Genomic DNA, 112,262 nt, shown 5'->3' on the forward strand with positions numbered 1-112,262 from the left:
CGGAGCTGGAGTAGTCGTGCCCGAGCACAGGGCCGAGGATGCCGACGGGGTTCACGGTCGCCAGCTCCAGGGCGCCGCCGTCACGGGCGACTCCCTGTTCTTCCTGGATGAACGCCCAGGCCGCGCGCTCGGCGATCGTCTTGGACTTCACATACGCGCTCACCTGGACGCTGCTGTCGAGGTCGGTCCAGTCGTCCTCGGTGAACGGGCGGTCCGTCTGCGGGTGTCCGTAGCCGACGGCCGCGAACGAGGAGGTGAGCACGACCCGCTGCACGCCAGCATCCCGAGCTGCGCGCAGGACACGGAGGGCACCGTCGCGAGCCGGCACGATGAGCTCGTTCTCGTCCTTCGGCTGCGTCGCGGGGAACGGGGAGGCGACGTGCAGCACGTAGGCGCAGCCCTCGACCGCCTCGGCCCAGCCGTCGTCGGAGGTGAGGTCGGCGACGGCGAACGTGAGCCTGTCCCCTCCCGCGTCCACCAGGCCCCCGGCGACGAGCTGGGAGCGGACATCAGCGGCGCGGGCGGGGGTGCGGATGGTGGTCCGCACGTCGTATCCGGCCTGCAGAGCCTGCAGGACGCAGTTCGCCCCGACGAAGCCGGAGCCACCGGTGACGAGCACTCGTTGTGTCATGCCGCTCATCCTCCTCCTGAACTCAGGAACGGACGAGGGCGATGGCCTGAGCGCGGTCGCGGACGGCCAGCTTGGCGAAGATGGCGTTGATGTGCGTCTTCACCGTGGCGACGCTGACGAACAGGGTGGAGGCGATCTCGCCGTTACTGAGGCCGTCTGCGACGAGGGCCAGCACATCCACCTCCCGTTTCGTGAGGGTGGGGAAGCGGGAGGAGAGCGATGCAGCCGGTGACGGCGTCTGGCCGGTGGCGGCGTTTGCGGCGGCGCCGGGGCCGCCTGTCAGCGTACTGACCAGAAGCGCCCCGACCTCGGGAGCGAACGTCGACTGACCGCTGGCGACCGCGCGCACAGCGGCGGCGAGCTCTGCGCGGCCCGCATCCTTGGTGAGGTAGCCGCGCGCCCCAGCCCGCAGCGCGCCGAGGATCGATTCGTCGTCCGCGTATGTGGTGAGAACGAGAATCGCCGTGCCAGGCAGCTCGCGCACGATGCGCTCGGTGGCGGCGACCCCGTCGAGTCCTGGCATCCGCAGGTCCATCAGGACCACATCCGGATGCTCGGCCGCGGCGAGCGCGACGGCCCGCTCCCCGTCCTCCGCTGCGCCGACCACTTCGATGTCGGGCAGAAGTCCGAGCACCGTGACGAGGCCGTCGCGGATGATGGCCTGGTCGTCGGCGACGACGACGCGGATGCTGCGCTGGTCGGTCATGAGAGCTTGGCCTCCACGGTCACGGTGAAACGGTCGCCCGCCACGCCAGCGGTCGCCGTGCCACCGAGCGGGAGGGCGTGGAAGCGTTCGCGCATCCCCTCCAGGCCGTGGCCCCCTCCTGACGCGGCGAGAGCGGAGGCAGCTCCGTCGTCGGGGAGCGGGTTGGAGACGGTGAGGCGCACGCTGCCATTGTTCCAGTCGAGCTCAGCGCGCACGGGCTCGCCCTGTGCGTGCTTGCGCGCGTTGCTGAGCGACTCCTGCAGTGCTCGTTGCAGCGCGGCGGCCTGTGCCGCTGTGAGCGTCACCGGTTCGCCGTGCATCGTGACGTCGACAACGCCGCCGAGCGAGCGGTGGGCAGCGAGCAGATCGTCGACCGCCGCCGAGAACGCGGACGGCGCGACAGAGCCGGATGCGCCGCTCCCGTCGGGATCGCGCAGTGCCGCGACCGCGCGCCTGGCCTCGCTGAGACCGCTGGCGGCGAGCGCCCGCGCGTCCGTCACCCTGGCACCGGCCGCGGCTGTGTCTCCCGCTTCGAGGAGGGCCTCGACGGCGTCGAGCTGGATGACCAGGCCCCCCAGGCTGTGCGCGAGCACGTCGTGCAGGTCGCGGGCGATGGCGATACGGGCTGCTTCCTCTCTCATCTCCAGTTCGCGCTGTTGCAGGAGCACGGCCTGCTCCTCCGCCTGGCGGAACTGGCGTCTGCTCAGCCCGGCGAACACGGCGAGGACGACGCCGCCCATCATCGCGAGGACGGCTGCGACGTCCGTGCCGAACGGGATGGCACCGACGGCGACCAGCGCCAGCGTGACGGCCGCCAGCCCGAGACCGGCGAGCACAGGGAAGCGAAACGTGCCGACCGTGGCGAGGACGGCGATGGCCGCCGGGACGACGGAGAGACCGTCCGACGGGGCGGCGACGATGCCGCCCGTCACCGCGGCGACGACGAGGAGCGTCGGTTCGAGGCTGCGAACCCCCGCGAGGCCGAGAGCGCCGCGGACGAGCCAGGCGGCGACGGACACCAGCGCGAGGACGAGCACCCAGAGCGGCCGCTCGCCCGAGTGGGAGACGACGAGGGAGAACCCGACGGCGAGCGCGCCGAAAAGATTGAGCGCGAAAGCCAGCGGGCTCTGTCGTCCTGTCGGGTTCACGATCCCATCATGGTGCGAACTCGGCCGGCAGGCGTCGTCACACGGTCACGGCCGCGTGGCGGCCGAGCCTGCTGGCGAAGACCGCCGTGCGCGCTGCCCGGTTCGCGGCGAGCATGAGCAGGATGACTCCGGTGGATGCGGCGAGATGCGACCCTGCCATCCCGGCCAGCACGTCGATGCCCACCCGCACGGCGACGACGAGCACCCAGAGTGCGAGACCCCACGCGCCCGTGCGGGATTCGTACGTCGCGAGCTCTCTGCGGTCCTTGCCGATGTCGATCGGCTCGGCCAGCGGTCGGAAGTGGGCGATGGCGCCCATCCACGCCCCGATGCCGAGGGAGATCACCAGTTCGACGACGAGCACTCCGAGGTCGAGGGCGGTCAGCGCCGTCGGCGTGGTGGTCTGCACGATCAGGACGAGGCCGACGATGCCGAAGATCGCGGGCATCCGCCACATCCGGCCGATCGAGACGGGGCGCCAGGTCATCTGGCGAACGCCGATCCACCCGATCGCGACGAGGATGAGGAGAGCGTTCCCGAGCGTTTGGAGCGTCATGGCCGGCCTTTCGTAGTCCTGCGGCGCCGGGTTGTTCCGGCACTGTTCCAGCGTGGCTCGGCCGGCTCGCATCCGGCACAGCCCCAGGGTGGGGATGCGGGTGGGGATGCGGGTGGGGATGCGGGTGGGGATGCGGGTGGGGATGCGGGTGGGGATGCGGGTGGAGATCGCAGCCCGATCCCGCGCGACTAGGGTGGATGCCGTGCCAGAGAACCCGTCCGTCGTGCTCAAGGAGAGCGGCTATCTCGCGACGATCGAGCCGGACAGGTTCGTTCCTGGCTCGTACCAGCTCGTGGTGGACGGCACTCCCCAGTCGCACGTCAACCTCGACGACCCGTCGCAGCTCTTCTTCGAGTACGTGCAGCGGATGGGGAACGTCATCGACCTCATCGGCGATCCCGGCGAGCCGATCACGGCCGTGCACCTCGGCGCGGGTGCGCTGACGCTGCCGCGGTACATCGCATACACCAGGCCGGGCTCGCGCCAGCAGGTGGTGGAGCTGGAGAGTAACCTCGTGGACCTGGTGCGGGAGAACCTGCCGCTCCCCCGCTACGCGCAGGTGCGCATCCGTCACGGCGATGCCCGCGACGTGGTCGGCAAGCTGCCCGCCGGGCTGCGCGGCTCGGTCGACCTGCTGGTCATCGACATCTTCAGCGGTGCGCGCACCCCTGCGCACGTCACCAGCGTGGAGTTCTACCGGTCAGCGGTGTCGCTGCTCGCGCCGGACGGGATCGTGCTGGTCAACGTGGCGGACGGGCCTCCGCTGGCGTTCGCGCGCAGCCAGATCGCCACGCTCGGCTCTGTGGTGGAGAACGTCGCGGCGCTGGCGGAGACGCAGGTGCTCAAGGGGCGCAGGTTCGGCAACGTCGTGCTCGTCGGGTCGAACGCCTCGCTGCCGCTCGACTGGCTGCCTCGCCTGCTCGCCAGCGGTCCGCATCCGGCGAAAGCGGTGGCGGGCGCCGAGCTGAAGACCTTCGCTGGCAAAGCGCCGATCGTCACCGACGCCACCAGCGTCCCCTCCCCACCGCCCGCCCGCAGCATCTTCCAGACCGGCACGCGCCGCGACTGACGCCCGCGCAGCAATCGAGCCCGCAGTTATGCACGCCTCGGCCCGGCGTGTCGCGTGCATAACTGCGGGCTCGATTGCTGCGCGGAGTCAAGCGTGGCGGAAGGCGACCCGCTGGCCGGGGCGGAGCTGGGCGAAGGCGTCGAGGGAGGCGTCGGCGACCACGGCGATGACGGGGTATCCGCCTGTCACGGGATGGTCGGCCAGCAGCACGGTCGGTCTGCCGTCCGGCGACACCTGCACCGAGCCCGCGACCAACGGCTCGCTCGGCAGCTCGGCGGCGACGGCGCGCTCCAGCAACGGCACGGTATGCTTCTCCACCCCCGCGGCGTGCGCCGGTCCGCGCGGAGGATCGAGCCGCGCGCCGACCCTGTTGCTCGACACGCTCACCCGCCACTCCACGGCGTAGAACGCATCCAGGGCGGCGGCCGTGAACCAGTCGGCTCGTGGGCCAGGATGCGCGCGCACCTCCACCACGTCCGCGCCCGGCTCCGCGACCGGCACGAAGTCGAGCAGCGGCACCTCGGCCAGGGGATGCTCGCCCACCCCGAGCACGTCGCCGGCGCGCAGCGGGGACGGCCCGAGCCCCGACAGCAGGTCGGAGGACCGCGAACCGAGCACCTGCTCCGCGACGATGCCGCCGCGGACGGCGAGATAGCTGCGCGCCCCGACAGCAGGAGCCGCGATGGTGAGCACGGCTCCCGCCTCCGCGTGCTGCGCGAGGTGCAGGTCCACGGTTCGGCCGTCGAGCGCGATGGCGCCGGCCGCGCCGGTCACGGCGAACCAGGCGGGGGCGTCGAACCGCGCGGCGAACCCGCCGAAGAGGAGTTCGAGCCCCGCGCATCCATCGTCGTTGCCGACCAGGCGGTTGCCGAGCGCGAGCGCAGCCCTGTCGAGCGCGCCGGAGCGGCTGACGCCGAGATGTGCGAGACCGGGCCTGCCGCGGTCCTGGACGACGGCGAGCGGGCCGGGCTCGACGACCACGATGCTCACGACGTCTCCACGAACCGCACTGCCGTGCCGGGTGAGAGCAGCGCCGGCGTTTCGGCCGACGTGTCCCACACGGTCGCGTCCGTCGTGCCGATCAGTTGCCAGCCGCCGGGACTCGACCGCGGGTACACGCCGCTGAACTCCCCCGCGAGGCCCACCGCCCCGGCGGGGACGGCCGTGCGCGGGGTGGCTCGGCGTGGCACCACGAGACGGTCGTGGTCGGTGACCAGATAGCCGAAACCCGGCGCGAACCCGCAGAACGCGACCAGCCAGGTGGATGCGGTGTGCAGCGCGACCACCTCGGCCGGCCGCATCCCGAGCAGCGCCGCCACCTCAGCCAGGTCGTCGCCGTCGTAGCGGACGGGCACCTCGACGACGCGCGCCTCCGCGGCGTGCGGCGGCTCAGGCTCGGTGTGCGCGAGCCAGATCGCCGCGACGCTCAGCGGGAGGACGGAGGGGTCGACGGTGACGCCGATCGTGCGGGCGGCGGGCACCAGGTCGATCACGCCGTGTGGACGGGTGCGTTCGAGCGCGCGGTAGAGGGCGAGCACCGCATCCAGATCGTCGAGCTCGGCCAGGAGGCCGTGGTCGCCGTTCGGGAGGATCCTGGGGAGAGCGCCGCGGAGGGTGCTTCCGAGGGCGCCGCCGGTCATCGCCACGCCTCGACGCGCACGCCTACGCCGGTCAATGCGGCGCGCACCGCCGCGGCCATGGCGACGGCGCCCGGGGTGTCGCCGTGCACGCACAGCGAGTCGACCCGCACCGCGATGTCGGTGCCGTCCTCCGCGACGACGCGTCCATCCAGCGCGAGGCGCACCGCGCGCTCGGCGATGGCGGCGTCTCCGGAGAGGACGGCGCCCGGCTCAGTGCGCGGCACCAGGGTGCCGTCTGCGCGGTAGCCGCGATCGACGAACGCCTCGTTGACGAAGCGGAGGCCGGCATCCCGTGCCGCCTCCGCGATGGCGGATCCGGCCAGCCCGAGCAGAGGGAGCGTCTGGTCGAAGGCCGCGACGGCACGCGCCACCGCCCCGGCTTGCTCGCGGTCGGCGACGATGCGGTTGTAGAGCGCACCGTGCGGCTTGACGTACGAGACGCGCGTTCCAGCCACCCGTGCGATTCCGCTCAGGGCGGCGAGCTGGTAGAGCACCTCGTCGTGCAGTGTGTCAGGCGGCACGTCCATGCTGCGGCGGCCGAATCCGGCGAGGTCGCGATAGGAGACGTGAGCGCCGACGGCGACGCCGTTCTCCGCTGCGAGCCTGCAGGAGGCGAGCATCGTGGATGCGTCGCCTGCGTGGAAGCCGCACGCCACGTTGGCACTCGACACCAGGCGCAGCATCGCCGCATCGTCGCCCAGCGTCCACGCGCCGAACGACTCGCCGAGGTCGCTGTTGAGGTCGATCGAACGTTCCACCCGTCCATTGTGTCGGCTCGCCGCGCCGCGCGTCACGCCTCCTGGTCGTCGTTGTAGCGGGCGAGCATGGTGGCGAAGGCGCGCAGCTCGTCGGCCGTCCAGCCGGACAGGCGCGTCGTGAGGGCCGCCTGCACGGTGCTCGCGGCGTCGCGCAACGCCGCCGTGCCCGCATCCGTGAGTCGGAGCGCCTGGCCGCGGGACGCATCCGGCTCGGCGGAGGCGACGAGGCCGAACTCGGCGAGCGCGGCGAGCTGGCGGGAGACGGTGGAGCGGTTGAGCTGGAAGTGCGCGGCGATGTCGACGGCGCGGCAGCCGGGGTTGGCGCCGATGTGGCTGAGGAGCGACTGGTCCACGAAGGAGAGGGCTTCGTTCGCGCGGCGCACCCTTGCCGTGCCGCGGCGGGCGACGGTGGTCAGTTCGGCTCCGATGCTGGCGATGATGTCGTCGCGATCGGCCTTCTGCTCGGGGTGCGTGCTCACGAGTCCAGGATATCGGTTGCACTATGCAACAGTCACTGTGCAAGAATGGATGTTGCATAGCGCAACTATGTATCCCCCTCCCCATCTCCCACCCACCCCCCTCCGCCAGCAGAAACGAGACAGCACCGGTATGTCCACGCACCGCATCGCTCCCATGCCCGTCCAGCAGCGACGGTCGATCTGGCCGCCGGCCCCGTTCTGGAAAGCTCTCGGATCGCACCTTCTCATTCCGCTGTTCCTGGCCGCGGGCATGGCGCTGGCATACCTCGGCGCCTTCCACCAGCCGGAGCCGCACGACCTGCCTGTCGCCATCGTCGGCACCGGTCCAGCGGCGGACGTCTTCGCGCAAACCCTCAACGACACGGCGGCGAAGGAGCTCGATGTGACCACCGTCGCCGACGCCTCCACCGCCCGGGCGAAGGTGGAGAGCCAGGAGCTCGCCGCCGCCTACGAGACGGACGCCACCCACGCCACGATCATCGTCTCGACGGCCAGCTCGGCGACCACGGCGGAAGCCGCGACCAAGCTGTTCCTCCCCATCGCGTACCAGCAGCACCTTCCCGTCACCATCGACGACGTGCGTCCCGCCGCGGTCAAGGACGGCACGGGCCAGGGCCTGTTCTTCCTGCTCGTGGCGCTCAGCGTCGGCTCATACGCCAGCGCCATCGCGGTCGCCGCCGTCACCGCCAAGCTCGGGATGGGCTGGCGCATCGGGATCGCCGCCGGCGTCGCCCTCGTGGTCGCAGGGATCGGCGTGGTGGTCGCCGGACCGATCTACGGCGTGCTCTCCGGGAACGAGTGGAGCATCTGGCTGCTCGGCGCGCTGTACGTGTTCGGCATCGTCACGATCGGCATCGGACTGCATCCCGTGCTCGGCAAGTGGACGACGCCTGCGCTCACGATGCTGTTCGTGATGCTCAACTTCACGAGCTCGGGCGGGATCTTCGCCGCATCGCTGTCGCCGGCGCTGTTCGCCGGGCTCAACACCTTCTGGAACGGGGCAGCCTGGCTGGATGCGGCGAAGGCACTGACCTACTTCCCCGGCCAGGCGTTCGGCTTCGACGGGCTCCGGCTCGCACTCTGGGCCGCGGCAGGCCTCGCCCTCATCGGCGCGACCCACCTCTTCAGCGCGCGCAAGCGGCGCATCGCCGACGAGCACCGCCTCGTCACCGCAGCCGAGGAGGAGTCGGTCATCGCCGCCTGACCCGCGCGCAGCAATCGAGCCCAGGCTTTTTCCCCTTAAGAACGCGTCTTAAGGGGAAAAAGGCTGGGCTCGATTGCGTGGATCAGGGGGTGGGGGTGGAGCTGGCGGAGCTGGCGGCGGCGCGGGCGCGGTGGGCGCGCACCTTGGCGCGGTTGCCGCAGCGCTGCATCGAGCACCAGCGGCGATTGCCGGAGCGCGACGTGTCGAGGTAGACGAGGTCGCAGTCGTCGGCGGAGCACTCGCGGATGCGACCGTCGGCTTCCGCGGAGAACAGGCGGACCGCATCCCTGGCCACTGTGGCGAGCGCCTGGTGCGGGCGGGCGTTGGTGCGGCCGGCCTGACGACCGCCGCCGGCGAGCACGGGCGGGATGTCCGGGGTCGCGGCGAACAGGTTGACCACGTCGACATCCTCCGGGCGCAGCGTCTCGCCGCGGCTCTGCTGCCTGGCCAGGCGCCCGATCGCGGAGCCGAGGGCCGCAGCATCCCGGAACTCCCGGTCACCGGCGGTGGGGGCGACCTCGGGGAAGCGGGCGGTCAGCCAGTCGTTCAGTTCTTTGGCATCATGGACTGTCTGCCATTCGCCGCCGTCCTGGTCGAGCCCTCCGGCGTAGGAGAAGTCGAGTGCCAGCGCACCGGAGTCGAACCAGAAGTGCTGGCCATCGGCCGAATCCATCCACTGTCCGGTGCCGTTGGTGAGTATCGCAGCGATCGCCATGTAACCAATATAGTCGGTTACGCGACGCCGGATGGGATACTGAGCGGATGGCCGCCACTCGCCCAGATCCGACCCACATCATCGACGGCAGCGTCGTGCGCCTGCGGGCGCTCAGCCGCGAAGACCTGCCCGACCTGTTCGACGCCATCGGACACCCGGAGGTCTTCGCCGGTGGCTGGGGAGGCGGCCCGGCCGCCTACCGCGACACCTACGAGGAATGGCACGAGTTCATCGTGAAGTACCTGCAGTGGGGCACAGGCAACGTCACCGCCGTCTGCCTGCGCAACGACGGCGACCGCATCGTCGGCACGACCACCCTCGGCGACTTCGACCTCGTGAACGAGTCCGCCCACATCGGCTGGACGGCGTACGCACCAGAGGTCTGGGGCACCCGCGTCAACGCGGAGACCAAGCGCCTGCTGCTCGGAACGGCGTTCGACAACGGCTTCGAGCGCGTCAAACTGCAGGCAGACGTGCTCAACACCCGCTCGCGCTCTGCCATCGAACGCCTCGGCGCGAAGCCGGAGGGCGTCCTCCGCCACATGCAGCGGCGCGCGGACGGAACCTGGCGCGACACCGCCGTGTTCTCGATCCTGCGCGAGGAGTGGCCGGAGGTGCGGGCCGGACTGGATGCGCGACTCGCGGCGACAGGCGCCTGAGCGCCCTCAGTTCCCCTGCTCGCTCGCGGCCGATGCCGCCATGCGGCGCTGCGCCGCCGAGACCTCGCGATGCTGCCACGAGATGAGGTTCGCCGCGTCGAATCGACGGGAGCAGGCGCCGCAGGCGAGCGCCCTGGCCGGCTTGCGATAGCGGTAGTGCGTGTGACCGCGCGGGCAGGTGCCGACCCAGGGCGCGAGGTCGTCGGCGATCGCCCCGCCGTGCAGGCGCTTGCCCTCGTAGCCGAGATCGATGGCCGTCGCCCGCCAGCGAGGACCGTGCCCGGCGCGTGAGCCGGCCAGCGCGTGGGCGACCTCGTGCAGCAGGATCTGGTGGATCTCGTCGTCGTCGTAGCGAGCGGCCAGATAGCGGGAGACGGTGATGCGCTTGGCCGTGTAGTTGCACAGGCCCGCGCGCGTCTTCGCGTTGTCGAAATCGAACGTCCACACGGACGGGTCGAGATGCAGGGCGATCAGCGCGTTCGCCCAGCGCCTGACGCGTTCCAGATCAGCCATCAGCGTCCACCACCGGGTGGATGCGCTCGACGGCCGAACAACTCATGCCAGAATCCTACGCGCGTTTCGCGCCGCCCTTCCAGGCCGGGAGGCCGTGCGGAGCACGCTCAGCGCGCGTCGTCCGACGACGTCTCCTGCGGCTCAGGGGCACGGTTCGCGGCGTCGGGACCGCGCCGCTCCGACGCTGCCGCTGCCGCCTCGTCCTTCTCGCCGCGGTGCGCGTCCGCGAACGATTTGACCACCGCGACCGCGATCAGGGAGCTCTCGATGTCGCTCGGCGAAGCCCCCAGCTTCTCGCGGAGGAAGACGGCGGCGGTCACATCGGCCAGCGCGTTGTCGTAGTCCTCCGCATCGAAGTACGCCTTGCCGCGGTTCTGGGTCGCGAAGGCCTCGAGAGCCGTCCACTCGTGCGCGTGGGCCTCGTCGACGCATCCGGTGAGCTCGGTGATCGCCTCGTCGAGCTTGCCCTGGAACTGCAGGACCTGCGCCCGGCGGACGCGCGCGCCGAGGAGCTGCTCCCTGTCGCCGGTGAACCGCGCCTGGCGCACGGCCTCGTTGCCCACCTGCATCGCCTCGTCCAGCCGACCGAGCAGACGCAGCAGCACGGTCTTCTCGTTGAGGGCGCTGAGGCTTCGCAGGCCGCCGAGTTCGTCGAGCCTCAGGCCGGCCGCACGCAGGTCGACGCGCTCGCGCAGGGTGGTCGGGTCGTAGCCGAGGATGATGCTCAGGGTTCTGCTCCAGATCGTGTAACCATCCCAGACTAACGCGACACGTCGATCAGCCGGGGTGCTTGACGGATTGCGCCGGGACGAGCGCCACCTGGATGAGCTTGTCGTCGCCGGAGCGCGGGTCGCCTCTGCCGTCGGTGTTGTTGGTGAGCAGCCACAGCGTGTCGCCGTGCGCCACAGCATCCCGCAGCCGTCCGAAGTCGCCGTCGAAGAACGGCTCGACGGTCACCGGGGCGCGACCGGCGCTCGACCAGATCGTCCAGAGTCGCTGGCCGCCGAGGCCCGCCATGAAGATCGTGTCGCCCACAATGGCCAGCCCGCTTGGGCTCGCCTGGTCGGTCGGCCACTGGTGCACGGGGTCGGTGTATTTCGGGTCTCCACCGATCCCCTCCACGTTCGGCCAGCCGTAGTTCGCGCCGGGCGTGATGATGTTGAGCTCGTCCCAGGTGTTCTGTCCGAACTCGCTCGCCCACATCGTGCCGTGCGAGTCCCAGCCGATGCCCTGCGGGTTGCGGTGCCCGTACGACCAGACGGGCGAGCCGGGGAACGGGTTGTCGCCCGGGACGCCGCCGTCCGGGGTGACGCGCAGGATCTTGCCGCCCAGCGAGGCGACGTTCTGCGCGTTCGCCGGATCGGAGGCGTCGCCTGCGGTGATGTAGAGCCTCCCGTCCGGACCGAAGGCGAGGCGCCCTCCGTCGTGGTTGGACGCCTTCGGGATGCCCGTGATCACGTTCTCCGGCGCGCCGATCGCGTAGCTGCCCGGCACGCCGGTCAGCGGCATCCGAACCACGCGGTTGTCGGCGGAGGTCGTCTCGTACGCGTAGAGATACCGCGGCGCCGACTCCTTCCTGACGGCCAGTCCGAGCAGACCGCCCTCACCGGAGTGGACGACGCCCGGTACGGTGCCGACTGTGCGCATCCCGCCCTGCGGCAGCCGTTCGAGGACGGTGCCGCTGTCCCGTTCGCTGATGAGCGCAGAGCCGCTGGCGAGCGGCACGACCGACCACGGCGCGTTCAGGCCGGTCTCGAGCACCGTCGTCTGACCGGACGGCTGCCACGGGATGGCGGGGATGGCGGGGATGCTCGTGGTGGGCGACGGCCGCGGAGCCGGGTTCCTGGTCGCGGTCGGCTGCGGCACCGGGGCGGGGGCCGTGCACGCGACGAGAGCGCCGGCGACGGCGAACACGGCAGCGGCGAGCACGACGCTGCGCCGGAGTGGCCGGACGCCGACGACGCCTGCTCTGCCTCCCGGCGTTCCGGCTCCTGCTGCTCGGTTCATGGCGCTGCCTCCCTCTCGACTGCGCGGACCGTGGGGTCATGGTAACCCCACGGTCCGAGCGGCCGTTCAGGCTGCGCTACGCCTGGCCGCGCCTGCGGCGGGCGACGAACGCCGCGCCGATCAGCATCAGCAGCGCCGCCCAGCCGGCGACGAGGAGGTAGTCGCCGGTGGAGCCGGTGGCCGCGAGGCCGCCTGCCGCCGAGCTCGCACCGGGGCCAGGCGTCGGAGTCGTGGTGAACGTCGGGTGAGGCGTCGGCGTCGGCGTCGGCGTCGTGCCTGGGCCGCCGGGCTCGCCTGGCCCAGACGGGTCGACCGGCTTGTTCACGACGACCTGCGAGCAGGCGGCGTCCGGCTTGCCCGTGCAGGTGCCGTCCGTCGTCGGCGGCTTCCACGGCCCGACAGGGGGCGTGCTCACGGTCGCGATGTTGGCGTACGTTCCCGCCTTCGCGAAGGTGAGCGTGACGTGCAGGTCGATGGATGCGCCCCGCTTCAGCAGTGCGATCGGCCAGCTCACGACACCGTTGCTCTCCGTGCCGCCCTGGTCGGCGGAGACGAAGGTCGAGCCGGCCGGCAGCGTGTCGGTGACGGTGAACGCCGTCGCGTCGAGCGCGCCCTGGTTGGTGACGGTGATCGTGTACTCGACCGCGTCCTTCTCCATGACGCTCAGCGCCTTGGCCGTCTTGCCGATCGACAACGCCCCGAACTCGTAGGTGTTCGTGATCGTCGTCGTCTGGTCGGCGGGGACGGCACCGGCCTGCTCCGTGGACAGGATGTGGATCGTGCCCGCCGAGATGGAGCGGTCGGCCTCGCCGTAGCTTCCCGGCGCTCCGTGCTCTGCGACCGTGCACTCTGCGCCCAGCGGGATGCCGTCGATGCGGGCGGTCAGCCCTGTCGCGGTCGCGAGCGACACCTGAGCGGCGGCGCCGAGGTCGACGGGAGCCCCGGCGACCGTACAGGTCACATCGGCCAGGAACTCGGCGGGGGCGGCGGAGGCCGCCGACCCTGTGACGACCTTGTCGACCTGCAGAGGACCGGTGACGAGCGTCACACCGGCCTTCACGGGAGCGCGGCGCACCGTTCCTCCGCCCGTCAGCGCTGCCGTTGCACCGAACTGGTTCCACGCGTACGAGGCACCGGACGCGATCGAGACGGGAGCCCCATCCGGAGCTGCGGCGGTCGCCGGGCGGTTGATCGTGCGGTAGGTCGCACCGACCGTGGCGCCGGGCGGGAGGGTGCCGGCGGCCGTGGTGGTGAAGTCGAGCGTCACGCGGATGCCCGTCACGGCCGACCAGTCACCGGTGAACGCGGTGGACGGCGTCCACTCGGACGCGACCGGGTTCGCCGAACAGGTCGGATCGCTCGGCCAGGCGGTCGCTCCCGCGCCGACGCAGACGTCTGGCGCGGTCGTGACCTCCCAGGTGGTGGTCGTGCCGGCCGGCGCGTCGGCGACGAGACCGTACGCGGGGTCGAACACCGGGCGGTAGGTGGAGCCGCGGGCGGAACCGGTGGCGAGCATCCGGTCGCCGGGGGTCGGCAGCGGTTCGACGAACGCGAGCGCGTCGTACGTCACCGTGCCGCTGTTGATCGCGCGCAGGCGCCACTGGTCCGTTCCGCCGACCACGGTGTTCGCCGCACACGGAGACACGTAGTATCCGTCGGCGTCCGGGAGGCAGGCGGCGCCGGGGTTGGTCACGTTGACCGCGCCCGTGACGATGCCGTCGACCACGTCGCCCTTCACGCCCTTGCTCGTGTAGAGCGACGGGCCGGAGATCGGCTGCACGTAGTTGCTCGTGCCGCAGGCGTTCGCCGCGAGGCCGGAGAGCACGCCCTGGCCGTTGCCGGACGTGTTGGTGCACGCATCCAGGGTCTGCGTCGTGCTGACGGAGAACTGGTTGACGGCCTGCTGCGTTCCGGTGAGGCCGGGCTGGAGCACGAGGTTCAGCAGAACGGTGAACCGCTCGCCCGGCGACATCCGCGCGCCGCCGGCCGGCCAGGTGAGCGTGAGCTCTCCCGTCGCAGGGTCGAGCGCGGCCGTCGGCGTGACGGAGAGCGTTCCGCCCGGCGTCGTCGCGTACGTCGGCGCCTCGCCGTCCCACACGAGCGAGCCCGGCAGGGTGTCGACGAGCTTCGTGACGTCGACGAACCCGGTCCCGGTGTTGGCGAAGGTCAGCGTCCAGAGGTTCGGGTCGCCGACGCTCACCGTGTGCACGCTGTTCTCCGGCGTCTTCGAGACGTCGAGGCTGTGCGTTCCGGTCAGCAGGGCGATGCTCGCGGAGGCGTCGTCCGTCCGGTCCGCGTACACGGCGGGGTTGTCCGTGCGGTGCGTCAGGGCGGTCACGGTGTCTGCCACTGTGCTCGGGAAGACGATCGCGGAACCGTCGCGTGCCGCATCCCGCAGTTGCACATGCAGGACGGCAGTGGCGGTGAAGTTCGCCGGGATGGTGGTGCGGCTGAAAAGCCCGCCGTCCGCTCGGCTGAACACGAACCGGATGCCCGTGATCTGGTCGACGGCGGTCGTCGGCAACGAGGCCGTCGCGGCGGTCGTGCCGGTGATCCAGGTGGCTGTGCCACCCGTCTGCACATCCACCCGCACCTGGTCGGCTCCTGCGGGGAGCGCGACGTCTGCTGCGGAGAGACCGGTGAGCGCGAACTCGTTCCAGAACGCCTGGTCCACATCCGCGATGGTGAGCTGGTGGGTGGCGGCGGTCGCCTGGCCCTGGTTCGCGGTGAGGGTGACGGCGACGGGTGCGTGCCTGTCCTTCTCGAGCACCGACGGCGTCGAGAAGCTCTTCGACGCCTTCACGTCCAGCGTGGCTGTGGTGAGCGTCAGACCGGCGTTGTCGCTGTCGCTCGGCTGCGAGCCCTGGCCGGTCGGGTAGAGCACGGGGTCGTAGCCCTGCGCGAAGGCGTAGTTGTCGACGCGGAAGGCCTTCACCTCTGCCGAGGGGAGGCTGCGCTGGGTGACCCGCACCTGCGTGCTCAGGATCATCGAGAGCTTCTGGCCGCCGGCGATCGACCCGCCGTTCGCCGCGGGGTCTGTGCCCTGGTAGACGACGCTGACGCCGACCACATCCACGAGGTCTGCCGCCTGGAGCACCACGGCCTGGATCATCGGGAGCGACGTGGTGCTGAGCGTGCCGTCTGCCGCACGGTGCCAGAGCGTCACCCGCGATGCGGCAGCGTCGACCTGACCGGCCGGGATGGCGAACGCGATCTTCGTCAGGTTCAGCCGCTCGAACGGGCTGGCCGCACTGTAGCTCGCGCCGGCGAACGGGTCGGTCGCCCAGGCGTTCGCCGCAGAGAGGCAGTCGCCCATGGATGCGCTGTCGCACGGCGACGGGTCCGTCACCCTGATGTACGAGGCGCGGGCCGCTGCCGCGTTGGTGGCCGTGATGGTGAAGTCGTTGCGCGGGTAGTCTCCCGCATCCACGTCGCCGGCCTTCGGCACGACCATCGTCGTGTGCTCGCTCGTCTTCGCGACGTCGACGAGCGGCGGCTGGTCGATCAGGGCGATGTTGTCCGAGGCGTTCACCGGGCCCACCGGCGTTCCGTTGTGCACGCCGGACGCCGAGCTGCGGTTCCAGACGGTTCCCGGCGTCGGGTCGTTGAACGCCGTGCTCGCCGTCGCGAACGGGTGGGCGAGGTCGGCGGGGTTCCGCTGCAGGTTGCGGAGCTGCCAGACCAGGCCGAAGCTGCGCGACTGACCGAACGCGACGGTCGCGATTCCCGAGCCGACCGGAGGGGCTGTCGGGTCGGTGGATGCGGCGCGCCCTGTGTCGTTCGGAGCGACGGTGATGCGCACCCCTGTGGTGTCCCGCAGCTCGGTCGCGCTGAGGGTGTATCCCTTGAAGCCCGTTCCGTTCATCCAGGTGCCGCCCGGGGCTGCCACCAGGTTCCACGCGTTGTCGTGGAACAGCCACACCTCGGTGACGGCATCCCACTTCAGCAGCGGCTGCGAGGCGAAGGAGACGGGCGCGATCCGCACCAGGTCGAACGCCTGGAAGACGGTCTGCGACGGGTCGGTCTCGTTGGAGGCGGGGTCGGAGATGGTCACCGAGCTGTATCCGGTGTCTGTGACACCCCAGGAGAGCACGGTGCCGGCCTGCTGGCCGGACTGCGACGGCAGCTCGGTCAGGTCGCCGGTGAGATCCGGCTTCGTCCACTTCTTGGCGGTGCCGAGCGAGCCGGTTCCGCTCGTGCTCCGGATGGCGGCGTTGGCGTTCGCGGTCAGCTCGTCGCTGACCACGGGCGGTGCGCCGGCGATGACGCCGGACGCGTGCGACTTCGCCTGGTTCTGGTAGGTGCTCGCGGCCCCGTTGGCGACCGAGGTCGTGCCTGTGCCGTCGCGCAGGTCGGCGCGCGCCTGCGCGGTGACGTTCGGGCTCACCGTCGTCCCCTGCGCGAATCCGGCCGGGTTCGCGAAGGTGAAACGCAGGCCGGTGATGCTGCCCACGAGCCCAGCCGGCAGCGCGGCGCTGTAGTTCTGCGCGGCCGCCGTCGCGTCCACGACCGTCAGGACCGTGTACGTCGCTCCCCCGTCGGTCGAGTACTCGACGGTCATCGTCGAGCCGAGCGGCACCTGCGTCGGAGCGATCGCGATCGGGTTGAACGCGTTGTAGAAGTCGTTGGCCGTGCCAGGACGCCAGACGTCCTCGACCACGATGGTGTTCGGCCGCACGTATGCGGAGTCGGTGGACGTGGTCGCGGGAAGCTTGGCCACGACGGTCGACCCCGGCGACACGGCGCCGGACGGCGAGATCGACTTCGCCAGTTTCAGCGAGATCTCCGGGTAGAAGACCTTGAGCGGCGCCGTCGCCGTCTTGCTCGCGGTGCCGGCCGGGTTCGTTCCGGTGACCTTCACGGTGTTCGTCACGTCTGCCGGGCTGTCGCTCTCGGCGATGTAGTCGGCGGCGGGGGCGATCAGGAACTGCGCCCCGGCGATCGCGCCGACCGCGACCGAACCGGTGTACGTGAGGTCGAAGCCGGTGAGGTGGGCTCCGGCGGGGGCGGCGGGAGGAACGGGCGTCGCACCGTCGAGGAATGGAACGGCGGCGCTGCTGCCGTCGGAGAAGAACCAGACGACGGATGCGCCGGTCGCGCCGGACGGGTATGCCAGGGGCGCCGCGAAGCCGCCGAAGCCGAGCGAGTCCGTGAAGAAGTCGCGGTCGCTCAGAGTGAGCGCGGTGAGCGGCCCGTTCGAGTCGTTCTTGCCCGTGATCGAGGCTGTCGCCGTGGTTCCGGCGGGGATGCGGGCAGGCGCGATGGTCTTTCCGGCGCTGACCACGACGTTCAGGCCGCCGATGGTGAACGGCGCCTGCGCGGTCTTGGAGACCTCCGGCTTGCCGGGAACGGTGACGGTGCCGGTGACCTTGTTGGTGACGGTCGCGCCGCCGACCAGGGAAGCGGAGGTGATGCGGTTGTCTGCGCGCTGCGCGACGGTGACGGCGACACTGCCCGCTGCGCCGTTCGCGGCGATCGTGGCTCCGGTGCTGCTGGTGTAGCTGAAGCGGAGACCGGCCACGTCTGCCGGCGCGACGCCGGAGGGAAGCTGGATGTCTGCGGCGGAAGCCGGAGGGCCCGTCTGCCACTTCCAGGCGTTCGAGCCGCTGTCGTACACGTACGCGTCGACCTGCACCAGGTCGGCCCCGGCAGGAAGGCTCACAGCGCCGAATCCGGCGAAGTCGACGATCGCGAACGGGTTGGCCGCGTCGAGGCCGGCCGCGCCGTCCTGCGCGGCGGTCGGGTCCTGCACGGCGAGCTTCGCGGCAGGGACGTTCGAAGTGTTCTGGCTGGTCAGGGTGACGGTCGAGTTCGCACCCGGCGCGAACTGCTGGTTCGCCGGGGCCCAGGTCTTCCCGACCTTCTCGTCCACGGAGACGGGGATGTTCACGGTCACGTCCGCCGAGCCACGCGCATCCGGTGCTGTCGACGACGTGCCGAGCGCGGTGTTCGTCACGGCGACGCCGTTGTACGCCCAGTCGGGCGCGAGGTTCTGCGGGGCCTTCATGGTCACCGTCACCCGGTATGTGCCACCGGCCGGGATGCCGACGCCGCCGGCGACCGTGTCGGTGAAGAGCACGGTGAGCACGCACGACGAGGTGACGGTGTTCGTGCATCCGGTCAGCGTCTTGGTGAACGGCTTCGAGCTCGGGGAGACGCTGGTCTCCAGGATGCTGAACCCGGCGAACTGGGCGGGGAGCGCATCCACCAGCTTGGCGTCGACGCAGTCGTTGTCGTCGCAGCCGACCATCACGGTGTACGTGAACTCCGACCCGTTCGTCACGGCGACCGCAGCCTTGCCGTCGACGGACTTGTCGACGGTGAGGGACGCGGTCGCCGCGAACGCCGGTCCCGCGACCACGCTGCCGCCCACGAGGGCGACGACGAGAGCCACGGAGACCGCACCGAGGCGCTTCAGTCGCCCGAAGGCGAGAGCGCTGCTGTCTCGATGCTTTGCTGTGGAGCTGCTGAACGGATTTCGGGCATGACGGAAAGCGCGACGAATCACAGAATCGGGTCTCTGTTCCGCGGAAGCCGGGTAAGCACGCGCAATCGAGCAGATTCGGGTCAGCTCGGGCGGCGCGACTCCCGGTTCGGGTTCCGGGAGTTTCTTCCGCCCTTCATGTATATCCACTCAGCGGGTGGAGTGGAAGGACCGTTGTACCCCACTTTGTGGTTACAGTCCCCATAAATGCGGACACCGCCGGGGCGAATGCCTCGGCGGTGTCCTCTGCGCTGGATGCGCTGGATGCGCTGGGTGCGCTGGGTGCGCTGGGTCGTCAGTCGACGACCTGCACGTCCTTCCAGAACGCGACGTAGTTGCTGAAGTCCGAACCGACCCTGTCGAACGAGCTCGGGTACGGCGTCGGGTAGCTCCACGCGCGGTCCTGCAGCAGGGAGTCGCCATCCTTCACGGAGAAGTACTGGCACTCACCCTTCCACGGACAGGTGTACGGGGTGTCACTCGGCACCAGCAGGTCGGCGTTGACGCTCGCGGGCGGGAAATACCAGTTGCCCTCGATGCGGATGAGCTCGGATTCCGGAGCCTCGGCGATCACGGTGTCGTTCAGAACAGCTTTCATGGGATCAAACCTCCTGTTGAGCCGAACACGGTGTCCTGCTGGATCATTCCGCGGCCGACTGCCCTCGCAGCACGGTCACAGTCGTCTCGCTGTCGAGACGCCCGAGCGGCGCGATCTCGGAAAGGGTGCGACCGGCCGCCACGTGCTCCTGGCCGGAGGCCGACGCCGTCAGCAGATGCGCGACCGCCCCGCGCAGCCCGGTGAACGCGGCACACGCCGCCGCAGCCTCCGGCGAGCTGTAGTCGATGCCGACTCCGGCGAGCGCGTCCACGATCGCCCCGGCGGCGAGCTGGTCCTCGACGGCGAACCGCACGGCGCCGGAGGCGGTGGTCCCACCCGCCGCGACGATCGAGACCATCGCGCGCCTGCCGAGCCTGACCTGCTCGGCGAGCACCCAGGCGGCGACGGCGGAGGCGGTGGTCAGGCCGCCGAGGACGACGGAGGCGGAGGCGGGGAAGGGAGGGAGTGCATCCAGGGCGGGTGCGGGGACGGCGGGGGCCGTCGCCGCTGCGGGGGCCGTCGCCGCTGCGGGGGCGGCGGGCGGGAGGACGTCGACCCAGACGACGATGTCGGCGTCGGAGGCGACGGCGGCCGCGCCGTCCGCCGCCCAGTCGAACCGGATCTGGTACTTGGCCTGCGCGTGGGCCGGGGCTACGGCCGGGGCGGATGCAGTGGCAGTGGATGCGGTGGATGGGGTCGCGAGCTGGGTCACCGGGACATCGTAGCCCGGCGTCCGAGCGGTTTCGCGTGTGGGTCGTCCGGTGACGGGCGGCGCATCTGGCGGCGGATCAGCTCGAAGTCGTGGCGGGTGATCTCGATGAGCCCGCGGCGGAGCTGGTAGCCCCAGTCCGGCTTGTCCCTGGTGAAGTCGAGCACGGGAAGCAGCGGTCGGATGGGGGTCGCCTCCGCGTCGTGCTCCCACTCGACGCGTCGGCGCCACGGCTTGAAGTCGGCAGCAGGTCCCCGCATCGACGGGCCCTGGGTCGTCTGGTAGATGTCGTCGTCCGCGATGCGGCCGATGGCGGTGAACTGCTTGAGCGGCTCGCCCTCCGGGAAGGTGGTCTTGGGCGAGTAGTAGACGAAACCGTCCGCCTGGTTCATGCGCTCGAGCGGAGCTTTCGCTCCGTGATTGACCTGGGCGATGCCAGCGGCGACGCCCCGCAGCACGTGGTCCTGCTGCACCACACCCAGCCAGTAGCGGATCGCCATGTTCCAGTTGTAGCGCACGCCTCCGTCATGGCTCCTTCACAGCCGCGCCAGCCGGGATGTTGTCCACAGATTCTCGGGTGCACTCGACGCGCAGGCGATGGTCCCGGAAGACTGGCACAGAAGAAAACCTCCGCCGATGTCGAATCCGGGCCAGTTCGTTCGACGTGGAGGTAGAGGGCGGGACAGCCCGCCGGATCCGGCGCGAACGCCGTCGGAGAGACGAAAGGAACACCATGAAGTACATGCTCATCCTCAGCGCGGACGAGAACACCGAGGCGGGCGGCACCCCGAGCGAGGACGACCTCAACGCCATGGGTGCGTACAACGACGAACTCGTCAAGGCGGGCGTGATCCTCGCCGGCGAGGGCCTCCACCCCAGCTCGGAGGGCGCGCGCATCGAGTATGCGGGCGACGAGCGCACGGTCGTCGACGGCCCGTTCACCGAGAGCAAGGAACTCATCGCCGGGTTCTGGATCATCCAGGTCTCGAGCCGCGAGGAAGCCCTGGAGTGGGCACGGCGCATCCCGCTGACCACCGGCAGCGTGCAGGTTCGCAAGGTGGTCGACATCGCCGACTTCGACCAGGACAACGTGTACGTGCAGAAGGAGAAGGCCTGGCGCGAGGCCGGCGGCGAGCCGCGGACGGCGTAGCGGACGGGGTCGCGGGTGGCGGACGGGGTCGCGGATGGCGGACGGGGTCGTGGATGGCGGACGGGCACCCGACGGGTCGGAGGGGAGACGCGTGACGGCGCGTGACGACGCGCTGCGCACGGTCGAGGCCGTGTGGAGGATCGAATCCGGCAAGCTCGTGGCCGTGCTCACCCGCCTGGTGGGCGATGTCGGACTGGCGGAGGAACTGGCTCAGGATGCCCTCGTCGCCGCGCTCGAGCAGTGGCCGGAGTCCGGCGTGCCCCGCAACGCGGGCGCGTGGCTCACTGCGGTCGCCAAGCGAAGGGCGATCGACGGCTGGCGGCGCCAGGAGCGCCTGGGCGACCGGTACGCCCAGCTCGCCCACGACCTCGAGACCGATCGCGGGGCGGACGACCCCGCCACGCTCGCGGAGGAGACCATCGACGACGACCTGCTCCGTCTCGTCTTCATCTCCTGCCACCCCGTGCTCACCAAGCCGTCACGGGTCGCGCTCACCCTCAAGCTCCTCGGCGGCCTGTCGACGGAGGAGATCGCCCGCGCCTTCCTGGTGCCCCCGTCCACGATCGCCCAGCGGATCGTGCGCGCCAAGCGCACGCTGAGCGCGGCTCGGGTTCCGTTCGAGGTGCCGGACAGGTCCGAGTTCCCCGCCAGGCTCGGCTCGGTCCTCGAAGTGGTCTACCTGATCTTCAACGAGGGATACTCCGCGACGGCCGGGGACGACTGGATGCGGCCGAGCCTCTGCCAGGAGGCGCTTCGACTCGGCCGCGTGCTCGCCGAGCTGACCCCGCGCGAGCCGGAGGTGCACGGTCTGGTGGCGCTGATGGAGTTCCAGGCGTCCAGGCTCGGCGCTCGCACCACCTCCACGGGAGAGCCTGTGCTGCTGCAGGACCAGGACAGGTCGCGCTGGGACCGCATCCTGATCAGCCGCGGTGTCGACGCGCTGCACCGGTCGGAACGGCTGGAGAGGGCGCGTGGTCCGTATGCGCTGCAAGCCGCCATCGCGGCCTGCCACGCCACGGCTCCGACGGCCGATGCGACCGACTGGGAGGAGATCGTCGCCCTCTACGGTGCGCTCGCCGAGCTGCACCCGAACGCGGTCGTCGAACTGAACAGGGCGGTCGCGCTCTCGATGGCGTACGGGCCGGAGGCCGGGCTCGACGTGGTCGATCAGCTCGTGATCGACGGCGCTCTGAGCAGCTACCACCTGCTCCCCACCGTGCGCGCGGACCTGCTCTTCCGGCTCGGGCGGCGCGCCGAGGCCAAGCAGGAGTTCGAGCGGGCCGCTGCCCTCACGGGAAACGAGCGGGAGCGCGCGCTGCTGCTCGCCAGAGCGGAGGAGTGCTGACGGGCTCCGGATGCGCGACACTGGGGAGATGAGGGTCCTCCTGAAGTTCCTCCTCGACTGCGATCCGGATGCGGCCTGGCGCGCCCTGCAGAGTCCGACGGCGTTCCGCGAGGTCTCCCTGCCCTGGGTGGACTTCCGGTCGGACGAGCCTGCGGGGTTCCCGACGGTGTGGGGCACCGGTGAGCACCGGGTGGATGTGCGGGCGTTCGGGGCGTTCACGGTGGGCACGCAGGCGATCAGGCTGAGCGCGACCGAGGTGCGCGAGCCGCTGCGCGCGGCGAGCGGCGGGCGCGACGGCGCTGCGCGCGGCGGCGCTGGGCGCGAGGGCGGGCGCGTCCGCATCCTGCGGGACAGCGGGGGCGGCACGGGCGGGCTGCTCACGGCCATCCCGCACCTCGACCACCGGATGGCGATCGCGCCGGACCCGGCCGGGCCGGACGCGGACGGCAGACTCCGGACGCTGTACCGGGATCAGCTCATCGTGAAGGCCGGTGTCATCACGCCGGTCGCCTGGTACGCCATGTGGGCGTTCTGGCAGTGGCGCGGGATTCGCCTCCGCAAGCTCGCGCCGACCTGGGCGTATGACCCGCCGCGGGCCGATTCGGGGGCGTCCGCCGGCGATGCGCGAGATGATGATGGTCCGGAGCATCCGGCGACCGAGCGGGAGGAACAGCCATGACGATCGAGACACCGCAGGCGGCCAGGGCCGTCACCGCTGTTCAGACGGCCGACTGGCGACGGCGGGTGTTCGGGATGTACGCGTCCGTACGGCGGATGGCAGCGACCGACCCCGCGACCGCGCACGCTCACTGGATCTCGTGCCGAAACGACCTGTTCTCCTCGCACCCGGCCACGCCGCTGCTCCCCGAGGACAGGGACACGTTCACCGGGCTGCCCGTGGTGGCGTACGACCCGGACTGGCGGTACGAACTGCCGATCATCCCCGCGACGGATGCTCGACGGATGGACGTCGAGACCGGCACGGACGGCGTTGTGCCGTTCGAACTGCTCGGGGCGGTCCACGTGCCGTTCGTCGGATCGCTCGACGTGTGGCGGCTCGCGTCGTACGGCGGCGGGATCTTCGTGCCCGTGAAAGACGCCCTCGCGGGGAAGCCGGGCGGAACGTACGGCGGCGGACGCTACCTGATCGACACGGTGAAAGGCGCCGACCTCGGCATCGACGCCGACGACGAGGCGACGCTCGTCCTCGACTTCAACTTCGCATACAACCCGTCCTGCGCGTACGACCCCGCCTGGGCCTGCCCGCTCGCGCAAGCGGGCAACACGCTGCCGGTCGAGGTCCCCGTCGGCGAGCGCTACAACGCCGAGCACTGACAGCGCGCGGCACAGCCCGCAGGCGACACAGCCCGCCAGCGGCACAGGCCGACCGGCCCTGTTACGCCCTGGTCACCATCGTGAGCCGCTGCGTCGGGCGGGTCATCGCCACGTACAGCGACGCGGCGCCGCGCGGGGACTCCCCCGCGAGCGCGTCAGGGTCGGCCAGCACCACCGCGTCGAACTCGAGGCCCTTCGCCTCGTAGCCGGTCAGCACCGCGATCGGCCTCGACAGGCCGGCCGCCCCCCGCGCCGCCTGGTCGCCGAAGCGGTGCGTGACCGCCGCGGCCACCGCATCCACTGTCGCCGACGTCGCGATCACCGCCACCGTGCCTGCCGCATCGATGCCGCGATCGTGCCCGACCGCGTCCGCCACCGCATCCGGGAGCAGGTGGGCCGCCGCGGAGACCCGGCGGATCGGCCAGTCGCCCTCGCGCACGGCTCTGGTCGGGGTGATCGGCAGGCCGGCCGCCGTCGCCAGCAGCTCGGCCTCCCTGGTGATCTGCGCCGGCGTGCGGTAGTTGACCGTCAGCTCCTCCAGGCGCCAGGCATCCTTGAACGACGGCTGCAGCGCCTCGGCCCAGCTCGTCGCGCCGGACGCCGACGCCACCTGGGCGATGTCGCCGACGATGGTGAACGACTTCATCGGGCAGCGGCGCACCAGCATCCTCCACTGCATCGGGGACAGCTCCTGCGCCTCGTCCACGACCACGTGGCCGTACGTCCACAGCCGGTCGGCCGCCGCTCGCTCCGCCGTCGTACCCGTGTCCTCCCGTTCGGCGAAACCGTCCGCGAGCTGTTCGGCGTTGACGAGCCCCTTCACGCCCATATTGCGGATCGCGGCCTTCGCGTTCTCGATGTCGCGTTTGCGCTGCCGCTCCCGCTCCCGCGCACTGTTGTCCGGTCGTCCGGGGAAGTCGCCGAGCAGGTCGGCCGCCTCGTCGAGCAGCGGGATGTCCGACACGGTGAACGGCGCGCTGCGCTCGCGGAACAGAGCGGCCCGCTGCCCATCCGACCAGCGCGTGGTCAACTCCGCGAGCCACGCCGGACGCGCGTACAGGTCCTGCAGGAACTTCTCCGGGGTGAGCGGCAGCCACGCCGTGTTGAGCAGCACGCGCACGTCGTACGACGTGCGCAGGTCTTCGTGAAGCACCTTCAGATCGGCCTCGTCGATGGTGGAGCCTCCGGCACGAAGCTGCGCGGCGAGCTGGTCGACGAGTTCGCCGAGCGCGTGCCGCACGAACGTGACCCTCGCCACATTGTGCGGCTTGCCGGTGCGCTGGGCGCGGGCGATCGCGCGCTGGATCAGCTCCGGCTGCACGGTCAGCCGCTCGTTGTCGACCAGGACGACCTGCTCAGCGTCCGGTGCCTTCTGCCGCGAGCGCACGGCGCGCGCGAGCAGCCGCGCCATCTGCGACGAGCCTTTCAGCCTCGCCGCCTCCGGCTCGTCGTCTCCGACCGCATCCACGCCGGGGTAGATGTCGCCGAGCGTGCGCAGCACGACGCCGGTCTCGCCGAGCGACGGGAGCACCGCCTCGATGTACCGCAGGAACGCGGTCGACGGACCGACGACGAGCACACCGGATGCGCTCAGCCGCTGCCGGTTGGCGTACAGCAGGAACGCTGCCCGATGAAGTGCGACGGCGGTCTTGCCCGTGCCCGGCCCGCCCTGCACGACGAGCGCGCCGCGGAGGTCGGAGCGGATGATGCGGTCCTGCTCGGCCTGGATGGTGGCGACGATGTCGTGCATCCGGCCGGTGCGCTGCGCGGTGAGGGCAGCGAGCAGCGCACCCTCCCCCTGCACCTGCTCCCTGTCCGCCCCATCTCCGTCGAGCAGAGTCTCGTCGAACACCTCGTCGTCGACGCGCACGACCTCGCGGCCGGTCATCGTCAGATGCCTCCTGGCGCGAACGCCCATGCGTTCGCTCGCCGTCGCCTGATAGAACGCGCTCGCCTGCTGGGCGCGCCAGTCGACCAGCAGGGAGCGCTGGTCGTCGTCGCGGAGCCCGATGCGGCCGATGTAGCGGTGGGCGGAGCCGTCGACCGGCTGGTCGAGCAGCAGCCTGCCGAAGACCAGGCGGGAGTCGACCTCGCGGAGCTGGGTCAACTGGTCCTCGTAGAGGCGGGCGAACGCATCCCGTTCGCTGCGCGCCTGGTGGTTGCTCCCCACGCTCTCGCGCCGCACCCGGGTGAGCCGATCCTCGGTTTCTGCACGAAGCGCATCCAATCGCTCATACAGTCCGGAGACCACGGCGCGCTCACGTTCGAGTTCCGATTCCTGCACGCAGACCACCCTCTCGATTCGGGCCGAAAGTCTACTTCCTCCAGCCGAGAAGTCGCCTGTGCGTGATTCTCAGGCTGGTCAGGTAGGCTTTCATTACTTGTGAGTCCGTGTCGGACTCCCTGCGTCGCAGAACGCACCACGCACAGCGCCGGGCAGCAGCCCCGCCAGCGTCACTTTCTACGGCGAACGATCGTGCCGCTCGGCACCTTCGCCACTACTGCCCCGAACCCGCATCACACGGATGCGCGGGGTCCTGATGCCCGAAAGGCACCACCTTTGTCTCAGAACACTTTCGCCGGTCTCGGCGTGCCCGCTCCTCTCGTCGCCGTCCTCACGGCCGACGGCAAGACGGAGCCGTTCCCGATCCAGGCCGACACTCTGCCGGACACCCTCGCCGGACGCGACGTTCTCGGCCGCGGCAAGACAGGCTCCGGCAAGACCATCGCGTTCGCGCTGCCCATGGCGGCGCGCCTCGGCACCAAGCTCGCCGGCGGCAAGCGCCGCGCCGGCCGTCCGCTCGGCCTGGTGCTCGCACCGACCCGCGAGCTCGCCACCCAGATCTCCGCCACGATGCAGCCGCTCGCCGACGCATACGGCCTGAAGACCACCACGATCTTCGGCGGCGTCTCCCAGCAGCGCCAGGTCGCAGCCCTCAAGGACGGCGTCGACATCGTCGTGGCCTGCCCCGGCCGCCTCGAAGACCTGATGAAGCAGGGCTTCGTGTCCCTCGACGCCGTCGAGATCACCGTGCTCGACGAGGCCGACCACATGGCCGACCTCGGATTCCTTCCCGTCGTCACGCGCATCCTGGACAAGACGCCGACCGGCGGGCAGCGCCTGCTGTTCTCGGCGACCCTGGACAACGGCGTCGACAAGATCGTCAAGAAGTTCCTCCACAACGAGGTGCTGCACTCGGTCGACGACGCCACCAGCCACGTGGATGCGATGACCCACCACGTCTTCGAGGTCGACTCCCTCGAAGCGAAGAAGGACCTGGTCGAGAAGCTCGCGTCCGGCGCGAGCCGCCGCATCCTGTTCACCAGGACCAAGCACCACGCGAAGAAGCTCGCCAAGCAGCTCACCGCCTCCGGCATCCCGGCCGTCGACCTGCACGGCAACCTGTCGCAGGTCGCCCGCGACCGCAACCTCGCCGCGTTCGGCGCCGGGGATGTGCGCGTGCTGGTCGCGACCGACGTCGCCGCTCGCGGTGTGCACGTCGACAACGTGGAGCTGGTCGTGCACGTCGACCCGCCGATGGAGCACAAGGCGTACCTGCACCGCTCCGGCCGCACCGCTCGCGCGGGAAGCTCCGGCGACGTGGTGACGGTGATGCTGTCGTCGCAGAAGTCCGACGTGAAGACACTGCTGCGCAAGGCGGCCATCGACGTGGCACCGCAGACGGTCACGGCCGGGTCTGCCGCCGTCGTCACCCTCGTCGGTGAGACGGCCGCTTTCGTGAAGCCCTCGCCGAAGGAGGCCGTGCAGCAGCAGCGCGGCGGCGGCCAGTCGCAGGGCGCGAACGCGCAGCGCAAGCGTGCACAGCGCGACGGCGGTGCCGGCGCAGACGGCGAGCGCGGCGGACGCGGCGGCGGTCGTGGTCGCGGAGGACGCGGCGGCGACGCAGGGCGCGCAGACGGCGGCCGCGGTCGCGACGGCCAGGCTCGCGACGGCCAGGGTCGTGACGGCCAGGGTCGTGACGGCCAGCGCAACGCATCCGGAGAGGCCGGGCGTCCGCGCCGCGACCGTTCCGGGCGCGCAGCAGGTGCACGCGGAGCCGCAGCCACGACGTCGCACGGTTCCGGTGCAGGCGCCTCCGGCGGCCAGCGTTCCGGCGGCGCCTCCGGCGGCCAGCGCACCGGCGGCGCCTCCGGCGGCCAGCGCGGCGGCAACGGCGGCCTCCGCGTCGGCAGCCTCGTCGGCGGCAGCACCCAGCGCGGCAACGGCACCCGCCGAGCCCGCGGCTGATCCCGCACGCCCTCGTAGCAATCGAGCCCAGGGTTTTTCACCGTAAGAACGCGAAATACGGTGAAAAAGCCTGGGCTCGATTGCGTCGGGGCGGGGGCGCGGCGGGGTTAGGCGGGAGCGAGGGACTCGATGCCGCGGAGGACGCCGTCGATCAGGAAGCGGTAGCTGCGGTCGAGGTCGTCCGGGAGGCCGAAGCCGCCGCCGAGTTCGAGGGTGACGAACCCGTGGATGGCGCTGCGGAGCATCCGGAGGGCGTCGACCGTGCTGTCGTCCGGCAGGTCGAACGCGCGCAGCGCCGCCGTCAGCACTCCGAGCGCTTCGGCCGCCCGCTGCGCCAGTTCGGCGTCTGCGTCGTCGTCGAGGCGCGGCGCCACCTGCATCGCCGCGTACCGGCCGGGATGCGCGTGCGCGAACGCCCGCATCGCGTCGGCCGCAGCGTGCAGCGCGTCGCCGCCGGAGCGGCCGATGGTCGCTGCGGCGAGCACCCTGGTCAGCTCAGCGACCGACTCGGTCGCCACCAGACGGCGCAGATCGTCGAGCGACGCGACGTGCTTGTAGAGGCTCGGCACCGCGACCCCCGCGCTGCTCGCGACGGCGGCGAGGGTGAGACGGTCGAACCCTGCTGCGCCGCCCGCATCCACCAGGTCGAGTGCCACGCCGGTGACGGCCGTTCGCGACAGCCCCGCCCTAGGCACGCGCTGCCCACGCCGCGGCGACCGCGCCGTCGCCCTGCTCCGAGCCGTGGCGCAGTCCGGCGAGGAAGTCGAGGGTCTGCGGCACCGTGATGTCCGGCCGTGCGACGTGCGGGTAGTGACCGGACTCCTCGACCAGCACTGTCGTCGCCCCCGTGGATGCGATCCAGGCGGCCTCGGCGGCCGGGTCTTTGTAGTCGGGGTCGAGTTCGCCGACGAACGCGATCATCGGAGCGTGCACCTCCGGCAGTCGCGGCTCGACCACCGAGTGGGTGAGCTGGAGCGTGAGGTGGCGGAACGACCGCAGCCGGCCAGGCTCCTTCATGTTCGCCCTGATGGCGGAGACGTGCTCCGCGAGCCACGGGGCGCGACGGCCCTTGTTGAGCGTGGTGCCGTAGTAGCCGGACCACGCCGCGGCTCCCCACGGCCCGGCGAACAGCACCCGGTACATCCCGTGCATCGAAGCGACCGCGAGCGCGCTCATGGCGGGGTCGCGCAGCAGCGGGCCGTACAGCGCGAGCCCGGCGACCGCATCCGGTCGCTCTGCCGCCGCCCAGGCTGCGGCAGCCGCCCCCATCGAGTTGCCGAGCACGACGGCCGGTCCGCCGAGCTCGTCGATGAGGGCGATGATGTCGCGGCCGGTGGCGATGTCGCCGAACTCGTGGAAGGTCGTGTCGCTGTCGCCGTGCGCCCGCAGGTCGGTGACGGCGACGCGGTATCCGGCCGCGACGAGAGGACCGACCAGCTCGCGGTAGCTGGAGCGGAGGTCGCCCATGCCCGGCACGGCGACGACGAGCGGGCCCGAGCCCTCGACGGTGTAGCTCACGCGTCCCTCAGGGCGCTGGAGGAAGTGGACCTCATTGGCGATGGAAGTGTTCATAGCCGTAAAGCTAATACCATTAGCCGAGGAATGCAAGTGGTGTTTTCCGAGGCGCGAAACGAGGTCATCCCCGCGACGGACCCTGTTGCATCCCTCGGCCGACTCGGAACGCCTGGGCAGCAGGCGAGGCTGGAAGCCGACCGAAAGGACCCCGTGTACCGGAGAACCATCCTCACCACCCTCGCCGCCGTCGCGCTGGCCGCCACGATCGCCGGATGCACGTCCGCAGGCCCAGGCACGGCAGCCGGTGTCGGCCCCGTGCCGCCGGTCACGAACGCCTCCGAGCTCGGGCCGGACGACGGCTACATCCCGGTCGGCGAGACCGTTGCGCTGACCGACGACGTGCCCGCCGTCGCGAGACTCGACCCACAGCTTCGGGATGCGCTCGACCGCGCCGCCGAGCACGCCGCGGACCGCGACATCAGCTTCACCCTCACGGACGGGTGGCGCAGCGAGCGCTACCAGCAGTACCTCTTCGACCAGGCCGTCGCGAAGTACGGCAGCGAGGAGGAGGCGAGCAAGTGGGTGAAACGCGGCGACCAGTCGAAGCACGTGCGCGGCGAGGCCGTCGACATCGCTACCGCGGACGCGATGGACTGGCTCACCCGGTTCGGCGCAGAGTACGGGCTCTGCCAGGTGTACGCGAACGAGGCGTGGCACTTCGAGCTGCTCGGCGACGGGTCCGGCGAGTGCCCCGCACAGCTGACGGACGGGACCGCCGGCTGAGACCGGCCCGAGCGCTCGCTCCATCGCCCGCATCCGCATCCGTGCCCGGGGGCACGGTTACGCGACAGAGGCCGCGGAGGTCGTGCTGCGTCACGCGCTGGACTCCGGCATCGAGGAGGTGGCCGCCGTCACCGCGCCGGAGAACGGGCAGGCGAACGGGCAGGCGAACGCGGGCCGAATTCTCGCGGCTGCCCTATACGTCGCCGCGCATCCGGTCGTATCGTCGGAGCTGGCAGCACCGTCGCCGTCGTCCTGCAGCGAGTTCGCACAGCATCGAACCCAAGGAGAGCGCACATGCCGTACATCACCACGTCAGACGGAACCCAGATCTACTACACCGACCAGGGCGAAGGCCAGCCTGTCGTGCTCAGCCACGGCTGGCCACTCAGTTCAGACGCCTGGCAGGTCGAACTCAAGCTCCTCGCCGACAACGGGTACCGCGCCATCGCCCACGACCGCCGCGGACACGGCCGCTCGTCCCAGCCGTACACCGGCAACGACATGGACACATACGCGCGCGACCTCGCTGAGCTGGTCGAACAGCTCGACCTGCACGACCTCGTCGTGATCGGGCACTCGACGGGAGGAGGCGAAGTCGTGCGCTACGCAGCACAGCACGGAGTCGGCCGCGTGGTGAAGGTCATCACAGCCGGGGCCGTGCCGCCGATCATGGTCAAGTCGGACAGCAACCCGGACGGCACCCCGATCGAGGCGTTCGACGAGATCCGCGCCGGAGTGCTGAAAGACAGGTCGCAGTTCTACCTCGACCTCGCGATCCCGTTCTACGGCGGAAACCGCGACGGAGCGCAGGTGTCGAACGGTGCGACATACGATTTCTGGCGTCAGGGGATGCTCGTGGGCCTGACCGCGGCGTACGACTGCGTCAAGGCGTTCTCGGAGACCGACTTCACCGACGACCTGAAGGCGCTCGACGTCCCCATCATGATTGCGCAGGGTGACGACGACCAGATCGTGCCGATCGGCGACGCGGCGCACAAATCGATCGACCTCGTTGCCCATGGCACGCTCAAGGTGTACCCGGGAGCGCCGCACGGCATCTACGGCGCGTACCAGGAGGCCCTCGACAAGGACATCCTGGCGTTCGTCGCGGGGTGAGCTCCGCCGCCTGGGCGGGATCGCTCAGGTGTGCGGACCCTCCTGCGCCTGCACGATCTCCAGCCAGTTCCCTGGCACCCGTCCAGCGGGTCCGGGGACCGGCTGGGACTCGGGTCTGCTGTCCGGCGGAGCGAGCTTCGGACCGGAGACGAATCGCTGCTCGGTGTAGTCCCAGAACCAGTCCTCGCCCGGCTCGAAGCTCTGAATGACTCGGTGGCCGCTCTGCTCGGCGTGCGCCGTGGCGTGACGGTTGATCGAGTCGTCGCAGCAGCCGATGTGACCGCAGGTCGCGCAGCGGCGGAGGTGCACCCACCAACTGCCGTCGCGGTCGCACTCCACGCATCCCGTGCCGGATGGCGGAACGCTCGGGTCGATGTCGTCGTGATCGCCGTGGTCGCCGTTCCCGCTGTCGTTCATGCTGCGTCCCTTCGCTCGCTGCCGCCGCGCTCCCCGCGGACCCGGCGTTCCGCTGACACCCGCTCTAGACGATGCGCCCCACCGACGCCAGCGCCGCCTTGAGCAGCACGCCCCTGCCGCCCTCCATCTCCTCCGACACCGCGGGCGACATCGCCTCCTGCGGGGTCATCCAGGTGAGTTCGAGGGCATCCTGCCTCGGTTCGCACGTGCCCGTCACCGGCACGACGTACGCCAGCGACACCGCGTGCTGCCTGTCATCGGTGAACGGTGTGACACCCGGCATCGGGAAGTACTCCGCCACCTGGAACGGGATGGGGCTGGCCGGGAGCTGAGGGAACGCCATCGGGCCGAGGTCTTTCTCCAGGTGCCGGAACAGCGCCTCGCGCAGCGTCTCCCCGTACATCACGCGGCCGGACACCAGCGTGCGCGTCATCTCGCCCACCGCGTTGGCGCGCAGCAGCACGCCGAGCTCTGTGACCTGCCCGAGCCCGTCGACACGGACGGGCACGGCCTCCACGTAGAGCAGGGGGAGGCGGCGGCGCACCTGCTCCAGCTCGATGTCGCTCAGCCAGGCTGGTCCCTGCTGCGGGCCGTCGTCCGGCAGCGGATCGGGTGTCGGGTCTGGGGTGCGCACGCTCATGCACCGATCCTACGGAGTCGCAGGTTGCACAGACACCCACGCAGCCGGATGCTGTGGAAAAGGCACGAGATCGCCGCGTTGTGGAGGAGTCACGGGCACGATCACGCCAGAATGAAGGATGCCTTTCCCGACACCGGAGCTCCGCATCGACAGGGACGCCGTGCTGTGGTCCGCGTCGGAACGCGACAGAGTCGGCCGCCCGCTGCTCGTCCTCCTGCACGGCTACGCCTCCGACGAGGCGGACCTGTTCGGCATCTCCGCCTACCTGCCGCTCGAGCCGGTGATCGCCTCGGTGCGCGCTCCGATCCCCGAAGGCCAGGGATTCGCGTGGTTCTCCCGCTACACGAACGTGCCGGGCGACCCGCTCGCCGCGAACGCCGACGCCGCCGCCCGCGCCGTGCTCGACTGGCTCGACGAGCAGCCGCAGACCCCGACGGGACTGCTCGGCTTCTCGCAGGGCGGCGCGATGGCGCTGCAGCTTCTCCGGCTCGCGCCCGAGCGCTTCGACTACGCGGTGCAGCTCTCCGGCTTCGTCGTCCACGGCGACCAGGCAGGGGATGCGGAGCTCACCGACACGCGCGTGCCGGTGTTCTGGGGGCGCGGCACCCTCGACGAGGTGATCCCGTCCGACGCCGTCGACCGGACGACGGGCTGGCTGCCGGAGCACTCGACGCTGGATGCTCGCATCTATGAGGGGATGGGGCACAACATCTCGTCGGCGGAGCTGGCGGACGTCTCTGCGTTCATCCGGAGCGTCCTGCGGAGCTGACCCCGCGCATCCACTGGCTGGCATCCACTGGTCGGCATCCACTGGCTGGCGATCCACGATGTCGGCGGTCGGGTGTTGGATGGAGGGATGAGCGACGTGCTCGAAAGGTTCTCCCCCGCCACCCGTGAGTGGTTCAGCGGGGCGTTCGACGCGCCGACACCCGCCCAGATCGGGGCATGGGACGCGATCTCCCGCGGCAGGCACGCGCTCGTCATCGCGCCGACCGGGTCCGGCAAGACGCTCGCAGCGTTCCTGTGGGCGATCGACAGGCTGGCGGCCGCCGACCGCGCGGCCGAGGGCGGTGGCGCAGCGCCCGCCAAGCGCGGCACCCGCGTCCTCTACATCTCGCCGCTCAAGGCGCTCGGCGTCGACGTGGAGCGCAACCTTCGCGCCCCGCTCGTCGGCGTCACACAGACCGCCAAACGGCTCGGGGCGGAGCCGCCGCACGTGACGGTCGGGGTGCGCTCGGGAGACACCACCTCCGCCGACCGTCGCGCGCTCGTGTCCACTCCGCCGGACATCCTGATCACCACGCCGGAGTCGCTGTTCCTGATGCTCACGTCCGCGGCGCGCGAGACGCTCGCCGGCGTCGAGACGATCATCATCGACGAGGTGCACGCCGTCGCGGCCACCAAGCGCGGCGCGCACCTCGCCCTCTCGCTCGAACGACTGGATGCGATGCTCGCCTCCCCGGCGCAGCGCATCGGGCTCTCGGCAACGGTCCGCCCGCCGGAGGAGGTCGCCCGCTTCCTCGGCGGCCGTTCCCCCGTCGAGGTGGTCGCGCCGCCGTCCGGCAAACGATTCGATCTGCGCGTCGTGGTCCCTGTCGAGGACATGAGCGAGCTCGGCACCTCGACGTTCGCGAGCGACAACGACGACGGCTCCTCCCCGCAGGCCGGTTCGATCTGGCCGCACGTCGAGGAGGCCATTGTCGACAGGGTGCTCGAACACCGGTCGTCGATCGTGTTCGCCAACTCCCGTCGCCTCGCCGAACGGCTGACCGCGCGCCTCAACGAAATCTACGAGGAGCGCATCCTGGGCGGCCGGGACACCGGGACGGCGGACGGGTTCGTGCCGCAGACCCGGCCGCCCGCAGAGCTGGCGGGCGCGTCCGGCCAGACCAGCGGATCCCGTGGCAGGCAGGAAGCTCTCGCCGACGAGACCGGCTCCCTCGTGCTCGCTCGCGCGCACCACGGCTCCGTCAGCAAGGAGCAGCGCGCCATCATCGAGGACGACCTCAAAGCGGGGCGGCTGCGCTGCGTCGTCGCGACGTCGAGCCTGGAACTCGGCATCGACATGGGCGCCGTCGACCTCGTGGTGCAGGTGGAGTCCCCGCCGTCCGTCGCGAGCGGACTGCAGCGGGTCGGTCGTGCCGGGCACCAGGTGGGCGAGGTGTCGCGCGGCGTGGTGTTCCCCAAGCACAGGGCGGACCTCATCCACTCGGCCGTCGCCAGCGAGCGGATGACCTCCGGGCTGATCGAGACGCTGCGGGTTCCGGCGAATCCGCTCGACATCCTCGCTCAGCAGACAGTCGCGGCGACCGCTCTCGAACCGATCGACGCCGACGAGTGGTTCGACACCGTGCGCCGCAGCGCACCGTTCGCCACCCTGCCGCGCAGCGCGTACGACGCGACGCTCGACCTGCTCGCCGGGCGCTACCCGTCCGACGAGTTCGCCGAGCTTCGGCCGCGCATCGTCTGGGACAGGGACGCGGGAACGCTCACGGGCCGTCCTGGCGCGCAGCGGCTGGCGGTGACGAGCGGCGGCACCATCCCGGATCGCGGCCTGTTCGGCGTCTACATGGTGGGAGAGAAGGCCAGCAGGGTCGGCGAGCTCGACGAGGAGATGGTCTACGAGTCGCGCGTCGGAGACGTGTTCGCGCTCGGATCGACGAGCTGGCGCATCCAGGAGATCACGCACGACAGGGTGCTCGTGACCCCCGCCTTCGGGGAGCCCGGGCGGCTGCCGTTCTGGAAGGGCGACGGGCTCGGGCGGCCGGCGGAACTGGGGCGCGCCGTCGGCGAGTTCGTGCGCGAGGTGAGCAGCGCATCCGACGCCGATGCCGAACTGCGCTGCGTGGAGGCGGGGCTCGACAACTGGGCGACCGGCAACCTGCTCGCCTTCCTGAAAGAGCAGAAGACCGCCACCGGGCACGTTCCGACGGATCGCACGCTGGTGGTCGAGCGCTTCCGCGACGAGCTGGGCGACTGGCGCGTCGTGCTGCATTCCCCATACGGAATGCAAGTGCACTCGCCGTGGGCGCTCGCGGTGCAGTCGCGGGTGCGCGACCGTTACGGCATCGACGGCGGCGCGATGGCGGCGGACGACGGCATCATCGTCCGTATTCCCGACACGGAATCCCAGCCGCCCGGTGCCGAGCTGTTCGTGTTCGAGCCGCAGGAACTCGATGCGCTGGTCACCGAGGAGGTCGGCGGCTCCGCCCTGTTCGCCGCACGGTTCCGCGAGTGCGCAGCCCGGGCGTTGCTGCTGCCGAAGTACAACCCCGGCAAGCGGTCGCCGCTCTGGCAGCAGCGGCAGAAGGCGTCGCAGCTCTTGGATGTGGCGCGCAAGTACCCGAGCTTCCCGATCATCCTCGAGACGGTCCGCGAGTGCCTGCAAGACGTCTACGACCTGCCCGCTCTCGACAACGTGACCCAGCAGATCGCGCAGCGGCGCATCCGGCTGGTGGAGGCGAGCACGGAGTCGGCGTCGCCGTTCGCCCGTTCGCTGCTGTTCGGCTACGTGGCCGCGTTCATGTACGAGGGCGACAGCCCGCTCGCCGAGCGCCGCGCGGCCGCGCTGTCCCTGGATGCCGGACTGCTCGCCGAGCTGCTGGGACGCGCCGAACTGCGCGAACTGCTCGACCCGGCGGTGATCGAGCGCGTGGAGCGCGAACTGCAGCGGATCGCACCCGAGCGCCGCGTGCGCGGGATCGAGGGCGTCGCCGATCTGCTCAGGATGCTCGGCCCCCTGTCGGCGGAGGAGGTCGCGGAGCGACTGCAGGGTGCCGCGGCGGCGGTGGCGGTCGTGAGTGCTGGCGCCGACGCAGCCGCAGCCACGGACGCGGACGCAGCCGCAGACGCAGACGCAGACGCAGCCACGCACGCGGCCGCCGCAGCCGGGGATGCCCCTCTGCCTCCGCCGGCGGCCGACGTCGCCACCGCTGCCGCGCACCTCGCCGCGCTGGTCGACGCCAAGCGCGCGCTGTCCGTGCACATCGCGGGCGTGCAGCGCTTCGCCACCATCGAGGACGCCAGCCGGCTGCGCGACGCGCTCGGCGTCCCGCTTCCGATCGGCGTGCCCGTCGCGTTCATCGAACCGGTGGACGACCCGCTCGGAGACCTGGTCAGCCGGTTCGCGCGCACGCACGGCCCGTTCGTCACGGCCGATGTCGCGGAACGGTTCGGGCTCGGCGCGGCCATCGTGCACGACGCGCTCCGCCGCCTCGCGCACGACCGGCGCGTGGTCGACGGCGAGTTCCGTCCGCACGCGCACGGCTCCGAGTGGTGCGACGCCGAGGTGCTGCGACGGTTGCGTCGCATGTCCCTTGCCGCGCTGCGCCACGAGGTCGAACCGGTCGACACCGTGACGTTCGCCCGGTTCCTTCCGGACTGGCAGCACATCGGCGGAACCCTGCGGGGCGTGGATGCTGTCGCGTCGGTGGTGGAGCAGCTCGCCGGGGCGCGCATCCCGGCCTCGGCGTGGGAGTCGCTGATCCTGCCCAGCCGGGTGAGCGACTACAGCCCGGCGATGCTGGACGAGCTGACGGCCACCGGCGAGGTGATCTGGGCCGGAGACGGTGCCCTGCCGGGCAGCGACGGCTGGATCAGCCTGCACCTGGCCGACTCTGCGCCGCTCACGCTCGCACCGGAGGACGACCACGAGACGGACGAGCTGCAGCGCGCCGTGCTGGACGCGCTCGGTCGCGGCGGCGGCTACTTCTTCCGTCAGCTCTCCGACGCGCTCGGCGCCGCGGCGGGAGCGCCGGTGGACGACACGGCGCTCGTCACCGCGCTATGGGATCTGGTGTGGGACGGGCGGATCACGAACGACACGCTCGCTCCGCTGCGCACGATGACCGGCGCATCCGGAGCCCACAAGCGGCCCAAGCAGGCGCCGCGGTCGCGTCTCTACCGCGGGCGCACCGCCGCCCGCTCCGCGATGGTCACCAGGATGGGTCCGCCGACGGTCGCCGGTCGGTGGTCGCTGCTGCCGGAGCGCGACCTGACCTCGACGGTGCGCGCGCACGGACAGGCCGAGACGCTGCTCGACCGCTACGGCGTCGTCACTCGCGGTTCGGTGATGAACGAGGGCTCGCCGGGCGGGTTCGCCCTGGCGTACAAGGTGCTGAGCGGGTTCGAGGAGACCGGCAGGGCCCGGCGCGGCTACTTCGTCGAGACACTCGGCGGCGCGCAGTTCGCCACGGGCGCCACCGTGGACCGGCTGCGGTCATTCGCCAGGGACCACACGCAGGATGCTCCGCTCGAGGCCGTCGCGCTGGCCGCGACGGACCCGGCGAACGCATACGGTGCGGCACTCCCCTGGCCTGGCGTGCCGGGAGACGCGGGCACCGGCCACCGGCCAGGGCGCAAGGCGGGCGCCCTGGTCGCACTGGTCGACGGCGCGCTGACCATCTACGTCGAGCGCGGGGGCAAGAGCCTGCTGTGCTTCGCCGACCAGGAGCACCCGGATGCGCGTCCCGTGCTGCTCGCTGCCGCCCGCGCCCTGGCGGGGCTGATCACCCGCGGTCGCGTCGACAAGCTCGCGATCGAGACGGTGAACGGTGCGTTCGTGCTCGGCACCCCGCTCGGCGACGCTCTCGGCGAGGCGGGCTTCCTGCCGACGCCGCGCGGGCTGCGGCTGCGGTCGTGACGAGGGGCGCTGATGCCTGAGGGCGACACCGTCTGGCGTGCGGCCAAGCGGCTCGACACTGCGCTGGCGGGCGCACTGCTCACCGAGACGGACTTCCGCGTGCCCGCATACGCGACCGTGGATCTGTCCGGTCGAACGGTGGATGCCGTGGTCAGCCGCGGCAAGCACCTGCTGATGCGGGTGGGAGACGCGACCATCCACAGCCACCTCAAGATGGAGGGGTCGTGGGAGCTCTACGCTCCGGACGGGCGCTGGCGGCATCCCGCGTTCGAGGCGAGAGCCGTGCTGCGAACGGAGGGCGTGACAGCGGTCGGCTTCCTGCTCGGCATCCTCGAGGTGATCCCGCGCGACAGGGAGGACGACGTGGTCGGCTACCTCGGCCCCGACCTCCTCGGGCCGAACTGGGACGCCGACGAGGCCGTCCGGCGGCTCGCCGCGCATCCCGAGCAGCCGATCGCCGTCGCCCTGCTGGACCAGCGGAATCTGGCGGGGCTCGGCAACGAATACGTCAACGAGCTGTGCTTCCTCCGCGGGATGCTGCCGACGCGGCCGGTCGCCGAGGCCGACCTCTCCGCCGCGGTGTCGCTGGCGCGGCGGCTCATCCTCGCCAACCGCGACCGCTCCACCCGGGTGACGACGGGCGACACCAGGCGCGGGCGCACGAGCTGGGTGTACGGCAGGCGCGGTGAGCCGTGCCGTCGCTGCGGCACGCGCATCCACCGGTCGGCGCTCGGCCGCACCGACCTGGAGGAGCGCGTCACCTACTTCTGCCCGTTCTGCCAGACCTGACGCCATCGAGCCCAGGCTTTTTCACCTTATTCGTGCGATTTGCGGTGAAAAAGCCTGGGCTCGATTGCTAGGCGGCGAGGGAAGCGGCGGAGGTGCGGACGGTGGAGAGGGCCTCCGACCAGGACTCGACCTGGTCGAAGAGCGGGGTGAGCGCGGCCTCCTGCTGAGCGGTGGGGTTGAGCGACCAGTTCTCGAAGTCGTGCGCGAGGCTGAGGCCGACGTGCGCGCTGACGGTCGCGACCTGAAGCTGGGACAGCACCAGGCGAAGGTGCTCGACGGCGCGTGCGCCGCCGAAGACGCCGTAGCTGACGAAGCCGGCCGCCTTGTTGTTCCACTCGGCGCCGACGAAGTCGATCGCGTTCTTCAGCGCGCCGGAGGTGCTGTGGTTGTACTCGGGGGTCACGAAGATGTAGCCGTCGAACTCGTCGATCTTCGCCGCCCATGCCTTGGTGTGGTCGTTGGCGTACTGGCCCATCGCGGCGGGCATCGCCTCGTCGAGGTGCGGAAGGTTCCAGTCCTTGAGGTCGACCAGCTCGTATTCGACGCCGTCGCGCTTCGCGGCGTGGTCGTAGACCCAGCGGGCGACGGCCTCGCCGTTGCGTCCGGGGCGGGTGCTGCCGATGATGATCCCGATCTTCGTCATGTCAGGCCTTTCGTGTTGATGACGTGTCACCTAACGCGAACTCGGGATGCGCGCGGAACATTCCCGGACCTGTCACGAATTCCTGAATGGCGTCTCCGGCTAGAAGAAGTCGCCGCCTCCGCCGAAATCGCCGCCGCCGAAATCGCCGCCTCCGCCGAAATCGCCGAAGCCGCCGCCGTTGTCCCAGCCGCCGCCGTCCGCCGAGACCGTCCCCGCGTCGCCGCCCCAGCCACCGGCATCGGTCGAGCCCGCGTCACCGCTGCCCGCGTCGCCGGAACCCGCGTCGCCGGAACCCGCATCGCCGGAGCCCGCATCGCCGGAGCCCGCGTCGCCGGAACCGTCTGTGCTGTCCCCTGAGCCCGCATCCGCCTGCTGGTCGATGGGCGAAGGCAGGAACGCACTCACGATCGCGGAGCCGATCACGTACCCGGCCACGCTCCCGAGCAGCGAGCTGGCGAACATCCCGCCGAAACCGACACCGCCACGCCCTCCGCCACCGCCACCGCCGACGCCACCGCCGAGGGAGCGTTCGAGGGTGCCTGGCTGGCGCAGCTCCGCACGCGTGGCCGACTGCGCGAGGGAGCGAGGGTCGTCCGCCCGCGGCTGCTCGCCCGCCGGCGCGTTCTGCGACAACTGCTGGAACAGGAGCTGGCGCTGCTCCGGCGTCAGCTTGGTGAACGCTTCCTCGTGCACCTGCTCGATGGTCTCCGGCGGGGCCGTGCGCAGCAGGTAGCGGTAGCGCTCCACGGCGATCTCGTCGTCGGAGCGCTGGGCGGTCGCGGCGGGCGCGGCGGGCGCGGGGGAGGCCGCAGAGGCCGCAGATGCGGGGGATGCGGGCGCCGGGTATCCGCCCGCGGTCGGACGCTGCGCGGGAGCGGGCTGCTCGTCGCGGCCGAAGAGACGGTCGAGGAATCCCATGGTGATCTCCGTTCGAGGCGACGCGGGTACGTCGACGAGTGTGTGTGAATCCGTACAGAAAAGTGTCCTGGCATCGGCTGTGCGGCGGCTGTGTCCTCGCTCGTCCCCGCCACTCGGTCCCGCGCCGGACACCTGGGACGCCCCGGGTATGCTCGACGCGCACAACCGCGCGCGGCGAGTGCGCCACGGGAGACAGCAGGGAAGACAAGGGACGGCATGGCCAGGCGAGACGAACCGAGCGACACACGGCTCCCCGACGACGCGACCCCCGAGGAGCGCAGAGAGGCGGGCGACCGGCTGCGCGAGCGCATCTACGCCACCTTCACCGCCCTGGCGATCCTGATGGCGCTGAACGGCCACGGCGAGGGGCTCGACCCGCTCAACGTGCTGCTGACGCTGGTGATCTCGGTCGGCGGCGTGCTCCTCGCGGGCCTCGCATCCGATCTGATCTCGCACATGATCGTCCACAACACAGTGCCGAGCGGTCGGGAGTTCCGGCATATGCTGGCCGTCGCATCCAGGGCCCTGACGGTGATCGCCGTTCCCGCCATCATGCTGCTCATCGCCGCGGGCGGGGCGATCACCGTGCGCACCGCGATGACGGTCGGGGTGGTCGCGCTCATCGTCTCGCTGGCGGTGATCGCACAGCTCGCGGTGAAGCGCACGAACCTCAGCTCCGGGAAGCGGATCGTGGTGCTTGCCGCGATCGTGGCGCTCGGAGTCGCGGTGGTCGCGCTGGAGCAGTTGGCGCACTGAGCCGCACGTGAGCCGCACGTGAGCCGCACTCCCCGCCGCATCGCCGTCGTGGGAGGATGACGGTTATGTCCCCTGTCCGCCAGAGTCCCGATCCGCGGAAGCTCAGCGACGAGGAGATCGAGCTCTTCAACGCGTTCTATGTGATGCGCAGGGGCTTCGACCGCACCCTCGACGCCCAGCTCCAGCGCGACCACGGCATCTCCATCTCGGAGCTCGAAGTGCTCATGGCGCTCGTGCGCGCTCCCGGCCGGCGGCTGCGGGTGCGCGAACTGGTCGACGTCACCGGGTGGGAGAAGAGCAGGGTCTCGCACCAGGTGACCAGGATGGCCGCCCGCGGTTTCGTCGAGCGGCAGGAGTGCGCGGAGGACAGACGGGCGAGCTACATCCACCTCACCGGGGACGGCCGACGCGTGGTGGTGAGGGCGCTCCCCGAGCACACCGCGACCATCCGGCGCGTGCTGTTCGACGCACTCACGGATGCGCAGCAGGCCGAATTCCTTCAGATCTCGCGACGCATGATCGCCGCGAACGAGGCGGAGAACGTGGATGCTGACGACTGCGGCGGCGCGGACGTGGAGGAGCCGCATCCCGAGTCCGCCGCTGAAGAGGTTCGCAGCGCCGCCGCGTCCTGATCGGCACCGGACTGGGAGGCCGTCGCGGAAACCCTGACGATTCGTCGAGAAATGCATGTATCGCCAGGGCTCTTGCAGGGTTCGCCCCCTAGCGTTTCCGTGTGCGACGCCCAACCTTCCCCAGCCCCGAGGAGCCCCGCAGCCCTCGCGAGCCCCACGATGACCGCGAACCGGCCACCGAGGTCTTCGGACGCGTGCCCCAGCAGGACCCGCGACGTCCTGTCCGCGCGACGCGTCCGGCTGACAGGCGGTACGGCGGCAGCGCTGCGGTGGGCGGCGGCGCGGCAGGCTCGGCCGGCGGCGGGATGGACGAGCTGTTCGGCGGCGCGGGCGACGGCGCCGGGCGCGGGCGCGGCGGCAACGGCGCAGGAGGCTCAGGCGGCAACGGCAACGGCGGCGGCGGCAACGGTCCAGGCGACGGCCCCGGCGACGGCACCCCCGGCGGAAGCACCCCGGGCGGACGCACACCGCGCAAGCGCCGCAACCGCACCAAGCGCATCATCGGCTGGACGGCCTTCGGCCTCGCGGTGGTCCTCGTGGTGGTCGGCGGGTACGCCGCATACAGCTACTTCCGGTTCGTCAACAACGTGAAGCACGTGGATGTGATCGCCGAGTCGAACAAGCCCAAGAACGATGTCGACGGCTCCGCCCAGAACATCCTGCTCGTCGGCGACGACCACCGCCCGGACGGCGCATCCCAGGCCGAACTCGACCAGCTCGGCACGACCGACGACGGCGGAGGCACGAACACCGACACGATGATGGTGCTGCACATCCCGGCCGATGGGAAGTCCGCCACCCTCATCTCGCTCCCCCGCGACTCCTGGGTGGACGTGCCAGGCCACGGCATGAACAAGCTGAACGCCGCGTTCTCGCTCGGCGGAGGGGCGACAGACGCCACCAGCGGGGCGAAGCTCCTCATCCAGACGGTGCAGAATCTCACCGGGCTGACCATCGACCACTACGTGCGCATCTCCCTGCTCGGCTTCTACGACATCGCGCAGGCGCTCGGTCCCATCCAGGTGTGCCTGAACGCCGCGGTCGACGACCCGTACTCGCAGGCCAACTTCCCCGCGGGGGTGTCGACGCTGGATGCGCACCAGGCGCTCGCGTTCGTCCGCCAGCGTCACGGCCTGCCGCAGGGCGACCTCGACCGGGTGGTGCGCCAGCAGTACTTCCTGTCGGTGGAGGCGCACAAGTTCCTCTCCGCCGGCACCCTGCTGAACCCCGGCAAGCTGTCGAAGGTGCTGGATGCGGTCAGCGGCTCCCTGGAGACCGACCCCGGCCTCAACTTCCTCTCCCTCGCTGCGCAGATGCAGGGCTTGACCGGCGGCAAGATCCAGTCGGCGACCATCCCGATCTCCGGCACCCCGACGATCACGGTCGACGGCGAGGATCTGTCCATCGTCGAGGTGGACACGGCGGCGATGCCCGCGTTCATCCAGAGCCTGATGGGCACGCCGGACGCGTACGATAAGGCGACGGCCGCGAAGCCGGCCGACACCACCGTCACGGTGCTGAACGGCGGAAGCACCAATGGTGCGGCAGGCACGGCGACGGCCACGCTCGCCGCTGCGGGCTTCAAGACAGGGACGGCGGGGGATGCGAACACCCAGCCCACCACGGTCATCCAGTACCCGAGCGGCCAGGAGGCGCAGGCGAAGGCCGTCGCGGCCTACCTGCCAGGCGCGTCGGTGCAGCAGACGTCGTCGGTGTCGGGTGTCACGGTGGTGCTCGGCGACGACGGCATCATGCCGGCGGCCCCCGCCGCGGGCGGCGCACCGGCGTCGGGCGGCGCAGCGCCCAGCCCGTCGACGCCGGCGAAGAACTACAGCGACGCGGTCTGCATCAACTGACCTGGGTTCCGTTCGGACGGAGGATCGGGGCGACACGCCGCTGGATTCTCCGTTCGAACGGAGAATCCAGCGGGATCGGCGGCGTTCTCCTGCGTTGCGAGCGGCGGGCGCAGCCGGTGCAGCGGGCCAGCCAGTGCAGCGGGCCAGCCAGAGCAGCAGCAGCAGCTAGTCGAACAGGCGGCGGAAGACGTTCGTGTCGGCGAGGTCGACGAGTTCGTCGCCGCGGCCGGACATGATCGTGCGGAGGGCGTAGAGAGTGAAGCCCTTGACCTGCTCGGCCGTGATCGCGGGCGGGATGGACAGCTCCTGGCGGGCGGTGACCACATCCACCAGGGCCGGACCGTCGTGGTCGAAGGCGGCGCGCAGGGCTCCCGGCAGGTCGTCCGGTTTCTCGACCCTCTGGCCGTGGATGCCGATGGCGTTGGCCACGTCGGCGAAGTTCGGGTTGTCGAGCCCCGTGCCGAAGTTCACGAAGCCCGCCGCTTTCATCTCCACCTCGACGAAGTTCAGCGACGAGTTGTTGAACACCACGATCTTCACCGGCAGCTTGTTCTGCCGGAGGGTGAGCAGTTCGCCGAGAAGCATCGCCAGTCCGCCGTCTCCGGCGAGCGCGACCACCTGCCTGCCGGGGAACGCCGCCTGCGCGCCGATGCCCTGCGGCAGGGCGTTGGCCATGCTTCCGTGCGAGAACGAGCCGATCAGGCGGCGCTTGCCGTTCATCGTGAGGTAGCGGGACGCCCACACCACGGGCGAGCCCACATCCGGGATGAAGACCGCGTCGTCGGTGGCGAGCTCGCTGATCACCTTGGCGACGTACTGCGGGTGGATGGGCGTGCGGTTGCGGTCGTTCGTCGCGAGGTCGTCGAGGCTCTTGCGGGTCTTGACGTAGTGCGCGGTCGACGAGTCGAGGTGCTTGGTGTCCGCGCGGTCCTTGAGCAGCGGGAGCAGCGCATCCACGGTGTCGCGGACGCTGCCGACCAGGCCGAGGTCGACGGGCGTCCGCCTGCCGAGGTTCTCTCCGCGGATGTCGACCTGGATGATCTTGGCCTTCGACGGATAGAACTGCTGGTACGGGAAGTCGGTGCCGAGCATCAGCAGCACGTCGCAGCTCTCCATCGCCCGGTAGCCGGAGGAGAACCCGAGCAGGCCGGTCATGCCGACGTCGTATGGGTTGTCGTACTCGATGAACTCTTTGCCGCGCAGCGCGTGCACGACAGGAGCCTTCAGCTTCTCGGCGATGGAGACGAGCTGCGGATGCGCGCCCTCCACCCCCGCGCCGCCCAGGATGGTGACCTTCTTGGCCGAGTTGAGCAGGTCGGCCGCCGCGTGGAGCTCCTGGTCGGTGGGCCGGGTCACGCGCGGCGAGAAGGTGATCGGCGCCGATTTGCGGCGCCCCGTGCTGTCTTTGAGGAAGATCTCGCCGGGGATGACGACCACGGCCACTCCCCTGCGCTCGATGGCGGTGCGCATGGCGATCTCGAGCACGCGCGGCAACTGTTCGGGAACGCTCACCAGCTCCGTGTACACGGCGGCCTCGCGGAACAGGTCCTGCGGGTGCGTCTCCTGGAAATAGGTGCTGCCGATCTCCGGCCCGGGAATCTGGGCCGCGATGGCGAGCACGGGCACCCTGCTGCGGTTGGCGTCGAAGAGCCCGTTGATGAGGTGGAGGTTTCCCGGCCCGCAGCTCCCGGCGCACACGGCCAGCTCACCGGTCAGCGCGGCCTCCGCCGCAGCGGCGAACGCGGCGGCCTCCTCGTGCCGCACGTGCTCCCACGCCACCGACCCGTCCCTGCGCAGCGCATCCGTGAACCCGTTGAGCGAGTCGCCCGGCAGCCCGTAGACGCGTTTCACCCCCGCATCCTTGATGATCTCGACGATGGTGTCGGCGACGGTCGGCATAGTGCGCTCCCTCGGAATCGGTCGGATGACACCAACGTACGCCGGGGAAGGGTGGATGCGGGAGAGGGGCTGAGACGATGTGCAGCGACTGCCTGTGCGCCCGCTCAGCCCAGCTCGGCGGGCGACGCCACCCTGACCAGCCCGTCGGCTGCGGCGGCGAGCGCGGGGTCGAGGGCGATCAGCGCATCCGCCTGGAGCTGGGTCACGGCGATGTACTCGGCCGATAGCGTGTCGTGCAGGCCGAGGGCGTCGGCGACCTTCCAAGCGGTCGCCTGCGAGACGCGGTCGCTGAGGTAGCGGATGCGCAGGCCGCGCAGATGGTCGAGGCGGCGCGATGCGTCTGCTTTGCTGAGCGCGCCGCGTGCGACCGCCTGGTACAGCGCCGAAAGCACCTGGGACTTGAGCAGGGCGGGAGCGACGAGGCTGTGCGACGGGTCCACTGCTGCGGCGCGCTCAGCGAGGTCGAGTGCGGCGGGAGCGTCGATCACATACCTGGTCACCCGCGCAACGCTAGGACAGTGGATGCGCGGCAGCAAGACCCCGCATCCGCCCGCATCCTCTCGCATGCATTGCCCGCGGCCGCCGTTGCGCGCACAATCGCTGCATGAGCAACGACGTGGACTACTTCGAGATCGGGTCGCCGGACCCCGAGGCGAGCTCCGCCTTCTACTCCGGCCTGTTCGGGTGGCAGATCGGGCCGCCGTCCCCTGCCGGATACCGCATGGTCGGCGGCGACGCCGGCGGACTGTGGGACACCAGCGCCGTCGGCGGCGGATCGTGGGCGGTGTTCTACGTGCACGTCGACGATGTCGCCGCGGCCGTCGAACGTGCCGAGGGGCTGGGCGCGACCGTCGTCCTGCCGCTCATCGACAACGGGGCGATCCAGTTCGCGCACCTGCTCGATCCCTCCGGGAACCGGTTCGCGGTGTGGAGGCCGAACAACACGGAGTGATGGACGCTGGGGTCCGACAGACAGGTCGTCTCGCTAGACGAGCCGGTCCGCGCGGACATCCGGTTGATGCACGTAAAACTCGATTACGGTGTGCATACCCCCGTCACTCCCCTCGCGAATCCTCGTCGAGGTCCTCATCAGGAGACCCCTCATGGTCAAACAGGCGCGCGCCCAAGCAACCAGAGACGCCATCATTCTCGGCGCCTCGGAGACGTTCGAGCGTTCCGGATACGGCCTGGCCTCGATCGCCGACATCGCCGCGGCGGCGTCGGTCACCAAAGGCGCGCTGTACTTCCACTTCCAGTCCAAGGACGACATCGCGAGGGCCGTGATCGACGAACAGCACGCCAGGGCGTTCTCGTCCGGCGCGGAGATCCTGGGCAGGAACCTTCCCGCGCTGCAGACGATGGTGCTGCTCTGCGCCGGACTCGCGCACCAACTGATCACCGACGTCGTGGTGAAGGCCGGCATCCGGCTGACCACCGACAGGTCCGGGTTCGAGCGGCCCGTCGACGGGCCGTACGACGACTGGCTGCGAACCTTCGAAGAGCTCGCGGTGCGCGCGATCGCCGAAGGGGACATCTCCGACACGGTCGACCCCGGCATGTTCGCGCACTTCCTCATCCCGACCTTCACGGGTGTGCAGCTCGTCTCCGAAACGCTCACCGACCGCGCCGACCTCCTGCAGCGCGTCACCGAGATGTGGATCGTGATCCTCCCCGGGATCGTGCCGGCGGAACGGTATGCGACGCTGTCCTCCCTCCCCCAGCTCGTCGCTGAAGCCTGAACACCGTCCCGCCGTTACACTGACTGCGGGGGATCGCCGCTGAAGCATCGGGCGACCAGCAACAGGGGAGGCCGACAGTGAGCGCACGGAAGACCAAGGGTAAACGCGCGGTGATGCGCATGGTCTACATCGACTTCTGGTCAGCGCTCAAAATGTCGTTCCTCGTCGCCCTCGTGCTCGCCGTCATCACGGTCGTCATCGCGCTGCTGGTCTGGAGCGTGCTCGACAAGCTCGGGGCGATCGGCTCGCTGCGCGACTTCCTGGAGAGCATCGCCGGGTCGCAGGGCTCCGCCCTGGTCGCCGACCTCACGTTCGCGAACGTCATCACGTTCACCCTGGTGGTGGCGCTGCTCGAGCTCATCGTGGTGTCGGCGCTCGGCGCGATCTTCGCCGCCCTGTTCAACCTGGCCACCCGTGTCGTCGGGGGCTGGAAGCTCACCTTCGGGAGCGACTGAACTCCAGCCCGCCCACCAGCAGGTCGACGCCGAAGCGGAAAGCGGCGGCGGGATCGTCCTCGTCCAGCGGGGATGCGGCCGCGCTGTCGGCGAGGACGCCGATGCTGTCGTACTGCATCCGCTGCTGCTCATGCGAGACGTGCCCCAGGATGAAGTGCAGCAGCGCGGTGGCCGCCCGACGACCGGTGTCGTCGTCGAAGCCGCCGAGCGCGACGGCGGACGCGAGCCGGTCGACGGCCTCGGTGGAGCCGAGTCCGAGCGCGAACGTGCTGGAGACCACCTCGGCGCCGTCGCGGTAGGCGAGGAGCGCATCCCGGAGTGAGGCGGCCTCTGCGCGGGTGGCCTGCATCCAGTCGGGGGTGGCGGCGGCTGCGGTGCCGTCGGCGGAGGTGGCAGCGCTGACGGTGCCGACGATGCGGTCGGCGAGCTCGGCGAGGAGGGTCTGCTTGTTCGGGAAGTGCCAGTAGAGGGCGCTCGGCTGCACGTCGAGGGCGGAGGCGAGGCGGCGCATGGTGAGGTCGGGCAGCCCGTGGTCATCGAGGATGCGCAGGGCGGTGCGCGCCACGTCGTCGCGGGTGTGCCGCCTGCCGGTGCTTTCCGTTTCCGTCACGGCATCAGTATAGTGAACGCTGTTCAGGTGAACAGTGTTCAAGTGGCCGGTGTCCTCGCGGGAGACCGCCCTGGACCGAACCCGCTTCTCGTCCCGACCGTGAGGAAACCCGCCCGTGTCACGATCATCGTCCCTCCGCATCGACGCGACCGACATCGCCAGGATCGCCGTCTTCGCCGCCATCGTCGCCGTGCTCGGCCTGCCGGGAGGCTTCTCCGTGTTCGGGGCGGTGCCGATCACCGCGCAGACGCTCGGCGTGATGCTCGCGGGAGCCGTTCTCGGCCCGTGGCGCGGCGCCATCTCGATGCTCGTGCTGCTCGCGCTCGTCGCGGTCGGCCTGCCGCTTCTCTCGGGAGGACGCGGAGGCATCGGCGTCTTCGTCGGCCCGTCGGCCGGATACCTGCTCGGCTGGGTGGTCGGCGCGTTCGTGATCGGCCTGATCGTGCACGTCGGCGGGCGCACCCCGACATGGACGAGGACGGCCATCGGCGTGGTGGTGGGCGGCATCGTGACGATCTACGCGTTCGGGATCCCGGTGCAGGCGCTCGTCACCCGGCTTCCCCTCGCCGAGACGGCACTGCAGAGCACGGTGTTCCTGCCGGGCGACCTGGTCAAGGCGGCGCTCGCGGTGATCATCACCATGACCCTGGTGCGGGCGTACCCGCGGGCGTTCCGCTCGGCGGGGCTGCGTGCGCCGCGGACGGCGGGGGCAGCGGGAGCTGCCGGAGCGGCCGGTGCGGCCGGTGCTGGCAGCCGCGCCGTCCCCGCCGCAGAGCAGCCGCGCGACGAGGCAGAGCAGCCGCGCGACGACGCAGAGGTGTCGTGACAGCCGGGAGGATCGTGCCCCTGCGGTCGCGGGAGGCGGGGGCAGCGGAGTCCCGCACCCTGGTGGACCGCATCCACGCAGTGCGCGCACAGGGCGACATCCCGCTCGTCGGCGACGACCGGTGGTCGGCGGAGCAGTGGCAGCGGGTGCGGTCGCTCGCGGAGGCGGCTGGGCCGCTGGCGGGGATCGCGTGGGCGACGCTGACGTCCGGCAGCACGGGCACGCCGCGGATCGTCCTGCGGAGCGCCGACTCGTGGGCGGCGTCGTTCGGCGCGGTCGACGACCTCCTCGGCGTGCGCAGCGGCGACGTGCTCGCGCTGACCTCGCCGCCCGCCTCCTCGCTGTCGCTGTTCTCGATCGCGCGGGCGATGGACGGCGGACCCACGCTCGCCCTCCCGCACGGACACGCGCTGGTCGCCACAGACGTCGCGGACGCCACGCTGCTCCACGGCACACCACGCGCGCTCCGCACGATCCTCGACACCGACGCGGCTCCCGGGCTGCGTGCGGCACTGGTCGGGGGCGCCGACCTGGATGCGTCCACCCGCTCGCGCGCCGAGGCCCGCGGCATCCGGGTGGTGGCGTACTACGGCGCCGCCGAGCTGTCGTTCGTCGCCGTCGATCACGGCGACGGGCTGCGGCCGTTCCCCGGCGTCGATGTGGAGGTGCGTGGCGGCGAGCTGTGGGTGCGGTCGCCGTATGCGGCCGTGGGGTACCTGGGCGAGGATGGCCCGCTCCGGCACGACGGCGCACTCCCGCACGATGGCCCGCTGCGGCACGACGGCGCCTGGCGCTCGGTCGGCGACAGGGCCGAGATCGTCGACGGGCGCATCCGGTTGCTCGGCCGGTCGGACGACGCGATCATCACGGCCGCCGCCACGGTGATTCCGTCCGAGGTGGAGGCGGCGCTGCGCACCCTGCCCGGCGTGACGGACGCCGTCGTGTTCGGGATGCCGAACGCGGGTGTCGGCTCGCTGGTCGCCGCGGTTGTCGAGACCGCCGCGGGTGGCGTGAGCGTCGCCGCTCTCCGGGAGCAGGCCCGTACGGTGCTGGCCGCGACGCATCTGCCTCGCCGGTGGTTCGTCTCCTCCGCGTTCCCGCGCACCGCCACCGGCAAACCCGCCAGGGCGGAGCTGGTGCGGAGCGTCGCCGCCGGGGATGTGGTCGCGCCATGAGCACCGCCCCCGTGATCGTCGCCGCCCGGCGCACCCCGATCGCCACACGCGGGCGCGGGCTCGCAGGCGTCACGGTCGACCGGCTGGCGGCTCCGGTGCTGCGCGCCGTCGTCCGAGACGGGATGGATGCGGTGCCAGGAACGCGCGCGACGTCCGGCGCCCGCGCATCCATCCCGGTCGCAGACGTCGTCCTCGGCAACTGCATGGGGCCAGGCGGCAACCCGGCCAGAGTCGCCGCGCTGCTCGCCGGGCTGGGGCAGGAGGTTCCCGGGGTCACTGTCGACCGGCAGTGCGGCAGCGGGCTGGCCGCCATCGTGGACGCCGCCACGGCTATCCGCGCCGGCGACGACCGGGCGCGCATCGCCGGCGGCGTGGAGAGCGCGTCGACCGCGCCGATCCGGTCCGTCGACGGCGTGCCATACAACAGGGCGCCGTTCGCGCCCAGCGGGTTCCCCGACCCCGGCATGACCGAGGCGGCCGAGCACCTGGCCGCCGTGGACGGCATCTCGCGTGAACGCCAGGATGCCTACGCGTTGCGGAGTCGCCGTCGCGCGGCGGCGGCTCTTGCGGAGGGCCGGTTCGACGCTGAGCTGGTGGACCTGGACGGGGTCGCGCTGGACGAACTGGTCGGCGCATCCGGCGCGGACGAGCGGGCGATCGCCAGGTTCCGTCCGCTGTTCGACGGCGGAACGCTGACCGGAGGGAACTCGTGCAGGGTGAGCGACGGGGCGGCAGGCGTTCTGGTCGTGCCCGGCGCTTCGGCCGTCGCCGCTGGCGTGCCTGGGCTCGCGGTGCGCGCGCACGCGACCGTCGGCTGCGATCCGGCGCTGCCCGGCATCGGCGCGGCTCCGGCGATCCTGGAAGCTCTCGCCCGTGCCGGCCGCGGCGTCGGCGAGGTGGCCGCGTTCGAGATCGTCGAGGCGTTCGCGGCGCAGACCATCGCCGTTCTCGACCGGATCGGCGTCGCCGACGACGACGAACGCGTCTGCGGCGACGGCGGCGCGCTCGCCATCGGGCACCCGTGGGGTGCGAGCGGGGCGGTGGCTGCGGTGCGCCTGTTCAGCAGGCTGGTGCGCTCCGGGGCGCCGGCCGGCACGATCGGCGTCGCTGCGGCGTCGGTGGGCGGCGGGATGGGCGTCGCGGCGGTCTTCGAGGTGGTGCGATGACGGCCAGCGGCCCCGAACGCGCGGAGCGCGCCGGGCACCCGGAGCGCACTGGGCACCCCGAGCCCACCGAGCGCTCCATCCGCCTCGACAGCGCCACCGTGCGCCTCGGCGACACGCTCGCGCTCGACGACGTGACCGTGACCGTCGACGCATCCCGCATCGCGGTGGTCGGCGCGAACGGGTCGGGCAAGTCCACCTTCGCGCGCCTGCTCGCCGGGCTCGTCTCCTCCACCGCCGGCAGTGTGCGCGTGCACGGCCTCGACCCGACCAGGCAGGCCGCGCAGCTCAGGAAGCTCGTGAGCATGGTGTTCAGCAACCCGGACGCGCAGATCATCATGCCGACCGTCGCCGAAGACGCCGCGTTCTCCCTCCGCAGCGAGCGGCTTCCCGCCGCGGAGTCGGCTGCCCGCGTCGCAGAGGCGCTCGAACGGTTCGGACTCGCCGGGCTCGCCGACAGGGCGGCGCACGACCTGTCCGGAGGCCAGAAGCAACTGCTCGCCCTGTGCGGAGCGTTCATCAGGCGACCGCAGCTCGTGATCGCCGACGAACCGACCGCCTACCTGGATGCGCGCAACGCCAGACGTGTGGCCGAGCACCTGTTCGAGGACGCGGGGCACCGACTGGTCCTCCTCACCCACGACCTCCGACTGGCGGAGCGGTGCGACCTCGCCGTGCTGTTCGACGCCGGACGGATCGCGGAGATCGGCACACCGGGCGACGTGATCGCCGCGTACGAGGCGAGCCTGCGATGGTGAGGCCCCGATGGTGACCCTCTACCGGCCAGGCGACGGCTGGATGCACCGCGCCGCCGCGGGCCCGAAGGCCGCCGCGCTGCTGGCGGTCGTGCTCGCCGTGTCGTTCCTGCCCTCCACCTGGTGGGCAGCCGGCGTCGCCGCAGCGGTCGCCGTGCTCGGCTATCTGATCTGCGGGCTCGGACTGCGCGAGCTCGCCCGGCAGGTGATCGCGGTGCGCTGGGTGATCGTCATCACCCTCGGCGGCCAGCTGATCTTCCTCGACGCCGAATCCGCCGTCGCCAACACGTCCCGCGTGCTCGCGGCGATCCTGCTCGCCGGGATGCTCGTGCTCACCACCCGGGTCGCAGCGCTGCTCGACGCCTTCGAGCGCGGCCTGCGTCCGTTCGAGCGGATCGGGGTGGACGGGGCTCGGGTCGCGCTGCTGCTCGCGGTCACGATCAACACGGTCCCCGTGCTGGCCAGGCTGGCGACGGGGGTGCGAGAAGCCCAGCGCGCCCGCGGCGCCAAGGCGGGTATCGTCGGGTTCGTGGTTCCGTTCCTCGTGGTCTCGCTGAAGCACGCCGACGACCTCGGCGACGCGCTCACCGCCCGGGGCGTGCGATGACGGGGATGCGCGTGCTCGGGCCGACCGTGGACGATCAGACCAGGTGCATCCACTATCGGACGGACCTCGACGTGATCGCGATCCGGTTCGCCTGCTGCCGCGAGTACTACCCGTGCCACCTCTGCCACACGGAGACGGCGGATCATCCGGCCGAGCAGTGGCCGCTCGACCAGCGCGACGAACGCGCGGTGCTGTGCGGCGTGTGCGAGCACGAGTTGACGATCGCGGAGTACCTGCGGGTGGAGGCGTGCCCGGCGTGCGGCGCCGCGTTCAACCCCGGCTGCCGGCTGCACACGGAGCTGTACTTCCGGGTGGCGTGACGAGACCGCCCCTCCGAGGGCAGTGCTGTCACGGCACCACGACCACCTTGCCGCGCAGCACGCCGGAGGCCACCAGGTCGACGGCGTCGCCGGCGCGGTCGAGCGGGAGCACGGCATCCACTGCGGGGACGAACGCTCCCGCATCGGCGAGAGCGGCGAGCTCGGCGAGATCGGTCGCGTTCTCCTTCGACACCAGCCCGATGAGGCGCTGCGCTGTGAAGCGGTTCGCGATGGCCGCGGCGAGCACCCGCTCCATGCCGCCGAGCACGGGGCCGCCCGTTCCTCCGACGATCACGAGGCTTCCGGTCAGCGCGAGAATGCGGCGCAGGCGGGAGAGCGGCCGGTCGCCCGCCGTGTCGATGATCGCATCCCAGGAACGACCGGTCGACGTCACGTCTGTTGCGCGATAGTCGATGACCTCCGCGGCGCCGAGGCCGAGCACGAAGGCCGCCTTGGCTGCACTGCACACGCCCGTGACCGTCGCTCCGGCCGCGACGGCGAGCTGCACGGCGTAGTGACCGACGCCGCCGGACGCACCGAGCACGAGCACACTCCCACCAGCGGGGACCGCGGCCGCTCGCACCGCCTGCAGCGCCGTGACCCCGGACACGGGTACGGCCGCCGCCTGCTCGTAGCCGATGGATGCGGGCAGCTTCACGAGCGCGGAGTGCGGCGCGAGCACGAACTCGGCGAACGCGCCGTCGGCCGAGCCGAACACGTCGTCGCCCGGCCGCAGGTCGGTCACGTCAACGCCGACCGCGGCGACGCGACCCGCGAAAGCGAGGCCGCGCACCCGCGCCTTCGGGCCGCGCAGGCCGAAGCCGATCACGCGCATCAGGTATGGGCGGCCGGTCATCAGGTGCCAGGTGCCCGCATCCACACCGGCTGCGCGCACCTCGACCAGCACCTCGGAGGGTGCGGGGACGGGCACGGGGACGGCCTCGACGCGCATCGCGTCGCTGCTGCCGTATGCGTGCTGGACGATGGCGGACATCGTGGTGGTGGTCGTGTCGCTCATGGGTCTCTCGATTCCTGGGTTCTCAGGTCTCGGGGTATTGGAAGACATCGTCGAGCGGAACCCCGAAGACCCGCGCGAGCTGGAATGCCATCTCGAGCGACGGCGAGTACCGCCCCTGCTCGATGGCGATGACGGTCTGCCTGGTCACGCCGACCCTGTCGGCGAGTTCGGCCTGTGTCATCTCGCCCGCTGCGAACCGCAGCGACCGCAGACGATTGGTCACCCTGGTGGGCTTCACCATGTCGGAAGCCCCCTGCGGTATGCGACGAGCGTGGCGACGGAGCCGACGATGGCAGAGAGCACGAACATCAGGTAGACGACGTTGGCGATCCAGAACCAGTCGGCGCGCACCAGGGCGAGGAGCATGGCTGCGACGGCGCCGATGACCACGAACGACTGGCCGACCCGGTCGCCGAACGCTTTGACCTCTCGGTCGCGCTGGTCGCGTTTGTCCGCGTCTTTCGGCGCTGCGACGGCGATGGCGATGCGGGCGAGGATGCCGGCGACGATCGCGCCGCCGACGGTCCACAGCAGGATCGGCGCGTAGTCGACACTGGTGAGCGCCGCACCGCCCGCGCGTGCAGACAGGACGATCAGATAGGTGGCGTAGCCGCCGACCGCGATCGCCAGGAACGCCCACGCGTTCTTCTCGTCGAAGGACATCTCAACTCCTCATGTCAAACAAACCTGACACGCCCAATGTAAAGCGAGTCTTACTCAATGTCAAGCATTTTTGACACGCCGCTGCGCGAAACGGGGCCGCCCCCGAAAGGACGGCCCCGCTCCGGTCGTCGGCTCGTGCGAATGGTGCGGTCAGCGCGCTCGGCACCGCCGGTTTCGCACGAGTCGTGCCGCTAGGCCTGCGATCCGCGTCGGCGCGCGACGATCAGCAGCACGACGAACCCGCCGAGGATGCCGAGCAGCGCTGCACCGAACGCGGGCGCCAGGTCGGCGCCGGTGTTGGCGAGCCCGGACTGGATGACGCCGTTGCCGCCGCCCGCCGTGCCGGTTCCCGTGCCAGGGTCACCCGGCGTGCCCGGCGTGCCCGGCGTGCCCGGCTCACCCGGCGTGCCGGGGTCGCCTGGGCCGGTCGCCGCCGCCACCGTGATCGCGGTCCAGCCGAGCACGTTGCCGTCGGCGTCGAGCACCGCGATCCGGTGTGCGCCCGCCGGTAGGTCGGCGGGAAGGGTCACCTGCACCTGACCGTTCGCGGGCACCTGCATCCAGCCGCCGCCGAGGTTCTGCGGGGTGGAGTGCACCCACACCGAGACCCACGTGCCGGAGAACGCCGCCCCGATGTTGATCGTGACCTTGTCGCCGGGGTGGAACACGCCGTCCGTGCCGCCGAGTGCCTGGATGAGGTCTTTCAGCGCGTCGATGAACGCCGTGATCGCGGCGGGCACCGGCGGGGTGGTCGGCTTCGGGTGGGTGCCGGGGTCGACCACGTCGGCCACCAGCAGCGGGATGCGCACCGTGGTGCCCGAGTCCGGCGCGCGCAGCACGAGCACGCTCGCGCCTTCCGCGTCGGCGGGGACCGCGAAGCTCACGGTCGCAGCGCCCTCCGCGTCCACAGGGACGGAGGCGAGCGTCGCCGCGCTGCCCTGCCAGGTCAGGTCCAGCGATGTGTTCGCCGGGCTGCCCAGGGAGGTCAGGTTGAGCTTCGACACCTGGAACGTGACCTGCTGGCCGCGATCGAGGGTGCCGGTCGGGACGCCGGTGACGGCGACCCCGCGACGCTCGAAGCTCGGCGAGAGCGGGCTGTTCGCGGTGATGTACGAGATCCAGGCGTCGCGGTCGATCAGGCCGGAGTCCTTCGTGTTCGTCCCGGCTGCGAAGGCGCGGAAGTTGTCCCCGCCCTGCAGGAGGAAGCTGAACGAACCGATGCGGTATGACTTCGCCGGATCGATCGGCGCGCCGTTCACCAGGATGCTCGTGATGCGGTCGCCGGCAGCACGCGCCGCGTCGTACGTGTAGCTCACGTTCTTCGACAGCCCGAGGTTGAGGAACGCACGGCTCGGGATGCTCCCGTCGGCGTTCGTCTGCCACTGCTGCTCCAGCGCCTGCTTGAACTGCGCGCCGGTCAGGCTCGTCGTCCACAGGTTGTTCACGAACGGCAGCACCGCGTTGGCCTGCGCGTACGTGACGGAACCGTCGGCGCCCTTCAGCAGCTCCGCGCGCAGCCCGCCAGGGTTGACGACGCCGATCTCCGCACCGCCCAGCTCGGGCGACGAGAGGGTCGACACCAGCGAGTCGGCGACCAGGTTGCCGAGTGTGGACTCGGACATCCGGTCGTCGCGCGCTCCGCCGATGTATGCGGTGGTGATGTCGGCCGTGACGGAACCGATCTTCTGGTTTCCGATCACCGCAGCGTCGGCGAGCGCCTTGTCGACGATCGCCTTCACCGCAGCCACCCGCGGGTATGCGGCGACGAGCGCGTCGTCCGCGTCCGTCGTGCGGGCCACGTTGGCCGCCGTGTGCCCGGTGACCTTCTTGGTGTCTCCGTCGACCGACAGGGTGATCTGCCCGATGTTCTCGCCGTAGCTTCCGGTCTGGACGATGGGACGGGTCGCGCCCGCGACGCCGGGGACAGGCGCATCCCACGCGTACTGCTTGTGGGTGTGGCCGGTGAAGATCGCGGCGACCTTCGCAGACGTCTTGGTCACGATGTCGGCGAAGGCGCCGCCTGCGGCGACCTCCTTGTCGAGCGTCGCGCCGTCCGGCGTGCCGAAGCCGGCGCCCTCGTGGTACTCGGCCACGATCACGTCTGCCTCGCCGTTGGCCGTGTCGCCGTCCGTGAGCTTGGCGGCGACGCGGTTGACCGCGGCGACCGGGTCGCCGAAGTCGAGCGACGACACTCCGCCGGGCGACACCAGCGTCGGCGTCTCCTGCGTGACGGCGCCGACCACGGCCACCTTCAGCCCGTCGACCGTGAAGGTCGCGTACTCCGGCAGTGCCGGGGTGGTCGTGCCCTTCGTGTAGACGTTCGCGCCGAGGTAGCGGAAGTCGGCCGCGTCCTTCACACGGCCGGTGAGGTCGGAGAAGCCCTTGTCGAACTCGTGGTTGCCCACGGCGCTCGTCTTCAGACCGAGCGCGTTGAGCACGTCGATCGTCGGGACGTCGCCGGCGGAGGCCGAGGCGAACAGGGAGGCGCCGATGTTGTCTCCCGCGGAGAGGAACAGAGTGTTCTGCTCGCCCGCCGCCGCGCGCAGCTTCTCGATGGTTCCGGCGAACTTGACCGTGTTGCTGTCGATGCGACCGTGGAAGTCGTTGATGTTCAGCAGGTTGATGGTCTTCGCCCCGGCGCCCAGCCCCAGGCCTACGACGATCGGGTCGTGGTCGCTCGACCGGTACTGGTCTGCGGCGTAGAAGTTCGTCGCGTTGTAGTTGTAGCGGCTGTACTCCAGTGCGATGGACTCGCCGGAGTTGATGTTCCAGACGTCCGCTCCTGTGATCACCGTGTTCGCCGCCGGCGACGCGAGCACGTGGTCGAGCGAGCCGACCGTGCCGCCGAAGGAGTATGTCGCCTTCGTGGTGCGGGTGTGCACCTGGTCGATGTACCCGGCGTCGGTGATGACCTTGATCGGGTCTTCGTTGAGGTAGGCGTTGAAGTCGCCGATCAGCAGCACCTTGTCGGAGCCGAGCGTGGACTTCAGCGTGTTCGCGAAGCCGACGAGCGCGTGCGCCTGGGCGACACGGGATGCGTTCGACGCGCCCTGCCCGTCGCCCTGGTCCGCGTCCGCCCCGGTGCCGGAGCCTTTCGACTTGAAGTGGTTCACGACGGCGATGAACGCGGCCGAGTCCCGCGTCCCGACCTTCTTGAAGGCCTGGGCGAGCGGCTGACGCGCATTGGCGAACGCCGCATCCATCAGGATGCGCGACTCGCCGACCGGCGCAGCGTGCGCCTTCTTGTAGATGAAGGCGGTGCGGATGACGTCCTCACTGGACGGAACTGCCGCGGGAGAGGGCACGAACGCCCAGACCTGGCTGCCGGCAGCCGCGTTGAGGGCGGCGACGAGCTTCGAGAGCGCGTCGTCGCGGTTCGCTCCGAACCTGGCCGAGTTCTCGATCTCTTCGAGCGACACCACGTCGGCGGTGAGACCGTTGATGGCGGCGACGATCTTGTCCTGCTGGCGCTTCAGGTTGGCGGCGTCCGCTGCTCCGCGGGCGTCGCATCCACTGTTCACCGTGATCTTGTTGCCGTCGCGGTCCGTGTAGAACGTGCAGCCCGAGAGCTGGTCTCCGGTGGTGGTGAAGTAGTTCAGCACATTGAAGGTGGCGAGCTTGAGGTCGCCACCGACATTCTGCGGAGCGGCTGTACGGGTGTTCCCGAACGTGACCGGCTGCACGGTGGCCGCGGTGGCCGGGGTGAGCTCGGAGGTCGGCTGGAACTTCCACACGTTGTTGCGGAAGTCGAGCACGACCGGCTTCGTGAACGTCACCGGTGCCCCGACGCGCACGGGGGCGGTCTGCGACAGGTACGGCAGCGGCTTCGCCTTGTTGGCCGCGCTGAGGAAGTTGGTCGATGCTCCGTCGTCGAGCGTGACGGCGCGCGCTGCGTTGCCGGCGACGGCGGCCGCGTACTCCGGGGTGCCGGGTCGGGCGGTCTCCGTGGCCTGCACCAGCGGCGTGTCGCCCGCTGCGAGGCCGATCTCGCCGTACTGGTTCGTGGAGTACACGTCGGTGACGGTGAACGCGCCCTGCGGTGCGAGCAGCATTCCCTCGAGGCTCTCGCGCTGTGCGTCCGTGGCCGGAAGGCCGACAGTGGCGGGGCTCGGAGCGCTCGCCCCGGTCGCGTCGAGCTTCACGACGCCCGCTGCGGAGGCCGGGGTGATCTCGGTGAGGCCGGCGAACTCGCTGACCGCGCCCGTGACCTGCACGTAGTCGCCGATGGCGACGGCCGCCGCGGCAGCGGATCCGTAGACGTAGACAGCGTCGGACGCCGTGTGGGTCGCGAGGTCGATCGCGCCGCCGGTGCCGGGGGTCTGGATGAAGAAGCCGTTGAAGCCGCCCGTGGCGTATGCCGCCGTGACGAAACCGCTGGTGGTGACGGTGGTTCCGGCCTTCGGGCTTGCGTCGCCCGTTCCCTGGACCTCGGCGATCGGGATGCTGTCCTCAGCGGGAGGGCCGGGATCGGTCCCCGTTCCCGGGTCGGTGCCTCCCGGCGCAGGCTCCGTGGCCGGGCCGCCTGCAGGGTCTGCAGAGCTCTGCGGCGTGATGGTCGCGGTGAGGCTCAGGTCGGCGCCGTTGTCGTCGCTGTCCCAGAAGCCGGTGCGCACGAGCGACTTGACGTCCGTGTTGCCTGTCGGCGCCGTCGCCGCCTTCGTCTCGAACGTGTTCGACGTGCCGTAGCCGACGAGGTCGACGATCTGCGCAGCGTTCTTCACATCTCCGACAGGAAGCGTGACCGGCGTCGCCGTCGACGCCAGCAGGAGCGTGCCGCCCGCACCGCCGGGGTTGAGCGTGCCCGTCGCGTCCGGCGCAGGAAGGGCCGCGCCGTTCGCGCCGTTGCTGCTGCCCTTGACGAGGTAGTAGCCGTACGGCGCGATGCTCCCGGTCAGCGCCGTCAAGCCCGTGGCAGCGCCGGTGCCGGTCGCCGGACGGTACTGCACCGACCAGCCGTCCACGGACACGGGCTGGGTGGTGGGGTTGTAGAGCTCGACGAACTTGTTGGCGTACGCGGAGCCCGCGCTGCCGCCGGACAGGTACACCTCGTTGATGACGACGCTGGTGGCATCGGTGCTGGCCGTGGCCGGCAACGCCGTGAGAGGGGCGGCAGCGAGACCGACCCCCACAGCGGCTGCGGTGGCGATCTGCCACGCTCTGCCGAATCTTCTAGACATGCTTCTCCTTGGTCGGAAACGGGTCGGACTGCTGAGCCCTCGCACACCGTATGGAGCGCAGTGGGCCGGACTCTGACTCCTGAGTGAACGTACAGAAAACGTCACCCATTCGAGGGTGCTCATCCGAGCAGGGAGGGGAAGCCGTCGCCGTCATATCTGACATTGCACCATGACCCGCCGACACAGGAGCACTCCGTCCGGCATGATGGCACCATGCGGATCGAAGAGATCGCCCAGTTCAGGGCACTGGCGACGGACGGGCATCTCGCCGACACCGCGGACACCCTCGGGGTGTCCCAGTCGACCCTGTCGCGCTCGATCGCCAAACTCGAAGCGGAGATGGGCGTCGAGCTGTTCGACCGCAAGAAGAACCACTACGAACTGAACCAGTACGGCGAGATCCTCCTCGCCCACGGCATCCGCGCCCAGGCAGAGCTGGAGGACGCCCGCGCCCGCATCGACGCGCTTCGCGACCCGTCAGCGGGAACCGTGTCCGTGGCATACGTGTCGTCGTTCGGGAGCTGGCTCATCCCGCGCGTGGTCAGCGAGTACCGCACCCTGTTCCCCGACATCCGGTTCGTCCTGCGCGGCGGCACGGCGGACACGGTCCTGGATGCGCTGCGCGAGGGGGCGGCGGACCTCGCCTTCCTGAGTCCCGACCCGCGCGACCGCGAGATCGAGTGGCAACCGCTGACCTCCGAGAAGCTGGCGGTCGGCGTGCCGGACGCGCATCCACTTGCCGGGCGCGAGGTGATCGACGCCGACGACCTCGAGCCGTTCGAGTTCGTGGCCCTGCGCACGGGCTCCGGGCTGCGGCACATCGCTGACGCGTACTTCGCCCGCCGGGGTATCGTGCCGAACATCGTGCTGGAGGCGACAGAGCTGGTCACGCTGCAGGCGCTGGTGCGCGACGGGGTCGGCATCGCGTTGCTTCCCGACTCGTCGACCGAACCGGGCGTCACGCTCGTGCCGCTGGCAGAGGAAGCCGTGCGGGTGATCGGGCTGGCCAGGAACCTGGCGCGCAGCGAGTCGGCCGCGGCGTCGCAGTTCGCGCGCTTCGTGCGGGAGGAGCTGGGGCGGGACGAGCCCGCCCCTGTCACACCGTCAGCGTGACCTTTCGCAGACCGGCCGGGTTGTCCGGGTCGAGACCTCTGCTCCGCGCGAGTTCGAGGGCGATGCGCTGCAGCGGCACGATCTCGCGCACCGGCAGCAGCTCGGCGTCGCTCTCCTCCAGCGGGATGCGCGCGGTCGCGCCGGCGATCAGTCCCGGGCCGACTTCGATCACCGTTCCGCCGAGCGCTGCTGAGGCGTCCGCGAACGACAGCACGGAGTCGCGTCCGGCCCGACCGCCGGTGAGCGCGATGACCACCGTGCCGGGGATCACCTGACCGAGCGGGCCGTGCGTCGCGTCCGCCGCGCTCCACCCGGAGGCGGCGATGGCGTTGGTCTCCATGAGTTTCAGCGCGCCCTCGCGCGCCGACGCCATCGAGTATCCGCGGCCGACGACGAGGACGCGGTCGACCCCTTCGATGGTCGCGACGGCGTCCGCCACCGCATCCGGCCTCGCGAGGTCGGCCGCGACCGACGCCGCGAGCGCGCGCACGCGCTCGTCCAGTTCCGTCCAGTCCGTTCCCGCAGCGCGGTGCAGGGTCAGCGCGAGCGCGAGGAGCTCTGCGGTGTACGTCTTCGTCGCGGCGACGGACATCTCCGCTCCGGCCGCGAGCGGGACGTGCACCTCCGACGCGGATGCGAGCGCGCTGCTCTCGTCGTTCGAGAATCCCACCACCGGCACGCCTGCCGCCGCGAAGGAGGCCACGGTCGCCAGGAGGTCGGGCGAGCTGCCCGACTGGGAGACGGCGAGCGCCACGGAACGCGGGTATGCGAGCTGGGTGCCGAAGCCGGTGACGCTCGCCGGGGTCGCGAGCATGGCGGGGATGCGCAGCAGGTTGTGGGCGAGGTACTGGGCGTACATCGCCGCGTGGTCGCTCGACCCCCTGGCGGCGAAGACCAGCAGCTCAGGGCGCGTGCCCGCGATCAGCGCGGCCGCGGCGTCGATCGCGTCGCGGGCGAGGAGGAGGTCGAGCCAGCGGTCTGGCTGCTCGGCGATCTCCGCGTGCATCCGGTGGCCGGGTGCGGCGTTCCCTGTCACGAGCTGAGGCCGGTGATCATCGCGACCAGCTCGTTGTGCGTGGTCTCGTCGATGCGTCTGGTGCCGACCTGGGTGCCTCGGCGCAGCACCGTGACCCTGTCGGCCACGCGGAACACCTGCTCCATGTTGTGGCTGACGATGAGCACAGCGGCGCCGCGCTCCTTGAGCTTGAGGATCAGCTCCTCCACCTTGGCCGTCTCCGCCACGCCGAGCGCGGCGGTCGGCTCGTCCATCAGCACCAGGCTGCTCGCCCAGTGGGTCGCGCGGGCGATCGCTATGCCCTGACGCTGCCCGCCGGAGAGGTCGCTCAGGGTCGCGCGCGCCGACGGGATGCGCACATCCAGTTCGTCGACGAGCGCCTGCGTGCGCGCGGCCATCGTCTTCCTGTCGAGGGTTCCGAACGGCTTGCGGCGGAGCTCCCTGCCGAGGAACAGGTTCATGTAGACCGGCTGCAGGTCGACGAGCGCGAGGTCCTGGTAGACGACCTCCACTCCCCTGCTCCTCGCGTCCGACGGGTCGCGGAAACTGGCGCGCTCGCCGTTCACCCAGATCTCGCCGTCCGTCGGCTGGTACATGCCGGAGATGATCTTGACGAGGGTCGACTTGCCTGCGCCGTTGTCGCCGACGAGGGCGACGATCTCGCCTGGCTCGATCTCGAGGTCGAAGCGCTTGATGGCGACGATGCCGCCGAAGTGCTTGGTGATCCCGTCGAGGCGAAGGGGCTTCACCGTGGTGTCCAGTGGAGCGGTGGTGGGGGTCATGCTGTCCTCCCTGTCGCGGCGAGCGCGGCTGCTGTTGTGATGGGTGCCGAGCCGTCGGCCGACCAGATGCCGGCGACGGTGGGCGTGCCCGTGCTGAGTCCGGAGATGCCCGCGGTGAGGCCGCGGGTGACGAACACCTGCGGCCGGAAGCCGAACAGGACGGTGTCTCCCGGCTGGACGGCGCGGCCGTGCACCGGGATCGTGGCGTAGTAGTCGATGGCGTCCGCGGCCGGCATGTCGACCGGCAGCTCTGGGGCGGATGCGGTGTCCCCTCCCTGCTCCACGATCAGCGCACTCGTCGTCGCCCCGCCGAGGACGGGGTCGACGTAGAGTCCGCCGCCGAACACGTACGCGTCGCCGTTCCAGAGGTGGGACACCTCGGAGAGGTATGCGATGGCCGGCTCCTCGACGAGGTCGTGCACGGCGTGCAGCGGCGTCGTGCCGGTGAGGCCGTGGCCGGGTTCCACCTGCGTGGCGCCTGCGGCCGCCAGCGTCTCGAGCACTGAGACCGAAGTGGTCCCCGGCGCGTTCACCTGGACGTTCGTCCTGCCTGCCGCTTCGAGCGACCGCAGCGCCGTCGTCAGGGTCTGGAGGTTCGGGGTGGAGCGCGCCGTGCCGGTCACGGCGTCGAACAGCGTCGCGGGGAACGTGGTGACTCCGGCGAAGCGCACGCCGGGAATCTCGTCGACGCGGTCGGCGGCGGCGACCACGTCGGCCGCGTCGAACCCGCCCTCGTGGCCGCGGTAGAACCGGTCGCCCGGCGCCGCGATCCGCAGGAGCACATCCTGGACCCGGCCGCGCTCTGCAGCCGCTGCACCGGCTTCGCGCGCCTTCTGCTCGGAGAAGACCGTCCAGTAGAGAGGCTCGAGAGCGGCGGCGGCCGCGGCGCTGTGCCGGGGGATCTGCACGAGATGGCCGAGGTGACCTGTCCGCAGTCCGCCGGCCGCGGCGGCGACCGCGCACTCCAGGTCGACGCCGACGGCGTGGCGGATGCCGCCGGCGGCGATGGCACGGGATGCGTCGGGGTTGCGGCCGATCTGCTTGGTCATGGCGAACGGCGTCAGACCGAGCCGCGCGGACTCCGCGGCAAGGGCGGAGGCGTTGCGCTGCACCGCATCCAGGTCGATGACGTAGGTGTTCGGCGGGAGCTGCCCGCTCTGGTGCAGTCGTGTCGCCGCGTCGAGGAGCGCCTGGTTGCGGCGCCGGAGGAGGTCGAGGAACATCGCTTCGTCCTTACTGTCTTTCCGGTCTAGTTGCTCTTCTTGGCGCGGAGGGAGAGGGAGACGGCCACGAGGATGATCGCGCCGCGCACGATCATCTGCTGCGCCACCGTCAGGCCGCCGAGCAGCAGGCCGTAGTTGATCATGCTCATGAAGAGGCTGCCGACCAGGGCGCCGATGATGGAGCCCTTTCCGCCGGTGAGCGCCGTGCCGCCGACGATCACGGCGGCGAGCACGCTCATCAGATCGGAGCTGCCGAGCGTGTATGTCGCTCCGGCCAGACGGCCCGCATACAGCAGACCAGCGAGCGCCGCGGTCACGCCGCTGAGGATGAAGACCGCCATGCGGACGCGGTTGACCTTGATGCCGCTGACGGCCGCGGCAGCCGCCTTGTTGCCGACGGCGAGCACGTGCGCTCCGAACGCGCGCTGGCGGAGCACATGCCAGCCGATCGCGGTCACGACCGCCGTCCACCAGATCAGGATCGGGATGCCGAGCAGCGTGCCTCCACCGAACAGCCAGCCGAACACGGCGTCGGTGACCGGCACGGACTGCAGGTTGGTCGACTGCTGCGCGAGACCGGTGATGAGCCCCATGGTCGCCAGCGTCACCAGGAAGGACGGCAGCCGCACCAGGGTCACGAAGATGCCGTTGACCGCTCCGACGACGGCCCCTACCGCGAGTCCGGCGATCGCCGCGATCCACCACTGGTGCGTGGACTGGAGGGTGACGGCGGCGACGAGCGAGGCGAGCGCGACGGTCGATCCGATCGAGAGGTCGATCTCGCCGAGGCTGAGGACGAAGACGGTGCCGATGGCCATGACGGTGATCGGGGTCGCCTGGGTGATGATGTTGACCAGCGTGGTCCCGTTGAGGAAGTTGCCTCCCTGCGTGATGGCGAAGTAGAGGAAGACGACCACGAAGCCGATGTAGACGACGTACTGACGCCAGTCCGCGTGGCGCAGCCGTTCGCCGACGGTCAGCCTGCCGTCCGTGGTGGATACAGTCATGATGCTTCTCTTTCCGTGCTGAGCGGTGCGGCGTCGATGGCGAGGCGGACGGCGCCGAGGATGGGGGCGGAGGAACCGAGGCGGCTGATGCGCACCTCGATCGTCGGCCGGCCGAGGCGGCCGAGCCAGTGGAGGACGGGAGCGAGCAGTTCCTCGCGGCTGCCGATGCCGCCGCCGAGGACGAACAGTCCAGGGTCGATGACGGCGTCGACGGCGAGGATCGCGTGGGCGAGCCAGCGCGCCTCCTCGTCCAGCGACGCGACCGCGTCCTTGTGGCCTTCGGCTGCCAGCTCGAACACCTCGACGGCGCTCGACGGGGCGCGGCCGGAGGCGTGCTGGAAGCGCTGCGCGATCGATTCGCCGCTGACGACCTCCTCGAGAGCGCCGCGCCGCTGGTTGCGCGGGTCGAGCGGGTCAGATCCGATCGGCAGGTAGCCGATCTCGCCCGCTCCCCCGCGGACGCCCTGCCAGACACGGCGGTCGAGCACCACGCCGACGCCGATGCCGGTGCCGACGGAGACGAACGCGAAGGTGTCGACCTCCTCGCCCACGCCGCTGTGCAGTTCCCCGAGCGCTGCGATGTTCACGTCGTTGTCGATCACGACGGGGTGTCCGAGCCTGCTTTCGAGCTCGGCGACCACGTCGAAGCCTTCGAGGTCGCCCAGGTTGGGGGCGAGATCGAACTGCCCTGCCGCGGCGTCCGGCACTCCGGCTCCGCCGATCGCGGTCGCGACGACGGACGCAGGGGATGCGCCGATGGCGGAGGCCAGAGCATCCACCAGCCGGGCGAGCTGCGCCACGATCGCCCGGCCGTCGCTCGTCGGCTCCGTGGTCTCGTGCAGGACGTCGCCCGCGAGGGTGGCGATGCCGGCTCGCACCTTGGTGCCGCCGAGGTCGATCCCGACCACGTATCGATGCTGCCCGGTGCTCATGCGACCTCCAGCAGTGCAGCGGGGTTGGCGGAGAGCAACTGCTCGATCGCCGCGTCGGAGACACCGCGGTCGCGCAGCGCAGGCACGAAGACCGCACCGAGGTACGAATACCCGCTCACGCCGTGCGTGCCGGGGTTCATCCACACTTCGGCGCCCGTCAGATCCTGGGCGAGCAGGATGCGGTCGGTGAGCCCGTCGCCGACGAGCGTGGCGACGAGGTCGGCCCGACCCGCATCCGAGCGGTGGAAGGCGCGCTTGCCGAACTCGCCGTCCTCGCGCTCGTCTGCGACGGGGCCGAGGAAGAAGTCCCAGTTCTCCTTGCCGATCGTGTCGATGGCGACGCGAGCCCCCGCGTCGATGACACGGCGCACCAGGTCGGTGCCGAGCTGGGTGTCGAGGTGCCCGATGACGACCCTGTCGAGCTCGACGCCTTCGGAGCGCAGGATGTCGAGCTGTTCCATGGCCTGGGTTCCGTGGGTGGTGTGCGTCATGATCCCGAGCCCGGTCTCGCGCTGGGCGCGGGCCACGGCCCTGAGGCATTTCTCCTCGTGCGGCGTGATCTCGCCGAGGCTGGTCGCCTGCTCGCCGAACACTCCGGCACGGACGCCGGAGCCCCCGATGCCCACCACGGCGTCGCTGACGAGTCTGGCGGCGATGGTGTCGAGGTCGGCGGCCAGCGCCCACGCCGGGGAGTACGACTCCAGGTAGATCGCCGTGCCGGAGACGATGTGCAGTCCACTCCGCCGGGAGATCTCGACGAGCGCGGCGGCGTTGTCCCCGTTCTCGTCGCGGCCGACGACCCCGTACGGGCTCAGGTCGACGACGGTGCCGAAGCCGAGGTCGCGGAGCCCGGCCAGTGCATCCACTGCCCTGTCAGTGCGGTCGTCGCGGGTTCCCCCGGTGAGCCACGGGCCCGGTGTGAGCGACAGCAGATGCTCGTGCGGCATGACCCGTCCGAGAGCTGTCGAGTCGACCGGGCCGAGCACGGTCATGACCTGCCGTGTCATCGGTTCTCCTTCATGGTGCGTGCGGTTCGCGGCGATGCGCGACGATCCGCGTGGTTCGTGGTTCGTGGTTCGTGGTTCGTGGTTCATGGTGCAAGCGGATGGGGCTGGGCGGCCGAAGGGGGAGTCCGGCCGCCCAGCCGGTCTGTGGGCGTCAGCCGCCGGTCACGCTCGACGGCGGCTTGGTGCCGTAGTCGGACTCCCAGCCCTTGTCGAGGTTGGTCTTGGTGACCTTGGTCGGCACGGACGCGACGAGCTCAGGAGCCTTCTTGCCGATGACTCCGTATGCTCCGGCGAGCGCGAGGCCCTTGCCGATGCCGATCGAGCCGTTGCCCACCATGCCCGCGACGTTCGTGCCGGACATCATCGCTGCGCCGAGCGTGGTGTCGAGGTCGTTGGTGACGACCTTGATGTCGGTGCGGCCGGACGCCTTGATGGCGGCGACGACACCCTGGGCCGCTGTCGCCCAGGAGACGTAGATGCCCTTGAGGTTCGGGTTCTTGGCGATCATGGCCGCCGCGATGGTCTGCGTGGCGGTCTCATCGGCGAAGCCCTCGGAGTCGACGATCTTCACGTCAGGGTATTCGTAGGCGAGCCAGTCCTTGAAGGCCTTGTCGCGCTGGTTGGTGAACCAGAAGTTCGCGTTGTATGAGAGGTAGCCGACCTCGCCCTTCTTGCCGAGAGCGTCGCCGAGGATCTCGGCGTTGTCCCGCCCGGCTGCCGTGAGGTCTTCCGTGACGATGGAGACGAAGTCGGTGCCGGCCTTGTAGCCCTCCGGCGGTGTCGTCATGATGACGAGCTTCGTCCCGGCCTCGACAGCGGGCTTGAACGCCTTGGCCGCCGAGGTGGGGTCGACCGCGATGGTGACGATGATGCTCGGGTGCAGGGCGAGCACGGTCTGGACGTTGTTGGCCTGCGTCGCCGCGTTGAAGTTGGCCTGCGTGCTGGCGACCACGTCGATGCCGAGCTGCTTGAACTCGTTGCGAGCGCCCTTCTCGACGGCGGTCACGAAATCGGACGACGTGTGCCACACGAACGCCGCCGTGTACTTTCCGTCCTTGACCTTGGCCAGCTCGTCGCTGGTGAGCGAGAGCTCGGAGAGCGCGCCGGGCTTCTCGCCGTTCGGACCGGTGAATTCGAGGCTGGGCTTGGCCGCGGGCGTCGATGACTCGGAGGATGCGGGCGTGCCGGAGGAACATCCGGCGAGCGCGAGGGAGAGTGCGAGTGCGCCGATGACGGCGGCGCGAGCGGCGAGACGCCGGGTGGGACGTGCTGTGTGCATGGTGGGTTGCCTTCCGGGACCGGTTTGAACTCCTGTGCGGTGGCGTCCCCCGGGTATCTCGTGACCCCGTCACCGTTGACTTGCTGACACCATTTTGATTTCAACAAGCAATCAAAGTCAAGCGTGAAAATGTATCCATTAGGTTTCGGTCCCGTAAAACCTGCGGAAATGGGGTGCGGAGTGGCGCTGGACGTGCATCCTGAGCTAGTTTTGGGTTCACGTTGAAGACAAAGGGGGTGAGCCGGTGCAAGACACGCGAGCCATCAATCGCAACGCCGTCCTGACCGCCCTCATCGGATCGAGGCCGGCCAGCCGCAAGCAGATCGCGGAGCTGACGGGCATCTCCGCCGCCACCGTGACGCGCTCGATCGACCAGCTCCTTGCCGAGGGGATCGTGACGGAGACGACGGAGATCGTCTCCGAGGCCAGAGGCCGCCGCGCCGTCGAACTCGACATCGTCGCCGACCGCGCGTACGTCGTCGGGGTGGACCTCGGCGCATCCAACACGCGGATCATCGTGGCCGACCTGCTCGCGCATCCGGTGTTCGCGTCCGAGACGCCGACGCCGACCACCCTGCAGGAAGCCGAGCTCGCCGAGTGGATCGCGGCGACCGTCACGGAGGCTGCCTCCGACGTCTGGGACAGAGTGGAGCACGTGTGCCTCGGCCTCCCTGGCGCGGTGAACCAGCGCGACCTCAGCGTCTCCAACGCACCCAACCTGCCCGAAGTCGAGTCGCCGACCTTCCTCGCCTCCGTGGAGCGCGCGATGGGGCGAGCGATGCACTTCGACAACGACGCGAACTACGCCCTCCTGGGCGAGATGCACTTCGGCGCCGCCCGAGGAGCACCCAACGCGGCCATGCTGACGATCGGCTTCGGCCTCGGCGCCGGCCTCGCCATCGAGGGACGCATCCTGCAGGGCGAGAGAGGACTGATCGGGGAGTTCGGCCAGCTCCCCATCGGGCCGCTCGGCACCAGGCTCGAACACCTCGTGACGGGCGGCGGCATCCTGCGCAGGGCGGCAGAGGCCGGACTGCACCTGGATGCGCCGGCCCAGCTCTTCGCGGAGGACGCCGGCCCTGGCCTGCTGTCGCTGCGAGCCCACTTCGACCAGGCGCTCCTCGTGGTCCTGACAGCGACCACCGTCTCCTGCGACCCCCAGACCATCGTGCTCGGCGGCGGCATCGCCAACTCGCTGACCTCGTCGCTCGATCGCTACCGGATCGCACTCGAACAGAACCTCCGGGTCTCCCCCGGCCTCGCCACCGCCCAGCTCGGCGACTTCTCCGGCGCGGTCGGTTCCGTCGTCGCCGCGCTGCACACGGTCTATGCGGGACTCGGCGTGGAGGAGACGGCGATCGTGCACCTGCCGACCGGCGACGCGCTGACGGCCGACGAGGTCGCGCGGGTCAGGGCGCTCCGGTAGCCGGCGGCGCGCAACGCGCGTCCGGCTGGCCCGACCCGGTGTCGGACGCCGCCGCTACGCTTCCGGCATGACCGGCCCCACCCCCTGCGTCGCCGCGGACGACGACGTCCCGTGCGCCAGCCCCGCGCATCCGGGGGCTCCAGTGCCGCTGTGCCTGCAGCACCTGCTCGCAGCGGCAGAGTGGGTCGCAGACGACTGCGGCCAGGTGGATGCGCTGCCCGCCCCGTGCGCGCTCTGCGGCTCCCGCCTCGGCGTGCGATACCCGTCCGCCTGGCTGTGCGCGGTGTGCGAGTGGCGTTTCGGCGAGACGGTATCGGGGGAGCCTGCTCCCCCGCGCGTCGACGTGGTCTACTACCTGCGGTTCCGCGACCGGATCAAGATCGGCACCACCGCGAACCCGCGCGGGCGGTTCTCCAGCCTGCCGCACGACGAGGTGCTGGCGTTCGAGCGCGGCGACCGGGCGCTCGAACAGCGCAGGCACGCGCAGTTCGCGGGCCAGCGCATCCCGCGCACGGAGTGGTTCGAGCGCAGCGACGCACTGGATGCGCACATCGCGGCGGTGAGCGCCGGCGTCTCCGATCCGTGGTCGCTGCTGGCGCGGTGGCGGAGCGAGGCGATCGCGCTGCGCGGCTAGCCCTGGGTGGGGGCAGGGCTCTGGCTCACGCTCCGGCCCTGGCTCACGCCCCGGCTCTGGCTCACGCTCCGGCGGCCACCGTCGCCGACACCGTGCGGATCAGCCAGTCTCGGTAGCGCTCGAACGTCCAGCCGCTCTGCTGGACGAGCTGCTGATGACCCTCGGGCGACATCAGGAAGGAGAGCACGTCGGCGAGGTGCTGCAGGGCGTCGTCGGAGGGCGCGCCCACCGCGCCGCGTGCCGCCAGCAGCCCCACCATCCTGCGGTAGTCGGCGTGCCGGCGTTCGAGCAGCGAGGCGAGCACGTCGCCGACGTGCGTGTCTTCCGCCGCCGCAGCGAGGAACGCCGCCCACAGGCCGCTCGTGCGCGCGTTGGCCTCGGCGATCAGGCCGACCATCGCGGTGAGGAACGCTCCGGTGTCCTCGATCGCCATGATCGCGGCGACCTCCGGGCGTTCGCTGAGCGATTCGTCGCCGGCGCTACCCGCGAACGCGAGCTCGAACGCGCCGAGCAGCAGCGCCCGCTTCGGACCGTGCACCTTCACGCTCTCCACCGAGACCCCGGCGCCCGCGGCGATGTCGGCCAGGGACGCGCCGGTGTACCCCTTCGCCGAGAACACCTCGAAGGCGGAGGCCAGGATGCGCTGCCTCGTCTGGCGCGCCTGCTCCTCGCGAAGGGTCGACCGGTACTGCCGGGGCGCGCCGTTCTCCGAATCAGCCATTGACTACCCTTCGTGTGTAGTGAATACTATCTACGTTCATCCAACTCTAACCCGAATGCGAGCACCCATGACCACCATCCTTCTCTGCAGCACACCCGTGCACGGACACGTGACGCCGCTGCTCGCGGTCTCCCGCCACCTGGCCGATCGCGGCCACCGCGTGCTCTTCCTCACCGGCGCCCGCTATGCGGAACGCGTCATCGCCACCGGCGCCACCTTCCTCCCGCTGCCGGCGGAGGCCGACTACGACGACACCGACATGGATGCGGCGTTCCCCGGCCGCGTGGGACTCACCGGTCCAGCGGGCATCCGCTACGACATGACCACGATCTTCCTGCGCCCGGCCCGCGCGCAGCTCGCAGCGGTCGACGCGATCGTCGCCGAGCACGACGTGGATGCGGTGCTCGCCGAGAGCCTGTTCCTCGGCGCCGCCCTGCTCTCCACCCGGCCACGCGCATCCCGGCCGGCGGTGGTCAACCTCGGCATCGTGCCGCTCGGGCTCAAGAGCAAAGACGTGGCGCCGTTCGGACTCGGCGTGCAGCCGAAGCCCGGTGTCGCCGGACGTCTGCGCAACGCGGCCCTCACCGCGGTGGCGGAGAAGGTGATCTTCGCACCGGTGCAGAAGGCGGCCGGCCGCATCGCGCACGAGGCGACAGGGGCGTCGCTGAACGGCTTCATCCTCAACTGGCCGTCGCACGCGGACGCCATCGTGCAGTTCACGGTGCCCGAGTTCGAGTATCCGCGCTCCGACCTGCCCGCGACCGTCCACTTCGTGGGACCCGTCTCGCGCACGCGCCCATCGGATGCGCCCCTGCCCGCCTGGTGGGACGACCTCTCCGACGGCCGCCCGGTCGTCCACGTCACGCAGGGCACGGTCGCCAACCGCGACTTCGGCGACCTGCTGCTGCCGACGATCCGCGGCCTCGCCGACGACGACGTGTGGGTGGTCGCGAGCACCGGGGGCCGCCCGGTGAGCGAGCTGGATGCAGACCTCCCGCCGAACGCGCGCGTCGCCTCCTACCTGCCGTACGACGCACTGCTCCCGCGCGCGTCCGCGTACGTGACCAACGGCGGCTACGGCGGCGTGCACTACGCGATGGAGCACGGAGTGCCGGTGGTGATCGCCGGAACGACGGAGGACAAGGTCGAGGTGTCCGCCCGCGTGGCCTGGTCGGGCATCGGCGTGAACCTCGCGACCAACCAGCCGACGGCCGCCGCGGTCGGCGCCGCGGTGCGCACAGTGCTCGCCGACCACCGCTACGCGGACCGCAGCGCGGCCATCGGGGAGGCGATCCGCGCATCCACGGGGCTGGCCGGGCTGGAGCGCGCGGTGCTGGGGCTGACGGATGCGCGCGGCGGGAAACGCACTCATTCGCCGCTTGGATGAATGGCAGAAGCGTTCGCTGTTGGATTCGATCAATGGCGCTGCGTACCATCGAAGCAGGCAGACCATCGTCGCTCGGCCCACGCGCAGCCGAACGACACCAGAGGAGTCCGCCATCACCGAGTTCCGCATCGAGCTGGTCGCTCGCGACGAGCTCGGCTCCATCGTCACCCTGTTCACGTCGCACGGCGCCGTCGACGCGCAGAGGGCCGCTGCCGAGATCGCGGACGGCACGGCCACCTACGTCACCGGCCCCGACCCGTACGTGCGCGCGGTCGTCAGCGCCATCTCATCGCCCGTCGGCCCATACCTCTACGTGAACTGGGACGGCACCCGCCGCAACAACCTGCACGAGCTGTCGGCGGGCAAACCGGTGCGGCTCGCGACGCCCGCGCAACCACAGGGCGCGAGCGGGTGGATGCGTGTGCGCGCCGCGCTGACGGGCCTCGCGACCCCCTCCGCGCTGCGCGGGCGCGCTGGCGCGGCACGCGGGACCCGCGCCGAGCACGAGCAGGAGCAGGAGTCGCGCCGGAGTCGACCGGAGGCCGCCATGCGCGACCGGATCAATCCGTTCGCGCCCCTCTTCCTCGACCTGATCCGCCCGCACGGCGTGACGCCGCGCCGCCGGGCGGAGTGGCACAGCTAGCACCCCCTGCGCCGCGAACCGGCGAGCTGCAGGCAACTGCGGCGCACCCCGGGCATTTCGCGACAGTCACTGGCGTCTCGACGGCGCAGGCGGGCTGAGCCAGGCCGCCGAGAGGGCGGGAGGGGCGCACTCCGTGAGGCGGTACAGGCGGGCGCGGGCGGAGTCCGCGGCGACGCGGGCGGCATCCACGACCGGAATGGGAGCTCCGGCACGCACCGCGCCATCCGCAGGTCGCATCGCCCGCGCGCCCCTCGCATCCGGTGCCTTACTCCCCCACGAACCGAACCAGCGCATGAGCAGAGTCTCCCGAGCCGGCCTGGACGTCACGCCGGGATTCCGGCCCTCCGGCATGAGAATGCGCACACGTCGCCGACCGCCGCACCGCTAGGCTCCCCGCATGGAAGCGACCTGGCTCAGAGCAGCAGAACCTCCCACCTGGCCGATGGACACGACCACGTACCGTGTGCGCATCTGGGCGCCTCAGCAGGAGCCGTACACCGGCTGGTTCCTGGACGACTGGGACCTCACCGGCGCGACGGACGTGACCGAGGTCATCGCGTGGGCCGAGGAGGAGGCCGCACGCCTGCCCGGCGGCTCCTGCGAGGTGCTGGTGCCCGCTGTCGACCACGGCACGCGGCGCGACGGCAGCCTCGCGGAGCAGGTGCGCCACCTCCGCGTCTACGGGACCCCGGCCGATACCGGGGCGACGGAGACGGTGGTGTCTTTCACGCGGGACTGACCCTCACACCAGATACGTCGCCCCGCGCGCCCGCTCGATCGCGAGCGCGCTGATGCCGGTGATCGCCGCGTCGAAGCCGAGGCTGCTGGCGACGAGGCGCGGGGGCGACGGGATGCGGCCGATCAGGCGGCGGCTGAGCTGGTCGACGGAGAGGGCGCTGTACTGGCCGAACGCTCCGGCGAGCACGATCACGCTGGGGGCGATGACCACGGAGATGGCCGCGCAGACCAGGCCGATCAGGTCGAAGAACTCGTCGCGGGCCCGACCTGCGACGACGTCGCCGTCTTCGACAGCCGCCATCATGCGGCGGAACGCCGGGCCGATGCGGCGGTCGACGTGCGGGCCACCCAGGTCCACCCAGGCCGCGAGCTCGGCGGCGATCGCGTTCTCGGTGTCGCCGTGGTCGGTGAAATAGCGCGAGAACGACGCCGTGGAGGTGAGCAGGTAGCCCACCTCGCCCGCCGCGGAGCGGAACCCGCGGTGGATGCGCCCCTCACTGGCGATCCCGGCGCCGATGCCCGTTCCGAGCACCAGGGCGATCGCGCTCTCCTCGCCGCGCGCAGCCCCGTGCAGGTATTCGCCGTAGACCGTGGCGTTTGCGTCGTTCTCGGCGAGGACGGGCAGGCCGGTGCGTTCGTGCAGGATGTCGGCGACAGGCACATCCCGCCACTCCAGCTCGCTGGCCTTCGTGACGTGGCCGTCGTCGGTGATGCCGGGCAGCGCGATCCCGATGCCTGTCACCGGTGTGCCTGTGCCCGGCGCCACGAGCGCGTCGACGAGCTCGAGGAGTCCGTCGAGGCGGGCGGCGCCGGGGTCGGAGCCGTCGAACCGGAACGGGAGGTACTGCTCGTGCAGGACCGTGCCGGCCAGATCCACGATGCGGCCGCGGGCGTTGGCCTCGGTGATGTCGATGGCCAGGACCGCCCTGCCCGTGGAGACGTAGCGCAGCAGGCTCGACGGGCGGCCGGGCGACGAGCGGTCGAGGCCGGCGATCTCGATCTGGCCTTCCTCGATGAGGGCCTGGGTGAGGCGCTCGACGGTGGCGGAACCGAGGCCGGTGCGCTCGCGGATCTCGCGCCGCGAGATGGGTCCCGCCGCGCGCAGCAGGTCGAGGATCGCGGTGCGGTTGATCTCCGTCACGTCGCGGGTGGTCGCGGTTCGCGGGATGTCCGACACGCTCATCGGCCCCCCTTTCACATCGCCGTGAGTAAATCATCCCGTACCGGAAGCCCCGGTGACAAGGGGTCTCTGTACCCCGTCAGCATAGCGGGATCGGACTTCTTGTTGTGATTTATGCATCGTAGTGATAGAAAAGCCTGCAACGGTTCGCGTACCCGCGCCGGCCGTCGGCCACTTCTCGAACGATTTGGACTCAACGATGAATCTCAGTTCCCGCTTCAGAGGCATTCCCCGCCGTCGGCGCCTGTTGGCCGCCACGGGTGTCATCGCAGCAGCAGCCGTCGCACTCACCGGCTGTTCGGCCGGTGGCGACAGCTCGGGTGGCGACGTCAAGAAGCTCACCCTCTGGCTCTCCTCCAGCGCCGCCCAGCAGAAGGGCTTCGACCAGCTCTCCGCCGACTACAAGAAGAAGACCGGCATCACGGTCGACGTCGTCAACATCCCGTACTCGGGATACGCGACCAAGCTGCACAACGCCGCCCAGGCCAACGCCCTCCCCGACATCGCGAACGTCCCTGCGCTCGACCCGATCTGGAAGAACAAGCTCGTCGACCTCAGCTCGATCACCGACACGAAGTCGAACAACATCAACGAGAGCTACGTCGCCAAGGGGACGGACGGCACGACCCTCGCCATCCCCTCCGACGTCACCTCCACCGGCCTGTTCATCAACAAGTCGCTCTGGGAGAAGGCCGGCGTCAGCGTCCCGTCGTCGCCGGACAGCACCTGGACCTGGCCGGAGTTCGTCGCCGCGGCCGACAAGGTGCGCGAGTCGACCGGCGCGAAGTACTCGCTCGTCTACGACGCCTCCCCGTCGCGCCTGCGCGCCCAGGTATACGAGATGGGCGGAAAGTACATGCAGCAGGGCTCCGACGGGAAGTTCTCCGCTGACGCCGCCACGAAGAAGGCCGTCGACTACTTCGTCAGCCTGAACGACGACAAGACCATGCCGAAGTCCGTCTGGACCAGCGGCGCCGACCCGTCGGCGCTGTTCCAGAGCGGCCAGGTCGCCGCGTACTGGTCGGGCGTCTGGCAGGTCTCCGCCTTCGCCACGAGCATCACCTCGTTCGACTGGGCGAGCGTCCCCACCCCTGCCCAGCCCGTTCAGGCAGCGGACGTGAACGCGGGCGGCCTCGTGGTCGGCTTCCAGAACAGCGACGCCGAGGGCAAAGCGGCGAAGTCCTTCCTGGAGTGGATGTACGAGCCGGCCCAGTACAAGAAGCTCGCCGAGACCAACGGCTACCTTCCCGTGGAGAAGGGCCTCGACATCACCTACGACTTCACCTCGCAGGCGGCACTGGATGCGTTCGACCTCTACAACAAGGAGCTCGAGGTCTACAAGCCCATCTCCGGCTACTTCCTGCAGGCGCAGGTGAAATGGGCCCTCGACGGCAAGTCGATCACGACCGACCCGACCGTGACCGAGATCGGCAAGGCGATCAACGGCCAGCAGACGTCAGCAGAGGCCGTGAAGAACATCGTCGACGGCTACGACAAGCAGGTCGGCAAGTAGGACGAGCAGGAGAGGAGGGAAGGAACCCATGTCGGCAACAGGCACAGCCACCCCGCGGGTGGTCGGGACACGCGCATCCGGGGCCCAGCGCACGCACAGGCGGCTGAACCACTACCGTTTCGCGCCGCTCGTGCTCATCCTGGTGAACGTCGTGCTGTTCGCGGCCTTCTTCGCCTGGCCGGCCATCATCGGCCTGGTGTACTCGTTCACCGACTACACCGGCGTGGGTTCCTTCCACTTCATCGGGCTGTCGAACTACCAGCAGCTCTTCGGGGACTCCGCGTTCTACGCGGCTCTCGGCAGGACGGTGCTGTTCACGCTCGTCGTCGTTCCGACCAGCTTCGTCTTCTCGCTGCTGGTGGCGAATCTGATGGTGAGCCAGTACGCCAAGGGCAAGCTCGTGGCGCGCATCATCTTCTTCGTGCCGTGGCTGATCTCGCCGATCGTCTCCGGCGTGATCTGGCGGTGGCTGTTCGGCGAGAACTTCGGCCTCGTCAACTTCGTGATCGAGTCGCTCGGCGGCTCGGCCGTGCCGTGGCAGTCCAACGCCGACCTGTCGCTGATGGTCGTGGTGATCGCAGCGACCTGGGGCGGCACGGCGTTCTCGATGCTGCTCTTCATCGCCGCGATCAAGAACGTGCCCGTCTCCTACTATGAGGCGGCTGCGCTCGACGGCGCGGGCCCGTGGCAGTTGTTCCGCAACATCACGCTGCCGAGCATCGCTCCCACCTCGTTCATCGTGATCCTGCTGACCACGCTGAACGCGATGAAGGAGTACGCGCTGTTCCAGTCGCTCAACAACGGCGGCCCGGGAACGTCGAACAACCTGCTCGTGCAGTACATCTACCAGACCGGGTTCCAGCAGGGCCAGATCGGCTACGCCAGCGCGGCCAGCTTCGTGCTGATGATCATCCTGATGGCCATCGCGATCATCCAACTGACTGTCAACCGCAGAACGGAGCGCCGCCGATGACCGCCAGCGTTGCAGACCCCCGCATCGACATGGCACCGGATGCGCGACCCGCGCAGCCGCGCGCCGGCCGTTCGCGAGGCCGTTGGGCCGGTGGCGGCCGGGGCCGCACGAACGGCGCCAAGCACCTCGGCCGCGCCATCGCGCCGACCACCCTGCTCTGGGTGCTCGCCTTCGCATACGGCTTCCCCCTGCTGTGGTTCGTGCTCAGCTCGTTCAAGCCGGCGGGCGACCTGTTCTCGTTCCCGCTCTCGCTGCTTCCCAAGTCGTGGACCGTCCAGGGCTACATCGACGCGTGGAACAGCTTCAACTTCTACGAGTTCTTCGGCAACACGTTCCTGGTCGCGATCGTGACCACGATTCTCACCGTGGTGGCGAGCTGCTGCACCGGCTACGCGCTCGCCAAGTACGACAACCTCTGGCTCAAGATCTTCTTCGTCTGCATCCTGGCCACCACGATGCTCCCCACCGAGGTCATGCTCGCCCCGACCTTCCTGGTGGTCCGCGACCTCGGGATGTACAACTCGCTGGCCGGCATCATCGTCCCGTCGATCCTCACCGCGACCGGCGTGCTGATGTTCCGCGCGTTCTTCCTCACGGTGCCGGACGAGCTGGTCGAGGCCGCCCGCATCGACGGCGCGAGGGAGCTGGCGATCTTCTTCCGCATCATGGTCCCGATCTCGCGTCCGATCATGCTGACGCTCGCGATCTTCTCCTTCCAGTGGCGCTGGAACGACTACATCTGGCCGCTGCTGGTGCTCAACGACCCGAGCAAGTTCACCCTCCAGATCGGCATCCAGAGCATCGTCGGAGCGCAGAACATCAACTGGTCTGTGCTGCTCGGCGCATCCGTCATCTCGATCGTGCCGCTGGTGCTGCTCTACCTGGTGTTCCAGAAGTACGTGATGAACGCCAACATCAACGCCGGATTGAAGGACTGATGGGCGACGCCGCTCCCGCCCCCGCCCTGTTGGGCGCAGCGAGGGAGACCGCCCTGCGGGCAGCACGGGAGGCGGTGGACTCCCCCGTCGACCGGCTCCCGCATCGCGAGCTCATGCGCCGCGTGAAGACGCTGGTCTCCGTCGCCATCGTCTCCGGGCACCCGACGCACGAGACCGTCGACACCCTCGGCGCGCTGCTCGGCGAGCTCCGCCGCCTGCAGACGCCGACCGGCCTGTTCGAGGGCGGAGACAACGTGCAGTCCCCACCGGACAGCGCCTTCACGATCAACGACGCCTGCGACGTGCACCACCTGCTGCGGGATGCGGTCGACCCGTCCCTCGCGGAGGTGCGGGATGCGCTCGCAACGCTCATCCGGAACGCCACCCCGCCGCTGCTCGCCGGCGGGGTGCACACGCCGAACCACCGGTGGGAGATCAGCGCGGCGCTCGCGCGCATCCATCGTTCGTTCCCCGACGCGCGCCTGGTGGGCCGGGTGGACGAGTGGCTGGCCGAAGGCGTCGACATCGACGAGGACGGCTACTACTCGGAGCGGAGCCCGAACTACGCGTCGGCGGTGAGCAATCCGTCGCTGCTGGCGATCGCGGAGATCCTGGACCGGCCTGAGCTGCGGCGCGTGGTCGAGCGCAACCTGGAACTCACGCTCGCGCTCATCCACTCCGATCGCACGGTCGAGACGCTTCCGTCACGGCGGCAGGACCAGGGGGCGAGGTTCCCGCTCGCGCCGTACGCGGTGCCGTTCCGCTCTCATTCCCTCTCGACAGGTCGCGGCGACTTCGCGTGGGCGGCCGAGCTGGCCGTGGCGGACGGGGTCGGCGACCCCGGCGTGCTGGCCGAGTTGCTGCTGCATCCCTCGCTGAGCGATCCGCTTCCTGGCGCGGCCGCCCCGCGGCGAGAGGGCACGACGGTGCATCCCGGCGTCTCGCTGGCCCTTCGCCGGGGCGTCTCCGCCGACACCGTCGTATACGGCGGCTCGGACTACGGCCGGCACGGTCGCATCCGCTCCGGCCTCGCCAACGATCCGACCTTCCTACGGCTGTTCGCGGGCGACGCGGTGCTGGACTCCGTGCGGCTGTCGCGCACCTTCTTCGGCCTCGGGCCGTTCCGCGCAGACGCGTTCCGCACACTCGCCGATGGGCGCATCGAGCTGCGCGAGCGCGTGTCGGCCCGGTACTACCAGCCGCTCGCGCCCGATGCCCGCCGCGCGGGCGCCGACTACGCTGTGACCGACGACGGACGGTTCGCCGCTGCCATGGCCTTCCCGGAGCGCACGGCGGACGAGGTCGCGCTGGAGACGACGATCCTGGTCGTGCTGCACGACGACGGCGCCGACCTCGAAGTGACCATCGACGGGCCGCCGAGCCCGTGGACGCTGGAACTGGGGTTCCGCGACGGCGGGACGGTGGATGCGCCGCAGCGCGACCACGACGGTGCCCACATCCTCGGTGCCCGCATCCTCGGTGCCCACATCCTCGGTGCCCATATCCTCGGTGCCCGTCGCGCGCGCTACACCCGCTGCGGCGACGCGATCACGGTCGAGCTCGACGGCATCGATCCCGACGCCGACCCGGCGCCGTACTGGCCGGGCGAGGACTATGCGTTCCTCTCCGGCACGGACGCGGTCGGCGGTGTCCGGCTGCTCGTCGGCGGCACGACGCCCACGCGGTTCGTGGTGCGGCTTCGCGCCGGGGCGGCAGACGCGTGAGCGGGACGGAATCGCGGGACGGCACGACCGCATCCCGTGCAGGAGCACGCGCAGCCACCGCAGCCACCGCGGCGCCCGCAGCGACCGCGCCCGCCCGCGTCGCCGTCGTCGGAGTGCAGGGATACGGCACCGCGCACATCCTGAACGCCCTGGAGCTCGAGGATCGCGGTCTGGTCGAGCTCGTCGCCCTGGTCGACCCGGCGCGCGGGCCGCTCGTGCGCGACGGCGTGCGCGTACCGGAGGACAGGCTGCCCGTGCGACTGGACCACATCGACGAGCTTCTGGGGAGCATCCCCGTGGACATCGTCATCGTGGCGACCCCGCTGCACACGCACGCCACGCTCGCCGCGGCCGCGCTGCGGGCCGGCGCAGACGTGCTGCTCGAGAAGCCGCCCGTCACCGAGCTCGCCACCTTCGCACGACTTGAGGCGGTGACGCGGGAGACCGGCGGCCTGGTGCAGGTCGGCTTCCAGAGCCTGGGGTCCGGTGCGCTCGCCGAGCTGCTGCGGCTGATCGAGTCCGGAGCGCTCGGCGATCTGCTCTCGATCGGCGCGGCGGGGTCGTGGACGCGCCCCCGCGGATACTGGACGCGCGCTCGCTGGGCGGGCCGCCGCATCCTGGACGGTGCCAGGGTGGCGGACGGCGCGGTCGCCAACCCGTTCGCGCACGCCGTGATGACCTCGCTGCGCATCGCGGGCTGGGACTCTCCAGAGGCCATCGGCACCATCGAGACCGACCTGCGCAGGGTGAACCCGATCGAGGTCGACGACACCTCCACCGTGCGGGTGCGGCCCTCCGCGCGGGGGGCGCAGACGTTCGGCGGCACACTGACCTGCGCGTTCACGCTCGCGGGCCCCGTGGAGGCCGACCCGACCATCCTGGTGCGAGGCACAGACGGCGAGGCGACCCTGTCGTACACGACAGACCGGCTGACCGTGGCGACGCGCGACGGGCGCACCGAGGAACGGCAGTACGGGCGTCGTGACCTGCTCGAGAACCTGATCGAGGCCAGGCGCGACGGCGGAGCGCTGCTCTCCCCACTCTCCGCGACAGGCGGTTTCGTGCGCGTGATCGAGGCGGTCGGGGATGCGCCCGTCGCCCCGATCGACGCCGGGCACGTCACCTGGGACGGACTCGGGCCGTCCAGGCGCCCGGTGCTCGCCGACGCGGAGGCCGCTGTGCGCCGCGCCGTCGAGACGCAGCGGCTCTTCGGCGAACTGGACGGGCTGCCGTGGCGCTGAGAGCCGTGCGCGACGCCATCGGGGTCGACATCCTGCTCGGCGCCCAGCGCGTCGCCCGCTACGTGTCAGCGCCGGAGACACCCGCGTTCGAGTCTCCCCGGCCGTACCTCTACCCGATCACGACGGCGGCGGGCGTGCCGGTGGCCGACTTCCAGCCGGACGACCACACCTGGCACCACGGCTTCTCGCTTGCGCTGCCGAACGCCGGACGGGCGAACCTGTGGGGCGGGCGCAGTTGGGACCGCGACGCGAGCGCCTACCTCGACAGGGGCGACAACGGGTGGATGCGCACGGAGAGCATCCAGGTGGACCCTGCCGGCGCCGTCGTCTCGTCGGTCGCCTGGCTCGACGCGGCGGGAGAACGGCTCGCGACGGAAGAACGCGCCCTCGCCTTCGCGGAAGCAGAGCGAGGGTGGACCCTGGACTGGGAGTCGCGCATCCACGTCGCGTCGCCGCTGACGCTCGGCAGCCCCGCCACCCACGGCCGCACCGGCGCGGGATACGGCGGACTGTTCTTTCGGGCGGCGCCCGAGTTCCGCGGCGCGACGGCGACGGCGGACGACGGGAGGTCGGGACCGGGCGACGACTTCCGCGGCGAGCGCGCGCGCTCGCTCGCGCTGACCAGGCCGGACGGGGCGGCGACCGTCGTGCTCGCGGTGGAGGCAGAGACCTCGTGGTTCGTGCGGTCGACGGAGTACCCGGGGTTCGGGCCGGCACCGTTCGACACGGCGGAGGTGCGGGTGGAGCCGGGCGAGGGCTGGTCCATCCGCGCGCGGCTCCTCGTGCTCGACGGCGACGACACGCGCCGCGTCGGCTGAGCAGTCAGGTCGGCTGAGCAGTCAGGTCGGCTGAGCAGTCAGTCGGGAGCCACGGTGCGTGCTGCGAGCACCGACCAGTCGTGCTCGAAGAGCCGGGTGAAGTACGCGGCGATCTCCGCGTTCTCCAGGATCACTCCGGCATCCCGGTTGGTCAGCGTGCCGGCCGGCGACCAGTTCTGGCTGCTGACGAGCGCCGCCCTGCCGTCGACCACGATCCCCTTGTTGTGCACGTTGTTCTGCAGCTTCACCCTGTTCACGACGTCGAGGCCCTCCGCCTGCAGCTTCTCCAGGTACCCGGCTGTCTCGTACTGGCTCATGATGATCCGCACGTCGACCCCCGCGTTCTGCCGCTCCACCACCGCGTGCACGAGTGCGATGAAGTCGGCGGCGGCCGCTGTGACCGTCTTCGGCAGCTCGATGTACTGGAACTGCATCAGCAGCGTCGTCGTGGCGCTCCGGATGAGGTCCAGGATGTGCGGCGCGTAGCTTCCCGCATCCGGGGTGAGCAGGGGGGTCACTGTGAGCTGGCGGCGGTGGGTGTCAGCGGCGAAGAACTGCCGGTACGGCGGGGTGGTCGCGAGCGGTGCGAGCATGGCGGGCGCGGGCACCGGATCCGGCGTGGCCGCCTGGTGCGCCGCCGCGGCGGCGAGGTCGTTGAGCAGGAACGCCTCGAAGGTGCGCGCGAGTTGCTCGTTCTCGATGATGACGTGCCAGTCGCGGTCGCCGGCTCGCGCCGCAGCGGCGTCGCCCGGCGTGTTCACCGGGTCGATGTCGGGCTGGTTCGAGTTGTTCCAGTTGCCGCTGGACAGCCAGACGACCGACGAATCCCGCACGGCGACCTTGATGTGGTAGGCGGACGGGAAGATCCAGGCGGCGGCGAGCGGGTCCATCCTGTCGAGCGCCCAGGCGTGCGAGAGTTGCTCGCCGAAGGCGGCCGTGAGGGCGGCGACGGTCTGCTCGTCGGTCTGGTCGGCTGTCGGATTCCTGGCCGGATGGTCGAGGACGAGGCGCACGGTCTTGCCGGCGAGCCGGCTCTCGACCGTCTGCAGGATGTGCCGGGAGGTGAAGTCGTAGAGGCCGACGGTGAGCGTCTCGCGCACGCCGGAGAGGAACGCGCCGAGTGTCGGCCAGCCGGAGTCCGGGCTCGCGCTCAGCGTCACGGTCATGGTGCCGGAGACCGGAGCGAGGGTGGTGCCCGGCGGGGGTGTGTACGCGAGCCTGGGCTTCGCCGCGGCGGAGAACGCGACGCGCTGCACGACCGCGCCGGGCGCTCCGGATGCACCCGTCAGGTCGAGCTCGTCGGCGAACTCCGGCACGGCGCCGCGGTCGGGCGCAGGACCGGCCGTGCGCGCGTACGCCCCCGGCTCGCTCAGCAGCTCCTGCTTGGCTGGCGAGGCCACGCGAACATCCACGGGGAACCCGTCGACCTCGCCGGGCAGCGCGGCCCGCACCTCGGCGATCGGCGCATCCCGTGCCGCCGTCACCACGATGGCGGGCCGGTCGGTGATCCAGCCGTCCGCCAGCAGGTAGCCCGGCCGCACGCTGAGCGCGCCGGGAACCCGGAACGCGCTCACGTGCCCACGGATGACGGACGCGATCCGATCCCTCGGGAACTCAGGCATACCCCCGGCATACTCCACGGCGCGGCGAGATACCAGTAACTGTCGCGCATCCGCGGAGGTTCGCGACAGATTCTGGTATCTCGTCAACCGGGTGAATGCCTGTATTCCTGCGGCACCTAGGATGATGCGCACAGCCAGAAAAGATGGAGATCGCACCATGAGCACCGACGCGCCGACCACCCACCAGGCGGACAGCCACGACGTGATCCGTGTGCAGGGCGCACGCGTCAACAACCTCAAAGACGTGAGCGTCGAGATCCCGAAGCGGCGGCTGACGGTGTTCACCGGCGTCTCCGGCTCCGGGAAGAGCTCGCTCGTGTTCGGGACCATCGCGGCCGAGTCGCAGCGGATGATCAACGAGACGTACAGCGCGTTCGTGCAGGGCTTCATGCCGACGCTCGCCCGGCCGGATGTGGATGTGCTCGACGGGCTGACGACGGCGATCATCGTCGACCAGGAGCGGATGGGCGCCAACGCCCGGTCGACGGTCGGGACGGCGACAGACGTCAATGCGATGCTGCGCATCCTGTTCAGCAGGCTCGGCCAGCCGTACATCGGGTCGCCGCAGGCGTTCTCGTTCAATGTCGCGTCCGTGTCGGGCGCTGGCGCCATCACGCTCGAGCGCGGCGGGAACACCACCAAGGAGCGCAGGAGCTTCTCGATCACCGGCGGGATGTGCCCGCGCTGCGAGGGGATGGGGAGCGTCAACGACATCGACCTCAGCCAGCTCTACGACGACTCCAAGTCGCTCGCGGACGGCGCCCTGACCATCCCCGGCTACACCGCGGACGGCTGGAACGTGCGGATCTACGCCAGCTCCGGCTTCCTCGACGCGGACAAGCCCATCCGCGAATACACGAAGAAGGAACTGCAGGACTTCCTCTACCACGAGCCGACCAAGGTCAAGATCGGCGACATGAACCTCACATACGAGGGGCTCGTGCCGCGGGTGCAGAAGTCGATGCTGTCGAAAGACAGGGAGGCCATGCAGCCGCACATCCGGGCGTTCGTGGATCGTGCCGTCACCTTCACCACCTGCCCGGACTGCGGGGGCACCCGCCTCAGCGAGGCCGCCCGCTCGTCGACGATCGGCGGGGTCAGCATCGCGGATGCGTGCGCGATGCAGATCAGCGACCTCGCCGACTGGGTACGGGGACTCGAAGAGCCGTCCGTGGCTCCCCTGCTGGCCTCGCTGCGCGACACGCTCCAGTCGTTCGTGGAGATCGGCCTCGGCTACCTGTCGCTCGACCGCCCGGCCGGCACGCTGTCCGGCGGCGAGGCGCAGCGCACCAAGATCATCCGGCACCTCGGCTCGTCGCTCACCGACGTGACATACGTGTTCGACGAGCCGACCATCGGGCTGCACCCGCACGACATCCAGCGGATGAACGAACTGCTGCTGCGCCTGCGCGACAAGGGCAACACGGTGCTCGTGGTCGAGCACAAGCCGGAGATGATCGCCATCGCCGACCACGTGGTCGACCTCGGACCGAGGGCCGGCACGGACGGCGGCGCCATCACCTTCGAGGGCACCCTCGACGGGCTGCGCGCGAGCGACACCCTCACCGGCCACCACCTGGACGACCGCGCCGCCCTCAAGCAGACCGTGCGCACCGCCACGGGCACGCTCGCGATCCGCGGCGCGAACGCGCACAACCTGCGCGACGTGGACGTCGACATCCCGCTCGGGATGCTCGTGGTCGTCACCGGGGTCGCCGGGTCCGGCAAGAGCTCGCTCGTACACGGCTCGATCCCGGCCAGCGAGGGCGTCGTGTCCATCGACCAGGCCGCGATCCGCGGCTCCCGCCGCAGCAACCCGGCCACATACACCGGGCTGCTCGACCCGATCCGCAAGGCCTTCGCCAAAGCGAACGGGGTCAAGCCCGCCCTGTTCAGCTCGAACTCCGAGGGCGCCTGCCCGAACTGCAACGGCGCCGGGGTCATCTACACCGACCTCGGCATCATGGCGGGCGTCTCCACGGTCTGCGAGGTGTGCGAGGGCAAGAGGTTCCAGGCGTCCGTGCTCGACTACCACCTGGGCGGCCGCGACATCAGCGAAGTGCTGGCCATGTCGGTGGTCGAGGCGGAGGAGTTCTTCGGCAGCGGCGAGGCACGAACCCCGGCGGCCCACAGCATCCTGAGCAGGCTCGCGGATGTGGGACTCGGCTACCTGAGCCTCGGCCAGCCGCTCACCACCCTCTCCGGCGGAGAGCGCCAGCGCCTCAAACTGGCGACCCACCTGTCCGAGCAGGGCGGCGTCTACGTTCTCGACGAGCCCACCACCGGCCTGCACCTGGCCGATGTCGAACAGCTCCTCGGCCTGCTCGACCGTCTGGTCGACTCCGGCAAGTCGGTGATCGTGGTCGAGCACCACCAGGCCGTCATGGCGCACGCCGACTGGATCATCGACCTCGGCCCCGGTGCCGGTCACGACGGCGGACTCGTGGTGTTCGAGGGGACGCCAGCAGAGTTGGTGGCCGCGCGGTCCACGCTCACGGGTGAGCATCTGGCGGCGTACGTCGGGGCCTGAGCGTCGCGAGCGGCGAGTGGCGGCCGCGCATCCCAAGTGGATGCGCGGGGCCGGGTCACAGCCAGACCCTGCGGCGCTCCGCCTCGGCGCGGACGGCGTCCGCGCGGTCCAGGCGCACCGCCAGGATGGCGGAGCGCCCGGTGCGCCCGGCGCGCCCGCCACGCCCGGCACTCGCCGTTCGCCCCGTGCGCCCGCTCCCGCGGCGGCGCATCCGGTGCAGGATCGCGGTCAACCACGCCGGAAGCGGGGACGGTGTAGGAGCGGAATAGCCGGCTGGTCTGATCGTCATGCCGCCACGATGACGCAGAGCTCCCTTCGCGTGCGCGTCGATTGACGGAAATCGTCAATCGACGGTGCGCTGTGCCCTCCGGCGCGCGAGGATGATGCCATGAGCGTGTCCATCGATGTGACCAGGGTGCCGTCCGAGCAGTTCCGGATCGCGCCGTCGCCGCTCGCCGAACTGGGGTCCGCCATCCACCTGCTGGTCGAGCCGACCCATCACCCTGCCCACAGCGGCTGGGTCGCGTCGGTGACCGGGTCGATCGAACCAGAGCTGCTGGACAGGCTCATCGATGCGGACTATCTCTGGCGGACCTCCCGCGCAGACATGCTCCTGCCGTCCGAGCCGGGCGCGACGCTGTCCGACGAACTGGATGCGGTCGACGCGCTCGACGACGAGACCTGGGTGTCCGCCGCCCTGCTCACCAGCAGTTGCGGCACGGTGCCGCTGTTCCGCGAACTCGGCTCGCCGCTTGTGGACCGGACGGCGAGGGACCTCGCCAGGGAGCGCGCCACCGCCCGCGGCGAGCGGCAGCTCGGTTTCGTCGACGTCGTGCTCGACGATCCTCCTCTGGCGCGCGCCCGCGTGCGCCGCCTGCTCGAGGACTGCGACGCTGGCTTCTTCTCCGACACCTGGACCCAGCTCCTCCCCCGGCTCGCCTCCGACGCACGCCTCAAGAAGGACGTGCTCGACACCTCTGGACTGCGACGGATGCTCGGCGCCGTCTCGCCTGCGGTCTCGGTCGACGACGACGAGACGCACATCGTGGTCGACAAGCTGCAGGACAACGCGACGACCGCCGACGAGCGCGGCGTGACCTTCCTGCCGAGCGCGCTCGGCCATCCGCATCTGCTCGTCGTGCACGCCCCCGGCTGGAAGCCGGTGATTCAATATCCCTTCGCGGCAGGACAGGCCCCGGCGGCGGCCTCGGTCGACGCGATCGCGCAGCGGTTGCGGGCCCTCGACAACCCGGTGCGGCTGCGACTCGCGCGCAGCCTGATCCGGGGGCCGCACACCACGGCCGACCTGGCCGAGGCGTGGGGCATCAGCGCACCGGAGGTGTCCCGCCACCTCGCGATCCTGAAAGACGCCGGGTTCCTGACGACCACGAGGAACGGCCGCTACGTCGTCTACGCCTTCGACATCGTCACGGCCGCGCGACTCGGCAGAGACATGATCGACGCGCTGCTGCGGTAACCGTTCCGGCCGTCGCGCCCCGGTCAGACACCGGGTGTGTTCACCCAGTGTCTGACCGCTCCCCCCATAAGGCGCGACGCGCGTGCGCCACCCGAGACGTACGCCATCGGTGCCTGAGTGACGAAGCCGAATAAGCCACTCCCCTTCACCGTAGGAGCCCGCTTAAACGGACGAAATAGCACTTTGGTCGCATATTCAGCCCAAAAGGCGGCAAAAGATGTGACTTTGGTCGTAGTTCCTGGCGTCGTGTTTCGCCGGGGAGGCTACGCATGATGAGCGAGTGACCCGAACTCTCGGGGCTCGCGCATCGCCGGGCGGGCCTCTTGCCTTTCTGCGTACCCTCCGGTGGTCGTACACCGAAGCACGGCCCGTCGTGCTCTGGGTCTTCAACCTGCGGTTCGTGGTGGGCGGGATGCTCGCGTTCAGCGGGGAGATCGCCGTCGTCACAGCGATCGCGGGGGCCGCATCCTGGTTCCTCGCCGTGTGGGTCGTCTATCTGGTGAACGGCATCAGCGACATCGCGGGAGACCGCGCGAACGGGTCGCACCGCCCCCTCGCCTCCGGAGTGCTGAGCGTGCAGGCAGCGGCATCCTGGTGCGTCGTGCTCACGGTCGCGTCCGTCAGCATCGCCGTGCGCATCAGCGTGGTCTTCGTGCTGCTCGTGGTCATGATGCTGTCGCTCGGGTTCGCGTACTCGCTCGGCGCGCACGCCGCGAAACGGTGGGCTGTGCCAGCGCTCACGGTCGCTGCGGCGGGCGGGATGCTCACCTACCTGGCAGGGGCGGAGGCGTTCCACGGGACGATCGCGCCCGCCGTGCCGGTGTTCGCCGTCGTCATGGCGCTCTGGATCGCCGTGGTCGGGCACGCGAAAGACTTCGGCGACGCCGTCGGCGACAGGATCGCCGGACGGCGCACCCTGCCGATCGTCATCGGGGATCGCTCTGCGCGACGCGTCGTCGCGGCGGGCTCGGCGGCGATCGGCGCGGTGGGCGTCCTCGCCGCCGTCGTCTATCCGGTGCTGCTGTCCCTCGTCGCCCTCGGCCCGTGCGCCGTCGTCGTCTGCGCACTCTCGCTCAGGCGAGCCGGCGCCGACCGGCGCACACGACGACGACCGTACCGGGCGTTCATGGTGTCGCAGTACACCGTCAACCTGCTCGCCATCGGCTTCGCCGCCACTCCGTGAACGAGACGACCCCGTGATAGAAAAGCCACCAATGACTACCAGCACCTCCGGCCACGACCACGACCGCCACCTCGCAGACGCCCGTGCCGCGATCGTCGAGCGGACCGTCGCCGCTCTGCGCTCCGTGGACAGCGCCCTGGTCTCCGATCCGTACATCGAGGCGGAGTTCGTGGCGCAGATCGAGCGCATCCTCGGCCAGACCTTCGCGACCCTCGGGCTCATCGCTCCTTCGGAGCCGAAGCAGGCGTCGCGCGGCGCGGAGGTGGGCGAGCACCGGGCACGGCAGAACGTGCATCCGGTCGACAGCCTGAAGGCGGCGACGCTGCTGTTCGACGTCGGGCTCGGCGTCCTCGTGGAGGCCACGGGCGACCGGCTCGGGCACGACGACATCGCGAGGGCGCTCAACGCATCCATCATGGGCAACGTGATCCCGGCCTCGGTCGCGTACGTGAACGTCCTGCTGGAACGGCTCGCCGTCGCGCACAGCGAGGAACGGCTCGGCATCTCCCGCGAACTGCACGACCGCGTCGCCCACAGCATCGCGGCCGGGATGCAGCGCGTCGACCTCAGCGGGCTCGCCGACCCGGCAGGCACGGATGCGCAGGTCCGGCTCGCCGACGGCATGGCGCTGTTCGACGCCGCTCTGGACGAGACCAGGGCGATCGCCAGGGATCTGCGGCACTTCGTCGGGGACAAGCGCCTCGACGAAGCGCTCAACGACTACGTCGCCGACCTCGACGACGCCGGTCCCCGCGTGATCGTGGAACTGGACGGGATGCCGTTCCGGCTCACGACCGGAACGCAGGAGGAGGCCTTCATCATCGTCAGGGAGGCCATCCACAACGCGCGGCGCCACTCGGAGGCCAGCACGATCACCGTCCGCTCCACCTGGCAGCCCGGCAGCGTGCTCCTCTCCGTGCGCGACGACGGTCACGGCTTCGAGCACGACAGGATCCGCTCGGGAGCGCTCGGACTCATCGCCGCCCAGGAGCGCGCGGAACTGATCGGCGCCGACCTCACCATCGACCCCGGCCCCGGCGTCGGCGCCCACGTCGAGCTCACCATCCCCGTCCAGGAGGCGAGCGTATGACCGCCGGGCGTCGCAGCATCGTCATCATTGACGACCACAGCCTGTTCCGTCAGGGCATCCGCGCCCTGCTGGAGAGCACCTTCGACATCGTCGGGGAGGGCGGCACCAGCTACGACGCCCTCCGCCTCGTCGCCGACACCTCCCCCGACGTGCTCCTCCTCGACGTGGAGCTGCCCGGCATCCCCGCCGAGCAGACGATCACGCGTGTCCGCCGCGACCATCCTGAGGTCGCGATCATCGTCCTCACCATGCACAACGACGTGGCCCTCGAACGCCAGCTCCTGCGGGCAGGGGCGAGCCACTACGTCACCAAGAAGGTCAACGGAGACGACCTCTCGATGATCGTCGCAGGCGCGACACCGGCGCCGACGACGGCGCGACAGGCCTCCGCCGACGTGGATGCGGCTGCTCCCACCATCCTCACCAGCCGCGAACTCGACGTGCTCCGGATGATCGCCCAGGCGTACACGAACCGCGACATCAGCGTCCAGCTCCACATCGCGGAGGGCACGGTCAAACGCCACACCACCAACATGTACGTGAAGCTCGGCGCCACGTCGCGCATCGACGCCGTCCGGAAAGCCGCACGGCTCGGGCTGCTCGACGCGTCCGGCCCGTACGCGCCGGATACAGGCTCACCAGCGACGGGCTCGCCGCGGAGCTGAACGCTGCCGGTCGCGCCCGGACCCGCTGCCGACCCCGTGACAGGGGCGCGCGCATCCCGTAGCCTCGTCTGCATGGCGGAGCCGTCGACTGCCGCGCAAGCCACGTCCGCCCCGCCGGCGGGCGGCACCCGCACGTTCATGCAGGTGCTGGTCAACACGATGATCGCCAACGTGACCACGAGCTTCCTCTGGTTCGCCCTGACGTTCTGGGTCTACCTCGAGACGCACTCCGTGCTCGCGACGGGTATCGTCGGCGGAGCGTACATGCTGCTCGTCGCCGTGTTCTCGATCCTGTTCGGGTCGATCGTCGACCGGTACCGCAAGCACGCGGTGATGCTGGTGGCGAGCGCTGTCACGCTGGTTTCGTTCTGCATCGCCGGCGTCTTCTACTTGCTGTTCCCCGAGTCGGCGCTCCTCGACATCTCGGGGCCGATGTTCTGGGTGTTCGCCGGCATCGTGCTGTTCGGCTCGGTGATCGAGAACATGCGGAACATCGCCCTGTCCACCACCGTCACGCTGCTCATCCCGGTGGAGCGGCACGCCAACGCGAACGGCCTGGTCGGCACCGTCCAGGGCCTCGCGTTCATCGTCACCAGCGTCTTCAGCGGACTGGCGATCGGGATGCTCGGGATGGGCTGGACGCTGGTCATCGCCATCACCTTCACCGGGTTGGCCCTCTTCCACCTGCTGTTCCTGCGAATCCCGGAGGACTCGCCGCACGGCGACGGGGAGAAGGCGCCCGGGATGGATCTGCGCGGGAGCATCAGCGCGATCCGCAGCGCGCCCGGCCTGTTCGCCCTCATCATCTTCTCCACCTTCAACAACCTGATCGGCGGTGTGTACCTGGCTTTGATGGACCCGTACGGTCTCGAGCTGTTCGAGGTGGAGCTGTGGGGGATCGTCCTGGCCATCTCGTCGACCGGTTTCATCATCGGCGGTCTCGTCATCGCGAAGTTCGGGCTGGGCAGGAACCCGATCCGCACGATGCTGCTGCTCGTGATCGGGATGGGCGTCCTCGGTGCCCTGTTCACCATCCGCGAGTGGTGGTGGCTGTACGTGCTCGGCATCTGGCTGTACATGACGATGATCCCGGCTGTCGAGGCAGCGGAGCAGACGGTCATCCAGAAGGTCGTGACCTTCCGGCGCCAGGGTCGCGTCTTCGGGTTCGCCCAGGCGCTGGAGTCGGCCGCCGCCCCGATCACGGCGTTCCTCATCGCGCCGATCGCCCAGTTCGTCATCATCCCGTATCTGGCAGGCGATGCCGGTCAGGCCACCTGGGGCTGGCTGCTCGGGGAGGGCGACGCCCGCGGCATCGCGTTCGTGTTCCTGGTCTCCGGGCTGCTCATGGTGCTGCTCGGGGTGGGGGCGTTCCTCACCAGGTCGTACCGGATGCTGTCGAAGGAGTACGAGGGCGACGATCGGGCGCTGCCCGCTGCGGCGACGTGAGCGGGGCGAGCGACGTGAGCGACGTCAGCGGCGACGGGGCAGCGCGGCTCGCCTTCGACGCGGCGGCGGCGGTGTACGACGAGGTGCGCCCGTCCTATCCCTCTGCGCTGTTCGACGCACTGTTCGCACTGCTGCCCACGCGGCCGGACATCCTGGAGGTCGGCCCAGGAACGGGGCAGGCGACGGCGGACCTGCTGGCGCGGGGTGCGACCGTGCACGCCGTCGAGCTCGGTCCAGCGCTGGCTGTCGCGTTGCGGTCGAAGCTGCCGTCCGAGCGGCTGCGCGTGAGCATCGGCGACTTCGAGCGTCTGCCCCTGGCCGCCCGGTCGGCGGACGCGGTGTTCTCGGCCACCGCCTATCACTGGATCTCGCCGGAGGCGCAACTCGACCGGCCAGCGCTGCTGCTGAGGGACGGTGGCGTTCTGGCGGTGGTCGACCTCATCCAGGTGGAGTCGGCAGACGACCGGGGGTTCTTCGCCGCCGCCCAGCCGCTGTACGACCAGTACGGCCAGGGACACACCGGGCCGCCCGCGCCGACCAGGCAGAACGTCGATCCGCCCATCCGGAGCCTCATCGCCGCCGACCGTCGCTTCGAGCGTGTCGAGGTGCGCCGCTACGACTGGAACCAGACCTACAGCGCTGCCGACTATCGGAAGCTCATGCTCAGCTACTCCGGCACGCTCCTGATGCCGCCCGAGCAGCGGGAGGGACTGCTCGACGCCGTCGAAGCGCTGATCGTGGAGGCGTTCGACGGCACAGTGACCCGCCCGCTCGTCGCCACGCTGACGACCGCGATCCTCTCCTGACCGGCTCGCCAGGAAGCGGGCCGATATCCTGTGCCGATGGCTCTCCAACTCTGCGTGCTGCTCTGGGCGACCGACGGCAACGACGACGCCCTCACCCACTACGAGGACACCGTTCTCGCGCTCGTGCCGAAGCACGGAGGGCACGTGGTGAGCCGGGTTCGCCGTGTCGAAAGGGACGGCGACGGCGACGGCGAAGCACCGCTGGAAGTGCAGGTCATCCGCCTGCCCGACGACGCCGCGTTGCAGTCGTACCTGGCCGACCCGGAGCGGGTCGCGCTGGCCGATGTGCACCGCACCGTGATCGCGCGCACCGACCTCATCCGGGTCGAGACGCTGGTCTGATTCGGCGGCACCGGCGCTCTCTGCCATCCACTGGAGGCATATACTGTCTTGAGGACAGTATCTTCGAAAGGCGACGGCATGACAGTGGATGAGGTTCCAGCCGACACCCCCGGCCTCCCCTATCGCTCCGGCCAGCTCGCAGCCCTGCTCGAGGTCTTCTCGCTGTGGTCGTCCGGTGCGTTCATCCGCGTACTGGCCACCGGCGTCGGCGTCGACCTGGACACCACCGCCATCGTTGCCGTCACGATGCTGGCGCGCGACGGCGAGCAGCGCGCGTCGACGCTCGCCTCCCGGCTGCACGTCGGGGCGTCCGCGATCTCCAAGCTGACCGCGCGGCTCGGAGCGCACGGGCTGATCGAGAAGCGGCAGGACCCCGAGGACTCCCGGGCGACGCTCCTGCGGCTCTCGCCGGCCGGGGCGGAGACGGCGGCAGCGCTCGTCGCGGCCGGTGACACGATGATGGCCGACCTGCTCCGAGCCTGGCCGGAGCGGGACCGCGCCGACTTCGATCGCTTCCTGCACCGCTTCCGAGACGACGCCGTCGCGCACGCGTCGCGCGTCTCCGCGGCTCCCACCCGCACACCCGACCGACCAGAGAAAGCAGAATCATGACCCGCACCTACCTCGTCACCGGAGCCGCGAGCGGCATCGGCAAAGCAACGACGGAACTCCTCCGCTCCCGCGGCGACCGCGTCATCGGCGCCGACCTGAAGGGCGCAGACATCTCCGCCGACCTGTCCACTGCCGACGGGCGCTCGACCCTCGTCGAGCGGGCGACCGAGCTGTCCGGGGGCGTCCTCGACGGCGTGCTCGCCGTCGCCGGCCTCAGCGCCGGCATCCCCGTCACAGCCGCCGTGAACTACTACGGAGCCATCGCGACGCTCGAAGGGCTGCGCCCGCTGCTGACCGCATCCACTGCTCCGCGCGCCGTCGCCGTGGCGTCGATGGCGTCGCTGCAGGACCACGACGAGACGCTGGTCGAACTCCTGCTCGATGGCACGGAGCAGAACGCGCTCGCCCGTGCGGCAGAGCTCGCGGAGTCCCCGGCGACCGCCCACCGGATCTACTCCTCCAGCAAGCGGGCGCTCGCGCGCTGGCTGCGCAGGAACGCGGCGACGCCGGAGTGGGCCGGGGCGGGCATCCCGCTCAACGCCATCGCCCCCGGCGTCGTGCTGACGCCGATGACCGCGGAGCTCGTGGCCACCCCCGAAGGTCGCGCCCGGCTGAACGAACAGGTGCCGATGCCGCTGAACGGCCCGTTCGATGCCGAGGTCGCCGCCAGGCTCCTGGCCTGGCTGGCCGGTGAGGAGAACTCGCACCTGTGCGGGCAGGTGGTGTTCGTCGACGGCGGCTACGACGTGACCGTGCGCGGAGACAGCACCTGGTGAGCTGACCACTGACGGCCGCGAGGGGACCCTGTCCGCTCGCGGCCGTTTTTGTTGCTATTGTCAGATCACTATTTCCACGTTGCAACTCTCGATGATGAGGATGTGATGGGTCCACGAACCGAACCCACAGCCCCGGCCGCCACCCGCTCGACCAGCACCGCCCTCGGCGGCCGCACCTGGCTGGCGCTCGTCGTCGTCGGACTGGTCGGGCAACTCGCCTGGACGGTCGAGAACATGTACCTCAACGTGTACGTGTACGACACCATCTCGCCTGACCCGAACGTCATCGCGATCCTGGTCGGCGCGAGCGCGATCGCCGCGACCATCGCCACGCTCCTCGTCGGCGCCTGGTCGGACAGGATGGGCCGCCGCCGTGCGATCATCGCGCTCGGCTACATCGCGTGGGGCGTCTGCACGGCCGGGTTCGGTTTCGTCGGGGCGCCCGCGGGGGCATCGGCTCCGACCGGCGCCGTGCTGATCGGGGCGATCGTCGCGATCGTGCTGCTCGACTGCGTGATGAGCGCGTTCGGCTCCGGCGCCAACGACGCCGCCTTCGCCGCGTGGGTGACCGACTCCACGAACCCCGGCAATCGCGGCCGGGTCGACGGCGTGCTGGCTGTGCTCCCGCTCATCGCGATGCTCCTGGTGTTCGGCCTGCTCGACGGGCTCACGCGCGCCGGGGACTGGAAGCTGTTCTTCGGCATTGTCGGCATGGTCACCATCGTCACCGGGGCTCTGTCCTGGTTCCTCGTCAGAGACCGCGGCGTCCCGCCGCGCAACGACGGCATCCTCACCGCCGTGCTGCACGGCCTGCGCCCGAGCACGATCAAACAGGCTCCGGCGCTCTACCTCACGCTCGCGATCTGGACCGTCGTCGGGACGAGCACACAGGTGTTCCTGCCGTACGTGATCATCTACCTGCAGCGCTACCTGCGCATCGACTCGTACGCGCTCGCCCTCGGCATCGTGCTGATCCTCGCGTCGGCCTTGAGCATCGTCGGCGGCCGGGTGATGGACAGGATCGGCAAGACCCGCTTCCTGCTGCCAGCGGTCGCCGTGTTCGCGGTCGGGCTCGTCGCGATGACCTTCGCACGCGAGCTGCCGGCGGTGATCGCGTCGGCGACCGTCATGATGGCGGGGATGATGGCGTCGCTCGCGACCGTGTCGGCGATGACCCGCGACCACACCCCTGCCGACCGCGCAGGAGCGGTGCAGGGCGTCCGGATGATCCTGGCGGTCATGATCCCGATGATCGCCGGCCCCTTCCTCGGCGCCGCCGTGATCTCGGGGGCGGCGAACACCTACACGTCGCTCGGCGTCGTCCAGCCCGTGCCAGGGCCGGAGATCTTCATCGCCGCCGCGGCCGTGCTGCTCCTCGTGCCCGTGCTCGTCGCCCTGCGCGCCAGGGCGGCCCGCCCGTGAGCATGAGGACGCCGTGGGCCGATGCCATCGACGAGGACGCCGTGCTGCAGGAGTACCCCCGCCCGCAGCTCGCCCGCGACAGCTACCTCAACCTCAACGGGCGGTGGGAGTACGCGATCACCGACAGCTCCGTGCATCCCCTGGACTGGGACGGCACGATTCTGGTGCCGTTCTCGCCGGAGTCCGCGCTCTCCGGCGTCGACAGGCAGCTCCTCCCCGGCCAGCACCTCTGGTACCGGCGCAGCCTGCGGCTCCCCGACGGGTTCACCGACGCGGCGGGCGAACTCGTGGTGCTGCACTTCGGGGCCGTCGACCAGGACTGCGCGGTCTATCTGGACGGCGAGCTGATCGGCCGTCACTCCGGAGGCTTCCTGCCGTTCAGCTTCGAGATCGCGTCCGCACTGGCGGACGGAGCGGAGCACGTGCTCACCGTCGACGTGGTCGACGTCAGCGACACCGGCTACCGCTCCCGCGGCAAGCAGGCGCTACGCCGCGGAGGCATCTGGTACACCGCGCAGTCGGGGATCTGGCAGACGGTGTGGCTGGAGTCCGTGCCGAGGCTGCACATCCAGCGGCTCGACATCCGGCCGCTGCTCGCCTCGCGCACGGTCGAGATCGTGGTGACGGGAAGCGAGGACGCCGACGCGACGGTGACGTTGACCGCAGACGGCGAGCTGCTCGCGAGCGGCGCGGGCCTCACCGGCCGGCCGATCGCACTGCAACTCGACGAGGTGCGCGCGTGGAGCCCGGAAGACCCGCACCTCTACGACATCGAGGTGCGTCTCGGCGTCGACCGGGTGACCAGCTATGTCGGGATGCGGTCGGTGAGCGTCGAGCGCGACGGCGCAGGGCGGCCGCGCCTCCTGCTCAACGGGCGTCCGTACTTCCACGCCGGTGTGCTCGACCAGGGCTACTGGCCGGACGGCCTGCTGACCGCGCCGTCCGACGAGGCGCTGATCCACGACATCCGCAGCATGAAGGAACTCGGCTTCACGATGCTGCGCAAGCACATCAAGGTGGAGTCGCTGCGCTGGTACCACCACTGCGACAGGCTCGGGATGCTCGTCTGGCAGGACATGGTCAACGGCGGCCGCGCATACAACCCGGCCGTGATCACCGCTCCCGTGCTGCTCCCGGTGCGGCTGGACGACAGGCGGCACCGCGCGTTCGGCCGCCAGGACGCCGCGGGACGCGACGAGTTCCGCGCAGAGCTCGACCAGACCGTGCTGCTGCTGAGGAGCGTCCCGAGCGTCGTGGTCTGGGTGCCGTTCAACGAGGCCTGGGGGCAGTTCGACGCGCTGGACGCCGTTCGGCGCATCCGATCGCTCGACCAGGACAGGGTGATCGACCACGCGAGCGGATGGCACGACCAGGGCGGGGGCGACCTGCGCAGCCTGCACGTCTACTTCCGGCGCATCCGCCCCGGCCGTCGCTGGGGCGGGGACGGCAGGGCCGTCGTCGTGTCCGAGTACGGCGGATACAGCCTCCGGCTCGCCGGGCACGAGTTCAGCTCCCGCGAGTTCGGCTATCGCAAGCTCGCCTCCCGCGCGGCGTTCAGCGCGGCCTTCGCCGCACTGCACCGGGACGATGTGCTGCCCGCCATCGACGCGGGGCTGTCCGGGATCGTCTACACCCAGCTCGCCGATGTGGAGGACGAGCTGAACGGGCTCCTCACCGCCGACCGCACGGTCGTCAAGGCCGACGCCGCCACCGTGCGCGCGGTCAACCAGGAGCTCGCCGAGCGGTTCGCGCTGGTCGCGCAGCCGCGCACACCGCATCAGGAAGGAGTCCGCGATGGGTCGCAGGATCGTCGAGCGTGAACTCACAGAGGAGGTGGCACTCTGCCTGCCGGGCGGACGGCTGAATCCGGATGCGGTCGGCTGGAGCAGAAGACCGCTGCACGACACCTCGGGCATCGACGGCCGCACGAGCTGGGGCAGGAACAAGCGCTGGGAGTACTGGGCGGTCACCACGCCGACGCACATCGTCTCGCTGACCGTCTCGTCGCTCGACTACGCCTCGGTGCACGGCATCATGATCCACGACATCCGGTCCGGCACGACGGTCGAGCGCGGAGCAGTCGCGCCCCTCGGTGGGAGCGCGGCACTGCCCTCCCGCCTCGGCGCAGACGCAGCACGCGCACGCACCAGGTCGCTGTCGATCGACATCGACGACGGCGCGGAGGGCTCCCGGCTGCGCGGGCGGGCAGCCGGTGCCGCCTTCGACATCATCGCGGAGCGGCCGGACGGCCACGAGGTGCTCGCCGTCGTGGTCCCGTGGTCGCAGACCCGCTTCCAGTACACGGTCAAAGACGTCGCACGGCCCGCCGCAGGCTGGCTCGAACTGAACGGCGAACGCGTCGACCTGCCTGTCGGCCAGAGCTGGGCGGTCCTCGACCACGGACGCGGCCGCTGGCCGTACCGGATGCAGTGGAACTGGGGAGCGGCGTCCGGCACCGCCGACGGGCACACCATCGGCCTGCAGCTCGGCGGGAAGTGGACGGACGGCACGGGCTCGACCGAGAACGGCGTGCTGGTCGACGGAACGCTGCACAAGATCGGCGAAGAGCTCGACTGGGACTACGACGAGCGCGACTGGCTGTCGCCCTGGCGCATCCACGGCGAGGGCGTGGAGCTGTCGTTCGTCCCGTTCTGGGACCACGCCAGCTCGACGGAACTCGTCGTCTTCGGCAGCCGCGGCCACCAGTGCTTCGGGCACTACTCCGGCTGGGTCGAGACGGGGCAGGGGCGCATCCGGGTGGATGCGCTGCTCGGCTGGGCGGAGGACGTCCGCAACCGCTGGTGACCCGGCATCACCCGGCGAGCGCGTGCGACCGGGCGGGGAATGTTGTCGGCGCCTCCGCGAGCAGCGTGAAGACGGCGAGCTCGCCGACCACGCTGTGCAGCACCCACGACCTGCTGTACGCGCCGGTGACGCCCGCGTAGTCGACCACGATCATGTCGGGATGCGGGGCGTCGCCCTCCAGGTGCAGGATGCGGGCGGTGCCGGAGCCGGCAGGGCCGCTCAGCCAGGCAGAGCATCCACCCCTGTCGTCGCCGGAGCGGGGAGGTGCGATGGCGAGAGCGGTCTCGCTCACGCGGAGCACGGCGGGAGTCTGTCGCATGGTCTTCACTGACATGGTGCTGTCTCCGATCGAGGGTGTGCGGTTCGAGGGTGTGCGGTTCGAGGGGGTGAGCGGGGAGCCGCATATCGGTACGGCGCCCCGCTCTGCTCCGGCTGCGTCAGTGGACCTCCGCAGTGGCGTCCGGAGCGGTCTGTGCCGGCCGGGTGGCCGGTGGTCTGGTCACCAGCGGCGTTCGACCTCTTCGACGTGGCCGAAGACGTTCGAGAACTCCACGGCCTCGCCGGACTCCAGCGTGATCCTGCCCGCGTAGTGGCCGAAGCAGGTGTCGCCCCTGCTCTTCACGATCCAGCGGTCGAACAGGTGCCTGGTGTGGTGCTCCGGTGTGAAGGTGACGTCAACGCCCGGCCCGGCGAGACTCCACGGCCGCAGCCACTGGGTGGGGTCGTAGCGCCAGTCGAGATGCGAGCTGATCTTGTGCAGGCGCCCGTCGACGCGCAGCCAGTTCTCGGTGGATGGGGTGCCGTCCGTCCACTTGCCGCCGAACTGCAGGCCGATCTCCCTGCCGTCTGCGCTCAGGCCGTTCCCCGCGCCCCAGTTCCAGAACGTGAAGTACGGCCAGCGCCCGCGCCCGCGGTCGTGCACCGCGTACGACTCGTCCGGTTCGACGCGGTGGGTGACGCCGTCGACGATCACGACGCCCTGTGCGCGCAAGCAGTTGTCCTTCTTCGTGTACTGGAACGCGCGATCGCTCCACGGCACCACGACGCCCATCGACTCGTGATCCGGTTCGCCGATGATGCGCAGGTCCACCGAGATGCGCTGCGACTCGGCGTGCAGCACGGTGTTGACCCCGCGCGGCGTCATCCGCACGAGCACGTCTTTGCGGCGCGACTCCATCGGCTCGCGGTTGGTCTCGTCGCGCATCCCGCCGTGGCCGGGCAGCCAGGTGTTGCCGCCCTGCACGATCTCGCCGTACGTCGCCCTGTCGAGATAGGTGACCGACACGTTCGCCCGGTAGTCGTGGTGCGAGATGTTCATCGTCACGATCGAGGTCGGCGTGACGATCGACCAGTACTCGAAGCGCTTGTTGCGGCCCCACCCTGCAAGGCCGGTTCTGTGCAGCGCCGTGCGCGTCCAGCCGACCGCGGCAGGGTTGAGCTTCCCGGATGGGAGGCACAGCTCCGTGGTCTCGGTGATCTCGCGCTCAGCGACGCGCTCGCCGCCCTGGGCGACCGGTTTGAGAGGTAGCCTCACTCGTTTCTGGCCTTTCTGTGTGTGGGTGGTCCGTGTGGGCGGCATGGTGCTCAGCCCTTGGTGGCGCCGTCCGCGAGACCGCGGATCAGCCACTTCTGCACGAGCAGGGCGAGGATCACGACGGGCACGACGGTGAGCATCCCGGCTGCGGAGAGCGCGCCCCAGTTCGCGCCGTGCTCGGTGTCGCCCGCCATTCCGGCGATGGCGACGGGCAGGGTGGTGGCCTTGCGGTTGGTCAGCACCAGCGCGAAGAGAAGCTCTTCCCAGGCGAGGATGATGCTGAAGATGAAGGTGGAGATGAGTCCGGGAGCCGAGATCGGGACGATGATCCGGAAGAACGCGCCCATCCGGGAGCAGCCGTCGATCATCGCCGACTCCTCCAGCTCCTTCGGCAGTGCGAGGAAGAAGCCGCGCATCAGCCACATCACGTACGGGATGACGAACGAGCAGTACGCGAGGATCAGCGTGATGTGCGTGTCGGTGATCCCGAGCGTGCGGGCGACGAGGAACATCGGCACGGCCAGGGCGATCGGCGGCACGCCGCGGGAGGCGAGGATCAGCACGCCGATGGTGGCCGCGCCCTTGATCTTCAGCCGCGACAGGGCGTACCCGGCCATCGCTCCCGCGACCAGCGAGAGGATGCCGGCCCCGCCTGCGACGATGATCGTGTTGATCATCTTCGGCCCGAGCCCGCCCTGGATGAACGCCTGCACGTACTGGTTGAGCGTCGGATCGAAGAAGAAGGTCGGCGGCGTGGTGAAGATGTCGCGCTGCTGCTTGAACGAGGTGAGGAGCATCCAGACCAGCGGGAGCAGGAACAGGATGCAGATGATCACGCCCGACCAGATGCGCGCGCGTTCTCCGCGGCGGCGCTTGCCGGTCAGGGATGCGCGGGGCTCCGGTGCGGTGTCGGAGTCGCGGGTGCGCTCCCTGGCGATGACGGTCACAGCCTGTCCTCCAATTTCTTGCTGCCCAGAAGGAACACGAAGGTGAGGATCATCGTGATGACGAGCACGATCACCGCCATCGCCGACGACTCACTGAACTTGAGCAATCGGAACGCCTGCTGGTAGATGAAGAGGTTGACGACGTTCGTCGCCTCCCCTGGTCCCCCGTTGGTGGTCGCGAGGATGATGTCGAACATCTTCACCGCGCCCAGCCAGCGCACCACGAACGTCGCGGCGATGATCGGCCCGAGCATGGGAAGGCTCACCGACCAGAGCGTCTGCCACCAGCTGGCGCCGTCCACCTTGGCCGCCTCGAACACGTCCTTCGGGAGGGCGAGCAGTGCGGCCGCCGCGATCAGCGCGACGAACGGCACGGACCGCCAGGTGTCGATGATGACGACGCTGATCATCGACATGCTCGCGCTGCCGAACCAGTCGATCGCCGGGATCCCGAACAGGCCGAGGAACCAGCCGACCACGCCCCAGAGCGGGTCGAGGATCATCTTCCAGATGCCGCCGGAGACCACGGGGGCGACGACCATCGGGATGAGGAAGAGGGCGCGGACGATGCCGCGCCCTCTCCACTCGGCGTTCATCAGGTAGGCGATCCCGAAACCGAGCACGATCTGCAGCGGAAGAGCGAGCACCAGGTAGATGCCGGTGACGACCAGGGAGTTCTGGAACGTCTCGTTCTTCAGCGCGGCCGTGTAGTTCTCGAGACCGACCCACTCCGTCGGTGAGAACGTCGCCAGGTCGAACTTCGAGAAGCTGATCTGCAGCGTGTAGAGCAATGGGTATGCCAGGACAGCGGCGAGGAGCACCGTTGCCGGAAGCATGAACGTCCATCTGCTGAAGATGTCCCGCGTCCGCGAGACGCGACGGGCGCGGTCCACACGCCGTCTCGTGAGTTCGACTGTCATGTTCCTTACTTCTTCAGCAGTTCATTGATCTGATCGGTGGCCTTCGCGAGCGCGTCCTTCGCCGACGTCTGTCCCTGGACGGCCGCACTCGTCTGATCCGCGAGGATCTCCTGGATCGCGTTCGACTCCGGGCTGCGGGGCCGCCACATCCGGCCCTTCTCCGCCACGTCGTACGCGCTCTGGATGGTCGTGAAGACCGGCGCCAGCCACTCCTGGCTCGGCGTGCTGGCCAGGGTCGACTTGCGGGCGGGGAACGATCCGAGGGTGTTGGTCGTCCAGACCTCGCCCTTCTTCGACGTCATCCACTGCAGGAAGGTCCAGGCGGCCTCCGGATGCGCGGAGTTCTTGAAGACCGAACCGCTCCAGATGCCGCGGTGCGTGCTCGCGCCGTCAGTGCCGGCAGGCATGGTCTGGATGCCGACCTGGTCGGGCGTCAGCGTGGTGACGGCCGGGTCGACGGCCGCGCTCTTGTATGCGCTGCCCCAGGTGAAGATGGAAGCGACTTTGCCCTGGCGGAACGCATCCAGTGGCTCGGTGTAGTTGTAGTTCGTCGCTCCGGGAGGCGCGTACTTGAGCAGGTCGACCTGCGTCTGCAGGGCCGCGATGCCCGCCTTGGTGTCGAAGGTCGGCTTCATGTCCTTGTCGAACAGCGCACCGCCGTTGGAGTTGAGCACGGCCTGCCAGACCGGCGGCGAGAGCACTCCGCGCATCCAGGTGAGGCCGACGGCCCAGGAGTCGACCTTGCCGTCGCCGTCGGTGTCCTGCACCAGCGACGGAGCCTCTTTCAGGTACTGGTCCCAGGTGAGCTCTGGCGTGGGGTCGGCGAGGCCGGCCTTGGCGTAGAGGGCCTTGTTGTAGAACATCAGCAGCATGTTGGAGCGCAGTGGGACGCCGTACTGCTTGCCGTCCCACTCGCTGGATGCGAGCGGCGCGGCGTTGAAGTCGGCCCAGTCGTAGCCCTTGTCCGTCCACTGCTTGGCGTCGTTCTTGAGGTCCAGCAGCACGCCGGCGTTGGCGAGCTGCGGTGTCCACGGGTCGTCGAGCGTGATGAGGTCGTACTGGGGGTCGGGGTCCGTGCCGTTGAGCAGCCCCTTCGCGAGCAGTTCCGTGTACGGGACGGCGTCGATGGTGACGTCGATGTACGGGAACTCCTTGTTGAACTCGGGGACCAACTGGTCCTGCCACTGCTGAGCGAACGCGTCGTTCGACATCATCGTGATCTTCACGTGCTTCTTGGCCGTGCCGATGCCGCCGCCGTCGACCGCCGACGGCTTGTCGCTCGATCCCGTGCCGGTGCACGCGGTGAGCGCGATCAGGCTGAGCGCTGCCGCGCCCGCGACCGCCAGCAACCGTTTCGGTCGCCGCTTGGTGCCTGCTGTCATACAGATCATCTCCTCGTCGTTGATTGGATGTTCGTGGTCGGGCTGCCGCGTTGCGCATCGAGGAGGGGGTGGCTCGATGGCGCGTGCGATACGGGTTTCCGGCCGGAATGGTGAGTGCCGGACAGCCTCCGCCCGGGGTTCTGCGGAGCTGCTCGCAGGGACACTCAATCAGAGTTCGCAGAATATTGCAACGTGGAAATACGACACCATGTCAACGTTGCAAGATATCCCTTCACTACGATGTCACCGTGACCAGCATGGACGAGCAACCACAGGGCCGACGCTCGGGAGCCCCGACGATCAAAGACGTCGCGGCGCTCGCGGGCGTCTCGTACCGCACGGTCTCGAATGTGGTCAACGGGCACAAATACATCAGCGAGGCGACGCGCACCAAGGTCGAGGCAGCCATCGCCGAGATCGGCTACCGGCCCCAGCTGGCGGCGCGCCAGCTCCGCAGCGGCAGGAGCAAGCTCCTCACGCTCTCGGTGCCGTTCGTCTCTCATCCGTACTTCGCCCAGCTCGCCCACGCGGTCGTGACCGAGGCGGAGCAGTTCGGCTACGACGTGGTGATCGACGAGACACGAGGACTCCTGGAGCGCGAGCTCAGGGTGGCGGCCGGGTTCCGCACCATCCTCACCGACGGCATCCTGTTCAGCCCGCTGACGATCGACCTGGAGCGCTTCGAGGCCGAACGAGGTGCGACGCCGCTTGTGCTGCTCGGCGAGCGGTTCCGCAGCACGCGGATCGACAGCGTCGTGGTCGACAACGTCCGGTCGAGCTACGACGCCACCCGGTGCCTGATCGAGAGCGGACGGCGCACGCTCGGCTTCCTGGGAGACGTCAAGGTCGGAACGATCGGCGCGGCGCCCGCCGACCTGCGCATCCGGGGCTTCCAGAACGCGCTCGACGAAGCGAAGCTGACGGCCGACCCTGCGCACGTCGTGACCGTCTCGCGCTGGGACCAGTCGAGTCCGGACGGCGACTACTCCCGCGAGGAGGGCTACGAGCGCACCAGAGAGCTGATCGAGCGGATGGGCGGGCTCGACGGCCTGGTCTGCGCGAACGACCTCCTCGCCATCGGTGCGCTCCGCGCCTTCCGCGAGGCAGGCATCCGGGTGCCGGACGATGTCGCGGTGGTCGGCTGGGACAACACGGCGGAGGCCGCGTTCTCCGCCCCATCGCTCACGACCATCTCCCCCGACCTGCACGAGATCGCGCGGCTGGCGATCGTCGCGATGCTGCGACGACTGGACGAGCCGGACGCCGAGCCGCGCACCGATCACGCCCCATATAGCCTGGTGAGGCGCGAGTCGACGGGCGCGCCCCGCACGGACTGACGAATATTTCCACGTTGCAACACGACAAGGACGTCTGGTTGGATGCAGATATGACGCAGCACGAACGAGCCGCGCCCCTCGCGGGCATCCGGGTCGCCGACTTCACGCGCATTCTGGCCGGCCCGTACGCCACCATGATGCTCGCCGACTTCGGCGCGGACGTCATCAAGATCGAGAGCCCGCTCGGCGACGACACCCGCCAGTGGATGCCGCCGGTGGATGCGCAGGGCAGGTCGACGTACTTCGCCAGCGTGAACCGCAGCAAGCGCTCGATCGTCTGCGACCTGCGCACACCGGACGGCCTCGCCACCGCGCGCCGCCTCGCGCACTCCGCCGACGTCGTCATCGAGAACTTCCTCCCCGGCACGATGGAGCGGTTCGGCCTCGGCGATGCCGCCGTGCGCTCCGCCAACCCCGGCGTCGTCTACTGCTCGATCACCGGATTCGGCCGCGGCATCGGCCTGCCGGGCTACGACCTGCTGGTGCAGGCGGTCGGCGGGCTGATGAGCGTGACCGGCGCACCAGATGGCCCGCCGACCAAGGCGGGCGTCGCGCTGGTGGACGTGCTCACCGGGCTGAACGCGTTCTCCGGCATCCTGCTGGCGCTGCGCACGCGGGAGGCGACCGGCCTCGGCGACCACCTGGACGTCGACCTGCTCGGCACCCTGCTCGCCGCGCTCACCAACCAGTCGTCCAGTGCCCTCGCCACCGGAGTCGACCCTGTGCGCCGCGGGAACGCGCACCCCAGCATCGCGCCGTACGAGGTCTTCGCCTGCCAGGACCGCGAGCTGGTGATCGCCGTCGGCAACGACCGGCAGTTCGCCGCCCTCGCCGAGGCGTTCGGACGTCCGGAGCTCGCGGTCGACGCTCGCTTCGTCAGCAACGCGCAGCGCGTCGGCCACCGGGATGCGCTGCGCCGCGAACTCGAAGCGGTGCTCGCCACCGCGCCGGCCGAGCACTGGAAACGGCTCCTCGACGCCAGGGATGTCCCCGCCGGGCTGGTGAACACGATCACCGAGGCGTTCGCGCTCGCGGAGAGCTTCGGCGCGCATCCCGTGCAGGAGCTCACCGACGAGCACGGCGAGGTCGACGCGCGCCAGCCGGCCAACCCCATCCACCTGGCGGGCTCTCCGCCGCGGCCGGGTGTCGCGGCACCCGCTCTCGGCCAGCACGACGACGCGGACTGGCGTGATGTCCGCCTCGCCGAACCGGCCGCACCGCACGTCGACCCCGCACCCGCACCCGCACCCGCACCCGCACCCGCACCCGCACCCGACCACGAGGATCACCGATGACCCCGCTCGCAGACACCTTCGATCTCGCACCGCTCCTCACCGCCGAGGAGCTCGACTGGGCCGAGCGAGCGCGCAGCTTCGCCCGCGACCAGCTCGCCCCCGTCGTCGACGAGGACTTCGAGAACCGGCACTTCCGGCGCGAACTGCTTCCCGCGTTCGGCGCGGCCGGTTTCCTCGGAATGCACCTGCAGGACGACGGCTGCGCGGGGGCGGGCGCGGTCAGCTACGGCCTGGTCTGCCATGAGCTCGAAGCCGTCGACAGCGGGTGGCGCACCTTCGTCTCCGTGCAGGGTTCGCTCGCGATGACGGCCATCTCCCGCTTCGGGTCCGCCGAGCAGAAGGCGCTGCTGCCAGCGATGGCGCGTGGCGAGTTGATCGGCTGCTTCGCCCTCACCGAGCCGCAGGGCGGAAGCGACCCCGCGGCGATGACGACCGTCGCGATCAGGGACGGCGACGACTGGCTCATCACCGGGCACAAGCGCTGGATCGGTCTGGCGGGCGTCGCCGATGTCGCCGTGGTCTGGGCGCGCACCGACGACGGCGTGCGCGGCTTCGTGGTCGACACCGCATCCCCCGGCTTCACCGCCACCATCATCGACAACAAGCTGTCGATGCGCACCTCCGTGCAGTACGCGGTCGACCTCGACGCCTGCCGCGTCCCCGCCTCCGCCCAGCTCCCGGACGCCATCGGGCTCTCCGCCCCATTCACCTGCCTCAACGAGGCGCGCTTCGGCATCGTCTGGGGTGCGATGGGAGCCGCGCGGAGCTGCCTGGAAGCGGCCATCGAACGCTCGACGACGCGTCAGGTGTTCGGTGCGCCGATCGGCTCCAAACAGCTCGTGCAGCAGAGACTCGCCGACATGCTGGTCGAGTACGAGAAGGGGATGCTCCTCGCCCTCCACCTCGGACGGCTGGAGGAACGCGGGGCCATCACACCGGCGCAGCTCAGCGTCGGAAAGCTGAACAACGTCCGCGAGGCTCTGAAGATCGCGCACGCCGCCCGCACGATCCTCGGCGGCGACGGCGTGACGGACGAGTTCCCCGTGATGCGCCACATGAACAACCTGGAGTCGGTCAGAACCTACGAGGGCACAGACGACATCCACACCCTCGTCATCGGCCGCTCGCTCACCGGTCTCTCGGCGTTCTGATGGGCGACACGCTCGTGCAGGCATCGGCGGTGGATGCGGTGGTCGGCCGCGCATCCGGCTCCGGCTTCTCCTCGTCGTCGCTCTCCGACCGGATGCGCGCGCTCACGGCCCTGGCCGCCGCGCTGGAGTCGGCGCGCGACGAACTCGTCGCCATCGCCTCCGCGGAGACGCACCTCACACCGGCACGCCTCTCCGGGGAGGTGACGCGCACCGCGAACCAGCTCCGCTTCTTCGCGGAGGTGGTCGCCGACGGCAGCTTCCTCGAAGCCGCGATCGACCACGCCGACCCGTCGACCGCCCCGCCACGACCCGACCTTCGGCGGATGCTCCGCCCGCTCGGCGTCGTGGCCGTGTTCACCGCATCCAACTTCCCGTTCGCGTTCTCTGTGCTCGGCAACGACACGGCCTCCGCCCTGGCGGCGGGGTGCCCGGTGGTGGTCAAGGCGCACCCCGGGCATCCGCTGCTGTCCGAGCGGACGGCCGAGCTCGCGAGGGACGCCCTCGCGGCGGCCGGGCTGAGCGCAGACGCCATCGGGCTGGTCGACGGCGTGGATGCGGGGGTCGAACTGGTCAGGCACCCCCTGGTCACCGCCGTGGCGTTCACCGGTTCGGAGCACGGCGGCCGCGCCCTGTTCGAGGTCGCTTCGTCACGTGCCGACCCCATCCCCTTCTACGGCGAACTGGGCAGCATCAACCCCGTGGTCGTGACGCAGGCAGCGGCGAGCGCGGACGCCGCCGGCCTCGCCGCTGGGCTGCTGGAGGTGGTGACCAGGGATGCCGGCCAGTTCTGCACCAAGCCGGGATTGGTCTTCGCCCCGGCGGACAGCGGCTTCGGCCGGGCCGTGCACGCCGCGCTCGCCGGTGCGGATGCGCATCCCCTGCTGACGACCGGCCATCCCCTGCTGACGACCGGCATGACCCGCGCGTTCGAGCACCGCGTCGGCGATCTCTCCGCTCGCGGCGACGTCACTGTTGCGCGCACGAGTGGAGACGCGGAGGGGCGACCGACCGTCATCTCGGCGACCGTGGATGCGTTCCTCGCCGACCCCGACGCGCTCCTCGCCGAGTGCTTCGGCCCGCTCACCGCGGTCGTCTCCTACGCGTCGGCCGGCGAACTGCGGTCGGCGCTCGCGCTCCTGCCGAACTCGCTCACGGCGACGATCCGGTCGGCACCGGACGAGGACGTGTCCGGCATCGCCGCCATCCTGGCTCCGCGGTGCGGCCGTCTGGTCTTCGGCGGCTGGCCCACCGGAGTGGCGACAGCGTGGGCTCAGCATCACGGCGGGGCGTGGCCCGCGACGACCGGCTCGCAGCACACCTCGGTCGGCGCCAGTTCGCTGCGCCGCTTCCTGACCCCGGTCGCGTACCAGAACGCTCCCGAGTCCGTGCTGCCGACCGCACTCCTCGACGCGAACCCGCTGCGCATCCCGCGGCGGGAGGACGGTCGGCTCGTGCTCGCTACGAGTTCGTAGCGCGCACGACCTCCGCGACGGCGACCTTGCGCCCCTCTGTCAGGGAGAGGGTGAGGGCGTCGGCGGTGGCGATGGCCGCCCGGGCGGCGGTGCCGTCGGTGAGGGCGGCGAACTCGGGCTCCGGCTCGTCTCCGAGCAGCAGGCCGTGGAAGTACGCCGTCTCCTCCTCGACGATGCCGGTGAGCCAGAGCGGAGGGATGGTGGACGGGTCGCCGTAGCGGATCGCGCCGTCGGCAGCGCTGCCCGCGTACGCCTCCGCGCGCTGCGCGTCCTCCTCGGCTGTGCGGTGCAGCAGGTGTGCGGTCTCCTCGCCCCCGATGCGCACGGTGACGCCGGGGTTCTTCAGGTCGATCATCACCGCGCCGAGAGTGCCCTGGATGAGCAGGTGGTGCTCCGGCCAGCGGAACGCCGAGCCGTATTCGAGGGTGGCGAACGTGTCGTTCCCGAACTCCAGCGTGACGAGCAGCATGTCGTCCTCGTCGCCGAACTGCTCGCCTCGGTGCGCGACGTTTCCACCCACCATCGTCACGGTCTCCGCCGCGCCCATGATGAACTGCACCACGTCCAGCTCGTGGATGTGGTGGTACAGGTGCCCACCGGACAGCGCGCGCTTCTTCTTCCAGGAGACGGAGGGCTTCGGCTCCTCCCAGCCGGTGCGGACCGCGCGGCAGAACAGCACCCTGCCGAGGGAGCCGTCCGCGATGAGCCGCTTGGCCAGGCGCACGCCGGCCATGAAGTTCATCACGTGACCGGCCATGAACAGCACGCCGGCCTCGCCCGCTGCATCCACCATCTCCGTGCAGTCGCGGTAGGACAGCGCGATCGGCTTCTCGCAGAAGGTCGGCTTGCCCGCCATCGCAGCCGCCACGACGGCCTCGTGGTGCGCCCAGTTGGGGGAGGCGACGATGACCGCATCCACCTGGTCGCTCTGGCAGAGCTCCTCTGCCGACCCCGCCACCGCTGCGCCGAATTCGGCCGCAGCGGCCTCGGCGTGCTCCGGATCGTGCACGACGGCGATGCTCGCGCCGGGGAGTGCGGCGAACGCGCGGGCGAGGGCGAGCCCGAAGTAGCCCGCGCCGACGAGTCCGTAGCGGATCTCGCGCGTCGTGGAGTCGGTGGATGAGGCGTGGTGGGTGGGGGTGTCGTTCGTCATGTTAAGAAGACGTTAGACATCAGACGTCCTACACGTCAAGGCGAGCCGCGAAGTCGACGAGCCGCTGCTGCGACTCGGCGTAGGAGGTCGCAGCAGGTACAGGCCGTCCGTCTCGCACCGACGCTGCGACCTCCACGGCCGCGTCGATCGCGACACGGTACGGCAGCGATCCGGTGCTGACCCTCCGCACGCCGAGCTCCCCGAGTTCCCCGAGCGTGAGACCGGGAACGACGAGCACATTGAGCGGAACCGGGATGGCAGCCGCCAACCGCTCCAGCGTCGCCGGTTCCGCGGCTCCAGGCACGAAGATCCCGTCAGCGCCCGCATCCACGTACGCCTTCGCCCTGTCGAGGACGGCAGGGACGGTGTCGTCTTCCTTGAACCAGTACGAGTCGATCCTGGCGTTCACGAACACCTCGGGCGCGGCGCTGCGGATCGCGGAGATCTTCGCCGCGGGGATGCGCGGGTCGACGAGCCTCCCCTCCGCCGAGTCCTCGATGTTCACCCCGGCCGCGCCGAGACGCGCGACGAAATCGCCGACCTCGGCTGGATCGTCGCTGTAGCCGTCCTCGATGTCGGCGGAGATCGGCACGGGAAGCGCGATCAGTCGCCCGACGAGCGCGACGGTCGCCTCCCGGCTCGCCCCTCCCGCATCCGGCCGGCCCGTGGATGCGTTGACCCCGAAACTCGTCGTGCCGACCGCCGGAAAGCCCGCTGCGACGAACGCGAGCGCGGAGCCCACATCCCAGGCGTTCGGCAGCAACAGGGGCGATGCTCCGGCGTGCAATTCCCTGAACGTCATGACCTACTCCCTCCCACGCTGCGAGGCTACACGCAGCCCGGCTTGCGTTCGTGATGCGTTTGTGTCTTTAATCTGCGTATGGATGCAGATAAGCCGATATGCGGGCGACTTCCGGACAGCCAGTACGTCGAGCTCGCCGTCGAGGTGTTCTCCATGCTCGCCGACGCGACCAGGGTGCGCATCGTCCTCGCGCTGAAGGATGCGGGCGAACTGTCGGTCAACCACCTCGCCGACATCCTCGACAAGTCGCCGGCGGCCGTCTCCCAGCACCTCGCCAAGCTGCGACTGGCGCGCATCGTCGCCACCCGGCAGGACGGGCAGCGGGTGTTCTACCGGCTGGGCAACGAGCACGCCGGCCGACTGGTGACGGATGCGATCTTCCAGGCGGAGCACTCGCTCGGCGGCACGCCACGCCACCATCACGGCGAAGCCGCGCAGGAGGAGGCGTCGGCGTGAGCGCGGTGCACACGCACGACCACCACCACGACCACCACCACCACCCGGCCGGCTTCCGCGGTTTCCTCTATGGACTGTTCATCCCCCACTCGCACGACGCAGCCGACTCCATCGACGACGCGCTCGAAGCGAGCACGGAGGGAGTCCGTGCACTCAAGATCAGCCTCTTCGTGCTGCTGGGCACAACGGTCCTGCAGGCGGTCGTCGTCGCGTTCAGCGGTTCCGTCGCCCTCCTCGCGGACACCGTGCACAACTTTTCCGACGCTCTGACCGCCGTGCCTCTCTGGGTCGCGTTCGTTCTCGGCAGGCGCGTTGCGTCCCGCCGCTACACCTACGGCTTCGGCAGGGCGGAGGACCTCGCCGGGCTGTTCATCATCGCCGTCGTCGCGCTCTCCGCGGTGGTCGCGGCCTGGCAGTCGGTGGACAGGCTCATCCACCCGCATCCGCTGAACAACCTCGGCTGGGTGATCGTCGCCGGCGTGATCGGCTTCGCGGGCAACGAGGCGGTGGCGATCTACCGCATCCGGGTCGGGCGCCGCATCGGCTCCGCCGCCCTGGTCGCTGACGGCGTGCACGCCCGCATCGACGGTTTCACCTCGCTCGCGGTCGTGCTCGGCGCAATCGGCGTGCTGCTCGGCTTCCCGCTCGCCGACCCGATCGTCGGCCTGCTCATCT

At 70.4% G+C, this 112,262-nt stretch carries 105 protein-coding genes (2 of these 105 running past the window's edge); 56 read left to right on the forward strand and 49 right to left on the reverse strand.

Features of this window, described 5'->3' with window-relative positions; genetic code table 11:
* The 4 genes in view from ACYVGI_RS01615 to ACYVGI_RS01630 are tightly spaced (at most 37 nt apart) and all read right to left on the reverse strand, a layout consistent with a single transcriptional unit that may run on beyond the window.
* Window positions 1-631: the 5' portion of an SDR family oxidoreductase gene (locus tag ACYVGI_RS01615; protein ID WP_460630910.1), read on the reverse strand. Its footprint begins 413 nt before the window's first position; only the first 631 of its 1,044 coding nucleotides appear in the window; its start codon is at window positions 629-631; the stop codon falls past the left edge of the window.
* Window positions 632-653: 22 nt separating this feature from the next.
* The gene (locus ACYVGI_RS01620; protein WP_460630911.1) at window positions 654-1,337 is read right to left on the reverse strand and encodes a response regulator transcription factor; all 684 of its coding nucleotides are present in this window, start codon (window positions 1,335-1,337) and stop codon (window positions 654-656) included.
* Window positions 1,334-2,485, reverse strand: coding sequence for a sensor histidine kinase (locus ACYVGI_RS01625; RefSeq protein ID WP_460630912.1), 1,152 nt, complete (start codon window positions 2,483-2,485; stop codon window positions 1,334-1,336). The genes ACYVGI_RS01620 and ACYVGI_RS01625 overlap by 4 nt, the downstream gene beginning before the upstream one ends.
* Before the next feature lie 37 nt (window positions 2,486-2,522).
* Window positions 2,523-3,272: a hypothetical protein gene (locus tag ACYVGI_RS01630; RefSeq protein WP_460631488.1), complete on the reverse strand. Its 750-nt coding sequence runs from the start codon at window positions 3,270-3,272 to the stop codon at window positions 2,523-2,525.
* Here ACYVGI_RS01630 and ACYVGI_RS01635 point away from each other — a divergent pair.
* Entirely contained in the window at window positions 3,196-4,110 is a 915-nt protein-coding gene (locus tag ACYVGI_RS01635) for a spermidine synthase (protein WP_460631470.1), read from the forward strand. The genes ACYVGI_RS01630 and ACYVGI_RS01635 overlap by 77 nt on opposite strands.
* Before the next feature lie 87 nt (window positions 4,111-4,197).
* On the opposite strand, the gene ACYVGI_RS01640 is transcribed toward ACYVGI_RS01635, so the two are convergent.
* Genes ACYVGI_RS01640 through ACYVGI_RS01655 form a run of 4 tightly spaced genes read right to left on the reverse strand, consistent with a single transcriptional unit; the run spans window position 4,198 to window position 6,987 of the window.
* On the reverse strand, window positions 4,198-5,100 hold the full coding sequence (locus tag ACYVGI_RS01640) for a 5-oxoprolinase subunit C family protein (protein WP_460630913.1): 903 nt from the start codon (window positions 5,098-5,100) through the stop codon (window positions 4,198-4,200).
* Window positions 5,097-5,750 carry a 5-oxoprolinase subunit PxpB gene (pxpB, locus tag ACYVGI_RS01645; RefSeq protein WP_460630914.1) on the reverse strand — a complete coding sequence of 218 codons (654 nt, stop codon included), beginning with the start codon at window positions 5,748-5,750 and terminating at the stop codon, window positions 5,097-5,099. Before pxpB ends, ACYVGI_RS01640 begins: the two co-directional genes overlap by 4 nt.
* The gene (locus tag ACYVGI_RS01650; protein ID WP_460630915.1) at window positions 5,747-6,508 is read right to left on the reverse strand and encodes a LamB/YcsF family protein; all 762 of its coding nucleotides are present in this window, start codon (window positions 6,506-6,508) and stop codon (window positions 5,747-5,749) included. Before ACYVGI_RS01650 ends, pxpB begins: the two co-directional genes overlap by 4 nt.
* Before the next feature lie 32 nt (window positions 6,509-6,540).
* Complete coding sequence (locus tag ACYVGI_RS01655) at window positions 6,541-6,987, reverse strand: MarR family winged helix-turn-helix transcriptional regulator (protein WP_460630916.1); 447 nt, start codon at window positions 6,985-6,987, stop codon at window positions 6,541-6,543.
* 130 nt (window positions 6,988-7,117) lie between these two features.
* Between ACYVGI_RS01655 and ACYVGI_RS01660 the strand changes: the two genes are divergently transcribed.
* On the forward strand, window positions 7,118-8,191 hold the full coding sequence (locus ACYVGI_RS01660; RefSeq protein ID WP_460630917.1) for a hypothetical protein: 1,074 nt from the start codon (window positions 7,118-7,120) through the stop codon (window positions 8,189-8,191).
* A gap of 82 nt (window positions 8,192-8,273) precedes the next feature.
* On the opposite strand, the gene ACYVGI_RS01665 is transcribed toward ACYVGI_RS01660, so the two are convergent.
* A complete protein-coding gene (locus ACYVGI_RS01665) occupies window positions 8,274-8,906 on the reverse strand; it encodes a CGNR zinc finger domain-containing protein (RefSeq protein WP_460630918.1) in 633 nt (210 codons plus the stop codon).
* Window positions 8,907-8,953: 47 nt separating this feature from the next.
* Here ACYVGI_RS01665 and ACYVGI_RS01670 point away from each other — a divergent pair, with 47 nt between their 5' ends.
* On the forward strand, window positions 8,954-9,565 hold the full coding sequence (locus ACYVGI_RS01670) for a GNAT family N-acetyltransferase (RefSeq protein ID WP_460630919.1): 612 nt from the start codon (window positions 8,954-8,956) through the stop codon (window positions 9,563-9,565).
* A 6-nt stretch (window positions 9,566-9,571) separates the two neighbouring features.
* Here the strand turns inward: ACYVGI_RS01670 and ACYVGI_RS01675 are convergent, their stop codons facing one another.
* From ACYVGI_RS01675 to ACYVGI_RS01705, 7 genes are all read right to left on the reverse strand, one after another.
* Entirely contained in the window at window positions 9,572-10,078 is a 507-nt protein-coding gene (locus ACYVGI_RS01675; RefSeq protein ID WP_460630920.1) for a SprT-like domain-containing protein, read from the reverse strand.
* Between the two features lie 107 nt (window positions 10,079-10,185).
* A complete protein-coding gene (locus tag ACYVGI_RS01680; RefSeq protein WP_460630921.1) occupies window positions 10,186-10,683 on the reverse strand; it encodes a hypothetical protein in 498 nt (165 codons plus the stop codon).
* 172 nt (window positions 10,684-10,855) lie between these two features.
* Window positions 10,856-12,085, reverse strand: a complete 1,230-nt coding sequence (locus ACYVGI_RS01685) for a PQQ-dependent sugar dehydrogenase (protein ID WP_460630922.1) — start codon at window positions 12,083-12,085, stop codon at window positions 10,856-10,858.
* A 76-nt stretch (window positions 12,086-12,161) separates the two neighbouring features.
* Entirely contained in the window at window positions 12,162-18,479 is a 6,318-nt protein-coding gene (locus ACYVGI_RS01690) for a DUF5979 domain-containing protein (protein WP_460630923.1), read from the reverse strand.
* A gap of 385 nt (window positions 18,480-18,864) precedes the next feature.
* Window positions 18,865-19,167 carry a DUF427 domain-containing protein gene (locus ACYVGI_RS01695; RefSeq protein ID WP_460630924.1) on the reverse strand — a complete coding sequence of 101 codons (303 nt, stop codon included), beginning with the start codon at window positions 19,165-19,167 and terminating at the stop codon, window positions 18,865-18,867.
* A gap of 43 nt (window positions 19,168-19,210) precedes the next feature.
* Window positions 19,211-19,879, reverse strand: a complete 669-nt coding sequence (locus ACYVGI_RS01700; protein ID WP_460630925.1) for a 2-phosphosulfolactate phosphatase — start codon at window positions 19,877-19,879, stop codon at window positions 19,211-19,213.
* On the reverse strand, window positions 19,876-20,376 hold the full coding sequence (locus tag ACYVGI_RS01705; RefSeq protein ID WP_460630926.1) for an EVE domain-containing protein: 501 nt from the start codon (window positions 20,374-20,376) through the stop codon (window positions 19,876-19,878). Before ACYVGI_RS01705 ends, ACYVGI_RS01700 begins: the two co-directional genes overlap by 4 nt.
* Before the next feature lie 233 nt (window positions 20,377-20,609).
* Between ACYVGI_RS01705 and ACYVGI_RS01710 the strand changes: the two genes are divergently transcribed.
* The 4 genes from ACYVGI_RS01710 to ACYVGI_RS01725 all read left to right on the forward strand — a co-directional run bounded on the left by ACYVGI_RS01710 (window position 20,610) and on the right by ACYVGI_RS01725 (window position 23,706).
* Entirely contained in the window at window positions 20,610-21,026 is a 417-nt protein-coding gene (locus tag ACYVGI_RS01710) for a YciI family protein (protein WP_460630927.1), read from the forward strand.
* A gap of 91 nt (window positions 21,027-21,117) precedes the next feature.
* Window positions 21,118-22,371, forward strand: coding sequence for an RNA polymerase sigma factor (locus ACYVGI_RS01715; RefSeq protein WP_460630928.1), 1,254 nt, complete (start codon window positions 21,118-21,120; stop codon window positions 22,369-22,371).
* 28 nt (window positions 22,372-22,399) lie between these two features.
* Window positions 22,400-23,050: a hypothetical protein gene (locus ACYVGI_RS01720; RefSeq protein ID WP_460630929.1), complete on the forward strand. Its 651-nt coding sequence runs from the start codon at window positions 22,400-22,402 to the stop codon at window positions 23,048-23,050.
* Complete coding sequence (locus ACYVGI_RS01725; protein WP_460630930.1) at window positions 23,047-23,706, forward strand: DUF1684 domain-containing protein; 660 nt, start codon at window positions 23,047-23,049, stop codon at window positions 23,704-23,706. The genes ACYVGI_RS01720 and ACYVGI_RS01725 overlap by 4 nt, the downstream gene beginning before the upstream one ends.
* Window positions 23,707-23,767: 61 nt before the next feature.
* On the opposite strand, the gene ACYVGI_RS01730 is transcribed toward ACYVGI_RS01725, so the two are convergent.
* A complete protein-coding gene (locus ACYVGI_RS01730; protein WP_460630931.1) occupies window positions 23,768-25,990 on the reverse strand; it encodes a HelD family protein in 2,223 nt (740 codons plus the stop codon).
* Window positions 25,991-26,266: 276 nt separating this feature from the next.
* Here ACYVGI_RS01730 and ACYVGI_RS01735 point away from each other — a divergent pair, with 276 nt between their 5' ends.
* Complete coding sequence (locus tag ACYVGI_RS01735; RefSeq protein WP_460630932.1) at window positions 26,267-27,955, forward strand: DEAD/DEAH box helicase; 1,689 nt, start codon at window positions 26,267-26,269, stop codon at window positions 27,953-27,955.
* A gap of 107 nt (window positions 27,956-28,062) precedes the next feature.
* Here the strand turns inward: ACYVGI_RS01735 and ACYVGI_RS01740 are convergent, their stop codons facing one another.
* Window positions 28,063-28,611: a TetR-like C-terminal domain-containing protein gene (locus ACYVGI_RS01740; RefSeq protein ID WP_460630933.1), complete on the reverse strand. Its 549-nt coding sequence runs from the start codon at window positions 28,609-28,611 to the stop codon at window positions 28,063-28,065.
* A gap of 31 nt (window positions 28,612-28,642) precedes the next feature.
* Complete coding sequence (locus ACYVGI_RS01745) at window positions 28,643-29,527, reverse strand: alpha/beta fold hydrolase (RefSeq protein ID WP_460630934.1); 885 nt, start codon at window positions 29,525-29,527, stop codon at window positions 28,643-28,645.
* Window positions 29,528-29,563: 36 nt separating this feature from the next.
* Between ACYVGI_RS01745 and ACYVGI_RS01750 the strand changes: the two genes are divergently transcribed.
* Together ACYVGI_RS01750 and ACYVGI_RS01755 are read left to right on the forward strand one after the other, a co-directional pair.
* Entirely contained in the window at window positions 29,564-30,253 is a 690-nt protein-coding gene (locus ACYVGI_RS01750) for a M15 family metallopeptidase (RefSeq protein WP_460630935.1), read from the forward strand.
* 294 nt (window positions 30,254-30,547) lie between these two features.
* A complete protein-coding gene (locus ACYVGI_RS01755) occupies window positions 30,548-31,369 on the forward strand; it encodes an alpha/beta fold hydrolase (RefSeq protein WP_460630936.1) in 822 nt (273 codons plus the stop codon).
* A 24-nt stretch (window positions 31,370-31,393) separates the two neighbouring features.
* Here ACYVGI_RS01755 and ACYVGI_RS01760 read toward each other — a convergent pair whose 3' ends face one another.
* The gene (locus tag ACYVGI_RS01760) at window positions 31,394-31,786 is read right to left on the reverse strand and encodes a UBP-type zinc finger domain-containing protein (protein WP_460630937.1); all 393 of its coding nucleotides are present in this window, start codon (window positions 31,784-31,786) and stop codon (window positions 31,394-31,396) included.
* Window positions 31,787-31,850: 64 nt separating this feature from the next.
* Window positions 31,851-32,426: an NUDIX hydrolase family protein gene (locus ACYVGI_RS01765; RefSeq protein ID WP_460630938.1), complete on the reverse strand. Its 576-nt coding sequence runs from the start codon at window positions 32,424-32,426 to the stop codon at window positions 31,851-31,853.
* A gap of 118 nt (window positions 32,427-32,544) precedes the next feature.
* On the opposite strand from ACYVGI_RS01765, the gene ACYVGI_RS01770 reads away from it, so the two are divergent.
* The 3 genes from ACYVGI_RS01770 (at window position 32,545) to ACYVGI_RS01780 (ending at window position 38,856) form a co-directional block, all read left to right on the forward strand.
* Window positions 32,545-33,195, forward strand: coding sequence for an alpha/beta hydrolase (locus ACYVGI_RS01770; protein ID WP_460630939.1), 651 nt, complete (start codon window positions 32,545-32,547; stop codon window positions 33,193-33,195).
* Between the two features lie 87 nt (window positions 33,196-33,282).
* On the forward strand, window positions 33,283-38,067 hold the full coding sequence (locus tag ACYVGI_RS01775; RefSeq protein ID WP_460630940.1) for an Lhr family ATP-dependent helicase: 4,785 nt from the start codon (window positions 33,283-33,285) through the stop codon (window positions 38,065-38,067).
* A gap of 12 nt (window positions 38,068-38,079) precedes the next feature.
* Complete coding sequence (locus ACYVGI_RS01780) at window positions 38,080-38,856, forward strand: DNA-formamidopyrimidine glycosylase family protein (protein ID WP_460630941.1); 777 nt, start codon at window positions 38,080-38,082, stop codon at window positions 38,854-38,856.
* Window positions 38,857-38,923: 67 nt separating this feature from the next.
* Here the strand turns inward: ACYVGI_RS01780 and ACYVGI_RS01785 are convergent, their stop codons facing one another.
* Together ACYVGI_RS01785 and ACYVGI_RS01790 are read right to left on the reverse strand one after the other, a co-directional pair.
* Window positions 38,924-39,499: an NADPH-dependent FMN reductase gene (locus tag ACYVGI_RS01785; RefSeq protein ID WP_460630942.1), complete on the reverse strand. Its 576-nt coding sequence runs from the start codon at window positions 39,497-39,499 to the stop codon at window positions 38,924-38,926.
* A gap of 99 nt (window positions 39,500-39,598) precedes the next feature.
* Window positions 39,599-40,417, reverse strand: coding sequence for a hypothetical protein (locus ACYVGI_RS01790; protein WP_460630943.1), 819 nt, complete (start codon window positions 40,415-40,417; stop codon window positions 39,599-39,601).
* Between the two features lie 216 nt (window positions 40,418-40,633).
* Here ACYVGI_RS01790 and ACYVGI_RS01795 point away from each other — a divergent pair, with 216 nt between their 5' ends.
* The 3 genes from ACYVGI_RS01795 (at window position 40,634) to ACYVGI_RS01805 (ending at window position 43,661) form a co-directional block, all read left to right on the forward strand.
* Window positions 40,634-41,173 (forward strand): hypothetical protein, encoded by a 540-nt coding sequence (locus ACYVGI_RS01795; RefSeq protein ID WP_460630944.1) that lies wholly within the window; start codon window positions 40,634-40,636, stop codon window positions 41,171-41,173.
* A 65-nt stretch (window positions 41,174-41,238) separates the two neighbouring features.
* Window positions 41,239-41,805, forward strand: coding sequence for a MarR family winged helix-turn-helix transcriptional regulator (locus ACYVGI_RS01800; protein WP_460630945.1), 567 nt, complete (start codon window positions 41,239-41,241; stop codon window positions 41,803-41,805).
* Window positions 41,806-41,906: 101 nt separating this feature from the next.
* Window positions 41,907-43,661, forward strand: a complete 1,755-nt coding sequence (locus tag ACYVGI_RS01805) for an LCP family protein (protein WP_460630946.1) — start codon at window positions 41,907-41,909, stop codon at window positions 43,659-43,661.
* 165 nt (window positions 43,662-43,826) lie between these two features.
* Here the strand turns inward: ACYVGI_RS01805 and poxB are convergent, their stop codons facing one another.
* Window positions 43,827-45,560: a ubiquinone-dependent pyruvate dehydrogenase gene (poxB, locus tag ACYVGI_RS01810; RefSeq protein WP_460630947.1), complete on the reverse strand. Its 1,734-nt coding sequence runs from the start codon at window positions 45,558-45,560 to the stop codon at window positions 43,827-43,829.
* A gap of 104 nt (window positions 45,561-45,664) precedes the next feature.
* On the reverse strand, window positions 45,665-46,060 hold the full coding sequence (locus ACYVGI_RS01815) for a PIN domain-containing protein (RefSeq protein WP_460630948.1): 396 nt from the start codon (window positions 46,058-46,060) through the stop codon (window positions 45,665-45,667).
* Window positions 46,061-46,164: 104 nt separating this feature from the next.
* Here ACYVGI_RS01815 and ACYVGI_RS01820 point away from each other — a divergent pair, with 104 nt between their 5' ends.
* The 3 genes from ACYVGI_RS01820 (at window position 46,165) to ACYVGI_RS01830 (ending at window position 47,754) form a co-directional block, all read left to right on the forward strand.
* Window positions 46,165-46,512 (forward strand): VOC family protein, encoded by a 348-nt coding sequence (locus ACYVGI_RS01820; protein WP_460630949.1) that lies wholly within the window; start codon window positions 46,165-46,167, stop codon window positions 46,510-46,512.
* A 151-nt stretch (window positions 46,513-46,663) separates the two neighbouring features.
* Window positions 46,664-47,299, forward strand: coding sequence for a ScbR family autoregulator-binding transcription factor (locus ACYVGI_RS01825; RefSeq protein WP_460630950.1), 636 nt, complete (start codon window positions 46,664-46,666; stop codon window positions 47,297-47,299).
* A gap of 77 nt (window positions 47,300-47,376) precedes the next feature.
* Window positions 47,377-47,754 carry a DUF3566 domain-containing protein gene (locus ACYVGI_RS01830; RefSeq protein WP_460630951.1) on the forward strand — a complete coding sequence of 126 codons (378 nt, stop codon included), beginning with the start codon at window positions 47,377-47,379 and terminating at the stop codon, window positions 47,752-47,754.
* Here ACYVGI_RS01830 and ACYVGI_RS01835 read toward each other — a convergent pair.
* Window positions 47,735-48,364, reverse strand: coding sequence for a TetR/AcrR family transcriptional regulator C-terminal domain-containing protein (locus ACYVGI_RS01835; RefSeq protein WP_460630952.1), 630 nt, complete (start codon window positions 48,362-48,364; stop codon window positions 47,735-47,737). The two genes, ACYVGI_RS01830 and ACYVGI_RS01835, sit on opposite strands and share 20 nt — an antisense overlap.
* 115 nt (window positions 48,365-48,479) lie before the next feature.
* On the opposite strand from ACYVGI_RS01835, the gene ACYVGI_RS01840 reads away from it, so the two are divergent.
* From ACYVGI_RS01840 to ACYVGI_RS01865, 6 genes are read left to right on the forward strand one after another with little or no spacing between them, the layout of a single operon-like run.
* On the forward strand, window positions 48,480-49,190 hold the full coding sequence (locus ACYVGI_RS01840) for a biotin transporter BioY (RefSeq protein ID WP_460630953.1): 711 nt from the start codon (window positions 48,480-48,482) through the stop codon (window positions 49,188-49,190).
* The gene (locus ACYVGI_RS01845; protein ID WP_460630954.1) at window positions 49,187-50,365 is read left to right on the forward strand and encodes an ANL family adenylate-forming protein; all 1,179 of its coding nucleotides are present in this window, start codon (window positions 49,187-49,189) and stop codon (window positions 50,363-50,365) included. The genes ACYVGI_RS01840 and ACYVGI_RS01845 overlap by 4 nt, the downstream gene beginning before the upstream one ends.
* Window positions 50,362-51,531 carry a thiolase family protein gene (locus ACYVGI_RS01850; RefSeq protein ID WP_460630955.1) on the forward strand — a complete coding sequence of 390 codons (1,170 nt, stop codon included), beginning with the start codon at window positions 50,362-50,364 and terminating at the stop codon, window positions 51,529-51,531. The genes ACYVGI_RS01845 and ACYVGI_RS01850 overlap by 4 nt, the downstream gene beginning before the upstream one ends.
* Window positions 51,528-52,286, forward strand: coding sequence for an energy-coupling factor ABC transporter ATP-binding protein (locus ACYVGI_RS01855; protein ID WP_460630956.1), 759 nt, complete (start codon window positions 51,528-51,530; stop codon window positions 52,284-52,286). The genes ACYVGI_RS01850 and ACYVGI_RS01855 overlap by 4 nt, the downstream gene beginning before the upstream one ends.
* Window positions 52,287-52,293: 7 nt before the next feature.
* Window positions 52,294-52,890 carry a CbiQ family ECF transporter T component gene (locus ACYVGI_RS01860; protein ID WP_460630957.1) on the forward strand — a complete coding sequence of 199 codons (597 nt, stop codon included), beginning with the start codon at window positions 52,294-52,296 and terminating at the stop codon, window positions 52,888-52,890.
* Window positions 52,887-53,210 carry a CHY zinc finger protein gene (locus ACYVGI_RS01865; protein ID WP_460630958.1) on the forward strand — a complete coding sequence of 108 codons (324 nt, stop codon included), beginning with the start codon at window positions 52,887-52,889 and terminating at the stop codon, window positions 53,208-53,210. Before ACYVGI_RS01860 ends, ACYVGI_RS01865 begins: the two co-directional genes overlap by 4 nt.
* 28 nt (window positions 53,211-53,238) lie before the next feature.
* Here the strand turns inward: ACYVGI_RS01865 and ACYVGI_RS01870 are convergent, their stop codons facing one another.
* The 4 genes from ACYVGI_RS01870 to ACYVGI_RS01885 all read right to left on the reverse strand — a co-directional run bounded on the left by ACYVGI_RS01870 (window position 53,239) and on the right by ACYVGI_RS01885 (window position 60,068).
* Complete coding sequence (locus tag ACYVGI_RS01870) at window positions 53,239-54,228, reverse strand: NAD(P)-dependent alcohol dehydrogenase (RefSeq protein WP_460630959.1); 990 nt, start codon at window positions 54,226-54,228, stop codon at window positions 53,239-53,241.
* 22 nt (window positions 54,229-54,250) lie between these two features.
* Window positions 54,251-54,469 (reverse strand): helix-turn-helix transcriptional regulator, encoded by a 219-nt coding sequence (locus ACYVGI_RS01875; RefSeq protein WP_460630960.1) that lies wholly within the window; start codon window positions 54,467-54,469, stop codon window positions 54,251-54,253.
* Window positions 54,463-54,891, reverse strand: a complete 429-nt coding sequence (locus tag ACYVGI_RS01880) for a hypothetical protein (protein ID WP_460630961.1) — start codon at window positions 54,889-54,891, stop codon at window positions 54,463-54,465. The genes ACYVGI_RS01875 and ACYVGI_RS01880 overlap by 7 nt, the downstream gene beginning before the upstream one ends.
* Before the next feature lie 191 nt (window positions 54,892-55,082).
* Complete coding sequence (locus ACYVGI_RS01885) at window positions 55,083-60,068, reverse strand: ExeM/NucH family extracellular endonuclease (RefSeq protein ID WP_460630962.1); 4,986 nt, start codon at window positions 60,066-60,068, stop codon at window positions 55,083-55,085.
* Window positions 60,069-60,281: 213 nt separating this feature from the next.
* Between ACYVGI_RS01885 and ACYVGI_RS01890 the strand changes: the two genes are divergently transcribed.
* Window positions 60,282-61,181, forward strand: coding sequence for a LysR family transcriptional regulator (locus tag ACYVGI_RS01890; RefSeq protein ID WP_460630963.1), 900 nt, complete (start codon window positions 60,282-60,284; stop codon window positions 61,179-61,181).
* Here the strand turns inward: ACYVGI_RS01890 and ACYVGI_RS01895 are convergent.
* From ACYVGI_RS01895 to ACYVGI_RS01925, 7 genes are all read right to left on the reverse strand, one after another.
* Window positions 61,165-62,217, reverse strand: a complete 1,053-nt coding sequence (locus tag ACYVGI_RS01895) for an SIS domain-containing protein (RefSeq protein WP_460630964.1) — start codon at window positions 62,215-62,217, stop codon at window positions 61,165-61,167. The two genes, ACYVGI_RS01890 and ACYVGI_RS01895, sit on opposite strands and share 17 nt — an antisense overlap.
* Window positions 62,214-62,978: an ATP-binding cassette domain-containing protein gene (locus tag ACYVGI_RS01900; protein ID WP_460630965.1), complete on the reverse strand. Its 765-nt coding sequence runs from the start codon at window positions 62,976-62,978 to the stop codon at window positions 62,214-62,216. Before ACYVGI_RS01900 ends, ACYVGI_RS01895 begins: the two co-directional genes overlap by 4 nt.
* Window positions 62,975-64,201 (reverse strand): alanine racemase, encoded by a 1,227-nt coding sequence (locus ACYVGI_RS01905; protein WP_460630966.1) that lies wholly within the window; start codon window positions 64,199-64,201, stop codon window positions 62,975-62,977. Before ACYVGI_RS01905 ends, ACYVGI_RS01900 begins: the two co-directional genes overlap by 4 nt.
* Window positions 64,202-64,227: 26 nt before the next feature.
* The gene (locus ACYVGI_RS01910; protein ID WP_460630967.1) at window positions 64,228-65,208 is read right to left on the reverse strand and encodes an ABC transporter permease; all 981 of its coding nucleotides are present in this window, start codon (window positions 65,206-65,208) and stop codon (window positions 64,228-64,230) included.
* The gene (locus ACYVGI_RS01915; protein WP_460630968.1) at window positions 65,205-66,140 is read right to left on the reverse strand and encodes an ROK family protein; all 936 of its coding nucleotides are present in this window, start codon (window positions 66,138-66,140) and stop codon (window positions 65,205-65,207) included. The genes ACYVGI_RS01910 and ACYVGI_RS01915 overlap by 4 nt, the downstream gene beginning before the upstream one ends.
* Window positions 66,137-67,147 (reverse strand): phosphotriesterase family protein, encoded by a 1,011-nt coding sequence (locus tag ACYVGI_RS01920; RefSeq protein ID WP_460630969.1) that lies wholly within the window; start codon window positions 67,145-67,147, stop codon window positions 66,137-66,139. Before ACYVGI_RS01920 ends, ACYVGI_RS01915 begins: the two co-directional genes overlap by 4 nt.
* Window positions 67,148-67,298: 151 nt before the next feature.
* Window positions 67,299-68,426 (reverse strand): substrate-binding domain-containing protein, encoded by a 1,128-nt coding sequence (locus tag ACYVGI_RS01925; protein ID WP_460630970.1) that lies wholly within the window; start codon window positions 68,424-68,426, stop codon window positions 67,299-67,301.
* 244 nt (window positions 68,427-68,670) lie between these two features.
* On the opposite strand from ACYVGI_RS01925, the gene ACYVGI_RS01930 reads away from it, so the two are divergent.
* Both ACYVGI_RS01930 and ACYVGI_RS01935 read left to right on the forward strand, forming a co-directional pair.
* Window positions 68,671-69,852 (forward strand): ROK family transcriptional regulator, encoded by a 1,182-nt coding sequence (locus ACYVGI_RS01930; RefSeq protein ID WP_460630971.1) that lies wholly within the window; start codon window positions 68,671-68,673, stop codon window positions 69,850-69,852.
* Between the two features lie 67 nt (window positions 69,853-69,919).
* On the forward strand, window positions 69,920-70,486 hold the full coding sequence (locus tag ACYVGI_RS01935) for a GIY-YIG nuclease family protein (RefSeq protein WP_460630972.1): 567 nt from the start codon (window positions 69,920-69,922) through the stop codon (window positions 70,484-70,486).
* 61 nt (window positions 70,487-70,547) lie between these two features.
* Here the strand turns inward: ACYVGI_RS01935 and ACYVGI_RS01940 are convergent, their stop codons facing one another.
* A complete protein-coding gene (locus tag ACYVGI_RS01940; protein ID WP_460630973.1) occupies window positions 70,548-71,207 on the reverse strand; it encodes a TetR/AcrR family transcriptional regulator in 660 nt (219 codons plus the stop codon).
* A gap of 67 nt (window positions 71,208-71,274) precedes the next feature.
* Between ACYVGI_RS01940 and ACYVGI_RS01945 the strand changes: the two genes are divergently transcribed.
* Together ACYVGI_RS01945 and ACYVGI_RS01950 are read left to right on the forward strand one after the other, a co-directional pair.
* Window positions 71,275-72,594: a glycosyltransferase gene (locus ACYVGI_RS01945; protein WP_460630974.1), complete on the forward strand. Its 1,320-nt coding sequence runs from the start codon at window positions 71,275-71,277 to the stop codon at window positions 72,592-72,594.
* Between the two features lie 19 nt (window positions 72,595-72,613).
* Window positions 72,614-73,237, forward strand: coding sequence for a hypothetical protein (locus ACYVGI_RS01950; protein ID WP_460630975.1), 624 nt, complete (start codon window positions 72,614-72,616; stop codon window positions 73,235-73,237).
* Window positions 73,238-73,303: 66 nt separating this feature from the next.
* Here ACYVGI_RS01950 and ACYVGI_RS01955 read toward each other — a convergent pair whose 3' ends face one another.
* The gene (locus ACYVGI_RS01955) at window positions 73,304-73,426 is read right to left on the reverse strand and encodes a hypothetical protein (protein WP_460630976.1); all 123 of its coding nucleotides are present in this window, start codon (window positions 73,424-73,426) and stop codon (window positions 73,304-73,306) included.
* A 208-nt stretch (window positions 73,427-73,634) separates the two neighbouring features.
* Between ACYVGI_RS01955 and ACYVGI_RS01960 the strand changes: the two genes are divergently transcribed.
* The gene (locus ACYVGI_RS01960; RefSeq protein WP_460630977.1) at window positions 73,635-73,976 is read left to right on the forward strand and encodes a hypothetical protein; all 342 of its coding nucleotides are present in this window, start codon (window positions 73,635-73,637) and stop codon (window positions 73,974-73,976) included.
* 3 nt (window positions 73,977-73,979) lie between these two features.
* On the opposite strand, the gene ACYVGI_RS01965 is transcribed toward ACYVGI_RS01960, so the two are convergent.
* Entirely contained in the window at window positions 73,980-75,158 is a 1,179-nt protein-coding gene (locus ACYVGI_RS01965) for an ROK family transcriptional regulator (RefSeq protein ID WP_460630978.1), read from the reverse strand.
* Window positions 75,159-75,402: 244 nt separating this feature from the next.
* Here ACYVGI_RS01965 and ACYVGI_RS01970 point away from each other — a divergent pair, with 244 nt between their 5' ends.
* Genes ACYVGI_RS01970 through ACYVGI_RS01995 form a run of 6 tightly spaced genes read left to right on the forward strand, consistent with a single transcriptional unit; the run spans window position 75,403 to window position 82,362 of the window.
* On the forward strand, window positions 75,403-76,668 hold the full coding sequence (locus ACYVGI_RS01970) for an ABC transporter substrate-binding protein (protein WP_460630979.1): 1,266 nt from the start codon (window positions 75,403-75,405) through the stop codon (window positions 76,666-76,668).
* Window positions 76,669-76,696: 28 nt separating this feature from the next.
* Entirely contained in the window at window positions 76,697-77,641 is a 945-nt protein-coding gene (locus ACYVGI_RS01975) for a carbohydrate ABC transporter permease (protein WP_460630980.1), read from the forward strand.
* The gene (locus ACYVGI_RS01980) at window positions 77,638-78,579 is read left to right on the forward strand and encodes a carbohydrate ABC transporter permease (RefSeq protein WP_460630981.1); all 942 of its coding nucleotides are present in this window, start codon (window positions 77,638-77,640) and stop codon (window positions 78,577-78,579) included. The genes ACYVGI_RS01975 and ACYVGI_RS01980 overlap by 4 nt, the downstream gene beginning before the upstream one ends.
* Entirely contained in the window at window positions 78,579-80,303 is a 1,725-nt protein-coding gene (locus ACYVGI_RS01985) for a hypothetical protein (protein ID WP_460630982.1), read from the forward strand. The genes ACYVGI_RS01980 and ACYVGI_RS01985 overlap by 1 nt, the downstream gene beginning before the upstream one ends.
* Window positions 80,300-81,544 carry a Gfo/Idh/MocA family protein gene (locus ACYVGI_RS01990; RefSeq protein WP_460630983.1) on the forward strand — a complete coding sequence of 415 codons (1,245 nt, stop codon included), beginning with the start codon at window positions 80,300-80,302 and terminating at the stop codon, window positions 81,542-81,544. Before ACYVGI_RS01985 ends, ACYVGI_RS01990 begins: the two co-directional genes overlap by 4 nt.
* Window positions 81,535-82,362, forward strand: coding sequence for a DUF6807 family protein (locus ACYVGI_RS01995; RefSeq protein WP_460630984.1), 828 nt, complete (start codon window positions 81,535-81,537; stop codon window positions 82,360-82,362). The genes ACYVGI_RS01990 and ACYVGI_RS01995 overlap by 10 nt, the downstream gene beginning before the upstream one ends.
* Window positions 82,363-82,400: 38 nt before the next feature.
* On the opposite strand, the gene ACYVGI_RS02000 is transcribed toward ACYVGI_RS01995, so the two are convergent.
* Window positions 82,401-83,984, reverse strand: a complete 1,584-nt coding sequence (locus ACYVGI_RS02000) for a phospholipase D-like domain-containing protein (RefSeq protein ID WP_460630985.1) — start codon at window positions 83,982-83,984, stop codon at window positions 82,401-82,403.
* A gap of 157 nt (window positions 83,985-84,141) precedes the next feature.
* On the opposite strand from ACYVGI_RS02000, the gene ACYVGI_RS02005 reads away from it, so the two are divergent.
* On the forward strand, window positions 84,142-86,514 hold the full coding sequence (locus tag ACYVGI_RS02005; protein ID WP_460630986.1) for an ATP-binding cassette domain-containing protein: 2,373 nt from the start codon (window positions 84,142-84,144) through the stop codon (window positions 86,512-86,514).
* 55 nt (window positions 86,515-86,569) lie between these two features.
* Here the strand turns inward: ACYVGI_RS02005 and ACYVGI_RS02010 are convergent, their stop codons facing one another.
* The gene (locus ACYVGI_RS02010) at window positions 86,570-86,803 is read right to left on the reverse strand and encodes a hypothetical protein (protein ID WP_460630987.1); all 234 of its coding nucleotides are present in this window, start codon (window positions 86,801-86,803) and stop codon (window positions 86,570-86,572) included.
* 99 nt (window positions 86,804-86,902) lie between these two features.
* On the opposite strand from ACYVGI_RS02010, the gene ACYVGI_RS02015 reads away from it, so the two are divergent.
* The 12 genes from ACYVGI_RS02015 (at window position 86,903) to ACYVGI_RS02070 (ending at window position 99,138) form a co-directional block, all read left to right on the forward strand.
* On the forward strand, window positions 86,903-87,991 hold the full coding sequence (locus ACYVGI_RS02015; RefSeq protein WP_460630988.1) for a DUF5937 family protein: 1,089 nt from the start codon (window positions 86,903-86,905) through the stop codon (window positions 87,989-87,991).
* A gap of 373 nt (window positions 87,992-88,364) precedes the next feature.
* Window positions 88,365-89,174 carry a UbiA family prenyltransferase gene (locus ACYVGI_RS02020; protein ID WP_460630989.1) on the forward strand — a complete coding sequence of 270 codons (810 nt, stop codon included), beginning with the start codon at window positions 88,365-88,367 and terminating at the stop codon, window positions 89,172-89,174.
* A gap of 31 nt (window positions 89,175-89,205) precedes the next feature.
* Window positions 89,206-90,264 carry a sensor histidine kinase gene (locus ACYVGI_RS02025; protein ID WP_460630990.1) on the forward strand — a complete coding sequence of 353 codons (1,059 nt, stop codon included), beginning with the start codon at window positions 89,206-89,208 and terminating at the stop codon, window positions 90,262-90,264.
* Window positions 90,261-90,929 (forward strand): response regulator, encoded by a 669-nt coding sequence (locus ACYVGI_RS02030; protein ID WP_460630991.1) that lies wholly within the window; start codon window positions 90,261-90,263, stop codon window positions 90,927-90,929. The genes ACYVGI_RS02025 and ACYVGI_RS02030 overlap by 4 nt, the downstream gene beginning before the upstream one ends.
* 72 nt (window positions 90,930-91,001) lie before the next feature.
* Window positions 91,002-92,375 (forward strand): MFS transporter, encoded by a 1,374-nt coding sequence (locus ACYVGI_RS02035; RefSeq protein WP_460630992.1) that lies wholly within the window; start codon window positions 91,002-91,004, stop codon window positions 92,373-92,375.
* Between the two features lie 14 nt (window positions 92,376-92,389).
* Window positions 92,390-93,181 carry a class I SAM-dependent methyltransferase gene (locus tag ACYVGI_RS02040; protein WP_460630993.1) on the forward strand — a complete coding sequence of 264 codons (792 nt, stop codon included), beginning with the start codon at window positions 92,390-92,392 and terminating at the stop codon, window positions 93,179-93,181.
* A gap of 36 nt (window positions 93,182-93,217) precedes the next feature.
* Window positions 93,218-93,523 (forward strand): hypothetical protein, encoded by a 306-nt coding sequence (locus ACYVGI_RS02045; RefSeq protein WP_460630994.1) that lies wholly within the window; start codon window positions 93,218-93,220, stop codon window positions 93,521-93,523.
* Between the two features lie 78 nt (window positions 93,524-93,601).
* Window positions 93,602-94,135, forward strand: coding sequence for a MarR family winged helix-turn-helix transcriptional regulator (locus tag ACYVGI_RS02050; protein ID WP_460630995.1), 534 nt, complete (start codon window positions 93,602-93,604; stop codon window positions 94,133-94,135).
* Complete coding sequence (locus ACYVGI_RS02055) at window positions 94,132-94,911, forward strand: SDR family oxidoreductase (protein ID WP_460630996.1); 780 nt, start codon at window positions 94,132-94,134, stop codon at window positions 94,909-94,911. Before ACYVGI_RS02050 ends, ACYVGI_RS02055 begins: the two co-directional genes overlap by 4 nt.
* Window positions 94,912-95,016: 105 nt before the next feature.
* Window positions 95,017-96,333: an MFS transporter gene (locus ACYVGI_RS02060; RefSeq protein WP_460630997.1), complete on the forward strand. Its 1,317-nt coding sequence runs from the start codon at window positions 95,017-95,019 to the stop codon at window positions 96,331-96,333.
* Between the two features lie 2 nt (window positions 96,334-96,335).
* A complete protein-coding gene (locus ACYVGI_RS02065; RefSeq protein WP_460631471.1) occupies window positions 96,336-98,153 on the forward strand; it encodes a glycoside hydrolase family 2 protein in 1,818 nt (605 codons plus the stop codon).
* Entirely contained in the window at window positions 98,128-99,138 is a 1,011-nt protein-coding gene (locus ACYVGI_RS02070) for a DUF2804 domain-containing protein (RefSeq protein WP_460630998.1), read from the forward strand. Before ACYVGI_RS02065 ends, ACYVGI_RS02070 begins: the two co-directional genes overlap by 26 nt.
* A gap of 7 nt (window positions 99,139-99,145) precedes the next feature.
* On the opposite strand, the gene ACYVGI_RS02075 is transcribed toward ACYVGI_RS02070, so the two are convergent.
* From ACYVGI_RS02075 to ACYVGI_RS02095, 5 genes are all read right to left on the reverse strand, one after another.
* Window positions 99,146-99,472 carry a hypothetical protein gene (locus ACYVGI_RS02075; protein ID WP_460630999.1) on the reverse strand — a complete coding sequence of 109 codons (327 nt, stop codon included), beginning with the start codon at window positions 99,470-99,472 and terminating at the stop codon, window positions 99,146-99,148.
* Between the two features lie 165 nt (window positions 99,473-99,637).
* The gene (locus ACYVGI_RS02080; RefSeq protein WP_460631000.1) at window positions 99,638-100,672 is read right to left on the reverse strand and encodes a DUF2804 domain-containing protein; all 1,035 of its coding nucleotides are present in this window, start codon (window positions 100,670-100,672) and stop codon (window positions 99,638-99,640) included.
* A gap of 50 nt (window positions 100,673-100,722) precedes the next feature.
* Entirely contained in the window at window positions 100,723-101,619 is an 897-nt protein-coding gene (locus ACYVGI_RS02085; RefSeq protein WP_460631001.1) for a carbohydrate ABC transporter permease, read from the reverse strand.
* Entirely contained in the window at window positions 101,616-102,539 is a 924-nt protein-coding gene (locus ACYVGI_RS02090; RefSeq protein ID WP_460631002.1) for a carbohydrate ABC transporter permease, read from the reverse strand. The genes ACYVGI_RS02085 and ACYVGI_RS02090 overlap by 4 nt, the downstream gene beginning before the upstream one ends.
* A gap of 5 nt (window positions 102,540-102,544) precedes the next feature.
* Window positions 102,545-103,921 (reverse strand): ABC transporter substrate-binding protein, encoded by a 1,377-nt coding sequence (locus ACYVGI_RS02095; protein WP_460631003.1) that lies wholly within the window; start codon window positions 103,919-103,921, stop codon window positions 102,545-102,547.
* Window positions 103,922-104,178: 257 nt separating this feature from the next.
* Between ACYVGI_RS02095 and ACYVGI_RS02100 the strand changes: the two genes are divergently transcribed.
* Genes ACYVGI_RS02100 through ACYVGI_RS02115 form a run of 4 tightly spaced genes read left to right on the forward strand, consistent with a single transcriptional unit; the run spans window position 104,179 to window position 109,176 of the window.
* Entirely contained in the window at window positions 104,179-105,258 is a 1,080-nt protein-coding gene (locus tag ACYVGI_RS02100; RefSeq protein WP_460631472.1) for a LacI family DNA-binding transcriptional regulator, read from the forward strand.
* A gap of 50 nt (window positions 105,259-105,308) precedes the next feature.
* On the forward strand, window positions 105,309-106,553 hold the full coding sequence (locus ACYVGI_RS02105) for a CaiB/BaiF CoA transferase family protein (protein WP_460631004.1): 1,245 nt from the start codon (window positions 105,309-105,311) through the stop codon (window positions 106,551-106,553).
* A complete protein-coding gene (locus ACYVGI_RS02110) occupies window positions 106,550-107,704 on the forward strand; it encodes an acyl-CoA dehydrogenase family protein (protein WP_460631005.1) in 1,155 nt (384 codons plus the stop codon). Before ACYVGI_RS02105 ends, ACYVGI_RS02110 begins: the two co-directional genes overlap by 4 nt.
* Complete coding sequence (locus ACYVGI_RS02115) at window positions 107,704-109,176, forward strand: aldehyde dehydrogenase family protein (protein WP_460631006.1); 1,473 nt, start codon at window positions 107,704-107,706, stop codon at window positions 109,174-109,176. Before ACYVGI_RS02110 ends, ACYVGI_RS02115 begins: the two co-directional genes overlap by 1 nt.
* Here the strand turns inward: ACYVGI_RS02115 and ACYVGI_RS02120 are convergent.
* Both ACYVGI_RS02120 and ACYVGI_RS02125 read right to left on the reverse strand, forming a co-directional pair.
* Window positions 109,163-110,329: a Gfo/Idh/MocA family protein gene (locus ACYVGI_RS02120; protein ID WP_460631007.1), complete on the reverse strand. Its 1,167-nt coding sequence runs from the start codon at window positions 110,327-110,329 to the stop codon at window positions 109,163-109,165. The two genes, ACYVGI_RS02115 and ACYVGI_RS02120, sit on opposite strands and share 14 nt — an antisense overlap.
* A gap of 28 nt (window positions 110,330-110,357) precedes the next feature.
* Window positions 110,358-111,131, reverse strand: a complete 774-nt coding sequence (locus tag ACYVGI_RS02125; RefSeq protein WP_460631008.1) for an isocitrate lyase/PEP mutase family protein — start codon at window positions 111,129-111,131, stop codon at window positions 110,358-110,360.
* 78 nt (window positions 111,132-111,209) lie between these two features.
* Here ACYVGI_RS02125 and ACYVGI_RS02130 point away from each other — a divergent pair, with 78 nt between their 5' ends.
* Together ACYVGI_RS02130 and ACYVGI_RS02135 are read left to right on the forward strand one after the other, a co-directional pair.
* Complete coding sequence (locus ACYVGI_RS02130; protein ID WP_460631009.1) at window positions 111,210-111,587, forward strand: ArsR/SmtB family transcription factor; 378 nt, start codon at window positions 111,210-111,212, stop codon at window positions 111,585-111,587.
* Window positions 111,588-111,592: 5 nt separating this feature from the next.
* Window positions 111,593-112,262: the 5' portion of a cation diffusion facilitator family transporter gene (locus ACYVGI_RS02135; RefSeq protein WP_460631473.1), read on the forward strand. Its footprint extends 311 nt past the window's final position; the window shows 670 of its 981 coding nt (coding positions 1-670); it begins with the start codon at window positions 111,593-111,595; the stop codon falls past the right edge of the window.

This window comes from Leifsonia lichenia, assembly GCF_054780215.1.

What these genes read in the sequence shown, in the direction of transcription:
- ACYVGI_RS02105 (WP_460631004.1), top strand. Translation starts at nt 105,309, where the DNA reads ATGACGCAGCACGAACGAGCCGCGCCCCTCGCGGGCATCCGGGTCGCC.
- ACYVGI_RS02095 (WP_460631003.1), bottom strand. Translation starts at nt 103,921, where the DNA reads ATGACAGCAGGCACCAAGCGGCGACCGAAACGGTTGCTGGCGGTCGCG.
- ACYVGI_RS01620 (WP_460630911.1), bottom strand. Translation starts at nt 1,337, where the DNA reads ATGACCGACCAGCGCAGCATCCGCGTCGTCGTCGCCGACGACCAGGCC.
- ACYVGI_RS01855 (WP_460630956.1), top strand. Translation starts at nt 51,528, where the DNA reads ATGACGGCCAGCGGCCCCGAACGCGCGGAGCGCGCCGGGCACCCGGAG.
- ACYVGI_RS01900 (WP_460630965.1), bottom strand. Translation starts at nt 62,978, where the DNA reads ATGACCCCCACCACCGCTCCACTGGACACCACGGTGAAGCCCCTTCGC.
- ACYVGI_RS02000 (WP_460630985.1), bottom strand. Translation starts at nt 83,984, where the DNA reads ATGCCTGAGTTCCCGAGGGATCGGATCGCGTCCGTCATCCGTGGGCAC.
- ACYVGI_RS01765 (WP_460630938.1), bottom strand. Translation starts at nt 32,426, where the DNA reads ATGAGCGTGCGCACCCCAGACCCGACACCCGATCCGCTGCCGGACGAC.
- ACYVGI_RS01825 (WP_460630950.1), top strand. Translation starts at nt 46,664, where the DNA reads ATGGTCAAACAGGCGCGCGCCCAAGCAACCAGAGACGCCATCATTCTC.
- ACYVGI_RS02075 (WP_460630999.1), bottom strand. Translation starts at nt 99,472, where the DNA reads ATGTCAGTGAAGACCATGCGACAGACTCCCGCCGTGCTCCGCGTGAGC.
- ACYVGI_RS01945 (WP_460630974.1), top strand. Translation starts at nt 71,275, where the DNA reads ATGACCACCATCCTTCTCTGCAGCACACCCGTGCACGGACACGTGACG.
- ACYVGI_RS01935 (WP_460630972.1), top strand. Translation starts at nt 69,920, where the DNA reads ATGACCGGCCCCACCCCCTGCGTCGCCGCGGACGACGACGTCCCGTGC.
- ACYVGI_RS01755 (WP_460630936.1), top strand. Translation starts at nt 30,548, where the DNA reads ATGCCGTACATCACCACGTCAGACGGAACCCAGATCTACTACACCGAC.
- ACYVGI_RS02035 (WP_460630992.1), top strand. Translation starts at nt 91,002, where the DNA reads ATGGCGGAGCCGTCGACTGCCGCGCAAGCCACGTCCGCCCCGCCGGCG.
- ACYVGI_RS01940 (WP_460630973.1), bottom strand. Translation starts at nt 71,207, where the DNA reads ATGGCTGATTCGGAGAACGGCGCGCCCCGGCAGTACCGGTCGACCCTT.
- ACYVGI_RS01710 (WP_460630927.1), top strand. Translation starts at nt 20,610, where the DNA reads ATGAAGTACATGCTCATCCTCAGCGCGGACGAGAACACCGAGGCGGGC.
- ACYVGI_RS02065 (WP_460631471.1), top strand. Translation starts at nt 96,336, where the DNA reads ATGAGGACGCCGTGGGCCGATGCCATCGACGAGGACGCCGTGCTGCAG.
- ACYVGI_RS01725 (WP_460630930.1), top strand. Translation starts at nt 23,047, where the DNA reads ATGACGATCGAGACACCGCAGGCGGCCAGGGCCGTCACCGCTGTTCAG.
- ACYVGI_RS02050 (WP_460630995.1), top strand. Translation starts at nt 93,602, where the DNA reads ATGACAGTGGATGAGGTTCCAGCCGACACCCCCGGCCTCCCCTATCGC.
- ACYVGI_RS01910 (WP_460630967.1), bottom strand. Translation starts at nt 65,208, where the DNA reads ATGACTGTATCCACCACGGACGGCAGGCTGACCGTCGGCGAACGGCTG.
- ACYVGI_RS01670 (WP_460630919.1), top strand. Translation starts at nt 8,954, where the DNA reads ATGGCCGCCACTCGCCCAGATCCGACCCACATCATCGACGGCAGCGTC.
- ACYVGI_RS01785 (WP_460630942.1), bottom strand. Translation starts at nt 39,499, where the DNA reads ATGACGAAGATCGGGATCATCATCGGCAGCACCCGCCCCGGACGCAAC.
- ACYVGI_RS02110 (WP_460631005.1), top strand. Translation starts at nt 106,550, where the DNA reads ATGACCCCGCTCGCAGACACCTTCGATCTCGCACCGCTCCTCACCGCC.
- ACYVGI_RS02045 (WP_460630994.1), top strand. Translation starts at nt 93,218, where the DNA reads ATGGCTCTCCAACTCTGCGTGCTGCTCTGGGCGACCGACGGCAACGAC.
- ACYVGI_RS01800 (WP_460630945.1), top strand. Translation starts at nt 41,239, where the DNA reads ATGTCCCCTGTCCGCCAGAGTCCCGATCCGCGGAAGCTCAGCGACGAG.
- ACYVGI_RS02070 (WP_460630998.1), top strand. Translation starts at nt 98,128, where the DNA reads ATGGGTCGCAGGATCGTCGAGCGTGAACTCACAGAGGAGGTGGCACTC.
- ACYVGI_RS01665 (WP_460630918.1), bottom strand. Translation starts at nt 8,906, where the DNA reads ATGGCGATCGCTGCGATACTCACCAACGGCACCGGACAGTGGATGGAT.
- ACYVGI_RS01820 (WP_460630949.1), top strand. Translation starts at nt 46,165, where the DNA reads ATGAGCAACGACGTGGACTACTTCGAGATCGGGTCGCCGGACCCCGAG.
- ACYVGI_RS01790 (WP_460630943.1), bottom strand. Translation starts at nt 40,417, where the DNA reads ATGGGATTCCTCGACCGTCTCTTCGGCCGCGACGAGCAGCCCGCTCCC.
- ACYVGI_RS01925 (WP_460630970.1), bottom strand. Translation starts at nt 68,426, where the DNA reads ATGCACACAGCACGTCCCACCCGGCGTCTCGCCGCTCGCGCCGCCGTC.
- ACYVGI_RS02015 (WP_460630988.1), top strand. Translation starts at nt 86,903, where the DNA reads ATGAGCGTGTCCATCGATGTGACCAGGGTGCCGTCCGAGCAGTTCCGG.
- ACYVGI_RS02120 (WP_460631007.1), bottom strand. Translation starts at nt 110,329, where the DNA reads ATGACGAACGACACCCCCACCCACCACGCCTCATCCACCGACTCCACG.
- ACYVGI_RS01685 (WP_460630922.1), bottom strand. Translation starts at nt 12,085, where the DNA reads ATGAACCGAGCAGCAGGAGCCGGAACGCCGGGAGGCAGAGCAGGCGTC.
- ACYVGI_RS01770 (WP_460630939.1), top strand. Translation starts at nt 32,545, where the DNA reads ATGCCTTTCCCGACACCGGAGCTCCGCATCGACAGGGACGCCGTGCTG.
- ACYVGI_RS02005 (WP_460630986.1), top strand. Translation starts at nt 84,142, where the DNA reads ATGAGCACCGACGCGCCGACCACCCACCAGGCGGACAGCCACGACGTG.
- ACYVGI_RS01695 (WP_460630924.1), bottom strand. Translation starts at nt 19,167, where the DNA reads ATGAAAGCTGTTCTGAACGACACCGTGATCGCCGAGGCTCCGGAATCC.
- ACYVGI_RS02130 (WP_460631009.1), top strand. Translation starts at nt 111,210, where the DNA reads ATGGATGCAGATAAGCCGATATGCGGGCGACTTCCGGACAGCCAGTAC.
- ACYVGI_RS02055 (WP_460630996.1), top strand. Translation starts at nt 94,132, where the DNA reads ATGACCCGCACCTACCTCGTCACCGGAGCCGCGAGCGGCATCGGCAAA.
- ACYVGI_RS01885 (WP_460630962.1), bottom strand. Translation starts at nt 60,068, where the DNA reads ATGTCTAGAAGATTCGGCAGAGCGTGGCAGATCGCCACCGCAGCCGCT.
- ACYVGI_RS01850 (WP_460630955.1), top strand. Translation starts at nt 50,362, where the DNA reads ATGAGCACCGCCCCCGTGATCGTCGCCGCCCGGCGCACCCCGATCGCC.
- ACYVGI_RS01865 (WP_460630958.1), top strand. Translation starts at nt 52,887, where the DNA reads ATGACGGGGATGCGCGTGCTCGGGCCGACCGTGGACGATCAGACCAGG.
- ACYVGI_RS01675 (WP_460630920.1), bottom strand. Translation starts at nt 10,078, where the DNA reads ATGGCTGATCTGGAACGCGTCAGGCGCTGGGCGAACGCGCTGATCGCC.
- ACYVGI_RS01915 (WP_460630968.1), bottom strand. Translation starts at nt 66,140, where the DNA reads ATGAGCACCGGGCAGCATCGATACGTGGTCGGGATCGACCTCGGCGGC.
- poxB (WP_460630947.1), bottom strand. Translation starts at nt 45,560, where the DNA reads ATGCCGACCGTCGCCGACACCATCGTCGAGATCATCAAGGATGCGGGG.
- ACYVGI_RS02060 (WP_460630997.1), top strand. Translation starts at nt 95,017, where the DNA reads ATGGGTCCACGAACCGAACCCACAGCCCCGGCCGCCACCCGCTCGACC.
- pxpB (WP_460630914.1), bottom strand. Translation starts at nt 5,750, where the DNA reads ATGACCGGCGGCGCCCTCGGAAGCACCCTCCGCGGCGCTCTCCCCAGG.
- ACYVGI_RS01795 (WP_460630944.1), top strand. Translation starts at nt 40,634, where the DNA reads ATGGCCAGGCGAGACGAACCGAGCGACACACGGCTCCCCGACGACGCG.
- ACYVGI_RS01870 (WP_460630959.1), bottom strand. Translation starts at nt 54,228, where the DNA reads ATGAGCGACACGACCACCACCACGATGTCCGCCATCGTCCAGCACGCA.
- ACYVGI_RS01890 (WP_460630963.1), top strand. Translation starts at nt 60,282, where the DNA reads ATGCGGATCGAAGAGATCGCCCAGTTCAGGGCACTGGCGACGGACGGG.
- ACYVGI_RS01780 (WP_460630941.1), top strand. Translation starts at nt 38,080, where the DNA reads ATGCCTGAGGGCGACACCGTCTGGCGTGCGGCCAAGCGGCTCGACACT.
- ACYVGI_RS01905 (WP_460630966.1), bottom strand. Translation starts at nt 64,201, where the DNA reads ATGTTCCTCGACCTCCTCCGGCGCCGCAACCAGGCGCTCCTCGACGCG.
- ACYVGI_RS02090 (WP_460631002.1), bottom strand. Translation starts at nt 102,539, where the DNA reads ATGACAGTCGAACTCACGAGACGGCGTGTGGACCGCGCCCGTCGCGTC.
- ACYVGI_RS01860 (WP_460630957.1), top strand. Translation starts at nt 52,294, where the DNA reads ATGGTGACCCTCTACCGGCCAGGCGACGGCTGGATGCACCGCGCCGCC.
- ACYVGI_RS02010 (WP_460630987.1), bottom strand. Translation starts at nt 86,803, where the DNA reads ATGACGATCAGACCAGCCGGCTATTCCGCTCCTACACCGTCCCCGCTT.
- ACYVGI_RS01705 (WP_460630926.1), bottom strand. Translation starts at nt 20,376, where the DNA reads ATGGCGATCCGCTACTGGCTGGGTGTGGTGCAGCAGGACCACGTGCTG.
- ACYVGI_RS01920 (WP_460630969.1), bottom strand. Translation starts at nt 67,147, where the DNA reads ATGACACGGCAGGTCATGACCGTGCTCGGCCCGGTCGACTCGACAGCT.
- ACYVGI_RS01635 (WP_460631470.1), top strand. Translation starts at nt 3,196, where the DNA reads ATGCGGGTGGAGATCGCAGCCCGATCCCGCGCGACTAGGGTGGATGCC.
- ACYVGI_RS01980 (WP_460630981.1), top strand. Translation starts at nt 77,638, where the DNA reads ATGACCGCCAGCGTTGCAGACCCCCGCATCGACATGGCACCGGATGCG.
- ACYVGI_RS02115 (WP_460631006.1), top strand. Translation starts at nt 107,704, where the DNA reads ATGGGCGACACGCTCGTGCAGGCATCGGCGGTGGATGCGGTGGTCGGC.
- ACYVGI_RS02030 (WP_460630991.1), top strand. Translation starts at nt 90,261, where the DNA reads ATGACCGCCGGGCGTCGCAGCATCGTCATCATTGACGACCACAGCCTG.
- ACYVGI_RS02125 (WP_460631008.1), bottom strand. Translation starts at nt 111,131, where the DNA reads ATGACGTTCAGGGAATTGCACGCCGGAGCATCGCCCCTGTTGCTGCCG.
- ACYVGI_RS01720 (WP_460630929.1), top strand. Translation starts at nt 22,400, where the DNA reads ATGAGGGTCCTCCTGAAGTTCCTCCTCGACTGCGATCCGGATGCGGCC.
- ACYVGI_RS02100 (WP_460631472.1), top strand. Translation starts at nt 104,179, where the DNA reads ATGGACGAGCAACCACAGGGCCGACGCTCGGGAGCCCCGACGATCAAA.
- ACYVGI_RS01775 (WP_460630940.1), top strand. Translation starts at nt 33,283, where the DNA reads ATGAGCGACGTGCTCGAAAGGTTCTCCCCCGCCACCCGTGAGTGGTTC.
- ACYVGI_RS01875 (WP_460630960.1), bottom strand. Translation starts at nt 54,469, where the DNA reads ATGGTGAAGCCCACCAGGGTGACCAATCGTCTGCGGTCGCTGCGGTTC.
- ACYVGI_RS02025 (WP_460630990.1), top strand. Translation starts at nt 89,206, where the DNA reads ATGACTACCAGCACCTCCGGCCACGACCACGACCGCCACCTCGCAGAC.
- ACYVGI_RS01745 (WP_460630934.1), bottom strand. Translation starts at nt 29,527, where the DNA reads ATGAACACTTCCATCGCCAATGAGGTCCACTTCCTCCAGCGCCCTGAG.
- ACYVGI_RS01880 (WP_460630961.1), bottom strand. Translation starts at nt 54,891, where the DNA reads ATGTCCTTCGACGAGAAGAACGCGTGGGCGTTCCTGGCGATCGCGGTC.
- ACYVGI_RS01965 (WP_460630978.1), bottom strand. Translation starts at nt 75,158, where the DNA reads ATGAGCGTGTCGGACATCCCGCGAACCGCGACCACCCGCGACGTGACG.
- ACYVGI_RS01660 (WP_460630917.1), top strand. Translation starts at nt 7,118, where the DNA reads ATGTCCACGCACCGCATCGCTCCCATGCCCGTCCAGCAGCGACGGTCG.
- ACYVGI_RS01985 (WP_460630982.1), top strand. Translation starts at nt 78,579, where the DNA reads ATGGGCGACGCCGCTCCCGCCCCCGCCCTGTTGGGCGCAGCGAGGGAG.
- ACYVGI_RS01760 (WP_460630937.1), bottom strand. Translation starts at nt 31,786, where the DNA reads ATGAACGACAGCGGGAACGGCGACCACGGCGATCACGACGACATCGAC.
- ACYVGI_RS01960 (WP_460630977.1), top strand. Translation starts at nt 73,635, where the DNA reads ATGGAAGCGACCTGGCTCAGAGCAGCAGAACCTCCCACCTGGCCGATG.
- ACYVGI_RS01975 (WP_460630980.1), top strand. Translation starts at nt 76,697, where the DNA reads ATGTCGGCAACAGGCACAGCCACCCCGCGGGTGGTCGGGACACGCGCA.